Source organism: Glutamicibacter sp. MCAF14, from assembly GCF_052114325.1.
Taxonomy (GTDB): Bacteria; Actinomycetota; Actinomycetes; order Actinomycetales; family Micrococcaceae; genus Glutamicibacter; species Glutamicibacter arilaitensis.
Genome location: NZ_JBFREO010000002.1, coordinates 1 through 114,655 on the forward strand (window position 1 = coordinate 1; position 114,655 = coordinate 114,655).

The following is a 114,655-nucleotide window of genomic DNA, read 5'->3' on the forward strand; positions in this document are numbered from 1 at the left end:
TGGCTGTAGAGCGCACCGACCGTGCAGCTCGTACCGGCCGCAACCCACAGACCGGCGAAGCGATCCAGATTCCTGCAGGCCACTCGGTCAAGCTGACCGCTGGCTCGAAGCTGAAGGCTGCTGTAGCAAAGAAGTAAGCTTCTTTAAGCTTTGCATCAGGCTCGACCAGTTCTGGAATGTTCCGGAACAGGTCGGGCCTTTTGCTTTCGGAACCGTTTGAGCCCATCTTCTACTTAGCGTAGAATCGGGCATGGTCGACGAACCTCCTCAAAAGAAATGGCAGCCCACCGTGTCACACACCCCCGCAACCCGCGTAGCTCGCGGATGGTTGGCGGCAAGCGTGTGCACCTGGACTGCCTTCGCCGCCCACGCCCATAGCGCGCCGACCACGTTGTCGCTGATCGCCATGGTGCTCATTACGTGCATTTCGGCGGCCGTCGCAGGAATTCTGGTGGGCAAAAAATTCTCCCTCTGGGCGACCAGCCTCGTGGTGCTCGCCAGCCAAGGGCTCTACCATCTGAGCCTGTCGGTCATGAGCCACCCGCGTGGCGACCTGTCCGTAATGGAGCATGCGCAGCACACAGGCCGCAGCGTGCAATTGGGGCAGCACATCACCGCCCAGTACGCCGACGTGCACACGGAATCGATGCTTTACGCCCATGTGCTGGCAGCATTGGTCAGCATTGCGGTGCTCACCTGCGGCGAACGGCTGCTGAAATTGCTCGGCAGCTGCCTGACCTTGGCCAGGGTCCGACGGATCTTGCACCTGATCCGCATTCTGGCCCCCGAGCCGCGTCGCGTCCCGGCCTACTACCCATTGCGCTTCCAACTCAAGCTGGCGCAATTGGGCAGGTTGCCCGAACGCCGAGGTCCTCCGCACTTCGTTCTTGCCGCATAAGTCAAAGAAACGAAGCGCCCATTTTGGGCTTGGAAGGAACCTCATGAGTACCGTAAAAACCGCCACGCGACTGATCGCCGTGTTCGCACTGTCGTTGCTGGCCCTGTTCACCTCAATCAGCGCTGCTTCCGCGCACGACCAGCTGATCGGCTCGTCCCCGAAAGCCGGCGCAACCATCGAGGAAGCTCCGAAGGAGCTCACCCTTGAATTCTCCGGTGAGCTGCAGAGCTTGTCCGGGGTGGATGCCACCGTCATCGCCCTGACCCGGGACGGGCAGCAGATCCAGACCGAGGCCGAAACCAAAGGCACGAAGGTCATCGTGACTCCGAGTGAGGAATTGGCAGGCGGGAAGTACTCCCTGGCTTACCGTGTCGTCTCTTCCGATGGACATCCGATCGAGAACAAGATCAACTTCACCCTCGATGCTCCAACGATGGTTACCGCCTCGCCTGAAGCCAGCCAAAGCCCTGCCGCGCAGGACTCCAACGCCCCGCTGCAGGATCTGGGCAGCTCGGTGAGCCCGATCGTATGGGTCATCATCGGCCTGATCATCCTTGGTGGCGCCATCGGCGTGCTGGCCAAGTTCATGCGCAACTCCAAATAACCGAAGTCTTCCCGGTGCGCCCACGGCCACCGATGCCTTTGGCGTGCCCAAAGGCCAGAATCTGAAAGCTTGAGAACATGCATTTTCGCAAAATTGCCGTATTGGCCGTTGGCCTGCTGCTGACCGGCTGCGCCCAAGGCGCCGACACTACCAGCGCCGTTGAGAACCAGCAGATCAAGGAAACCCAGGCTGACGCGCTTGTGGCCAGCGAGACCTGGGCAAAGGCCGCCGAGTCCGGAATGAGCGCCGCATTCGGCGTCCTGCACAATGATTCGGACCAGCCACTGGCCCTGCACCAGGTCAGCAACGCACTCGGTGACGAAATCCAGATCCACGAGACGCGCGGCAGCGGCCATGACATGAGCATGGCACAGCTTGACGGGGACCTGGTGATCGAACCCGGGCAGGACCTCGTGCTGGCCCCGGGCGGAAACCACTTCATGTTCATGGACCTGAAGCGGCCGCTGCTTGCCGCCCAGAGCGTGAGGCTGCAGCTGGAATTCGCCGATGGCTCCAGTGCGGAAGTGGACTTCCCGATCCGCAATTTCGACGGCGCAAAGGAAAGCTACGACGAGCACGGCCATGGCGAGCACTGAGCTTCCGCGCCGACTCGTGCTGGGCAGTTCCGCGGCCGCAGCGCTAGGCGGGATGCTGACCGGGTTTGGCACCGGACGGATGAGCAGCCCACGCGAAGCCACCGCAGCCGATGCTGACGGATACCTGCCGTTCTACGGGAAGCACCAGCGCGGGATCCTCGACGCGCAGCAAGCGCATGCGGTATTCGCCGGATGGGACCTGCACTGGCGCGCCGGGTCCAAGAAGGACCAGCTGCGCGCCCTGCTGCAGATGCTCACCGACGACGCAGCCCGGCTGGCCAGTGGGCGTGGAGTGCTCGCCGATACCGAACCGGAAATGGCGCAGCCGCCGTGCCAGCTGAGCCTGACTGCCGGGGTAGGACAGGCCCTGCTGGATGTGGCCGGGCATGGCCACATCGGCACCATGCCCGAATTTCCCGGCGACCAGCTGCAAGAACGGTATGGGCAAAGCGATCTGCTCATCCAGTTCTGCGCGCAGGATCCCACCGTGCTGCACCATGCGGTGCGGGCGGTGTCCAAGAACCTGCGCGGGCTGGCCACCAGGCGCTTCGCCCAAACCGGGTTCATCCAGCCCGCTGAGCACGGCTTCCGCAACCTGTTCGGGCAGCTGGACGGGATCAACAACCCTGCCGGGCAGCTTCGCGAGGCAGCGGTATTCGGCAGCGGGCAGGACAGCTGGATCGAGCACGGGACCACCTTGGCGTTGCGTCGTTTCGAAATGGATTTGGATGGCTGGGACGCAGTGGACCGGGCCGGACGCGACTATGCCCTGGGGCGCCGGCAATCCGACGGCGCACCGCTGTCCGGGCAGCAGGTTGATGACCCGGTGGACGTGCACGCCGCCAACGAGCTCGGGTTGCCGAAAATCGCGGCTAACGCCCATGTGGCCCTGGCCCGTCCGGCCAGCGGGGAGGAGGTGATCCACCGGCGCGGCTATAACTTCGCCGGGGAGACCTCCGGGTTGCTGTTCGCCAGCTACCAGCGCGACCCGGCCACCAGCTTCATCCCGTTGCAGCACCGATTGGCGGCTGCGGACGCGCTGAATACCTGGCTGAAGCCCGTTGGTTCGGGGCTGTACGCGATCCTGCCCGGGGTGCGCGAAGGCTGCTACCTGGGGCAGACCTGGCTGGAGGCGGTGTGAGATACGCCTAAGGCGGGGTCTTCGAGGCTCCGTAGCGGCCACGGCCCGAGGAAAAATGAGATGATGAGAAGGTTATGGATACAGCACAACGCACGGTAACAGCCACCCGCTTCATCCTGCCCGGAATCTTCGCTGCGGCAATCGTCTTCCTGGCAGCAGTGTTGTTCACCGGCATTGCCCGGCCGGCGGAACTGGCCGATCCCGGGGCGTTCGTGCGCTGGTCCCTGCCCATTTCCCGCGCCATCCACCACGCGTCGATGTCGTTGAGCATCGCCGCACTGATTTTCGGTGCTGCGATCATCCCTCGGGCCGCCAAGGTCACCCGCACCACCGAAGGCCACGAGCATCCGGCCTTTGCCCGCACGATGAACATCGCCGCCGGTGCGGCAGTGGTATGGACGCTGTCCGCGGCCACCGTGATGCTGCTGACCTTCTGGGATCTGGCCGGCATCCCGATGAGCATGGATCCGCAGTATTCGGCCGCGATTCTGGACTACATCCTGGCGATCACCACCGGCCGGGCTTGGGCCTGGATGGTGGTGATCGCCGCAATCACCAGCTCGCTGGCGCTGGCCATGCGCTCCAAGACCACCGTGGGGCTAGCCGCGTTCTTCTCGCTGTTCGGCATCCTGCCGCTGGCCTTCATCGGCCACGCCGCCGGGGGAGATGACCACTTCGCCGCGGTGAACTCCATCGGCCTGCACCTGCTGGCTGTGGTCCTGTGGTTCGGCGGCATCATGGTGCTGGCCCTGCTGGCTCCGGCCCTCACCGGTGATGCGCCGGGCCGGGAACGCGGACAGGTGCTTGCCGGGGTGGTGCTCAAGCGCTATTCGGTGCTGGCCACCTTCGCGGTCTTCTTGATGATCGGCTCCGGGCTGGCTTCGGCAGTCATCCGCATCACTGATTGGAACCAGTGGCTGACCCCGTACGGCATCCTGGTCTTGGCGAAGCTCGGGATCACCTTGGTCTTGGGCGTCTTGGGCTTGGCGCACCGCCGCTTCGTGATCCCGAAGCTGCTGGCCGGCCAATACACTGCGCTGCGTGCAGCCTGGCAGGTAGTGCTCGGCGAAGTGATCCTGATGGCTTCGGTGATGTCGGTGGCTACCGTGCTGGCCCGCACCGCCCCGCCTACGCCTGACACCCCGCCGGTCGAAGCGACCCCTGCACGGTTGCTCACCGGCTACGACCTGCCACCGGCTCCGGACACCGCCAGCTGGTTCACCACCTGGCGGATGGACTGGATCTGGGTGGCTGTGTGCCTGTTCGGCCTGGCCGTCTACCTATGGGCGTTCATCACCCTCGCCCGCCGCGGGGACAAGCCCAGCGTGCTGCGCCTGGCCAGCTGGATCGTGGGCCTGTTCGCCCTGTTCTACGTGACCAGCGGCGCGGTGGCCGTCTACGGCAAGATCCAGTTCTCCACCCACATGGTCGACCACATGTCGCTGACCATGATCGTGCCGATCTTCCTGGTGCTGGGCACCCCGATCACGCTGCTGCTCAAGGTGCTGCCGTCGCGCGGCGACGGCACCCGCGGTCCGCGCGAGTGGATCCTCTACCTGGTGCATTCTCCGTATTCGAAGGTGATCACCCACCCGATTTTCGCGGCCGTGAATTTCGCCGGGTCGATCGTCGTCTTCTACTTCACTCCGCTGCTGGAGCCTGCGATGCGCTACCACGCGGGCCACGAGCTGATGAACCTGCACTTCTTGCTCACCGGCTACCTGTTCGCGCTGTCCTTGGTGGATGCCGACCCGGTCCCCAAGCGCTACCCGTACCCGATGCGCCTGGTGGTGCTGCTGGCTACCGTCGCCTTCCACGCCTTCTTCGGCGTGGCGCTGATGAGCACCGAAACCCTGCTGGCCCCGGACTACTTCGGGAACATGGGCCGCACCTGGGGCGGCACCGCACTGGAAGACCAAGTGGTCGGTGCCGGGGCGATGTGGGCCATTGGCGAAGTGCCCACCTTGGTCCTGGCCATCTTCGTGGTCATCTCCTGGCTGAAGCAGGACAAGAAGGACACCAAACGCTACGACCGGCAGGCAGAGCGCGACAACGACGCTGAGCTGGCCGCCTACAACGAAATGTTCGCCCGCTTCAAGCAGGCTGACCGGAGGGACCCGAATGCCTAGCACCAAGAAGACCGTTGCCGCCTCGCTAGCGATCGGCGCGCTGCTGGCTTTGAGCGCCTGTTCCGAAGCCGAGATGCCGCAGGATGAGACGCACAAGATCGCTGTGCAGGGCACCGCTTCGCCCAGCGCGAGCCAGGAAACTGAAAAGCCAGAAGAGCCTGAAGAACTGAGCACCGCGCAGGTGGCTACCACCGCCGGGGCAGTGATGGCCGCCGAGCTGGGCTTCGGCTCCAGCGCGAAGATCGAAGGCAAGGACCTCGAATCCCTGGCCACCGCCCCGACCGACACGCTCAAGGACATCGTGGTGCTGCCTTCGCAGTGCTCGGCGCCGATCGAGGACCTGAATTGGTCGCCGGTCCAGCTGGGCACCGAAGCGGCGCGTACAGACTTCACCAATGAGAACCAGTCGATCACCGGCTCCGTCGAGGTAGCGAAGCTCGATGGGAACGCGGCGAAGGTCAAGGCGCACAACGCGAATGTGGCTACCATTTTGGAAGACTGCCGGACCGTGAAGCTCAACGGCCTGGATTACCGGGAGACGCTGAAATTCTCCGACCCGTCCGTGGCTGGTGCGGACTCCTCGCTCTACTACAGCCGCGATGGGCAGTATGCGCAGGATTCGCTGGTGTTGATCAAGTCCACGCAGAAGTACGTGGTGATGGTTTCCTTCATGTCCGCTACCTCGCTGCAAGAGGACGCCTTCAACCAGGTGGCCACCAGCATCATGGATACCGCGATCGCCCAGCTGCCCTAGCGGAATAGAAACCGGGCACTGCTGGTTGCCAATCATGCAACCCGCAATTTCCTCAATGTTGCTTAACACCGTTAGTCCCCGTGGGGGCCGGTAGCAGATAATTGAGGTTCCAAACGCCGCAGCCGCGGCAACTGCGAAAGGAAGACCATGAGCGCTACCGAATCCGTCCGCGCCAATTACAAGGTGCGCGCCAGCGAGCTGCTGGGCCGGAACTGGCTGAACACCGGCGGCAAGCAACTGGACCTGGAAGCGTTGCGCGGCAAGATCGTGATCCTGGACTTCTGGACCTTCTGCTGCATCAACTGCCTGCACGTGCTCGACGAACTGCGTCCGCTGGAAGAACAGTACAAAGACGTGCTGGTCACCGTCGGCGTGCATTCGCCGAAGTTCGAGCACGAAGCGGATCCGGATGCGCTGGCCGCGGCGGTCGAACGCTACGAAATCCATCACCCGGTGCTCGATGACCCGGAACTGGTCACCTGGCAGGCCTACGGCGCCCGCGCCTGGCCTACCCTGGTGGTACTGGATCCCGAAGGGTACATCGTCGCGCACCTCTCCGGCGAGGGCCATGCCCAGGGCCTGGGCTCGCTGATCGAGGAACTGGTTGCAGAGCATGAAGCCAAGGGCACGCTGCACCGCGGCAACGGCCCGTATGTGGCCCCCGAAGCCCGCGAAGGCGACCTGCGCTTCCCGGGCAAGGCCATCGCACTGGCCAACGGCAACTTCTTGGTGGGCGATTCGGGCCACCACCGCCTGGTCGAGCTGGCCAGCGACCTGTCCACCGTGGTGCGCACCATCGGTGCGGGAGTCAAGGGCTACGCCGACGGGGATGCACAAACCGCGCAGTTCAACGAGCTGCAGGGCCTGACCGCGCTGCCAGCAGAATTAGCCGCTGAAGTAGGCTACGACGTGATCGTCGCCGACACCGTGAACCACCGCCTGCGCTCGGTGAACCTGGAAACCGGTGTTGTGGGCACCCTGGCCGGCAATGGCGTGCAGCGCCTGCTGGATTCGGAGAACGCGCGCCAGGAAGTCCAGCGCACCGAGCTGGGCACCGACGCCACCAACATTTCGCTTTCCTCCCCATGGGATGTGCTCTACCACCCATCGGGCCAAGTCATCATCGCGATGGCCGGCACCCACCAGATCTTCGCCTTCAACCCGCGTACCTCAGCGGTCTCGGTGTTCGCCGGCACCGGGCTGGAAGGCCTGGCCGACGGGGCACCGGACGAGGCCTGGTTCGCCCAGTCCTCGGGACTGGCCTTAGATGGGCAGAACGTCTGGATCGCGGATTCGGAAACCAGTGCGCTGCGCTGGATCGAGGTTGAAGAGGGCAAGGCCCAGAGCGTGAACACCGCGGTGGGCACCGGCCTGTTCGACTTCGGCTTCCGCGATGGCGATGCGCAGCAGGCCCGTCTGCAGCACCCGCTGGGCGTAGCAGTGCTTCCCGATCACTCGATCGCGATTGCCGACTCCTACAACGGTGCGGTGCGCCGCTTCGACCCGGCAACCAAGACCGTATCCACCTTGGCCAAGGGGCTGAAGGAGCCAGCCGATGTGCTGGTGGACACTTCCGTGGATGGGGATCCGGTGCTGCTGGTCGTGGAGACCAACACCCACCAGCTGGTGCGCATCCCGATTCCTGCCGAAGCATTGGTAGTCGATGAGGGCGCCAGCCAGACCCAGCGTCCCAAGACCCCGGTCCGCGCCGGCAAGCACGAGATCCTGGTGCGCTTCGCGGCTCCCAAGGGGCAGAAGCTCGATGACCGCTGGGGCGATCCGACCCAGCTGAAGATCTCGGCCAGCCCCGAGGAACTGATCCTGGAAGGCGCAGGAACCTCGGTGGGCCTGACCCGCACCCTGGAGCTGAATCCAGAAATTACCGACGGCGTGCTGCACATTACCGCACGTGCCGCGGCTTGCGATGGCGAGCCAGGCGGAGAGATTCCGGATCACGCGGCCTGCCACCTGTACCAGCAAGACTGGGGGATCCCGGTCGTGCTCGATGCTGAAGGCGACAATGAATTGCTGCTGGACCTGCGCGGGGTGAACTAGCTCGCACGAAACCAAAGGCGCACCAGAAATGGTGCGCCTTTGGCGTATCCGGCGGTGCGCAGGAATCTGAGGAAACCTCAGCAATTTTCCGTCCAGGTGGCTAGACTGGTGTGCGGGAGGCGCCGGAGGGATCCGGCAATTGTTCATGTCGTCAAAAATGTTCAGTGCACTGGAAGTACCGAATTACCGGTTGTGGGTGATCGGTGCCCTGGTCTCCAACATCGGCACCTGGATGCAACGCGTAGCCCAGGACTGGCTGGTGCTCACCGAACTGACCGACCACGACGCGGTAGCCACCGGCATCACCACCGGCCTGCAATTCGTGCCCGTACTGCTGCTGGGACCCTATGCCGGTCTGATCGCAGACCGCTTCAACAAGCGCAAGCTGCTGATCTTCACCCAAAGCTTCATGGGACTGTGCGCGGTGATCCTGGGCCTGCTGGTCGTCACCGGGACCGCACAGCTGTGGCATGTCTACGTGCTGGCCACGATGCTGGGCATCGGCGCGGCCTTCGACGCCCCAGCCCGCCAGGCCTTCGTTTCCGAAGTGGTTCCCGGCACGCACCTGGCCAACGCGGTCGCGTTGAACAGCGCCAACTTCAACTTAGCCCGTCTGGCAGGTCCTGGCGTGGCCGGTGCAGTGATCGCACTGGTGGGCACCGGACCGGCGTTCCTGATCAACGGCGGCTCATTCTTGGCGGTGATTTCCTCGCTGGTGTTCATGCGCAAGGAAGCACTGAACCCGTCCAAGCCGGTTGCCCGCGCCAAGGGACAGGTGCGCGAGGGCTTCGCCTACGTGAAGAACCGCAAGGACCTGATGCTCATCTTCTTCCTAGCCGGAGTGATCGGCACCTTCGGGCTGAACTTCCAGATGACCAATGCGCTGATGGCCACCGAGGTCTACGGTGTAGGTGCAGGGGAGTACGGGATCCTGGGCTCCATCATGGCCGTGGGCACCTTCGGCGGTGCGCTGCTGGCCGCACGGCGTTCGGCACCGCGCTGGCGCTACCTGATCGGCGGCGGAGTATTCTTCGGCGTTGCCGGCGTCAGCAGCGCGTGGATGCCCAACTATATTGCCTTTGCGCTGATACTGATCCCGGTGGGACTGGGGTCGCTGACTTTCTTGAACAGCTGCAACACCATGGTGCAGACCTCGGTGCCGCCGCAATACCGGGCGCGGGTGCTCTCGCTGTATCTGATGGTGGTGATGGGCGGTACGCCCATTGGCTCGCCGCTGATCGGCTGGTTCGCCGAGCTCTTTGGAATCCAGGTTGCCGTGAGCATCGGTGCTGGGCTGTCACTGGCTGCCAGCTTGGTCGCGCTGCTGGTCTGGCAGAAGTTCAAGACCAACGCGGTGCCGCTGCGCAGCCAGTTCCGCGAAATGCTCGGACGCTAGCCGGCAACCTGTTCGCCACCGGCTACCGGGCGCACCGAAACTTCGGTGGTGCTGGTAGTCAGCTTGGCAGTGAAGGAATATTCGTCCGTGACCGTCTTCTTTTCCTTGGCTCCGGTCCGCAGATCCTGCTCGGTCAAGGTCAAGGTGGCGGAGGTGGTGAGCGGGGAGAGCACCCAGGCGCCGTTGTAGTAGTTCACTTCAATGGTTGGGTACTTTGCGATGGACCAGTCAATGGTGGCCGGATTAACGCGCGCCGAAGTGGTGTACGCGAAGGGGCAGCCAGCTGGCATCAGGACCTGTTCGCTGACGCACTTATCGAGGTAGCTCTTGACCTTGGCGTTGATGGCCGCGATGAATTCCTTGGTCGGCTTGGTCTGCAACGCGATCTCTACCGGTTCCTTGGCCGGCTTGGTGACCACCATGCCGCGGGTATCGGCGGCAAAGTTCTTGGTGCTGAAGCTCGCATCGAGGATCGAAGGATAGAAAACCGGAAGGGTGCTCACTCCCGCAGCCAGCGGGATCTTCTGTTCGTTGACCGTGACCTCGTTGACCGTGTTGGCCTTGATACTCACCGTCGGCAGCGTGCTCGGCTCGAAAACCCACTTGTCGAAGAGCAACCACGACTTGCCGTCGTGGCGCAGCGTGTAGCTCGATTCCTTCTGGACGCCGTCGGCTTTGTAATGCGCGGTGACGGTGCGCAACTGGTCCTCGCCCTCTACCGGCTGGGCCTCATCGGTGGTGAAATCCGTAATTCCGGCCTGGGTCCGCTTCAGGACCTCCCCGTTCAGGGCAACCGCATCGCCGGCTGGGACCTTGGCCTGCATCAAGCCCAAGGCCTTGGCGCCTTCGCCCTGGGCCAGCAGCTGCTGCAAGGCTTGCACCTGGTGCTGAGGGGAGAAGAGGGTACGGTTGGCAAGAATCGTTCCGGCTAAGACCAGAACAATCACAACCATAGCGGCCAGAGCCCAGCGCAGGGCTAGTCGGGCAGCGGAGATCGGCATGGAATTACGAGTGTTCATCAGTAGCTAGGCTATCTGGTTTCCGCCCCGAGGCAGTAAACGGCGTGCTGAAACGTGAGCGTATTAACGGCGGCGGCATTTGCGATTGCCGACGAAGCCGCCACTCTTCTCCCATCCAATCACCTTGGCCGCATCCATCACCCGGTGCGGTACCAATTGCCTTTGCGCCGATCATCAACCATTTAGCCAACTCTTGAGCTGGCGTTGTTTCTACTGGCGGCCCATCCGGGCAGCGCGATGACAGTCCCGAGAATGCCGAGGCCGAAGATGAACCACAGCGGGGTAATCATGATGTTTTGCACGTTATTTTCGTCAATCATGACGCCCGCGTTGAATAGCGCCACCCCGCCGCAGACCAGGGCGGTCAGGCTGGCGGCCAGCGCGATGATCCAGTAGTTCTTCATTTTCGCCAGCATATTTCCTCTTCGGCCCCGGTATTTGGTGAATTCGTCATGCACTAGTGCTCATCTGCAGCCAGGCCACCCGGTTTCCGGCATAGGGCAGTCAACGGAGCGCTGCAACGTGAGCGTATTAACGGCGGCGCTTGCGGTTGCCGAAGAAGCCGCGAATCAGTTCCCGACCAATCACCTTGGCGGCATCCATCGCCATGTCCATCATCGGATTCTCTTCCTTGGAAGACCGTCGCTGAGGAGCGGATTGCCGGCGCGGCTGCGGCGCCGATTCAGGAACTGGCGCTGGAGCTGGTGCGGACTGCGCTGCCTTTGCTTCGAGCATTTCACGCGCAGAATCCCGATCTACCGCGGCCGCATACTGCCCAGCAAGGGTTGAAGTGCCTCGCACCTGGGTCATCACTTGCTCGCTGGCCGGACCGATGTTGGATCCCGGGGAAGTCATCTTGGTCCAAGCGACCGGGGTAGGTGCACCCTTTTCGTTCAGGACCGTCACCACAGCCTCGCCGACACCGGCCTGGGTCAGCGCCTCATTCAGATCCAGCTGGCCTTGGGGGAAGGTCTTGATGATCTGCTTCAGTGCGCTTTGGTCCTTGGCGGTGAACACGCGCATCGCATGCTGGACGCGGTTGCCCAGCTGGCCGAGCACCTCATCGGGCAGGTCGGTAGGGGACTGGGTGATGAAGAACAGCCCGACGCCCTTGGATCGGATCAGCCGCACAGTGTTGATGATGGCATCAGTAAATGCCTTGGTCGCATCCTTGAACAGCAGGTGGGCTTCGTCGAGGAAGAACACCAGCTTGGGCTTGTCCAGGTCGCCGGCCTCGGGCAGGTCTTCGAACAGGTCGGCCAAAAGCCACATGAGGAAGGTGGAGAAAAGCATCGGCTGGGCGCTGACCGAAGGCAGTTCCAGGATGTTGATGACCCCTGCACCGTCGCGGATCTGCAGGAAGTCCGCGGTGTCGAACTCGGGCTGGCCGAAGAACTGATCCAGACCCTGGGTCTGCATGATGGTGATGCCTCGCAGGATCACCGAAGCGGTGGAAGATGATACGCCGCCTAGTTCCTTGAGGGCTTCGGCGCCTTCTTCGCTGAGCAGGAAGCTGATCACTGCTTTCAGATCGCTGAGGTCATCTAGCGGCAGCTGATGGGAGTCGGCGTAGTGGAAGATCAGCTGCAGGCACTCTTCCTGGGTTTCATTCAGTTCCAGGACGCGTGCAAGCAAGATCGGGCCGAAGGCGTCGACGCTGGCGCGAACCGGCACTCCTTCTCCTTCGCCCAGGGCAAGGAATTCCACCGGGTTGGTGCGCGGGGTGAACTCATGGCCCAGCTCGGCCAGACGGGCCGTGAGCTTTTCCGAGGCGCTGGCTGATTGCGCCAGACCGGTCAGGTCGCCCTTGATATCGGCGAGGAAAACCGGAACACCGGCGACAGAGAGCTGCTCGGCCATGGTCTGCAGGGTCACGGTCTTGCCGGTACCGGTCGCACCGGCGATCAAGCCGTGGCGGTTGAGCATCTTCAGGGGCAAGCGCACCGGGGCGCTTGGCTCGGGCTTCCCGTCGATCAGTGCGGCCCCGAGCTCCAAGCACTCAGAATCGAAGTCGTAGCCCTCGATGAGGCCGGTCAGCAAAGAATTCGTTTCCTGGGTCATGATCTCACTCTATTGATTTTAGAACGGGTGCAAAAGACGTTGTACGAATGCTTGGGTTCGGGTATTAGCCGGGGTGCTGAGCACCTGGGAAGCCGGGCCAGTCTCCACGACCACTCCGCCATCCATGAACACCACGGTGTCTGCCACATCGCGGGCGAAGGCCAGCTCGTGAGTAACCAGCACCATGGACCAGCCTTCTTGGGCCAATTCCTTGATGACTGTGAGAACTTCACCGACCAGCTCGGGATCCAGTGCACTAGTGGGTTCGTCGAAGAGCAGCAGGTCCGGTTGCTGCATCAGTGCGCGCACGATGCCCACGCGTTGCTGCTGGCCGCCGGAGAGCGAGTTGGGGTAGGCATCGGCTTTGGCTTCAAGGCCTACCCGGGCCAGCAGCTTCTTAGCTTCGGCCAGCACCTGGTCCTTGGGACGCTTTTGCACCTCGATGGGGCCGATGCTCACGTTTTGCAGCACGGTCAGATGCGGGAAGAGGTGGTGTCCTTGGAACACCATGGCCGAACGGCTGCGCAGGATCTGGGCGGTCTTGGGCTTCAGTCCGGCACTGAAGGAAACTTCCGGGCCGCCGGTGAAGCCAACAGTTCCGGCATCGGCGATTTCCAAGCCGTTCAGGCAACGCAGTGCAGTGGTTTTGCCTGAGCCTGAAGGCCCAATCAGTGCCACTACTTCACCGGAATGCACGGTGAAGTCGATGCCCTTGAGCACTTGGTTCTCGCCGAAGGCCTTGTGCAGGCCGGTGACGCTGAGCAGCGGGTTACTTGGCGACATACTTTTCGAGCCTTCCTTCAACAGAGTTCTGCAGGGCCGAGAGCACCAGGCAGATCACCCAGTAGATGGCGGCCGCTTCGCAGTAGAGCAGCAGGAACTCATAGGTCGAAGCGGTGATTTCCTGCGCTTTGCGGAACATTTCGGTGACCAGGATCGTGGAGGCCAGCGAGGTGTCCTTGACCAGGGAGATGAAGGAGTTGGACAGCGGCGGCACCGCCACCCGGGTAGCCTGGGGCAAGATCAGCCGGTACAGGGTGCGGGTGCGCGACATGCCCAGGGTGTAGCCGGCTTCCCATTGGCCCTGCGGCACCGAGAGGATCGCGGCGCGGATGATTTCAGCCGCGTAGCCGCCGATGTTCAAGCTGAATGCGATGATGGCGCTGGGCCACGGGTCGATGGTCAGCCCTACCGAGGGCATGCCGTAGAAGATCACGAACAGCTGCACCAGCAGCGGGGTGCCGCGGATGATCGAAATGTAGACCCGGGCAATTGAGGAAATCACGCGGTTCTTGCTGATCCGCATCAACGCCATCAGCAAGGCGATAACCAAGCCCAGCGCCATGCTGACCAAGGCCAGCGGAATCGTTGCGGTAATCGCACCGAGCGCTAAGGGCCCGAGCGAGTCGAGTAATAACTGCCATTTCGAATCCATGGACTACCTTTGACGCAAATGAGGCTGGCTCCACGCGTGTACGTGTGGAGCCAGTCTACTTATAGAGTTTGCTACTTGCTGACGTCCTCGCCGAAGTATTTCTCGGAGATCTTTGCCAGTTCACCGTCTGCGCGCAGTTCCTCCAAGGCAGAATCGATGGCCTTGGCCAATTCGGGGGAGTCCTTGCGCAGCGCAACTGCGGACTTGCTCTGCTCTTCGGATTCGGCAGCGATCTTGATGCTGTCGTCCGGGTTGGTCTTCTGCGCGTCCAAGAAAGTCAGCTTGTCGTTGACAGTCGCATCGACACGTCCCTGCTTGAGCAGGGTGATCGACTGGGCCCAGCCTTCAACCGGCTCGACCTTTGCGCCGGCATCCTTGGCGGTCTCGTAGAAGTTGCTGGTCAGCGACTGGGCGGTGGTCTTGCCCTTCAGCGTCTGGAAAGAAGTGATGTCGCTGTTATCGCTCTTGGTCACCACCACGCCGGTGGAGACCGTATAAGGCTCGGAAAACAGGTACTTCTCTTCACGCTCCGGGTTGATGGAGACCTGGTTGGCGATGACATCGAAACGTCCGGCGTCCAGGCCGGCGAAGATCGCGTCCCACTGGGTTTCCTGGAACTTGACCTCGACGCCCATCTTCTCGCCGACGGCCTCGATAACCTCAACGTCGTAGCCGGTCAGTTCATCGCCTTCATGGAAGGAGAACGGACGGTAGGTTCCCTCGGTGCCAACGGTCAGCACCCCGGAATCCTGGACCTTCTTCAAGGTTGCTCCGGTTTCAGCTGAACCTTCGGTGCCTCCGGATTCGCTGGCCGAGGTCGATGAGCCTGAGGAGCCGCAGGCGCTCAGTGACAGGGCGAGAATGGCGGCCGTAGCCAGCAGTGGTGCAGTGCGCTTCATGGTGACCTCACTAGGGGAGCGGAAAAGGTGTCGTCCATAGAACACTCTAGTGATAGGCGCTTATTCCAGCGGTTGAAAGTTACGCTAAATTCCAAGCACGATGGCCAGCACCATCATCAGCGGGATGGCGCAAATGGTGGTGATCAGCACCGTATCCTTGGCGATGGTCACCCCATGTTCGTAGCGCATGGCAGTCACAAAAATATTCTGCGCGGTGGGCAGGCCGGCCATGATCACCGAAGCGACCAGCAACTCGCCGCGCAAATTGAAGACCCAGTAGGCCAGCACCCACGCCAATAGCGGATGCACCAGCAGCTTGGCCGCGCTAGCAATGAGCACATCGGCGCGGCGGCCCGACTTCTTTTCCAGCGGCTTGGATCCCACCAGCGAGATGCCGAAGGCCATGAGCATCGCAGGAATCGAAGCGCCGGCAATCAGCTCGATCGGCTCAAGGACCATCGAGGGCAGTTCGATGCCGGTCAGCGCCACGACCAGGCCCAGCAGCGAGCCGATGATCATCGGGTTCTTGGCGGTGGCCAGCAGCAGTGCGATCGGGGTGGTGCGGTGCCGGGAGGTAGTCGCATCGAGCATGGCCAGGTTGATCGGCTGGTAGAGGGCCAGCTGGAAGAGGATGATCGGGGCCGCATAGGCCATGTCGCCGAGCACGTACAGGGCAATGGGCAGACCCAGGTTGGCGGAATTCACCGTGGAGGCGGACATCGCCGCGATGATGCTTTCCGACGCCGGACGCCGCAGCAGCCCGGCGGTGACAAGGTAATAGGCCACAGCGGTGAGGGCCGCAGAAAGGGCGGCCACCCAGAGCATCGGCCCGAGCACGGAAGCCGGGTCGGAATCGGCCAGGGTCGTGAACAGCAGCGCGGGACTTGCCACGAAGAAGGTCACACGGCTGAGCACGTGGCGGCCTTGTTCGCCCAGCACCCCGGTGCGGCCTACCAGATAGCCCACCAGGATCACGACCCAGATGATGGAGAAGCCTTCCAGAACTCCGATCATCTTGGCTCCTTTTGGATTGCTGTGCACAGACTAAAAACGTCGGAGCACCATGGGTGCCCCGACGTTTTCCTTGAGCGGGCGACGGGAATCGAACCCGCGTATCGAGCTTGGGAAGCTAGCGCTCTACCATTGAGCTACGCCCGCAAGTGCACCGAGCGGCCTATCGACGGCCCGGGCATCAAAAGCATATCCCACGAATCCGGTGCACCGGAAAACGGCACGGGAAATCGTGGCAATAATTACGCTGCTACTGGCTTGGCTTCTGCTTGAGCAGCTGTTCTCGCAAAATCGCCACCCCATCGGCAGGGACTTCGAAGCTGAGGTCATCGCCCGGGTTCACCACGAAGCCGGTGTTCTCCAGTGCGCGCACCACGGTGGCGCCCTGGACCTTCACGCCGTACGGCGCCATGTCGATATAGGAAGAAGGGATGCGTTCCAACGAGGTGAAGACCGCGACCATGGCATCGCCCGATGGGTTGGTCAGCAGCATCGGCTGGGCGTTCTTGTTCTCGCCGGTGACCTCTTCACGGGAGAGGAAGTACACCTCAGCGCTCATGAACGCGCCAATGACCGAGCCGGAAAGGTCTGGTTTATTAAGCCCGGCCTGCAACATCATTTCGAAGTGCGTTTTAGGCTGCGCCCGCGCCTTGTCCATCGGGGTTTCGATGATCGCATCCGGGCCCTGGTTTGGTTCTTGGTCCTGGTGCGCCTCGGAAGGGTTCTCGTTGCTCATGTATTACAGCATGTCGCGATAAACCCTCAGGTGCAAACGCCGAATGCGGTTAATTCGGGGTAAAGGCCTAAAATGGCAGATGAGCACACACGATTGAATCAAGGACTGAGCATGCCTGAATTCCGTTATGAGGATCTTCTGCCTATTGGCGAAGATACCACCCCGTACCGCAAGATTTCCTCCGAAGGCGTCGAAGTTGTCGCCGGCCCGGATGGAAAGAACTTCCTGAAGGTCGCACCTCAGGCCCTGGAGCAGCTGGCCGAGACCGCACTGCACGACATCTCGCACTACCTGCGTCCGGCCCACCTGCAGCAGCTGCGCAACATCCTCGACGATGAGGAAGCCAGCCCGAATGACAAGTTCGTGGCCCTGGACCTGCTGAAGAACGCGAACATCGCCGCCGGCGGCATCCTGCCAATGTGCCAGGATACTGGCACCGCGATCGTGATGGGCAAGCGCGGTCAGCGCGTGCTCTCCGAAGAGCAGGACGAGATCTCGCTCTCGCGCGGTATCTACAACGCCTACACCCGACTGAACCTGCGCTACTCGCAGCTGGCCCCGATCACCACCTGGGAAGAGAAGGCCACCGGCAACAACCTCCCAGCGCAGATCGACCTGTACGCCAACACCAAGGATGGCGCTGACACCAGCTACAAGTTCCTGTTCATGGCCAAGGGCGGCGGATCGGCCAACAAGTCCTTCCTGTACCAGGAGACCAAGGCCATCCTCAACGAGAACTCCATGCTGAAGTTCCTCGACGAGAAGCTGCGCTCGCTGGGCACCGCCGCGTGCCCTCCGTACCACCTGTCCATCGTCATCGGCGGCACCAGTGCCGAGATGGCGTTGAAGACCGCGAAGTACGGTTCGGCCAAGTACCTGGATTCGCTGCCAACCGAAGGCGCGATGACCGGCCGCGGCTTCCGCGACACCGAACTTGAAGACAAGGTCCTGGAGCTGACCCGCCACTTCGGCATTGGCGCCCAGTTCGGCGGCAAGTACTTCTGCCATGACGTGCGCGTGGTGCGCCTGCCTCGCCACGGCGCCTCGCTGCCAGTGGCCATCGCAGTATCCTGCTCGGCTGACCGCCAGATGCTGGCCAAGATCACCGAAGAGGGCCTGTTCGTGGAGCAGCTGGAGACCGATCCAGCCCGATTCATGCCGGCGGAGGACCACCCGGCCCTGGCCGCACACGACGACGAGACCGATGGTGTCACCGGCACCGGTGGCTCCTCGGTAGTCAAGATCGACTTGAAGAAGCCGATGAGCGAGATCCTGGCCGAGCTGACCAAGTACCCGGTCAAGACCCGCTTGTCGCTGACCGGCCCGCTGGTTGTGGCCCGCGATATCGCGCACTCCAAGATCAAGGAGCGCCTGGACGCTGGCGAAGAAATGCCGCAGTACCTCAAGGACCACCCGGTCTACTATGCAGGTCCTGCCAAGACCCCAGAAGGCATGCCTTCGGGTTCCTTCGGTCCGACTACCGCAGGACGCATGGACTCCTACGTGGATCAGTTCCAGGCAGCTGGCGGTTCGATGGTCATGCTGGCCAAGGGCAACCGCTCCAAGCAGGTCACCGATGCGTGCAACAACCACGGTGGTTTCTACCTCGGTTCCATTGGCGGTCCGGCGGCACGCCTGGCCCAGGATTGCATCAAGAAGGTCGAGGTTCTCGAATACGAGGAACTGGGCATGGAAGCAATCTGGAAGATCGAGGTTGAGGACTTCCCGGCCTTCATCGTGGTTGATGACAAGGGCGAGGACTTCTTCGCAGAAACCTTGAAGCCGACCTTCACCGGCATTCCAGTGCGTTCGAAGTAGGACTTCTACCTCTTCAAGCAGGGAGCTGCCAGCATTAGCTGGTGGCTCCCTGCTTTTTCGGTGTACTGGGTCTACGTTTCTGGGAACTGTTTCCAGCGGGCTTGGGTAGACTACGTGGTGCTCGTTAAACGACCAGCTCGAATACTTCTAAGGGGAACGGCATGAAGCGGCTTGTCTTCGTGAATCTACTGCTTGGCATCCCCGGAATTATTTACTACTGGATGATGGCCTTGATGGTGATCCGTACTCCGCTGACCTCCTGGGGCCAGATGGCCAAGGATTGGTATGAAGCCAATTCGCTGTTGCCCATGCAGAGCGTGCTCGGTCCACCGTTGGTGATCTGCACCATGATTTGGGTGCTGTCCAACTTCAACGTGATCTCGCACCGGACTGATCCGGGAGAACACGGAACCTTGGGCAGCAACGCAGTGAGCTGGAGCCTGGCGGTGGCGGCGTCGCTGATTCCAGCGGCGATTGTGCTTCTAATAGCGACGTTCTTCTAAGCCAGATTATTCGGTGAAGCCGAAGCCCCAGTCCCGGTACGGTGGAAGGAAGCGCAGGACCAGCAGGTCTTCGTCCGCAACCACGCCATCGCCGGACTTCTCAAGCTCTTTTTCAGAATCCTTTTCAGATTTCTTTTCCTTAGGCTCAACGGCGATTTCCGCTTCGCTTGCTTCGGCGGCCTTCAGCGCATCACTGAGCAGCTGGTGGTATTCCTCGAAAGTATCAGCCCCGGAATCCTGCATCGCTTGGGCGTGCTCGGTACCGACATAGCGCACATGCCACGGTTCGTACTTGTATCCGGTGATCTCTTCCTTGCCCTGCGGGTAGCGGATGATCAATCCGTATTCGGTCGCATGCTCGGCGATCCAACGGCCGGCCGGGGTCTGGCCGAATTCTGCTTTCAGCTCGGCGCGGCTATTGGTGTAGCCCAGATCGGCAGCCAAACCCAGCTGGTGTTCGCTGGTACCGGGGCGCGCGGAAATCCGCTCGGCATAAGCGGTGCCGTACTGGGCCTGGTATTTATTGAACAGAACTGCCTGGCGCTGGTATGAACGGTAGGCGCTGAGCAGCTTGATCTGGTGTCCGGCCACGCGGGCATCGGCGATGAACGCTTCGACAGCTTCGGCGGCTTCGGGACGCAGGGTGAGACTGGTGCCTGCCACATTCACCAGCTTGGCCGGGACATAGTCCTCGGGAGAGAGCTTAGTGGTTGGGTTGATCAACGCAAGCGGACTGGAAGCCTTGGATAACTGGGCGCTCTGAACGGCAGGCAGTTCGTCGGCAGGAGCCGCGAATGCGGCGGTGCCGGAGAGAAGAAGTGCCGAGACGAGAACGGTGCCGGTAAGCGCAGAGGCTAGGCGCATGTTGAATAACCCTTGTGTTGCGTAGCAATGATGGGAAAAATCCCACCTTAACGATAGCTGGAAACGCTGGGTAATTGGTGGGAAATAAGTCACCTCGTGATGAACAGTCCATGGACTCGGGCCGACGCATCGCGCCTCATTAGCTCAATAGTTCGGCCAGCGGGGAAAATCAGGATAAATTAATAGTCGTGTTGTATTCAGATGGTGACATTCGTCGAGAAATAGCCTCCGGTGAGATCGGGCTTGAGCCCTTTGACCCGCAGATGGTCCAGCCCGCATCCGTGGATGTTCGACTTGACCGGTTCTTCCGGCTTTTCGACAACCACAAGTATGCGCACATCGATCCCTCGGTTGAGCAGGATGAACTGACCCGCCTGGTCGAGGTAGACCCAGATGAGCCATTCATCTTGCACCCTGGCGAGTTCGTGCTCGGTTCGACCTATGAAGTGGTTACCTTGGGCCATGGCGTGGCCGCCCGCTTGGAAGGCAAGAGCTCCTTGGGCCGTTTGGGCCTGCTCACCCACTCCACCGCAGGTTTCATTGATCCAGGCTTCTCCGGACACGTGACCTTGGAACTATCCAATATGGCCACCTTGCCAATTAAGCTGTGGCCGGGCTCCAAGATCGGCCAGCTGTGCTTCTTCAAGCTGACCTCGGACACCGAGCACCCTTATGGTTCCGGTCCGTACGGCAACCGCTACCAGGGCCAGCGTGGCCCGACGGCTTCGCGCAGCCACCTGAATTTCCACCGCACCATCATCGAAAACTAATCGCTGCCACCTGCAGCGAATGCGCAAACGGCGCTGGCCTCAATTGAGGCCAGCGCCGTTTGCGCATTTCTTGCTAGCTGGATTTGCGCGGGGAACGGATGGGCAGCAGCAAGAGCAGACCAAGGGCCAAGACCAGCAGAATGCCCAAGATGCCATAACGCTGGGCCTGGCCGGAGTCCACCAGCGGGGTGGCGATGGCGATCGCCCCAGCGAACAGTGCCGGAGCTAAGAAGGACACGGCGCGGCCGGTGGTCGCATACAGCCCGAAGAGTTCGCCCTCACGTCCTTCGGGGATCAACCGCGAGAGGTAGGAACGCGAAGCTGCCTGGGCTGGCCCGACGAAGAGGCACAGGAGCAGGCCGAAGATCCAGAATCCGCTGGCTTCGGGGGAGAAGAAGACTCCAGCCCCGGCAACCAGCAGGCCGATCAGCGAGCCGACAATGACAGCCTTAGGACCGAGCCAGTCATCGACACGGCCACCCAGCACTGCTCCCAGGGCGGCAACCACGTTGCCGACGATCGCGAAGATGATTACTTCAGTCATGGTGAAACCAAAAGTGCCAGCGGCGATGACCCCGCCAAAGGTGAAGATGGCAGCCAAGCCGTCACGGAACACCGCCGAGGAACATAAGAAGAACAGCAAGTTGCGGTCGCTGCGCCATAGCTCCATGATGTTTTTCAGCAGCACCTTATAGGACTGCGATAGCGGGATTTTCTTCGAGGTGCTGGCCGGAGCCTCGGGGATCACGAGGAACAACGGCAGGGCGAAGAGCAAGCACCACCCTGCGGAGAACAACGCCACCCAGCGCAGGTTCAAGGATTGGTCGGTGCTTGCTCCGGGCCAGTCCACGATTGGCTGGACGAAGCCGAAGAGCACCAGAGCCAGAGCGAGGATGCCGCCGACATAGCCCATGCCCCAGCCGAATCCGGAGACCTTGCCCACCGTCGCCTTGGTGGAGATCTGGTTGAGCACCGCGTTGTAGTTCACGCCGGCGAATTCGCTGAACACCGACATGGCCGCGATCAGGATTGCGCCGAACCACAGGTAGGACGGGTCGGGGTAGACGAAGAAGCAAGCTGCGCAGATCGCTACGAGAATCAGCGTATTGACGATGATCCACAGCTTGCGCCGTCCAGCCACATCGGCCCGGAGCCCGGTGATCGGCACCAGCAAGGCGATGGCCACTCCGCCGATGGCCAAGGCCTGGGAAAGCACTAAGGAGGCGTAATCGGTGTCGCCGAATAATTCGCTGGTCAGATAGACGGTGAAGACGAAAGTGATCATGACAGCGTTGACCGCTGCTTGGCCCCAGTCCCAGCTGGCCCAAGCCCAGGTGTACTTGTTAAGCCACTTTTCCCTAGCCACTAGTGGCTGGCCCTGTGTGATTCCCATGCTGGCATCGTACCGGCAACGGGTAATCAGTAGCTGAATAGGAACGTCTTTTTGGAAAATAAAGTGAGAATCCGAAAATCAGCTAGTTGCGGAAAACAAGGGAAATGTTCCATAAACGCCACATTTGCGCAATTGCCGTACGCTTCCGGCTGATAAAATCAGAGTCTCAAGCACTTTCTCAAGTGCTTTGGTTACTCTGCCCACCACCAGCCGACAGAGGAGACGCGTGCTAATAATTCTCGTTGCGCTGTTTGCGACCGCCGTTTTGTGCCCCTTGATTTTCCGGGTTCTCAAAAGAAACGCTTTTTACGTTGTAGCGGCCGTTCCCGCAGTGGGATCCGTTTGGTTGTTGACGCGCATGCCGGCGGTTCTTGCTGCCGATAATTCCTTGCCCAACGGTGCACCCAATGCCCCTCCGTCGGTGCAGATGGAGTGGATTCCGGGGCTGAATATCGCCCTGAATTTCCGTTTGGATTCTCTGGCCGCAACAATTCTGCTGCTGATTCTCGGTGTTGGCGCGCTGGTGCTTTTCTATTGCGCCCGCTATTTCAAGAATGATGACCCTCAGATCGGCGGCTTCGCAGCGAAGATGGTGGCCTTCGCCGGTGCGATGACCGGGCTGGTCACCGCCGATGACGTCATCATCATGTTCATCTTCTGGGAAATCACCAGTGTGCTTTCCTACCTGCTCATCGGTTTCAGCCAGGCGCTGATCACCGCACGCCGTTCGGCCATGAACGCGCTGATCATCACCACCCTTGGCGGTCTGGTGATGCTCGCTGGCATCTTGATGCTCGGAGCCGCGGCGAATAGCTACCAGCTTTCGGAAATCATGGCTTCGGCCGATGAACTGGTGGCCCTGGGCAGTTTCACCGACATTGCGGTGGCCCTGATCATCGTCGGTGCGATTTCCAAGTCGGCCCTGGTTCCTTTCCACTTCTGGCTGCCTGGCGCGATGGCTGCACCGACCCCGGTCTCCGCGTACCTGCATGCCGCAGCCATGGTCAAGGCCGGCGTCTACCTGATCGCACGCATGGCCCCGGGCTTTGCCGAGACGACGCTGTGGGTTCCGATGACCGTGGGCATTGGTATTCTCACCATGCTCATCGGCGGCTACCGGGCACTGAAGCAATATGACTTGAAGCTGATCCTGGCCTTCGGCACGGTTTCGCAGCTGGGCTTCATCATCGCGGTCTTCGGCTTCGGCACGGCTGAGGCGGCCTTTGCCGCGCTGGCGATGACCTTGGCCCACGGCCTGTTCAAGGCGACACTGTTCTTGAGCGTGGGCATCATTGACCACAACACCGGTACCCGCGATATCCGCAAGCTGACCGGTTTGCGCCGGGCCATGCCGATCCTGGCCACTACGGCCGGCATCGCCGCGGCCTCCATGGCAGGTGTCCCATTGCTCTTCGGCTTCGTCGCCAAGGAAGCGGTCTACGAAGCGGCCCTGCACCTGGATGCCGGGTGGGGGATCTACGCGCTGGTCGGCCTAGTCCTAGGCGCGGCACTGACCATGGCCTACTCGCTGCGTTTCCTCATCGGTGCCTTCGGGGTGAAGAAAAAGAAGCTGCCGCCACTGGAATGCAAAGCCCCAACCCTGATCTTCTTGGCACCATTGCTGGTGCTTTCGGCCATGACCTTGTTCCTAGGCGTCTACCCGCAACTGGTGGAGCCTTTGGTGATCCACTGGTCAGCGGCTCAGGGCGGTCCGGGAAATATGCACCTGCTGCCATTTGCCGGTTTCAATACAGCGCTGGGACTTAGCGCGATTTCGGTAACCGTGGGCCTGTGCTTCTTCTGGCTGCGCCATCGTACCGACACCGGCGCGCCGCTGCGCCGCATGCTCACCTCGGCCGAGGAACTGTACCGCATGTCGGTGAACGTGCTGGACAAGGTGGCCATTTGGATCACCGGTCGTACCCAGCGTGGTTCGCTGTCCTTCTACCTGGGCGTCATCTTGGCAGTGGTCCTGGTGATTCCGCTGGCCATCGCACTGACCGTCTACACCCCGTGGCCCACCAACTGGATCATCGCCGATCATCCTGCCCAGCTGCTGATTGGTGCGGTGATCATCGCCGGAGCGGTCGTGGCCATTACCGCGCCGAAGCGCTTCATGGCGGTGCTGATGGTGTCGGTGACCGGCTACGGCATGGTCGCGATCTTCGCTCTGCAAGGTGCCCCGGATCTGGCGTTGACCCAGCTTTTGGTGGAAACCATCGTGCTGGTTTCCTTCGTGCTGGCCTTGCGCGCCCTGCCCAAGCGCTTGTGGGTTGGACTGACCCGGATCAAATGGGGCCGCGCCATTTTGGCCATCGCCTTGGCGGTGATGGTGGTGTACATCGCCATCGCCATGATGGCCGCGCGTACCGAAGCACGCATCTCCTTGGCTTGGCCGGAGATGGCGTACACCGAAGGCTACGGCAAGAATATCGTCAACGTGGCGCTGGTGGACATGCGTGTGTGGGATACCTTCGGGGAAATCACCGTGCTGGCCGCCGCGGCCACCGGTGTGGCATCGCTGATCTTCGCCGGACGCAGCTTCGGCAGCCGGGTCCGCGCCCATGAAGTCGCCCCGGGCACCATCGATTCGGGTTCCGAAGCGATCGGCACCAAGGAATCGAAGGAAACCGAGCTGCGCATTGCACGTCGCTTTGCCAGCAGCTCCAACCAGGACTGGCTGATGGCCGGCAGCACCCTGGTCGCTGAACGCCGCTCGATCATTTTCGAAGTCGTCACCCGACTGATCTTCCACACCGTGTTGATCATGTCCGTCTATGCGCTGCTCACCGGGCACAACACCCCCGGTGGCGGATTCGCCGGAGGGTTGATCGCGGGTCTGGCACTGACCATCCGCTACCTGGCCGGCGGCCGCGTGGAGCTGTCCGAATCGATGCGCATCGCACCGGGCATGCTGATCGGCGGGGGCATCGCCCTGGCTGGACTGGCCGGGGTCGTGCCGCTGCTGCTGGGCGACGAGATCTTCACAACGTACGCGGTGGAATTCTGGTTCTTCGGAGATCACAAGTTCGTCACCTCGACCATTTTCGACATTGGAGTGTACCTGGTGGTTCTGGGCCTCGTGCAGGATGTACTGCGCTCGCTGGGCAGTGAAATTGATTCGCTGTCCGAAGGCCGCAGCCCAGTGGATCGCCATGATGCGATCCAGGCCTCGCGGACGGGAGTTGGACGATGAGCGTGAACATCACCTTCCTGGTAATCACCGGCGTACTGCTGGCCGCCGGCTTCTATCTGGTGCTTGAACGCACCCTGACCCGCGTGCTGTTGGGCATCATGCTGCTGGGCAACGGCATCAACCTGCTGATCCTCACCAGTGGCGGACGCCGCGGAGCCGCGCCGCTGTACAACCCGCAGCTCAGCGGCGATGAGTATTCCGATCCGCTGCCCCAAGCACTGATCCTGACCGCGATCGTGATCACCTTCGCGGTGACCGCATTCTTGCTCGCGATGATCTACCGGTCCTGGACCTTGACCAGCGCCGATGAGTTCACCGATGACACCGAAGATATCAAGGTCTCGCAGAAGACCGCCTACGACGAAGAGGAAGACTCGCCAGTGGCTGAGGACACGACCGAATTCGTCGATGAAGAAGGCCGCCCGGTTCGAGAGGGGGAAGAGTGAATTTTCTGGACCTAGCCCCCTTGGCCGTGGTGCTGCCGATCTTCGGCGCAGGCGCCGCGTTCCTGGCCCGTCGCCAGGTACGCGTCCAGCGGCTGATCACCATCGGCATCCTGGTGCTGACCCTGGTGCTCGAAGCGGGCATGATGGCCGCGGTGTGGGGCGGAGAAAGCTACGCCATCCACATCGGCGGCTGGGACTCGCCCTTCGGCATCGCGCTGATGGTCGACGGGTTCAGCTCCTTCATGCTGCTGGTCTCCACCGTGGTTTCGCTGGCCGTGCTGCTGTTCGCCACCAGCCAGGGCCTGGCCGACGGCGATGAGCCCGGACCGGTCTCGATTTTCCACCCGGCCTACCTGATCCTGCTGGCCGGCGTTTCCAACGCCTTCTTGGCCGCGGACCTGTTCAACCTGTACGTCGGATTCGAAATCCTGCTCACCGCCAGCTACGTGCTGCTGACCCTGGGCGGCACCGCCGAACGCATCCGCGCCGGTACCACCTACGTGGTGGTGTCCGTAGTTTCCTCGGTGATCTTCTTGATGGCCATCGCGATGATCTACGCGGCCACCGGTACCGTGAACATGGCCGACCTTGCGCTGAAGCTGCCCGAACTGGGCCAGGGTCCGCAGCTGATTTTGCATGTGCTGCTGCTGATCGCCTTCGGCATCAAGGCCGCGGTCTTCCCGCTGTCCTTGTGGCTGCCGGACTCCTACCCGACGGCACCGGCCCCGGTGACCGCGGTGTTCGCCGGGTTGCTGACCAAGGTGGGCGTGTACGCGATTATCCGCACCGAAACCCTGCTCTTCCCGGGTGGTGCGGTGAACGCCGGACTGCTGGTGGTGGCGGCGCTGACCATGGTCATTGGTATCCTCGGTGCGCTGGCGCAGACGGACTTCAAGCGCATGCTGTCCTTTACGCTCACCAGCCACATCGGCTACCTGATCTTCGGTGTGGCCGTGGGCGGGCCGCTGGCCATCGCCGCGACCGTCTACTACGTGGGCCACCACATCATCGTGCAGACCTCGCTGTTCATGGTCGCCGGGCTGATCGAACGCCGTGCCGGCAGTTCGAATGTCACCCGGCTCGGTTCGCTGGCCAAGCTTTCCCCGGCGCTTTCGCTGTTGTTCTTCATTCCGGCCATCAACCTGGGCGGCATCCCGCCGTTCTCCGGGTTCCTGGGCAAGTTCGGGCTGCTTCATGCGGCCGCGCAAGAGGCTGATGCGCTGACCTGGATCGTGATCGGTGCCGGGCTGCTCACCAGCTTGCTGACCTTGATGGCGATCATCCGCGTGTGGGCCCGGGTGTTCTGGCGCCGTGCCGCTGATGCCGAAGTTCCCAACCAGGGGCTGGTCGCCGAAGCGACCCGGGTGGCCGATGAGACCCTGGCCGGAGGAGGGCAGAACCCCCGACTGGGTTTGAAGCTGGCCAAGTCCCTGGAAGCCGAATCCCTGCCGTGGGGCATGCGTTATGCCACCGGTTCGCTGGTGCTTGCAGGTATTGCGCTGACCGTCTTTGCCGGACCGATCTTCGAATTCTGTGAGCGCGTGGCCGTGGAACTGATTGCCCGCGAACCTTATATCACTGCGATCTTGCCACTCTGATTGGAGGGATGATGCCGAATAGGAATTTTGAACCGCGCGACCAGCGTATCGATGATGCGCTGGATACCTCCGGTGTGCGCCACCGCGCGACATTCAAGCAGGAATGGCCGCTGCTGCTGTTGCTGCTCTTCGTCTGGGGCGCCCTGTGGCAGGACTTCTCGCTGGGCAACATGATCTTCGGCGCGGTCATCGCGCTGGTCATCGTCAACCTCTTCCCGCTGCCGCCGGTGGTCCTGTCCGGACGCATCAACCTGTGGTACTGCCTGAAGCTGTTCATCTGGTTCATGGGCCAAGTGGTCGTGGCCAGCTTCCACGTGGCCAAGCTGGCCATCGCCAACGGCAAGAAGACGCACAGCGCCATCATCGCGGTGCCGCTGCGCACCGGCTCGGATCTGATCGTGATGACCGTGGGCCACGTGCTCACGCTGATCCCGGGTTCGTTCGTGATCGACGTGGACCGCAGCTCATCGACCCTGTACCTGCACTACATCGACATTGAATCTCCGGCAGATGTGGAGAAAGCCCGGGCGGCCATCCGCGACATCGAGCGCCGGCTGATCATGGCCATCGGCAGTCCGGATGAGTACGAAGCGATCAAGAATGAATGCGGACCGGACTTTGCTGCGAGGAAGGAATAGACATGATGGACATCGTCATTTGGATCTGCGGCATCATGCTGTGCCTTGGGGCCGTAGCTTGCCTGGTCCGCGTGGCCAAAGGCCCGTCGATTCTTGACCGGGTGCTGGCCCTGGACGTGATGTTGCTGATCATCTCCGCCGCGCTGTGCCTGGAAATGGTTTTGCACAAGCACACCGACTACCTGTTGTTCGTGGTGGCCGCCTGCATGCTCGGCTTCATCGGCTCTGTGACCGTCTCGCGCTTCGTTTCGGATCAGAGGAACGCCTAATGGATCTCTTCCTCGATATTCTTGTCGCGATACTGCTGGTCGTGGGCTGCCTGATGTCTTTGATTGCCGGTATCGGCCTGCTGACCTTCCCGGATATGCTCACCCGCATGCATGCCGCGACCAAGCCGCAGGTGCTCGGTTTCCTGCTGATCTTCGCCGGACTGGCCATTCATCTGCGCAGCTGGGCGGTGATCCCGGTGCTGGTCCTGGCCTGGGGAATGCAGCTGCTGACCGCACCTGTTTCTGCCCACATGATCGGCCGATCCGGCTACCGCACCAAGCACGCGGCCAAGGAGACACTCTTCTCCGATGAGTTGAGCCTGGTCGTGAACAAGGTCAATTCCACTCCACCAACCGAAGCCACTCCGATCACCAAGGACCAACCCGGAGAAAACCAGAATTAAACGCAAAGCGGGAGCCACGCAAATATCGCGGCTCCCGCTTCATGGCTTAATGCCGATGCCTACTTAGTGAACTTGGCAACAACCTTGTTGGCGCTGCGGTCTGCAACGGTCTGCATGATCGCTGCCACCAGAGCGGAGACCACGGCAAAGCCCAGTGCCTTACGGAATGAAGCTTCAGCTGCTTCGTCAGTGCCCTTGCGTGGCGCTTTGCTGCCGGTGGCCTTCAACCAAAGGAAATCAACTAGCTTGCCGCCGAGAATGCCTGCACCAACGGTGATGCCGGTGGTGACAAGTTTCTGCACTTTATCCATTTTTTCCTCACGATCAAGGTCTTGACTTATCGTTCCTCTGCCCAGCATACCTGCGGTATGGTGGGGGAGCAGTATTTTTTCCGACAGGGGAGCGTCAGACTTTTTAAAAGTCGCAAGACGCTGAGAGTGCGATAGATCGCAGACCCTCGAACCTGCCCCGGCTAGTACCGGCGAAGGAAGTCGAGCATCTCGGATGCGGATAGGCATGGGAACATGCCCTCATTCCGTCCATCTCCCCTCCTTGCACAGGAGGAGTAACAATGAACGAAACAGTATCGAAGCAGCGTACCGGCTGGCGTGTAGTTGACATCGTGGTCGCCTCGGTGATCGCAGTAGCTTCAGGGGTCATCTTCTGGGCATGGAGCGCCGGATATGGCCTGTTCTCACTGGCTTTTGCCGCATTCCCACCAGCTACCGCACTGCTCACCGGCATGTGGCTATTCCCAGCGGTGCTCGGTGCGCTGATCATCCGCAAGCCAGGAGCCGCGATCTATTGCGAGTTGCTGGCCGCTGTCGTTGAAGCGTTGCTCGGCTCGCACTATGGCTTGACCGTGCTGATCTCCGGAGCGGTCCAGGGCTTGGGTGCAGAACTGGTCTTCGCCGCATTCCGCTACCGCAAATGGAACCTGGGCGTTGCACTGCTGGCAGGCCTGCTCTCCGGGCTGTTTGCTGGATTTTCCGAGGCCTACATCATGGCCTACTACGTTGAGTACACCGCGGGGATGAAGATCTTCCACGTGATCGCCACCGGTGTTTCCGGACTGATTGTTGCCGGTCTGCTGTCCTGGCTGGCCACTCGTGCCCTGGCCAAGACTGGAGCACTGAGCGCGCTGGCCAGCCGGCGTGCGCACTTGGAAAGCTCAAAATGAGTTTCGTTGCCAATTCCGGGGCCGCCAGTAAAACCCAGCGTGGGGCGGCAATTACCGCAACAGGCTTCGGGTGGCAGCACACCGAACGGCACCAGCCGGCTATCTCCGGGTTGGATCTGCAGATCCACGCCGGAGAAAAGGTGCTGCTGGTCGGTCCTTCAGGTGCCGGCAAATCGACACTGTTGCACGCCATGGCAGGATTGCTCGAAGCCGATGAGGCCGAGCAGGTATCCGGGCGTCTGCTCATAGACGGGTCCGATGCCTTCAGCCGCACCCATCCGGTGGGGCTGATGCAGCAGGATCCAGAAACTCAGGTGGTGCAAAGCCGGGTCGCTGATGATGTGGCTTTTGGTGCGGAGAACCTCGGGATTGATCCGCAGGTGATTCGCCAGCGCATCCCCGAAGCGTTGAACGCGGTGGGGCTGGGCGCGTTGGCTCATGATCACCGAACTCAGGAACTCTCTGGTGGGCAGAAGCAGCGGTTGGCCCTGGCCGGCATTCTGGCCATGGAGCCAAGCGTGATGCTGCTCGATGAGCCCACTGCCAATGTGGATCCGCAAAGCATCGAGCTATTGCGCGATGCGGTACTGAACGCGGCCCGGATATCGGGGGCCACCTTGATCATTGTCGAGCATCGTCTTGATGCCTGGGCGCAACATGTCGACCGGGTGATCGTGCTGCAGCCTGGTGGGGGAGTCGCGCATGATCTGGACCCCCAGCAGCTCTATACGGACGCCACGGTGCGCAACGAGCTGGCGGCTGCCGGGCTGTGGATCCCCGGATACCTTCCACAGGTAGCCGCTGCAGCCAACGAGCCAGGTCCAACGCTGCTTGAAGCGCGGCAGCTGGTCTCTGCACGCAGTGCCGCCGCCCCGCGCACCCAAGCAGTCGACGTGCGCGTGAAGGCTGGCACGGCCACCGTGATCCGCGGCGAAAATGGTGCCGGCAAATCAACCCTCGCCTTGACCTTGGGCGGATTGCTGGAGAAAGCCGGCGGTGAACTGGCTGCCAGCGAGAAGCTTGCCGACGGGCTGGGCCAAGCGCCATTTGCATGGAAGGCAGGGGCCCTGATCGGTCGGATCGGGTCGGTCTTCCAAGAACCTGAACACCAGTTCGTCACCCAGAGCGTTCGCGAAGAGCTGGCCTTTGCCCCCAGTCGTGCCCAGCGCAGCGATGCTGAGCTGCCCAAGTACGAACCCGAGCAGATCCAGCAGCGTGTACAGGTGCTGCTTGAACGCTTGGGACTGGATGAGCTGGCTGACGCGAATCCCTTCACCCTTTCCGGTGGCGAGAAGCGCCGTCTGTCCGTGGCGACCGTCTTGGCCGCATCCCCACAGGTGCTGATCCTCGATGAGCCGACCTTTGGGCAGGATGCGAACACCTGGCGCGAACTGGCCGGGCTGCTGGTTGAGGAATTGGAGCAGGGAACTGCGATTATTGCGGTCACCCACGATGATCATTTTGCCAAGGTGCTGCAGGCAGATGACCTGCTGTTGGCCGCACAGAATTCCACCACTCAGATTCCTGTTCAGGGGCCGGTGCTTGATGCACCTGTCGGGCGCAGCTGGTTGGCGAAGATCAACCCGCTGGCCAAGCTCGGGGCGGTGGCAGCGGCGACGCTGCCACTGATCACCACCTTGGATTGGGTCTCAGCGCTGGTGATTATCGTTGCGACCGTGGTGCTCTTCCCATTGGCAGGAATAGGCCCGGTCAAATTCCTCAAGCGGGCCTGGCCGCTGCTACTGGCCGGAGTCTTTGCCGCATGGGGCATTGCCCTGGTGGGGCAGGACAGCGGCATGGTCTACGCGCAATTCGGGGCCTTCAGCATTACCGAAGGTTCGGTTGCCGGTGGTATTGCTACCGGGCTGCGTGCGTTCGCGCTGGCTATTCCGTGTATTTTGCTGCTGGCCACCACGAATCCCAGCGATCTGGGCGGGGCGCTGTCCCAGCAGTTGAAGGTGCCGCATCGCTTCGTGCTCGGCGCGCTGGCGGGAATGCGGTTGCTGGGGCTGATGGTCGAAGAATTCACCACGCTGACTTTGGCACGGCGTGCTCGCGGTATGGGGAACTTTGGCACCTTGGGCCAGCGGCTGAAGGCAAGCTTGGGTCAGGTGCTGGCGTTGCTGGTGCAGGCGATTCGCCGTGCCGGACGGCTGGCAACCACCATGGAAGCCAAGGGATTTGGTACTGCCAAGCGCACTTGGATTCGCACTGCAACCTTCAGCTGGCGTGATGCGCTGGTGCTGGGCACCGGAGTCCTGCTTGGCACGGCCGCAATGACGGCGGCCGTGCTGGCAGGAACCTACAATTTGGTGTGGACCTAGCGGATTGCGTCGGACAGGGCGCTGAGCTGTTCATGCAGCTCGGCGTCCAGACGCAATGGCTTGGCATCAATGGTGCGCACCGGGGTGAGCAAGCGGATCGAGGAGACCAAGAAGACTCCGTCGGCCTGGTACAGGTCCTCGGGACGCAGTGGTCCGTAGCCCAGCTCCCATCCGTCCTGGGCTGCAGCATCAAAGATTGCGCTCTGCGTGGTTCCCGGCAGGATGCCGGTTTCCAGCATCGGGGTGAGCAGGCGCTTGGTTTCGCCATCGCGCTGGGCCACCAGCACGGTCGAGGTGGGAGCCTCGAGGATGATGCCGTCGGCGGAAGTGAAGATGACATCATGGGCGCCGTGCTTGCGCGCGTAGCGCAGGGCAGCCATGTTGATCGAGTAGGACAGGGTCTTGGCGCCCATCATGAGCCATGGGGCGCGTTCTGCCAGCTTTGAGTCGTAGCCGCGATCGAGCAGCAGGACATCGACGCCGGTTTCGCGCTGTTCCTTGCCCAAGGCCGGGGCCGGGGTGACGGTGACCCAGCAGATGGCTGGATCGCTGTCGTGCTCGCCGCGCGCAGCCACCAATTTGACCACTGCTTCTTCGGCTCCGCCGGTGGCATCGAAATCGGCCACTGCGGTGTCCACCGCGGCAAACCAGCTGCGGGCATCGGGAATGATCAGGTCTGCAACTTCGGCGGAGGTGGCCAAACGAGCCAGATGCGCTTCGAATTTGCGTACGGCCTGATTGGTGTAGAGCATCGATTCAAAGATGCCGTCCCCACGTGTGACTCCCTGTGCCGTGACGAGAAGTTGCGGTGCAGTGATGTCTGCAAGACGTCCAGCCGGATAGGCCGGATCCAAGAATACAAGAGAGCTCATAGACATAGATTATCGAACCCTAGCGTCTTCTGCGTTATATCCGTGCGTAGAGATTCAGACAAGTCTGACATTGTTCGATAAGCTAAGCGAAGGATTTTCGCCTGTAGTTCACTGATCAGACGCCGAAAATGCCATTTTCGAGGGGCGTAGCCAAGGGGGTGCCTGAGTGTGGCCAAGTAATGAAGTCTTATTGCAGATTGGCGGCGTTCTGTGGAGCGTGCTGGTCGCAGTAGAACTAGCGGTTCGCTACTTCATGATCGGCATTGTCCCGGGTAACCGACGCCCCACTACCGCCATGGCCTGGCTTTTGGCCATCTTCTTCCTGCCCGTTGTGGGTCTGGTTGCGTACTGGCTTTTCGCAAACCCTCGCCTTTCCCGCCGCCGGTTGGAAAAGCAGAAGCGTGCGCATGATGCGATTATGAAAGCCACGGGCCACATGCAGTTGCCAGAAGAATTTCATTCCCAAGAAGAATGGGTGGAATCTGCGGTGATGCTCAACCGCAATCTGGGGGCCATGCCCCTGGAAGGCGGCAACGAGGTTCAAGTTATCTCCGACTACCGGGCTTCGCTTGAGGCGATGCGCAAGGAAATCGATAAGGCGACCCGTTATGTGCACATCCAGTTCTACATCATGGGCGATGACCCGGATTATGTGGGACCGGTGCTGGATTCCTTGGAAGCGGCAGCCGATCGCGGCGTGCACGTGCGCATGCTCTTCGACCACCTCGGTACCCTGCGGGTCAAGGGATACCGGGATTTCAAGAACCGGCTGAAGAAATCCAATATCAACTGGCGCCCGATGCTGCCCATTGACCTGATTGGCCGGCGCTGGCGCCGCCCGGATCTGCGCAATCACCGCAAGATCATGGTTGTTGACGGCGAAGTGGCCTTCACCGGAAGCCAGAACTTGATCGAGCCGGGCTACAAGCGCGAGTCTTCGCACAAGGTGGGCCGCGAATGGGTTGAAATGATGCTGCGCGTCGAAGGCCCGCTGGTGCACAGCTTGGATGTCACCTTCGCTACCGACTGGTGGCAGGAAGATGATGACCAGGAAGTGCTGATGGACATGAATGAGGCCCGCCACCCGCTGGCCTATGAGGAACGTCCTGGCTCCACCTTGGCGCAGTTGCTGCCCAGCGGCCCGGGCTATGGCACGGAGAATAATCTTCGGCTGTTCAATACCCTGATCTATTCGGCCTCCGAGCGGCTGGAAATTACCAGCCCGTACTTCGTCCCCGATGATTCGCTGCTCTATGCCATTACCACCGCCGCCCAGCGCGGGGTGGACGTGGAACTCTATGTATGCGAAGAAGGCGACCAGTTCCTGGTGCATCACGCGCAGCAGTCCTACTACCAGCAGCTGCTGGAAGCCGGAGTGCGCATCCACCGCTATCCGGCGCCGATGGTGCTGCATACCAAGTGCTTCACCGTCGATGACGAGGTGGCTGTGGTGGGTTCATCGAATATGGACATGCGCTCGTTCAGCCTGAACATGGAAATTTCCGTGATGCTGCTGGGCAAGGACATGGTTGACGCGGTGAACGCGGTGCAGAACCAGTACCGTGAAATCTCCACAGAGATCACCCTGTCGCAGTGGCGCCGGCGCCCGCGCATGCAGCGCTGGATCGACAATGTCGCCCGCCTGACCGCCACCTTGCAGTAGTGCTCAGGTCCGTGAAGGGAATTGGGCGCCCAGTGCCTGGAGCACGCCGCGGGACTTGGTGATGACCTCGTCCCATTCCTCGGCGGGCACCGAGTCAGCGGTAATCGCACCGCCTAATCCCAAGGACAAGCGCCAGGATTGATCGGCTAGCTGGTCGCAGACCAGGGTGCGGATTACCACCGAGAAGTCAGCGGCGCCATCTGCGCCCAGGTATCCCACTGCTCCGGAATACAGTCCGCGGGCGCGTTGCTCTTCGAGTTCGTCGAGGATGTTCATCGTGGATAGCTTTGGCGCTCCGGTCATCGAGCCCGGCGGGAACGCTTCACGCAACGCGTGTGCGGCCAAGTGCGGGGAAGCCAGCGTGGCATCGATGGTGGAGACCATCTGGTGCACCGTCGCATAGGTTTCCACCGCGCACAGCCGGGTCACCTTCACCGAACCGGGAACCGCATGGTGGGAGAGATCGTTGCGCAGCAGGTCCACGATCATGATGTTCTCGGCCCGGTCCTTGGGGTGGGTGGCCAGATCGCGCTTCAACGCCAGATCCGATTCTTCGTCTATTCCGCGTGCACGGGTGCCCTTGATCGGTTCGGCGCGCAGCTGGCCATCCTTGGATAGGGCAAGGAAACGCTCAGGCGAGATGCTGGAGATCTGCAGATCGGTAAATCGCAGGTAATGGGCAAACGGCGCTGGGCTGGTGCGGCGCATGCGGCAGTAAGCCTCGAACGGATCAAACTCTGGGACTTGGGCGGTCAGCTCGGTGGTCAGGCAGACCTCATAGGTGTTGCCTTCGTAGATTTCGTGCTGGGCCTGGCGGATCTTGTGCTTGTATCCGGCTTCGGTATCCGCGCAGCTGAAGTTCGGGGTAGGCAGTGGTTTAGCTGGCCGGTGCTCAGGTGGGTTGCCCAGCAGGATGGACAGCGACGGTTCTGGCTGGCTGCTGCTGTGCAGGTACATTTGTTCTTCACGATGGTCAATGACCACCACGGTGTCGGGGGCGAAGAACTGTGCATCGGGGCGTACCCGTCCAGGCTCGATCACCGCTGATAAATCTGCGGCGCCGACTTCGCGCTTGAGTTCATACCCCAGATAGCCGACCCATGACGGCAGTGGATAGCAGGTTGCTGCCGTGTTCCCGATTGGCCACAGGGCGGCCAGTGCCGGGAAGAAGTTTTGGCCCAGCTGTACCTGTGCTCCGGGCAGATCCAGTGTGGTTCCCTGGGCGTTGGCGCTGAGTACCGGCGGTTGCGGTGCAGTGGATAGCGCAATGATCGAGTACCGGTTGCGGCCCAGCGGGTCGCTGAGCTGGTGGCTGGTGGATTCCAAGAAGGCAGCGTGCCGGTGCCCCTGTGCGAGCTGGTCGAACAACGCGGCGGCATCTGCTGGGCCTTGATAGCTTTGGTGGAATTCCAACTGGGCGGGGGCGAAGCCAGCTTGGCTGCACAGTTGGCGTACTGGGCCAGGAAGGTAGGCGCTGGCCTGCTTCCAGATCTGCATCGGATCCTGGTCCAAGTCGGTCCGGATCATCAACGTGGCTGCTTGGCTTGGCTGCTGGGCCTGCAGGTAGCGTTCTTCTTGTTTGGCCCACATCTGCCAGTAAGGGCTGTAGGTCTGCCCGTCGCGGGCCAGTGCGCGGTCGCGGCGGAAGTTCTCTGGGGCTTCGAGCCAAATTCCGAGGTCAAGGAATTCGCGGGCGCCGCCATGCAGCGCTCCTACGCCTTCAATGATCACCACATCGGCGGGCACCAGGTTTTTTGGTGCGCCAAGGGTGTCGGCTTCCCAATTCCAGATGGGATAGGTGATTCCTTGTCCGTCTGCCAGCTGCGGGAGCAGCTGGTTGTACAGGTCGAAGGAGCGATGCAACCCGTCCCAGCCGTGGTAGAGCTCTTCAAGGCGCAAAATAGCTACGGAGGCGGTTGCTTCCAAGTATTTGGCTAGATCTGTTGCAAAGGTGCTTTTGCCGGATCCGGAACGTCCGTCCACGGCAATGAGTGTTGGTCTAGCGGTTTCCACGAGAGGCGATATTACTCCGCACGTAATCTACAAGGGCAGGCAGGGAAGCAGATATGAGTTTCCAGGTTTCACGGAAATCTCCGGCATCACCATACCAGGGGTCGTAAATGCCCTGCTGGTCGTGCGGTGCGCTGGCGGTTCCCGGATCAAAGGAGCGGAACATCCGCAGCTGCGGGCGTTCGCTGGGATCGATCTCTGCCAGTTCGGGAACGAGTGCCTCGAAGTGGTCGGTGTCCATCGCCAGGACCAGGTCCATCTGGGCGAGTTCATCGGAGTCGATCTGGGCGGCCAGGTGCTTGGACGCGTCAAGCCCGTGGCTGCGCAAAATGCTGGAAGCACGCTCATCGATCGACTTGCCGACTTCACCGTCGGTGATGGCTCGGGACACGACCTCCACCTGCGAGATCTCTGCGTCCTTGAGCGCGTTCTTGAGCATGTACTCGGCCATCGGTGAACGGCAGATATTTCCCGTGCACACTGTCATTATCCGGAACATGGCTTCAGTCTAGGGGCACAAGGCGATTCGATCGATAGCTACGCGCCCGTTTCCCGGCAACAAAACGGCAACGATTCGGTGCGCAGGGCCATGAATGGGTTACGACTAGGGGTTCAATACGGCTTTGGGAGAGAAAAAATTAGTGGATCAGCAACAGCAGCGCGGCGACCAGGATGAATAGGATGCCGAAGAGGATGTTCAGTAGCTTGGCGCCCCGGTAGGTGGCGGTGAAGCGCTGGAAGGTACGGGCGGTGCCGGCAAAGAAGAAGAACATCACCAGGATGTCCACCACGATGACCGTGCCGATGAAGATGGCGTATTGGGAGAGCAGAGGCTGATCGGTCCGGATGAACTGCGGGGTGAATGCCAGGAAGAAAACGATGGCTTTCGGATTAAGCAGGTTGACCAGGATTCCGCGGTTGAGCATTGCCCAGCGTGTCAGGCGGTGCCCGGTGCTGGTGCCGTCAGAGGCGACTTCCGGTTTGGAGAGCATCATGCGGATGCCCAGATAGACCAGGTAGGCGGCGCCGGCGTAGCGGATGATGCCAAAGAGCAGCGGGGAGCTGGCTACCAGCAGTCCCACTCCTGCCGCGACAATGACCACATGGATCAGCAAAGCGATCTGTTGCCCGATGACACCCCAGATGGATGCACGCCAGCCTTGGCGCATCGAGTTGCTCATTGTGTTGATTGCTCCGGCGCCGGGAGTGAAGCTGATGATGATGCAGGCGCTGAGCAGGGAAATCCAAAGTGAAAGTGTCACCTGATGATGTTAGTACCCGGCTACGGGGCGGCTGGTTTCGTCGCACGCTGTGTTACGACTTCTTCGCGGGCGCTGTCCACACCGGCGACGGCTTCGGCCATGAATTTACTGATGATCTGCAGCTGTTCTTCGTCATATCCGCTGAGGATGTCGAGCATCTTGATCCCCAGCGGCATGAACATTTCCCTGCCCTTGGTGCGGGCCTTGGGGGTCATGGCGATGCGGATGACGCGGCGGTCGCGGTCAGAGCGCTGGCGCTCGATCATGCCCAGCTTTTCCAGACGGTCCAGCATCGCGGTGGTGGCCGGTGAACTCAGCTGCAGCTCGCGACTCAGATCGCGCGGGGAGGGCAGCAGGCCGCGTTGCTCGTAGTTAATAATGATGGACAGCGCATTCATATCGGTGCGGTGGGTCCCGTAGATTGCTCCAGTGGATTCAACGTAGCGGTCCGAGGCTTGGCCGAATTCCTGCAGGAGCCTAACCACGTGGTGGTGTTCTCGTGCGCTCATAATCGTAATCGTAGCTGGAAAATAATTTAATAGCTTGGCGAGTATTTCTATGATGGAAATAAATCTTGTACTATTGCCTTCTGGATCGCTGTGCGATCCGCTGCCAGCAATCACGAGTGAGGATAGATCAGTGGCGCACCTAGCGAAAACCGATCAGCCAGCAAGCAGGAAGCGGTTGGATAAGAAGGGTATTGGCCTCAGGGCAGGGATTTACGCCCTGCTGATCATCCTGTGGCTGGCAGTGGCCGGTATCGGCGGCCCGACCTTCGGCAAGCTCTCCGAAGTCCAGACCAATGACCAGACCTCGTTCCTTCCGGCGACCGCCGAAGCCACCGAGGCGCTGCAGTGGCAGGGTGAATTCCGCTCCACCGAAGCAATCCCGGCCGTAGTCCTGCTTACTGGCACCCAGGGGGTTAGCAAGGAAGAGGCCGGGCGGATCGGCGAGGCCTTGAAAGACTTCACCCATCTGGACGGCGAAATCACCGGCCCCTTCCTTTCCGAGGACGGCAAGGCTGCTGAATTCATCGTTCCGGTCTCCGGCGAGGTGAAAGCCGACGCCGGAGTCGAAGAGCTGCGCTCGCTGATCGCCGCCGAAAAGCCTGATGGCTCCACCGCCTATGTCACCGGACCAGCTGGCTTCAGCGCCGATCTGGTTGAGGCCTTCGGCGGCATCGACGGCGTGCTGCTGGGCGTGGCCCTGGTGGCAGTGCTGGTGATCCTGCTGCTGGTCTACCGCTCGATCCTGCTTCCCTTCACCGTGCTGCTCACCTCGGTCGTGGCGCTGTGCGCAGCGATCCTCGCCGTGTACTTCATGGCCTCCGAAGGCTGGATCAGGCTTGATGGCCAGGCCCAGGGCATCTTGTCCATCCTGGTGATCGGCGCAGCTACCGACTATTCGCTGCTGTTCGTCGCCCGCCACAAGGAAGCCCTGGTCGCCGGCCAAGACAAATGGCAGGCTGTGGCGACAGCCTGGAAGAGGTCCCTGGAGCCGATCGTCGCCTCGGGCGGCACCGTGACCGTGGGCCTGCTGTGCCTGCTCTTCTCCGACCTGAACTCCAATAAGGCATTGGGTCCAATTGGCGCCTCAGGCATTATCTTCTCGATCATCGCCGCGCTGACTTTCCTGCCGGCAGTGCTCGGGCTGCTGGGCCGGGCAGCCTACTGGCCATTCGCACCCAAACCTGCGGCCGTAGATGCCCAGGGCCAGGAGAAGGAAGGGATGTGGGGCCGCATTGCGCGTTTCGTTGCCAGCCATCCGCGTCCAATCTGGATCATTACCGCCGTGCTGCTCGCCGTGGGAGCGCTGGGCATGACCCAGCTCAAGGCCCATGGAGTGCCGCAAAGCGAGCTGGTGGTTGGCGGTTCCGAGGCGCGCGACGGGCAGATCGCCTTGGGCGAGCATTTCCCTGGTGGTTCGGGATCCCCGGCCACCGTGATCGTCGATGAAGCCCAAGCGAAGGTGGCCTTGGAGAAGGCGCTGGATGTTAGCGGCGTGGATTCGGCCTACCTGCAGGCCGAGGATGGTGGCCCGGCAATGCCCGCCCGTGGTGCTGATCCGATGAACGTCGAAGGCCGGAACCTGATCTCGGTGACCCTGGCTGATGCGGCGGACTCGGATGCCGCCAAGCAAACCGTGCTTGAGCTGCGTGAGCAGATGCATGCGGTGGATTCGGATGCATTGGTCGGCGGCACCACCGCAACGCAGATCGATACCAACGAGACCGCGATTGCGGACCTGTTCAAGATCATCCCGATCACGTTGCTGGCGATCTTGCTGATCCTCATGCTGCTGCTGCGCTCCATCCTGGCCCCGGTGCTGCTGATCCTGAGCACGGTGCTGTCCTATGGCACGGCGATGGGCGTCAGCGCACTGGTCTTCAACAACGTCTTCAACTATGTTGGCGCGGACCCTTCAGTGCCGCTGTTCGGCTTCGTGTTCCTGGTGGCCTTGGGCGTGGACTACAACATCTTCTTGATGACTCGAGTGCGCGAGGAATCCTTGAAGCGTGGAACCCGTGAGGGCATGCGCGTTGGCCTGAAGGTCACCGGCGGGGTGATTACCTCCGCCGGCGTGGTGCTCGCTGCAACCTTCGCCGCCTTGGGCGTAGTGCCAATCATGTTCCTGGGCCAGCTGGGCTTCATCGTGGCATTCGGAGTGCTCTTGGATACCTTTGTGGTCCGCAGCCTGCTGGTTCCCGCGCTGGTTGAGGAAATTGGACCAAAGGTCTGGTGGCCCTCGAAATTGGCGAAGAAGAAGTTCGAATTGAACTAGTAAGAAGTTCGCAGAATCCGGGAGTGCAAGTGGTGAACATCTCCCGGCATAGCAGTGCAAAGCGGGGCCGCTCACAGACGGGCCTCGCTTGAGCACTGTAGTATGGATCTTTGTGCGTCACCGGAAAATTCTGTGGCGTATGCGTCGACAGTTTAGATTTCCCCTCCAGTAGATCGCCCGGACAACCTCCGCCGGTTCACTTTTGGTAGCAGGCCTTGGCCTTGCACGTTGCGGACTTCCTCCTGGCTCGGCGAAACCCAACGCCTGCATCAGGCGTGCGAATCAGAGAGAAAGTTTGAATATGTCCGTAACTTTTAGCGCCCTCAGTGTGCCCGAATACCTTGCCAAGGTCCTTGCCGACAGCGGAATCGAATCCGCCTTCCCGATCCAGGAAGCGACCCTGCCTTCGACTCTCGCCGGCGGCGACGTCCTGGGCCGCGGCCAGACCGGTTCCGGCAAGACCCTGGCTTTCTCGCTTCCACTGGTAGCGCGTTTGGCAGATCGCCCGCAGCGCCGCAAGGCTCGTTTCCCCCGTGCGCTGATCATGGCTCCAACCCGCGAACTGGCAACCCAGATCGCCAAGACCGTTGAGCCCTTGGCGAAGGCTGCCGGCCTGCGCACCACCGTGATCTACGGTGGCGTGGCCCAGAGCCGCCAGGAAAAGGCCATGAACGAGGGCGTTGACATCGTCATCGCCTGCCCAGGCCGCCTCGATGACTTGATCAAGCAGAAGATCGTCGACCTGTCCCAGCTGGAAATCTCTGTGCTGGACGAGGCCGACCACATGGCAGACATGGGCTTCTTGCCTGTAGTACGCCGCATCATGGACCGCATGCCAACCGGCATCCAGCACATGCTGTTCTCCGCCACCTTGGATAACGGCGTGGACAAGGTAGTCAAGCGCTACCTGAGCCACCCGACCATTCACTCGGTGGATGCGCCCAAGGCCGCTGTGAACACCATGGAGCACCACGTCTTCGTCATCAGCAACGATGATAAGAAGGACCTGATCCGCGTCCTGGCTCAGGGCACTGCCCGCCGCATCATGTTCATGCGCACCAAGCACCACGCCAAGAAGATGGCGCTGACCCTGTCCAAGGCTGGCGTTCCAGCAGTGGACCTGCACGGCAACCTGTCGCAGAATGCCCGTGACCGCAACCTTGCTGCTTTCGCTTCAGGCGAGGCGAAGGTGCTTGTCGCTACCGACGTTGCCGCTCGTGGCGTGCACGTTGATGGCGTGGAACTGGTTGTCCACATTGATCCACCAGCAGAGCACAAGGCCTACACCCACCGCTCGGGCCGTACCGCACGTGCAGGTTCGGATGGAACCGTAGTGACCATCTGCACCCCTGATCAGCAGGGCGACGTTTCGACTTTGCTGAAGCAGGCCGGGCTGAAGGTACCTTTCGAAAAGGTCAACCTGAACTCGCCAGTTGTGGCTAAGGTCGTCGGCGAAGTTGCCGAACTCGTTCCTTATGTTGCTCCAGCACAGCAGACCCGCAACCCAGCGAAGAAGAAGCCTGCCGGCGAATCCTCGAACGCCCGTGGCGGACGCGGTGGCGCACGCAATGCACGCGGCGGCAAGCCTGCCGGTGAGGCACAGGGCCGCGGCGGAGACCGTCGCCGTTCAGATCGTTCCGGTGCATCGAACCAGTCGGAGCGTCCAGCACGCGAATCACGCGGCGCTAATGCTGAGCGTCCAAGCCGTTCGGCTCGTGGATCCAATGGCGAGCGTCCGTCGAACTCCTCACGCTCAGCACGATCCGGAGGCCGCAATGCTGCAGGTGCCGCAGGTGGTCGCTCACGTGGACCACGTCGTGCATCAAGCCCTGCTACCGGCGGACGGTAAGAACTAGTACGAAAAAGAACCTCCAGACAGCCAAAAGCTGTCTGGAGGTTCTTTTTGTAGTGGGGTTGCCGACCTGACCGGACAATGGGAATTGGAGACTTTTGTGCCGCATTGTGCAAACGTTTCCTATGTAAAAAGTTGGAAAAATACTGAAAAGTTTGATGTTTTCCCTGCATCCGAGTGTAAATGTTGGAAACGCTTGCACTTGATGGAATTCGCTCAGTAGTGTGGGCTGAATCACTGGCGAGTCAGCTCTTATGGCTTGCCGCTCGCACCTTCGAACTCAATGGAGCATTTCGTGAACAGCAAAAGCGCTGCTTCCTCCGTGCGCAGTCAGCCACTGCCACCATACCTTCATAAACGTAGTTGGCGTCGTTGGGTCACCGCCTTGGCCGCAACCCCGATGCTGGCGCTCGCACCCATGGCACCCCTGGCTAGTATTCCCGCCGTGGCAGATGAAACCTCTGTGACTCTGGCCGGTTCTTTTCAGTCGTTGTTGGGATGTTCCGCTGACTGGATGGCTGACTGTGAAGCTACCAGCCTGCAATCCACGGACCAGGAAGGGCAATACAGCCTGGAAGTGGAAGTTCCGGCGGGGAACTATGAATACAAAGTAGCGTTGAACAAAAGCTTTGACACGTCTTATGGACTCGATGGGGGAGAAGAGAACATTCCCCTAGCCCTGAGTGCGGATAGCCGATTGCGCTTCACCTTTGATACGGCCACTGGGCTGACACAAGTTGTGCCACTGGACCTTCGCGGAGAATATTCAGATACTGATGCCGAATTGGTCGCTGCGCCGGTCAGGCAAGCCGGTTCTGGTGAGCAATTCTATTTCGTCTTGACAGACCGCTTTGCCAATGGCTCAACGGCTAACGACACCGGCGGTTTGGAAGGTGATCGACTAACCACCGGGTTTGATCCGACGGACAAAGGATTCTACGAAGGCGGTGATATCGCAGGCTTACACTCCAAGCTCGACTACATTCAGGGCCTTGGCACCAGCGCCATCTGGCTCACGCCCAGTTTTAAGAACATGCCGGTTCAGGGTAGTGGTGATGATGCCAGCGCCGGATATCACGGCTATTGGGTCACCGATTTCACTCAGATCGACCCACATCTAGGCACCAATGAAGAACTCTCCGAACTGATTGATGACGCCCACAAGCGTGGCATCAAGGTGTATTTCGACATCATCGTGAACCATACCGCGGATCTCATCGACAATAAGGAAAAGAAGTATTCCTACGTTGAGCAGTCTTCCCTTCCCTATAAGGATGCTCAGGGTCAAGCCTTTGACCCGGCGGACTACGCAGGCAGTGATACCTTCCCAGAGCTAGACGCTTCCAGTTCCTTCCCTTATACCCCGGTTGTTTCTGACCAAGTCAAGAAGGTCCCCGACTGGCTCAATGATCCAACGCTCTATCACAACCGCGGGGACTCAACCTGGGAAGGTGAGTCGGTCACCTATGGCGATTTTCAGGGGCTTGATGACCTCATGACCGAAAATCCTAAGGTAGTCAACGGTTTCGCAGAGGTCTACAAGAACTGGGTGGACTTCGGAATTGATGGCTTCCGCATCGACACCGCAAAACATGTGAATTTTGAATTCTGGGAACAATGGACCAAAGAAGTTCAGGACTATGCACGAGCCCAGGGTAAAGACGACTTCTTCATGTTTGGCGAAGTTTATGATGCCGATGCAAAGAAGCTTTCGCCCTACGTGCGTAAGACGGAAATGAATTCCGTCCTTGATTTCACGTTCCAATCTGCTGCTGCCGGTTTCGCGGGAGGAAATTCAGCCAAAACGCTAAGCACGCTGTTCTCGGCGGATGACTACTACACCACGGCAAACACCTCAGCTGATGCTCTACCAACTTTCCTTGGCAATCACGATATGGGGCGCATTGGGTACTTCCTGAACAACAGCAATCAGAAACTCAAACGTGATGAACTGGCCCATGAACTGATGTTCCTGACCCGTGGCCAGCCGGTGGTTTACTACGGTGACGAACAAGGATTTGCAGGCACCGGTGGAGACAAGGATTCTCGCCAATCACTGTTCGCTTCTCAAGTCTCGGAGTATCAGAACCAAGAATTGATTACCGGAGAAAAGCTCGGAACCCAAGATCGTTATGACAGTGATTCTCCGATGTACCAGCACATCGCGGCCCTCTCTAAACTTCGCGAATCAAACAAAGCGCTGAAGGGCGGGGCGCAAGTAGAGCTATACGCCCAAGATTCCAAGGGAGTCTATGCATTCTCGCGTGTGGACCGTGACGAGAAAACCGAATACCTGGTGGCCCTGAACAACTCGGAAGAATCCGCTGATGTTGAGTTGTCGACTCTGACCTCCGACGCAACCTACTCAGCGCTCTATGGCGCCGAAGACAAACTCAGCAGTGCTGCGGACGGGAAACTCAACGTGACGGTGCCAGCGCTATCTGCAGTGGTTTATAAAGCTGACAAGAACGTAGATAGTGCTGCCTTCACACTTGAGATTTCCGCTCCAAAATCTGGGGCCGGACTCAGCGGCGTAACACCCGTATCCGTGGATTTAGGCGAACAGGCGTGGGCTGAAACAAGCATGTCGTGGCGTGAAGTGGGCACCGAGAAGTGGCACCTACTGGGCGTGGCAGAAGACCACACCCCACGAGTCTTCCACGACGTTTCATCGCTACCACAAGGCACCTTGGTGGAATATCGTGCCGTGAGTACCAATGCCGCAGGAGAACACAGCGCCGCTTCCACCTATGCTTCCGTGGGCAACGACGTTTCCGGGTTTGCGAAGGAAAAACCGGCTGAATCGGATATCTCCATGGTCACCGTGCCGGGAAGCCATAACACCGAAATGGGTTGTGTCACCGACTGGGATCCGGCCTGCGAGGCAGCCAAACTCACTGAACAGCCTGGCGGGGTCTATTCTGGTGAATTCGATGTCCCAGCAGGGGACTATGAATACAAGGTAGCCATCAACGGATCATGGGATCTGAACTATGGCGCTGGTGGTATTGCCGGTGGTGACAACCTTAAATATTCTCACGAAGGTGGGACCGTCAAGTTCTTCTTCGATCCCCGCAACAACATCGCACAAAGCGATCAACAGGGTCCGATGATCACCTTACCGGGAAGTTTTCAAGACGAATTGGGTTGTAAATCCGACTGGGATCCAACCTGTCTCGCTACTTTAATGGCGGACGCTGATGCTGACGGTACCTACGAATTCACTACGGAGAAGATCCCGGCTGGTACCTACGAATTTAAGGTGTCACACAACTTCGGGTGGGACGAAAATTATGGCGTTGACGGTGCCGCCGGAGGTGCTAACTACAGTCTTTCGGTAACCGAAGGAAAGCCAGTGAGCTTCAGCTACGACTCGAAGACTCACCTGTTGCAGATTGGTTCTGACACCCAAACAGTCGCCGGCGTTGGTCAAATGAAAGCGCAGTGGATTTCCGCTGACACCCTAGCGATTCCTCGTGATCTAGGCACTGGTGAAAACTATGCCCTCTACGCTTCAAAGGACGCCAGCTTGAAATTGGAGGGAGAAGAGATCTCCGGTGCGAAGCCAATCGAGCTCAAAGAAATTATTGGTGGGTTGAGTGCCGAACAACGCAAGAAGTTCCCACACCTTGCCGACTACCGTGCCTTGCGTGTTGAGCTAGATCGCGAAGACGTAGCCTCTGCATTGCGTTCACAACTGGCATTGGCACGATTTGATGGCGAAGGGGATACCCAGAAACTCACCGCCTTCACCGGAGTTCAGAGTGCTGGTGTCATTGATGATCTCTATGCCAAGGCGCTTGACGATGTAGAACTCGGCGTGAGCTTCACCGGAAAACGCCCTACCTTTAGGCTCTGGGCACCCACGGCCCAAAAAACAACACTGCTGATTACTGACAAGAAGGAGAAGACTGCACGATACGCTGCTAGCTATTCGAAGGACAGCGGTGTGTGGACGGTAAAGGGTAAACCTCAGATGGCTGAGGCGAAGTACCGGTGGGAAGTTCAGGTCTTTGTCCCTGAAACGGGCAAGATCGAAACGAATATTGTTACCGATCCATATTCGGTTGCGTTGACCACTAATTCCACCCACTCGGTCGCGGTGAGCTTGGAAGACCCTCACCACCAGCCAAAACAGTGGCGTAAGGCCAAAGCCAAAAACGTCGAAAAGGACGTGGACCGCAGCATCTATGAACTGCAGATCCGTGACTTCTCGATTTCAGATGCTTCGGTGCCCGAGAATCAGCGGGGCCGCTACGGAGCGTTTGGAGCAAATGGGGCCGGGAGTAAACAGCTCAAACAGCTTTCCGAGGCTGGCCTGACTACCGTTCACCTGCTGCCAAGTTTTGATATCGCCACCATTGAGGAGGAACAGTCACAACGTGTTGAGACGGACTGTGATCTGAAGTCGCTGCCGGCAGCTTCCAGCAAACAACAAGAGTGCGTTACTGCCCACGGTGATGAAGACGGATTCAACTGGGGGTACGACCCCTTCCATTTCATGGCTCCGGAAGGTTCGTACGCCACGAACCCTGAAGGAGCGAACCGTGTCGAAGAATTCCGCTCGATGGTTGGATCCTTGCACAGCATGGGGCTAGAAGTAGTGCTTGATCAGGTGTTCAACCACACCGCAGCCTCGGGTCAAGCCGATCGCAGTGTGCTGGATAAGATCGTGCCTGGCTACTACCACCGGCTTGATGCCACCGGGAAAGTGGAAACCTCGACCTGCTGTCAGAACCTGGCCACGGAACACGCTGCGGCGCAGAAACTGATGGTTGATGCCCTGGTGGTGTGGGCCAAGGACTATAAGGTTGATGGATTCCGTTTTGACCTCATGGGCCACCACTCACGAGAAACCATGGAAGCGGTACGCAGTGCATTAGATGAACTGAAGCCGGGACGTGACGGAGTGGACGGCAAGTCCATTTACCTCTATGGCGAAGGATGGAACTTTGGTGAGGTGGCGGACAATGCTCGCTTCTATCAAGCGACTCAGGGGCAAATGAACGGTACCGGCATCGGGACCTTTAACGACCGACTGCGCGATGCCGTTCATGGTGGCAGTCCTGTTGATTCATCCTCAACATTCCGTCAGGGCTTTGGTACTGGCTTGGGAACGGATCCCAACGGTAATAAGGTCAATGGGAGCACCGAGGAAGCGTTGAAAGATCTCGGCCACGAAACCGACCTAGTGAAGCTCGGCTTGGCTGGCAATCTCGCAGACTTCGAATTCCTCGCTTCGGATGGCAGTGTGCACCGCGGTGATGAATTGGATTACCGCGGAGCGAAAGCAGGCTATGCTTCGCAGCCGGGAGAAGTGATCAACTATGTTGACGCGCACGATAATGAAACGCTCTACGACCTCACTGTGCTCAAGTTGCCACGAGATACTTCCATGGAGGATCGGGTGCGGATGAATACTCTCTCGCAAGCAACCGTGATGTATTCACAAGCTGTTCCGTTCTGGCATGCCGGAACCGAGTTATTGCGTTCAAAGTCTTTGGACCGAAATTCCTATAACTCGGGGGACTGGTTCAACCGCATCGACTTCTCCGGAGTGGAAAATACTTTTGGCTCGGGTCTTCCGCCCGAGGCAGATAACGGGGAGAAGTGGGATCTGATGGCTCCACTATTAGAAGACCCTGCGCTCAAGCCGGATGCCAAGGCCATGGCTGATGCTGAAGGGGCAGCCTTGGACTTGTTGCAGACCCGCAAGGAAGTTGGACTCTTGCGATTGGGCTCAGCTGATCTCATTGGGCAAAAGGTGAGCTTCCCGCTGGGTGGGTCTGAGGCTGAACCGGGAATTATCGTGATGCGCATTGACGACACGGTGGGTAAGGATGTCGATCGCAAGCATGACGGTGCCTTAGTCCTCTTCAATGCCTCGCCGAAGGAGAGCACGCAAAAGCTTGAGGAGCTGGTAGGTCACGACTACTCGCTTGCCAAGTCTCTTGCGAAAGGCAGTGATGACCGGGTGAAGTCAACTTCGTTCGACAGTGCCACCGGTGAACTGACTATTCCGGCGCGCACCGCGGCAGTCCTAGTGGAACCTCAGGGCTCGGCTAAGTAGTAGAACGGAGCATTCCTACTGGACCATCTGTAGGGATTATTCGCAGGACCATTGTTGGTAGATGAACTGATCTAGCCAGTGTGGCAATCGAGTTTTTCATTGCCGAAGCGTCCACGCTGACAGCGAACAACCCGCTCTCGTCATCACGAGAGCGGGTTGTTCCATTGTGTCTGTAAATCAGTTTTGAGGGTCTTTGCGACGCCCAAAGACAAAGTAGGAAATGCTTCCTAGTACGTTGAGGCAACTGACCACGGCCCACAGTGGTTTTGGCCCTCTCGCCAGCTGAACGGGGCGTCGACGAAGATCGCGCAAGGCTGCAAACATCAAAGTCAGCTCGATAATTCCAGCGAGGATGACAGCAACCTGGGTGCGGCGATCCAACTCCCGGAAGGACCGTTTTTTCGGTAGGTTGAGGCGCCGGGAGCGCAGGGTGGATTGTCCTTGAATGCCTTGGGTGTCCTGTGTCTGAAAATTATTTTTCGGCATGGGAATCATTCTTGCCCTTTGTTCGTTGAAGAAGACAGAACGCAAAGTTGAGTGAGGTTGGCTCAAGTTAATTTGACAGTCGAAAGCGGCTGAGTAAACTTGAGTCCAGAACGCTCAATCAGGATAAAAATCCTCAGCGTTAGTACTTTCAACCAAGGCAAAGGAGAGCCATTATGTCGCGTGCCGTAGGTATCGACCTAGGAACCACCAACTCCGTAGTTTCCGTGCTCGAAGGTGGTGAGCCAACCGTTATCGCAAACGCGGAAGGCAACCGCACTACCCCGTCCATCGTTGCTTTCTCGAAGAGCGGCGAAGTCCTGGTTGGCGATATCGCCAAGCGCCAGGCAGTAAACAACATTGACCGCACCATCGCTTCGGTCAAGCGCCACATGGGTACCGACTGGTCCATCGACATCGATGACAAGAAGTACACCGCACAGGAAATCTCGGCTCGTACCCTGATGAAGCTGAAGAACGACGCTGAGTCGTACTTGGGCGAAAAGGTCACCGACGCTGTGATCACCGTTCCTGCTTACTTCAACGACGCTGAGCGCCAGGCTACCAAGGAAGCCGGCGAGATCGCTGGCCTGAACGTGCTGCGCATCGTCAACGAGCCAACCGCAGCTGCACTGGCTTACGGCCTGGAAAAGGGCAACGAAGACGAACTCATCTTGGTCTTCGACCTCGGCGGCGGTACCTTCGACGTTTCCCTGCTGGAAGTTGGCAAGGACGATGACGGCTTCTCCACCATCCAGGTCCGTTCCACCGCAGGCGACAACCGCCTGGGCGGCGACGACTGGGATCAGCGCATCGTAGATTGGCTGCTGGCTCAGGCCAAGGCCAAGGGCGCAGACCTGTCCAAGGACAAGATTGCCCTGCAGCGCCTGAAGGAATCCGCTGAGCAGGCCAAGAAGGAACTGTCCTCGGCTACCAGCACCAACATCTCCCTGCAGTACCTTTCGGTGACCCCGGAAGGCCCAGTGCACCTGGACGAGCACCTCTCGCGTGCCAAGTTCCAGGACCTGACCAAGGACCTGCTGGAGCGCACCCGCAAGCCATTCAACGACGTTATTGCAGAAGCAGGCGTCAAGGTTTCGGACATCGCCCACGTGATCCTCGTTGGTGGTTCCACCCGTATGCCAGCCGTTGCCGAACTGGTCAAGGACCTGGCCGGCAAGGAAGCCAACAAGGGTGTGAACCCTGATGAGGTTGTAGCTGTTGGCGCAGCACTGCAGGCAGGTGTACTGAAGGGCGAGCGCAAGGACGTTCTGCTCATCGACGTCACCCCACTGTCCCTGGGTATTGAAACCAAGGGCGGCGTGATGACCAAGCTGATCGAGCGCAACACCGCGATCCCGACCAAGCGTTCGGAAACCTTCACCACCGCTGAAGACAACCAGCCTTCAGTTTCCATCCAGGTCTTCCAGGGCGAGCGCGAGTTCACCCGTGACAACAAGGCTCTGGGTACCTTCGAGCTGACCGGTATCGCACCGGCTCCTCGCGGCATCCCACAGGTCGAGGTCACCTTCGACATCGACGCCAACGGTATCGTGCACGTATCCGCTAAGGACAAGGGCACCGGCACCGAGCAGTCGATGACCATCACTGGTGGCTCCTCGCTGTCCAAGGAAGACATCGAGCGCATGGTTCAGGAAGCTGAAGCACACGCCGAAGAGGACAAGGCACGCCGCGAAGCTGCTGAGACCCGCAACGCTGCCGAGCAGGCAGCCTACTCGGTGGACAAGCTGATCAAGGACAACGAAGACAAGCTGCCAGAAGAGGTCAAGACCGAGGTTCAGGCCGACGTCGACGCACTGAAGGCTGCCCTTGAGAAGCAGGACAACGACGACGAGGTCAAGGCCGCGTTCGAGAAGCTGCAGGCTTCGCAGACCAAGCTGGGCGAGGCAATCTACGCCAACACCCAGGCTGAGGGCGCTGCTGCACCTGAGGGCGAGCAGGCTCCAAATGCTGATGAAGATATCGTCGACGCCGAGGTAATCGACGAAGACGAAGCTGACAAGAAGTAGGGAGTTAGGGAATATGTCCGAGGCACAGGACCAGCACGAGAACTTCGACGAGCAGTCGGAGAACCAGCCAGAGGCAGCTAACGAGCAGCCAACCGCTGACGCCCTGGGTCAGGCCGAGGCGATCCTGAACGAAGCTGCTGCTGGCGCTGACGCCGAAGCAGAGCAGCCAGTAGAGGCCGGTGCGGTGGAAACCGAACTGCGCAACGACTTGCTGCGTCTGCAGGCCGAATACGTCAACTACCGCAAGCGTGTGGAGCGCGACCGAGCTGTAGCGCGTGAAAACGCCGTGCAGTCCGTGCTCAACACCCTGCTTCCGGTACTTGATGACATCGATGCAGCCCGAGCCCACGGTGACCTCACCGATGGCCCGTTCGCATCGATCGCCAACAAGCTTGACTCCGTGCTGGCTCAGCATGGCTTGGAGCGCATCAACGAGGCCGGCGTCGAATTCGACCCGAACGTCCACGAAGCGCTGCTTCGCCAGGCTGTTCCGGAGATTCCAGCTGACCACGTGGGACAGGTGCTTCGCACCGGTTACCGCAAGGGAACCACCATCCTGCGTGCGGCCCAGGTGCTGGTAGCAACCGGCGAATAGCCACGAATAATCAATTGAAACTGCCCACTGCCGATACTTCGTCAGTGGGCAGTTTCGAATTGGCATTGAAAGGATGGGGCCCTGATGGCAAGTCAGGACTGGATCGAAAAAGACTTTTACGCCATTCTGGGCGTCTCCAAGGACGCCAGTGAGGCGGACATCAAGAAGGCGTACCGCAAGCTTGCGCGCAAGTACCACCCCGACACCAATCAGGGTGATGCGGCCGCTGAAAAGAAATTCAAGGACATCTCGGAAGCCAACTCGGTGCTTTCGGATAAGGAAGAACGCGAGCAGTACGACGCAATCCGCGCCATGGGCGGCGGAGCTCGCTTCTCGGCCGGGGGACCAGGCGGTGCCCCGGGAGGACAGGCCGGTTTCGAGGACATCTTCTCCAACCTCTTCGGAGGCGGGGGAGGCGGCCCGCGGGGCCGCAGCGGACAGCCGGACTTCTCCGACCTGTTCGGCGGGGGCGGCGGCTTTGGCGGTGGCGGCTTCGGACAGAGCGCCCCACCGCGCAAGGGTGCTGACCGCACGGCCAGCACCACGATTTCCTTTGCCGGATCCATCAAGGGCACCACTATCGGCCTGCGCGAGCAGCACGGCGAAGTCATTGACGTGCGCATTCCTGCGGGCATCAAGGACGGCCAGTCGGTGCGCGTGCGCGGCAAGGGCCAGCCCGGGGCTGCCGGCAACGGTGACCTGCTGGTCAAGGTCAAAGTCACTGAGCACCCGTTCTTCAAGCGCGAAGAGAACAACATCCGCATCCACGTGCCGGTGACCTTCGACGAGGCGGTACTCGGAGCGAAGATCCATGTGCCGACCTTGGATGGGGAATCCGTCGCGGTGAAGGTGCCAGCCGGATCCAACTCCGGACGAACCTTGCGCTTGAAAGGCCGCGGAGTGAAAACTTCCAAGGCCGCCGGCGATCTGCTGATCGTCTTGGACGTCGCGATCCCGCAGAACCTGTCGGATGCTGCAAAGAAGGCCGTAGAGGAATTCGCCGCAGCCACCGAGGGCGAGGATCCACGAGTGGACTTGGCCGCCAAGGCCAAGCTCTAGGCTCAATAGGCTGTTTTCCCTGCCTGGCCATCGAATTGGCTGGGCGGGGAAGATGGACTCACAAACAAAAGGGCCCGAACCCGGGCTCCTTGCAGAAAGGTGGTAGAAGCAACGTGAACGGGGAGTACCTGCGACCTGTCTTCGTCATTTCCGTCGCCGCTCAACTTGCAGACATGCATCCGCAGACGCTGCGCCAGTATGACCGCATCGGCTTGGTCTCGCCGAGCCGCCAAAGCGGCAAGCAACGCCGCTACTCGCAGCGCGACGTATCGCTGTTGCGCCAAGTGCAGTCGCTGAGCAAGGAAGGCGTCTCGCTGGAAGGCATCAAGCGGATCCTGGATCTGCAGGACCAAGTTGCGTTCCTGCAATCCGAAGTCAATGGACTGCGCCAGGAACTCAGCGCAGTACGCCAGGGCCAATCGCGCATTTTCGCCGCCGGAACCTCTGGCGGAGACGTGGTTTCGCTGGCTCGGGGCATGAGGCCCGAACGCCGCCAGCAGTCTTACACATTCTTCGCCGCCCGCCGGGCCATCGGACGCTAGATGCGGCCGTGGCGCGCTAGGCGCGCGTTCAACTGGGTGCGCACGGCAGGCCATTCGTGGGGGAGTATCGAGAAGAGCACGGTATCGCGCAAGGTGCCGGTGACCGGATCATATTTGTGATTGCGCAAGACGCCATCCTGCTTGGCACCCAACCGGGTAATTGCCGCCCGTGATGCGGCATTATGCCAATGCGTGCAGAACGCCACCGAATAGCACTCCAGCTGCTCGAAGGCCCGCTGCAGCAGCAGATATTTAGCTGCGGGATTGATCCCGGTGCCCTGGGCGGATATGGCCAGGAACGTTGATCCGATTTCCACGCGGTGATTGGCCGCGTCGATATTCAAATACGTCGTGGCACCTACGGCTCTGCCGGTAGCCAGATCAATAATGGCAAAGGGCGCCATTTTACCGGCCTGCTGCAAAGCCAAACGGTGCTCAATATTTTCTGCCATTGCCTGGGCCGTAGGTGTGCTGGCAAACCACGCGTCATCCAACTGCCCCTGCTCGGCAAGGGCCACCAGATCCGGCGCATGCTCCAAAGAGAGCTGTTCCAAGCGGACCCCGGCATATTCCATCGTCGAGGCTTGGGCATGGGGAAGATTTTGCGCAGCAGAAAGGGCCATGGAATCCATTCTAGAATTCCATGGCCCTGACTAAGGTTTCATTACGGCGGTTAGCCGAGGCGCGTGTAGGCCAGGTCGAAGACCAAGCGGCCGGCCTTCAAGGCCTTGCCCTCGAAGCTGGTGAGAATGCGGCGTTCGAAACGCGGCGCCCAGCCACCTTGCCCATCGACGAATTCCGGCTCCGGGTCGAAGCCTTCCAAGCCATCGCGGCGGACCTTGGTCAGGTTGCTTCCTTCGCCGGCCAGATTCCCTGGATGCTGGTTTTCGAAGTCTGGGTGGGCATTGAGCACTTCACGCATCTGCTCTGCGTAGTTGGACCAGTCCGTGGCCAAACGCAGGGTTCCACCTGGCTTGAGCACGCGCGAGACCTTGTCCAAGAACGAAGCCTTGATCAGACGGCGCTTGTGGTGGCGCGGCTTGTGCCACGGGTCGGAGAAGAAGATCCAGATCTCGTCGGCGCTGTTTTCATCAAGCATGACGTCCAGAACTTCTGGAGCGTTGGCCTGAACGGCGCGGACGTTGCTGATGCCGAAGGACTCGACCTTCAGCATCAGCTGGGCCAGCCCCGGACGGTAGACCTCAACTGCCAGGTAGTTGCGCTCAGGATCATCCTTCGCGGCGTTGGCGATGCACTCGCCCAAACCGGTGCCGATCTCCACGATCAGCGGCGCGGTGCGGCCAAAAGCCTGGGCCGGATCGAGCTGGAAGTCATCAGCTACCGAGGTGTCGGCAATCTTGCGAGGAGGCTCGATGACGTACTGCTCGGCATTGCGCTCCCACGCGCTGGCGCGGCGGCCTTGCAGGCGATTGCCGCGGCGCACGAAAGATACCGGCTCGGCACGGAAAAGGTCTGGATTCCTAGGGGCAGTGCCGTGCTCTGGGCGCTGCTGCTCGCTCGATTCGCTCATGATGATTAATCCTAGCCGAGCAACCAGCCCCGATGCTTGCCGGGCAGTAGGGGATTGGACACCCTAGGGGTGCGAATCGGGGTGATCCCGGATGGAGCAAAGCAGGAAAATCACGGAGAATGGAAACATGACTGATTTAGTGCGCGGTATTCTCAACATTATTTGGCTGGTCTTTGGTGGCCTGTGGCTGGCACTTGGCTACGTATTGGCTGGCATCATCTGCTGCGTGCTGATCGTGACCATTCCCTTCGGCATCGCCTCGTTCCGCATTGCTGGCTATGCACTGTGGCCTTTTGGCCGGACCGTAGTCGACAACGGCCCGGTGGGTGCGTTCTCCACGCTGGGCAATATCATCTGGATCATTTTTGCTGGCATCTGGATTGCCATCGGCCACGTGGTGACCGCGATCCCGATGTTCGTGTCGATCATCGGCATTCCGCTGGGCATCGCAAACCTGAAGATGATCCCGGTATCGCTGATGCCTCTGGGCAAGGTCATCGTGCCTTCGGACTACTTCATCGGAGACGTCCGCCGGTAGCTATTGCGCTGAACGGCTCGTGGACAGCGGCATCAGCGACCAGCCGCGAAAGCCATCTTGTCGGTGTGCATTGAGAACGTATGTGCATGAGCCTGAATACCGTATCTGCCGGTGACTTGCTGAGCCGGACATTGCCTGAATCCACAATTCCGCGTGTGCCCAATGCCGAGATGATCGCGAAGCCCATGCACGCTTCGATTATCACGTGGACGATGCCAGAAATTATTGGCGATGGCTTAATGGTCTACTGGCTAATTGTAGACAGCCGTGATGATGGCACTCTCACCTCGCATGCGAGCGCCTCGGAGGAGCCGAGGCCGCTGCCAATTATGCTTCGCGAATTAGAACAGCTCCTCGGGCAGTACCGTGAAAAGACCTGGATATGCGTTCCTAAACGCAACTGCAACATCGCTCGCCGTTTTGCTGATTCTGGCTATGCCGTGACTCGTGGGCTAAACCAGATCAACAGGGCCGCTCGCGAAATCGAACGGCTAGTCTGCGACGCGAAACTATCGTTGACACAGCGGGCTCGGCAACGCCAACGGCTGCAAGAGGCCCCTGCTCGCAGGGGAGGTGCCCGAAGCCTAGAAGCGGTGAGGCCACGGGTGCTCGCATGTCATCCCGAATATTGGTCCACGAGCTACGGACACCCAAAACGCGTAGTGATCGGTGTCGATGCTTCCTCGGATCCTGCCGGGGTTGGCTCAATAGCGATGGTGGCAGCCGGCGGCGATGTCGTGGTTTTTGCCGGAGAGTTTACTGGTCATATGGGTGCTCTTGAGCTGCGTGCTGTCGTCCTTGCATTGGAATACTTGCAGGGCTCGCAAGCTGCCAGTGCCGTGATCCATACGGATTCGGAAGACGCCTATTGCGTGATCGAGGAGCTGATTACCAGCGGACGAGTCATTGATGGGTATCGCGGCATCGAAGAAGCTTTAAGCTTGGAATTCTTAGCTGCATGGAATGCTTGTTCGGCAAAAGTCTCCATCACCAGGCATCGGGGACACACCGGCCTGATCTATAACGAGGTGGCCGATGAATTGGCTTGGATGGCAAGGGTAGCGGCTAAGCATCCAGGGTAGTCCGCCGAGCCCGAGTTGGTGGAACGAATAAAGCTGCTTCAGATTCAATTGCAGGAATGAAACCAGTTCGCGCAGCAGCCCTGGTCAGGGCAATGACGCCAAAAGCGCTAATGGCTGCCAGCTCTCGAGGGAGTTGGCAGCCATTGGCTGCTAATTCGAAATCGAATCAGCTCTTGAGATACTCGTCGTGCTGGCGGTGGGCTTCCTTGACCTCTTCGCGGATCTTATCCACGTCCTTGGCCTTGTCGCGGTACTTCTTCTCCATGGTTTTCACATACGCCTCTTCCTCCACCAAAGCGCGGTAGATACGTTCGCGTTCGTGCTCATCGGCCGTGTAGGTCAGGTCGGTGTAGCTGCTGGCATGGCGGCGCAAGTTGCCGATGGCCGTTTGCGCCTTGCCGGCCTTGCTGAACAGCGAAGCCAGCACGGTAAACACCAGCACGCCGATAATCACCGTGAGCGAGAGCCCGGTACTGATCTCGATAACCGTTACGTGTTCGCCGTTGTTGACGAATGGCAGGTTGTTCTCGTGCAGCGCGTGCAGGATCAGCTTCACGCCGATGAAGGCCAAAATGGCGGCCAGGCCGTAGGACAGGTAGATCAGTCGATCAAGCAGTCCGTCCAGCAGGAAGTACAGCTGGCGCAGGCCCATCAGTGAGAAGGCCGTTGCAGTGAAGACGATGTAGACGTTCTGTGTCAGGCCGAAGATCGCTGGAATCGAATCCAAGGCGAAGAGGATGTCGGTGCCGCCGATGGCCACCATGACCAGCAGCATCGGGGTCAGTACCTTCTTGCCATCGATCTTGGTGAACAGCTTGTCGCCGTCGTAGTTGTCGGTGGTGTGGAAGAGCTTCTTGGCGATGCGGATGATGAAGTTGTTGGCTTCATCGGATTCGTCATCCTTCTTCAGCAGGTTGCCTGCGGTCAGCAACAAGATCAGGCCGAAGAGGTAGAAGACCCAGGCGAACTGGTTGATCAGTGCCGCGCCGACGAAGATGAAGGCGGTACGGGCGATCAGCGAGAAGACGATGCCGAAGAGCAAGACCTTCTGCTGGTCTTCACGCGGTACCCGGAAGCTGGCAATGATGATCAGGAAGACGAAGAGGTTATCGACCGACAATGCCTTTTCGGTGATGTATCCGGCGAAGTACTCAGCACCCATGTCGAGGCCGCCGAAGAACAGCACCAGGACTCCGAAGACGAGGGCAATGCCGACATAGATGCTGGACCAGATGGCCGCTTCACGCAGCGAGGGAACATGGGCCTTGCGGATATGGAAGAAATAATCGAAGGCTAATAGGGCAAGAATCACAATAATCGTGATGCCCCAAATCAAAGGGGAAACTCCCATAGGGAATCCTGCTTTCGTAAGTTGCGCGCACGCGACCGAGTAAGTCTCTTCACCGGCACTGGGCTGGCCGCAAAACCCGGCAAGACTTTCGAAGTCCTACGTATTGACGGGTTGAGCGCTTATGAATACTCCCTTACGTACCTCCAGTCTAACTTGATCTGCGGTTCCATGGAAAGAACTTGTCTTCAGATGTCATTGTGATCTGTAATGTACTTGGTTGCAGTGCCCGTGGATAGGTATTGACGGCAATTCGACGTATCGAAGTGGCACTAGAGCGTTTTTCGCATTTTGACGCTGGTAGTTTCGTAGCCCAATGATTCGTAGAGTCCGCGCGCGGCCCGGTTGAACCCGAACACGTTCAGCCCTAAGGTTTGCGCACCGTGGGAGCGAGCGTACTTTTCAGCCAAGACCATGGCTTGGCGGCCGAAGCCGTGGCCGCGGTGCCCTGCTTCTATGACGATGTCCCACACCCACCACGAGGTCGGATCCCCTGATGAGTCGCAACCGCTCCATAGATAGCCAACATTGCCCAATGCAGGGCTTTCCAGGGTGAAAACCGCATTCGTTGCACTGGGCAGGCCATAGGGGAAAGCGCGTGTCATCGTGGTGTGCGCATCTTCTCGCGCTTTGCCATCGGGGACCCCGGTAGCGAGAAGGTCTGCAATGTATTCTGCGGTGCTCCTTTTCATCCATGACGAGAATTGTTCTGCGGGCAGTGGAAGAAAGGTGATCGGCATATTCGGAGTCTAGCGAGGCCTAGGCGGGCTGACGTTTTCGTGCAGTCAAGATTTGCTCGCGCAAGATATCTGCATGTCCGCAGTGCTGGGCTAGTTCACGCAGCATGTGCAATTGGATCCACCGCACCGGAAGCGGACCGCGCCGGTTACCACGGAATATGTCGTCGCCGCTCTTGCCCTCAAGGGCTTGGTGGGAAAGCTCTACAGCGTTCCTGTAATCGCGTCGCACCGATGCGATGGTGTCCGAGGCCTTCAGGACGAATGACCTGTCCGGGGTGGCAGCGATTCCCAATTCTGATCGGCTCTTACCTGTGGCTGCTTCGCCGAACCACACGCGTTCAACGAAGGTTGCGTGCTTGACCAGCCCAAGCAGCGTGGTTTTGGATTCGACCAACTTCGCACGAGCTTCCTCCTCGGTGAGCCCGTCAAGGCACGCCATGAGCATTTGGCGGTGCTGATCTATGAATACCTGCGCCATGTTGTGGTAGTCGAGTTGATAGTTGTGATGTGAATCCGGGTTGCTCATAACTCATAGTAGATTGGCGAATTTCAGTGCGACAACGGATTTTGCGTGTGCGACAAGAACTGTGAAGAAATTTTGAAAAATCTTTTGCTGGCTGGAATAAGGATGTACAGAGTAGAGTTGAGTTAAGTACACTCAAGTTTATGAGTTCACCCAATGAGAGAAAGGATGCGCGTGGACACCAAACTCACCACCAAGAGCCAAGAGGCCCTCTCGGCTTCCGGTATGAACGCTTCAACCGCAGGCAATCCGCAGATTGAACCTGCGCACCTGCTTAAGGCATTGCTCGACCAGCGGGAATCAGTAGCCGTGGCCCTCCTGAAGACTGCCGGAATGGATGTCGACGCGCTTTCAGTCAAGGCTAGTGCCGTGATTAACGCGCTGCCTTCGACTTCCGGATCCTCGGTTGCCCAGGCCCAGTTCTCCCGCCAGCTGCTGCAGGTCGTGAACAACGCCCAGGAGACCGCCACCGAAATGGGGGACACCTATGTCTCCACCGAACACCTGCTGATCGCTTTGGCATCGGATCAGACCAAGGCCGGAGAAGCACTGCGCGAATTCGGCGCCACTCGTGAACTGCTGGTTGGCACCTTGCCGACCATCCGCGGGGACCGCAAGGTCAACAGTCCTGATCCGGAAGCGACCTTCCAGTCCCTGGAGAAGTTCGGCACCGACATGACCGCCTTGGCTCGCTCGGGCAAGCTGGATCCGGTCATCGGCCGTGACCGCGAAATCCGCCGTGTGGTCCAGGTGCTTTCCCGCCGTACCAAGAACAACCCGGTACTGATCGGCGAGCCCGGCGTGGGCAAGACCGCTGTGGTTGAGGGCCTGGCCCAGCGCATGATCGCTGGCGACGTGCCAGAATCCCTGCGCGGCAAAACCCTGATTTCCCTTGATCTGGGTGCCATGGTCGCCGGCGCGAAATACCGCGGTGAATTCGAAGAGCGTCTGAAGTCGGTATTGGAAGAGATCAAGGCCTCCGATGGCCAGATCGTCACCTTCATCGATGAGATCCACACCGTCGTCGGTGCCGGTGCCTCCGAAGGTGCCATGGACGCCGGCAACATGCTCAAGCCGATGCTGGCCCGCGGCGAGCTGCGCCTGATCGGTGCCACCACCTTGGATGAGTACCGCGAGAACATCGAGAAGGACCCGGCCCTGGAACGCCGCTTCGCCCAGGTGTATGTCGGCGAGCCGAGCGTGGATGACACCATTGCCATCCTGCGCGGACTGAAGGAACGCTACGAAGCGCACCACAAGGTCTCGATCGCCGACTCGGCCCTGGTGGCTGCCTCCACGCTGTCCAACCGGTACATCTCCGGACGCCAGCTGCCGGACAAGGCCATCGACCTGGTCGATGAGGCCGCCAGCCGGCTGCGCATGGAGATCGACTCTGCTCCCGAGGAAATCGATGAGCTGCGCCGCGAGGTGGACCGGCTGACCATGGAAGAACTGGCGCTGTCCGACGAGACGGATCCAGCTTCGGTGGAACGCTTGGAAGCTTTGCGCAAGGACATGGCCGACAAGAAGGAAAAGCTTGATGCGCTCAATTCCCAGTGGGAAGCGGAGAAGGCTGGACTGAACCGCGTCGGGGACTTGAAGGTCAAGCTCGATGAGCTGCGCAGCCAGGCTGAAAAGGCCCAGCGCGAAGGGGATCTGGAGAAGGCCTCACGCCTGCTCTACGGCGAGATCCCAACGCTGCAGCAGGAACTGGACGCGGCCGCCGCTGCCGAAGCCGACAAGGCTGATGTGCACACCATGGTGGCTGAGGAAGTCACCGCGGACGACATTGCTGAAGTCATCTCGGCCTGGACGGGCATCCCGGCCGGGCGCATGCTGCAGGGCGAAAGCCAGAAGCTGCTGGAGATGGAAGAGGTCATTGGGCAGCGCCTGATGGGCCAGAAGCAGGCAGTCGCCGCGGTTTCCGACGCGGTGCGACGGACTCGGGCAGGCATTGCCGACCCGAACCGCCCAACCGGCTCCTTCCTGTTCCTTGGTCCAACGGGTGTCGGCAAGACCGAGCTCGCCAAGTCCCTGGCGGACTTCCTGTTCGATGACCCGCGTGCCATGGTGCGTATCGACATGTCCGAGTACTCCGAGAAGCACGCGGTCTCGCGTCTGGTCGGTGCTCCTCCGGGCTATGTCGGCTACGAGGAAGGTGGACAGCTCACCGAAGTGGTACGCCGTCGCCCGTACTCGGTGATCCTGCTCGACGAGGTGGAGAAAGCCCATCCAGAGGTCTTCGACATCCTGCTGCAGGTACTCGATGATGGGCGGTTGACCGATGGGCAAGGGCGCACGGTGGACTTCAGGAATACCATCCTGATTCTCACCTCCAACCTCGGTTCCCAGTTCCTGGTGGATCAGTCCTTGGAAGAGGAAGCCAAGAAGTCTGCGGTGATGAACGTGGTCAACGCGTCATTCAAGCCAGAGTTCTTGAACCGCCTCGATGAGGTGATCCTCTTTGATCCATTGAGCATCGAAGAGCTCGGGAACATCGTCAAGCTGCAGATCGACCTGCTGGCCCAGCGCCTGGCTGATCGCCGACTGAGCTTGATAGTGGATCCGGCCGCGAGCGAGTGGCTGGCACTGACCGGATACGACCCGGCCTACGGTGCCCGCCCATTGCGCCGTTTGGTGCAGCGCGAGATCGGTGACCGCTTGGCTAAGGAGATCCTTGCCGGAACGGTCCAAGATGGGGATGCTGTAGTGGTCAGCCTGGATGAGGCTGGTGACAAGCTGCAGGTTGCCAAGCAGGGTTAGGTACCTGGAACGCAACGAGGGCGTGAACAGATGGGAAATCTGCTCACGCCCTAGTTGGCTGTAATCAGTGCAGCCCTAGCTTTCAGTGCTTTCTTCGTCCTTCGGCTTTTCATCCTCGGACTTGGAATCGTTTTTATCGCCCTCGTCGTCGCTATCGCCCTCGGGCAGCAAAGAGCTGCGGACGTTGCCCTCCGACAAGCTCAGGAAGCAGGAAACCGTACGGTCGCCCTGATCCCAGGTGCTCTCCGAAGGACGCGAGAAGTGATAGGTCCAGGTGGAGTCCAACCCGGCGCGTGGATCCAGCGAGACCGACTTGCATAGGTCCTCTGACTGAGTCAGCAGTACGTTGGCTCCGGGATAATCTTCACCGGTGAGCTGGAAAGTGCCGATCAACTGGGCATTATGGGAGGAATCACAGGTGACAACAGTCTGCGGGTCCAACGGGGTGAGGAAGCCGCGCAGGCAATCGCCTTGCTCCAGCTGAGTCGGTGGCATCTGCGTAGCGATGATGCCGTCGAGGCCGGGATTTTCATTGCGTGGCACGTTGTTCGCGATGGGCGAAGCTGGGGGATCCACGAGTCTCAACACGACGAAAACCACTGCAGCGGCCAGTGCAAGCACAGCAACAACCATCAGAGCCCACCTAGCGCCTTGACGTTTGGGCTTCTCCGGTTCTGGCTGCAATGGCGGTAACGCCGCCTGCGGCTCAGGCAGATTGTTTTCCACCACCTGTTGAGCTCCTTCGTGGTTGGGTCGGGCGATCGCTCGCCGGCTCAATACGTAGTCGTTGGACTAATCGATAGTCTAGCGGTTTCGGCGGGTGTTGCATTCAACGCTCGCCGGTGAATCGTGTTAACCTTTAATTACGAAAGAACTGATCACATATTCGGAGGCCTTCATCTTTTTCAAGGTGGACCACCTTCCGACTCTACTGAAAAGAGGGGGTCACGCCATGGGGCGCGGCCGTCAAAAGGCTAAAGCACAGCGTCAGGCGCGAGATATCAAGTACTACTCGCCGTCCACTGACCTTTCGGCACTTGAACGCGAACTGGGCGTTCGGTCCGATCATCACGCTCAGAATACTGAGCGTAATGATTCATCGTATGACGAAGAATATTCGGATTACGACGAGCTGACTAAGAAGTACTCGGGAGATGACGAAGACGAGTAGCCTCGTCTTCTGACGCCGGGAGTCCTTGGCTCAGAGTGCCACACCTTAAGCGTTGAGTGGTACAGCTCTTCAGTACATTTTGCGACATGCCGCAGCGACTAAGCTAGATTAGCTTTAGTCGTTGCGGCCTTTGTCGCGCCCCGCAACTTTAAGGTGGAACGTGAGCACTCCAGAAGAGCTGTCAATCCAGATGGCGCACCACTCGGCCATCCGCTCAATGCAGCGCATCGTCGAGCAGCAGGCGCCGGCATCCCCGGAAACCGAAGCGCGTGCCGGGGTGCAGCAAATGCTTGCAGCCGGACGAGTCCTGGTGGTCACCGGAGCCGGAGTCTCCACGGACTCGGGCATCCCCGACTACCGCGGTCCGCAAGGCTCGCTGCAGCGCCACCGTCCGATGACATTCCAAGAATTCCGCTACCGGCCCGAAGCCCGCCAGCGCTATTGGGCGCGCGGCTACGTCGGCTGGCGGCATATGGATAAAGCAGAGCCCAACCAGATCCACCGGCGCCTGGTGCAATGGGAAGAAACGGGAAAGATCAGCGGGATCGTTACTCAGAACGTTGACGGGCTGCACCAGCAGGCAGGTTCGCGCCGGGTGATTCCGGTGCACGGCGACCTGTCGATTGTGCGCTGCTTGGATTGCGGCAACAGCGAGAACCGCAATGATTTCGACCTGCGCCTGCAAGCGGCCAATGAAGGCTATCTGGAAGCCGTGGAGATCGACCCCGCGGCAGTGAACCCGGACGGCGACGTGGAGCTGCCCCAGTACCTGGTGGAACAGTTCAACATGGTCAGCTGCCTGCGTTGCGGTTCCCTAGCGCTGAAGCCCGACGTGGTCTACTTCGGCGAAAGCGTGCCTGTCGAACGCAAGGAACGCATCGCCGCGCTTGAAGCTGAATCAGATGCGCTGCTGGTGATGGGATCTTCACTGGCTGTGATGAGCGGATACAAGATCCTGCTGAATTTCGTGAAGCGGGAATTGCCAGTGGCCTTGATTACCAACGGCCACGTCCGGGGAGAACAGAAAGCGACGTGGCGCTGGCGCGTTCCGCTGGAACAGGCACTGCGCCAGCTGGACTAGCGATGCACCGGCCGGTGGCTATCGCTTAGAAGAACGACAACGGGTTTAAAAGCAGATGCGCCGTGCTGCATGCAGCACGGCGCATCTGGCGAAGCAATAACGCTTCGAATTCCTACTTGGCGTAGTTGCCGGTCATCAGCACTGCGCCGCCATCAACGCCCTTGGCACCCTGGACATAGTCCAGGCCAGCCTGAGCAGCCGATGGATCGATGTTCTCGACGCCACCCATGATCCAAGCGCCCATGCCGGCCTTGTTCAGCAGGTTCACGGCACGGTCAGCCACGGCTGGATCGACAACGGCAACCATGCCCACGCCCAGGTTCAGGGTGCGCTCAAGGTCAGGCTGCGGCACATTGCCCAGCTGGGCAATGGTGGAGAAGACTGCCGGCAGAGCCCAGCTGGAGCGGTCCACGCGGGCCATCAGGCCTTGTGGCAGTACTCGGGCCAGGTTGGCTGCCAGGCCGCCGCCGGTGACGTGGCTGAAGCCGTGCACGCCGAAGTTCTCGCCGTCGTTCAGCTCGCCCACCAGGTCCAGGCATGCGGTGGTGTAAATGCGGGTTGGAACCAGCAGTTCCTCACCCAGAGTCTTGCCGAATTCGGCGACTTCGCGCTCCAGCTCCCACTTGGCGTGGGCGATGACGCGGCGCACCAGCGAGTAGCCGTTGGAGTGGATGCCCGAGGAAGCCATGCCGATAACTACGTCGCCTGCGCGCACGCGCTCTGGGCCCAGCAGCTGATCAGCTTCGATGACACCGGTCGCGGCACCGGCCACGTCGTATTCGTCCTCGGCCAGCAGGCCTGGGTGCTCGGCGGTTTCGCCACCCACCAGCGCGGTGCCGGCCAGCTTGCAGCCCTCGGCGATGCCGCGCACGATGTCCGCGATGCGCTCGGGGACGACCTTGCCGGTGGCGATGTAGTCGGTCATGAACAGCGGCTTGGCGCCCACCACGACGATGTCATCGACGACCATGCCGACCAGGTCCTGGCCGATGGTGTCGTGGATGTCCAGCTTCTGCGCGATGGCGACCTTGGTGCCCACGCCGTCGGTGGAGGTGGCCAGGTACGGCTTCTTGTAACCGGTCAGGAACGATACATCGAAGAGCCCGGCGAAGCCGCCTACCCCTCCAACAACGCCGGAGGTGTGGGTGGCCTTGATGGCGCCCTTCATCAACTCAACGGCGCGGTCACCGGCCTCAACGTCAACGCCGGCACCGGCATAGGTGATGGAAGTTGGCTGCTGATCATTGCCGCTCATGGCAGTCGGTTCCTTTTCTGTTCTGGATCCCGGATTTCCGGGGTCCTTTGCAACGAGATGGTTGGGGATCATGAAGGGATTAGTTGGTTGCTTCGAATTCAGCATCAGGGCCTGGCTCGCAACCGCCCTGGTTGGCACGCTCAAGCAGGTTCTTGCCGCGGCGTTCCTCATTAGGCAGCGCGATCGGGTATTCGCCGGTGAAGCACGCGGTGCATAGGCGCTCGCGCGGCTGGCGGGTGGCTTCGATCATGCCGTCTTCGGAAATATAAGCCAGCGAGTCCGCGCCGATGGAGGTCGCGATCTCATCCACGGCCGCGCCGTTGGCGATCAGCTCGGCACGCGACGCGAAGTCGATGCCGTAGAAGCAAGGCCACTTCACCGGAGGGGATGAGATCTTCACGTGCACCTCGGCCGCACCGGCTTCGCGCAGCATGCGCACCACGGCGCGCTGGGTGTTGCCGCGGACAATGGAGTCATCCACCACGACTACGCGCTTGCCGCGCAGCACGGTTTCCAGGGCGTTGAGCTTGAGCTTGATGCCCAGCTGGCGCAGGGTCTGCGATGGCTGGATGAAGGTACGGCCCACATAGGCGTTCTTCACGAAGCCGTGGGTGAACGGAATGCCCGATTCCTCGGCGTAGCCGATGGCTGCCGGGGTACCTGATTCCGGAACCGGGATCACGATATCTGCATGCGCGCTGTTCTCGCGGGCCAGCTGGCGGCCCATCTCCACGCGGGATTCGTAGACCGAGCGGCCGGCAATAGCGGCATCGGGGCGCGCCAGGTAGACGTATTCGAATACGCAGCCCTTGGGGGTGGCTTCGGCGAAGCGGGTGGAGCGCACGCCGTTCTCATCGATGGCGATCATTTCGCCTGGTTCGATTTCGCGGATGAACGAGGCACCGACGGTAGCCAGCGCGGGCTGCTCGGAGGCTACAACCCAGCCGCGGTTCAAGCGTCCCAAGACCAGCGGGCGCACGCCGTGCGGGTCGCGCGCTGCATAGAGGGTGTCTTCATTCATGAAGACGAAGCAGAACGCGCCCTCGATCTTCGGCAGCAGTTCCAGTGCGGTTTCTTCCAGCGTCTGGCCTTCGGAACCAGCCAGCAAGGCGGTGACCAAAGCGGTGTCGGTGGTGTTGCCCTGGGCGATTTCTCCGCGGACCTTGCCGCCTTCGGCCTGCTGCTTGGCAGCGACCATGTCGGCCAGATCAGCGGAGTTGGTCAGGTTGCCGTTATGGGCCAGAGCCACGGTGCCGGTCTGGGTAGGACCCAGGGTTGGCTGCGCATTGGCCCAGTGGCTGGCACCGGTAGTGGAGTAGCGGCAATGGCCGATGGCCAGCTGGCCGGTCATGGAATTCAGCGTATTCTCGTCGAATACCTGGGAGACCAGGCCCATGTCCTTGTAGACGTTGATACGCGCACCATCGCTCGTAGCAATGCCCGCGGACTCCTGTCCGCGGTGCTGCAAGGAATACAGGCCGTAATAGGTTAGTTTTGCGACCTCTTCGCCAGGAGCCCAAACGCCAAAAACGCCGCATTCATCCTGCGGGCCTTTTTCGTTCGGAAGCAGATCGTGATTTAGGAATCCATCGCCACGCGCCATGTTGGTTATTCTCTCATGTTCCAGTTGGTCGACACCGACCAAGAATGTGGTGGGTGGCGGCCAGGTGCGCGGCCGCCTGCTCTTCTAATTCAGGAGAAAAGCTGCCTAGCCTTGTAGTCCGCTGGAGTCAGTGTCCTCGGCCAGAGGAACTGCCAGATGCTTGGTGGTTTTGCGTGAAGTCACGCGATCAACAATCACGTATGCCAATGCGCCGATGCCAACGCCCAAACCTGCACCGAATATTGCAAAGAATCCGGACGCTGCGGTGCGGGTGTAATCCTGCGAAGGTTCGCCAAGCAGGCCGATGACCAGACCTACCAGTGCGCCAACGACCGCGAAGGTCAAGATGAACGGCCAGAACTTCGGCGACGAGTGAATTTGCACTTCGACACTCTGATCGGCAGAAGACGGTGTAGCGGGGTGTTGCTCCATACCCTTAAGGGTACTCAATAAGTGGTAGATGCGCTGACAAGTCTGCCCTAAGTCCAGAAGCGTGCAATTGCCCAGTTTGCAAGGCCTCACCCCAACTAATCCGGCCAGTAGCCAAGGAAAGCCAGAGCCCAGCAGGCATTTCGACTACATTCGGCGGTGTTCCGCGGGTATGGCGGGGCCCCGCTATGCACTGAGTCACACCAAAGGGCGGTATGCGGACTTCCACCGAGTTGCCTTCGGCGCGAGAGGCGAGTTCCTCCAGCGAAAAGCGCACTGCAGCGGCCAGCACCGGACGTGCTGTTTTTCCTTGTCCCTGCGCGGTTTGCGCCCATTCGCGCAGGGCTGCCCGGCCAGCGGTTTCATCGATACGCCGCTTGATTGCCATGGTTCAATTCCACTTTCTCTCGATGACGGAGAAACGTCATATTTGTATCTGCTGGGCATCCTCTGTGGATCTGGCAGAACAACAAATTCGCCCATGCCAACTCTAGAACAGGACGACGCCGGCACGCGCTTGCATCCGCGGTGGCCAAGAGCTGACTTGCCTGCGTTCGCCCAGTGCGCCCAGGCATCGCATCCAGGATCGGGCAGGTGCCGGGCACCGGGCCTGGCGGCATGGGAATCTGGGCGGTGCCAGTGCGTCATAGACGCAGTTGGCCCGCTGGATCTCCGGTAAACTCGGGCGGGTGAAGGTACTGGTTATTGGCCCAGGCGGCCGTGAGCATGCAATTGTCCGTGCACTGAGTGCAGACCCCTACGTCAACGAAGTTCATTGCGCCCCCGGCAACGCCGGTATCGCACAGGACGTCACCACCCACGCGATCGACGCGCAGGACCCTGCAGCCGTCGTCGCACTGGCCCAAGAACTGGGCAGCGATCTGGTAGTTGTCGGCCCAGAAGCCCCGCTGGCTTCCGGCGTTGCCGACGCGCTGATCGCCGCGCAGATCCCGGTCTTCGGCCCAACCGAAGCTGCCGCGCAGCTCGAAGCCTCCAAGGCTTTCGCCAAGAACGTGATGGCTGCCGCTGAAGTTCCAACCGCCATGGCCCACGTGGCCACCAACCGCGAAGAAGCAGCCAGCGCGCTGGATGACTTCGGCGCGCCATACGTCGTCAAGGACGACGGCCTGGCCGCAGGCAAGGGCGTCGTGGTCACCACCGACCGCGACGAAGCGCTGGAGCACGCCCAAGCCTGCTTCGATGCCGGTGGCACCGTAGTCATCGAAGAATTCCTTGACGGCCCGGAAGTTTCCCTGTTCGTCATCTGCGATGGCAAGCATGCTGTTCCGCTGGCCCCAGCCCAGGACTTCAAGCGCATCTTCGATAATGATGAAGGCCCGAACACCGGTGGCATGGGTGCCTACTCGCCGCTGGAATGGTTGCCTGAAACCTTTGTGGACGAAGTCATGGACCGCGTCGCCTACCCGACACTGCGCGAAATGGAAAAGCGCGGCACCCCATTCACCGGTGTGCTGTACTGCGGCTTGGCCATCACCAAGCGCGGTATCCGCGTCATTGAATTTAACGCCCGCTTCGGCGATCCGGAAACCCAGGCTGTCCTTGCCCGGCTGAAGACCCCATTGGGCGGCATCCTGCTGGCAGCAGCCAAGGGCCAGCTCGACGATGCCGAACAGCTGACCTGGTCCGAGCAGACCGCGGTCGATGTAGTCATCGCCGCGGCGAACTACCCCGATACCCCGGTCAAGGGTGCGGTGATCTCCGGCCTGGAGGCAGCTAACGCCCTGGATGGCGTGCATGTGATGCATGCCGGCACTTCCAGCGATGCTGACGGGAACATCATTGTTTCCGGCGGCCGCGTACTGGCCGTGGTAGGCCTGGGCGATGACCTCGCCGCAGCCCGCGCCGCAGCTTACGCAGGCGTTGGACAGATCAGCTGGGATGGCGCCCAGTCACGCACCGACATTGCGCTCAAGGCCCAACGCGGCGAAATCATCATCGCCAACGAAAGCAAGTAGAGGACTACAGAACTCATGGCAGGATTCCAGACCGAAGTGCTCGACCTAGAAGGTTGGGACCATTTCTACTCGGGCAAGGTGCGCGACCTGTACGTACCTGCAGGAGTGGCTTTCGACGACACCGACCGTGTCCTGGTCGTGGCCTCCGACCGCATCAGCGCTTATGACTTCGTGCTCTCCAGCGAGATCCCGGACAAGGGCAAGGTCTTGACCCAGCTGAGCCTGTGGTGGTTCGAGCAGCTGGGCGATTTCGCCAACCACGTGATCTCCACCGAGGTTCCTGCCGCGGTGGCTGGACGCGCGATGGTGTGCAAGAAGCTGGACATGTACCCGATCGAGTGCATCGCCCGCGGCTACCTGACCGGTTCGGGACTGGCCGAGTACAACGTTTCGCAGACCGTGTGCGAGCTGCCTTTGCCTGAAGGCCTGGTGGACGGCTCGCGCCTGAGCCCAGCATTGTTCACCCCATCGGCCAAGGCCGAGGTGGGGGAGCACGATGAGAACATCTCCTTCGCCCAGACCGTGGAACGCGTTGGAACCGAAGTGTCCGAGGCACTGCGCGAGAAGACCGTGGCCCTGTACGAGCAGGCCGAGAAGATTGCCCGGACGCGCGGGATCATCCTGGCCGATACCAAGGTGGAGTTCGGTGCCGACCCGGCAACCGGCGAAATCACCCTGGGCGATGAGGTCCTGACCCCGGATTCCTCGCGTTTCTGGGATGCGCAGTCCTACAAGCCAGGCCAGGCGCAGGCCAGCTTCGACAAGCAGTTCGTACGCGATTGGCTGACGTCGGCTGAATCGGGCTGGGATAAGAACTCCGGTGAAGAACCACCGCAGCTGCCAGCTGAGATTATCGAGAAGACCCGAGCCCGCTACATTGAAGCTTTCGAGCGTCTGACCGGATCGGCATTCACGGCCTAATCGGCTGCCGAAGCACCAAGTACGACAATGCCCTGCGCAGATCGAGATGATCTGCGCAGGGCATTGTGCTGTCTTAGGCGGGTTTAGACCAGCGAGTCCTTCCACGCCTTGTGCAGGGCCGCGAAGCGGCCTTCATCGGCAATCAGCTGCGCCGGGGTGCCATCTTCGGTGATCTTGCCGTCATGGACCACCAGGACGCGGTCCGCGATCTGCACGGTGGACAGGCGGTGGGCGATGATCAGTGCGGTGCGGTTTCCTAGCAAAGTTTGCAGTCCGCGCTGCACCGCGCGCTCGGATGGGATATCCAGCGAGCTGGTGGCCTCATCCAGGATCAGTACCGCCGGGTCTGCCAAGAAAGCGCGGGCAAAGGAAATCAACTGCCGCTGCCCGGCCGAGACGCGTCCGCCGCGCTTGTTCACATCTGTGTCGTAGCCCTCGGGAAGATCCATGATGAACTCGTGGGCGCCCACCGCGCGGGCAGCGCTCTGGATATCTTCCAGCGAGGCACCCGGACGGCCCAGGGCGATGTTCTCCGCTACCGAGCCGGAGAAGAGAAACGCCTCCTGGGTTACCATCACCACGTGCCTGCGCAGTTCCTTATTGGACAGCTCGTTGATCGGCACCGAATCCAGTTCCAAGGTCCCAGAACGCAGGTCGTAGAAGCGGGCAATGAGCTTGGCCAGCGTGGATTTGCCGGCGCCGGTCTGCCCGACGACGGCCACCGTCTGCCCGGCCGGGATCTGCAGGTCGAATTGCTCCATGATCACCGGGCCATCACCGTAGCCGAAGACCGCGTCCTTGAACACCAATTCACCAGCTACCTTGCCGATGGTGCGTGGCGCGGCAGGTTCGCGCACCGTTGGTTCTTCTTCCAACAGCCCGGAGACCTTCTCCAAGGCGGCGGTGGCAGACTGCAGCGAAGAGTAGAACATGGCGATCTGCTCGACTGGCTGGAACAGGCGCTTGGAGGCCAAAAGGATGGCCACCATGGCACCGACCTGCATGGTTCCGTCGATGATGCGGAATCCGCCGTAGGCCAGCAGCGCGGCCACGCTCAGGTTGCCGATCAACACCAGCCCTGGCTGCAGGACACCGAAGAGGTTGAAGGAGCGTACCGAGTTCACCCGGTATTTTTCTGCGATCTCCGAGTAGTTCTCATCATTGGCAGTTTCGCGGCGGAAGGCCTTGACCGCACGGATGCCGGTCATGGTTTCCACGAAAGTGGAGATGACCTTGGCCGAGACGACGCGCGATTCACGGTAGAGCACCTCGGAACGGCGCTGGTACCAGACGAAGAGGATGATCACCGGGATGGCGGCCAGGCACAGCAAGAGGCCGCTGCGCCAATCCAGGAAGAAAATCGTGATCAGGGTGAAGATCACGAACACGCAGGAAGAAGCCAGCTCCGAGACGCCTTGATCCAGCAGCTCGCGCAGGGTTTCAAGATCCGAAGTCTGCCTTGAGATGATCCGCCCGGAGGTGTAGCTCTCATGGAATTCCAAGCTCAGCCGCTGGGTGTGGCGGAAGACCTGCTCGCGCAGATCCAAGAGCATGGCTTGGGAAATCTTTGCCGCACTGGTGATGTACCAGGAGAGCAGCAAGCCGCTGAGGATGGCGCACACGATGTATCCGGCGCCGGTCCAGCCCAGCGCGCTCCAATTTCCCTCGCGCACCTGCGGCAACGTCCAGTCGATGGCAAAGGCGATCAGCACCGGAAGCAGCACGCGAGCCGCGTTGGAGAACAGCACCAGCACGACGGTCAGGATGAACAGCTTCTTCTGCGGAACTGCCAGGGCGGCCAACAGCTTGAAGGAACGGCGCCGCACGACCTTTCGTTCAGCAGCAGAGAGCTTGATGGCGTCTTCATTGGCGACGCCTAGGGGCTTGCTCATCGGGAGACCTCCGCGGTGGCTGGCTGTTCTTCGTCATCCAGGCTGGCAATGACGAATCGGTAGTGCTCATTGGTGCTCAGCAGGTGCGTGTGGCTGCCCACCGCATCGATGCGCCCATCGCGCAGCAGCGCCACGCGGTCAGCGAGCATCACGGTCGAGGGACGATGCGCCACGATCAAGGTGGTGGTCCCGGCCAGGACTTCACGCAGCCTTTCGGTGACCAGTTCCTCGGTGCGCACATCCAGGGCCGAGAGCGGGTCGTCGAGCACCAGCACGTTGGGACGTGCCGCGATGGCGCGGGCCAATGCGATGCGCTGGCGCTGCCCGCCGGAGAGCGACAGGCCTTCCTCGCCGATCAGCGTATCCACCCCTTCAGGCAGGGAGTAGGCGAATTGGGCTTGGGCTACGTCCAGGGCTTCGGCCAGCAGCGCTTCGCGCTGGCGTTCATCGAGGTTCCCCGGGGCGCCGAGCAAGACGTTGCCGCGGATGGTGGTGGAGAACAGCGTGGTGTCTTCGAAGGCCACGGCGACCTCGGAACGCAGTTCCTGCAGATCCCAGTGCTTGACGTCCTGTCCGTGGACGAGCACCTGGCCGGCTGTTGCTTCATGCAGGCGCGGAATCAGGTTCAGCAAGGTGGACTTGCCTGAACCGGTGATGCCCACCAGAGCCATGGTTTCCCCGGGGCGGATCTGGAGATTGATATCCGCAAGGATCGGGCGGTGGGTTCCGGCGGTGTCGGGGAAAGCGAATCGCACATGGTCCAAGGTGACGCTGCCATCACGTTGTGCAGGGGTGCGCGGCTGGGCGGGGGAATCGATGTCGTTGATGGAGTCCATGACTTCGAAGTGGCGGTCCAGCGCGGTCTTGGTACTCAATGTCATGCCCAGCAACATGCCCATGCCCTCGACAGGGCCGGCGATCACCGCCGCGATGGCGAAGTAGGCCACCAGCGAGCCGACGCTCAGCGAGCCGTATGCTACCTGGGTGATGCCGATGAATAATCCGATGCCCAAGATGGTTTCGGGGATGGCCACGACGGTCAGCAGGAAGCTGGCCAGGGTCTTGGCCTTGGTGATTTCTGTTTCCTGCAGGGTCTTGGCTTGGGCACTGAAGCCTTCGTAGACGTGCGGTCCACGGCCGAAGGCCTTGATGACGCGGATACCGTGCACTGATTCCTCGACTGCGGTGGCCAGGTCACCGGCTTGGTCTTGGCTGCGGCGGCTGGCGGCCCGGTAGTCATTGCGGAAGCGGTAGGCCTTGATGGAAATCGGGATGGACCCCAGCAGGTAGAGCAGGCCCAGGATCCACGAATGGGTGAACATCAATACCAGGCCGGTGATGACAGTGACGGTTTCCACCACCAGCATCATGGCCCCGAATGCGAGCCAGCGGCGTAAGAGGCTCAAATCCGACATGGAACGCGAGAGCAGCTGTCCGGAACCCCAGCGTTCATGGAATGCCACGGGCAGACGCTGCAGGTGCTTATAGAAGCGGATGCGCATCTGCGCTTCAAGGCCTGCTGCCGGGTTCAGCACGAACTGGCGGCGCAAGAAGATCAGCAAGGCTTCGACCAAGCCCAAGGCCGCAACGATGCCAACTGAAAGCCATACTTCGGAGGCAGCGCCATCTCGGTGCAGGACGACATTCACCAGCCAGGCGAGGACCTGGGGGATGGCTAGCGCGACAATGCCGGCGCCTAGTGCGCAGAGGAAACCGCAAAAGAGCCGGGGGAGGATCGGCTTGACGAATGGGGCCAGTCGTTTCAGCGTTGCGGAGAGCGGAATCGGATCATTTGAGCCGTCCTGTTGAGCTTGAGCCACGGTACCCCGTATTCATCCAGAAGGTTGACAGAGTTACAGACTACCGGCAGTAGTTGGGATAATTCAATCAATGCGCCACTTTGCGAAAGAAGTACTTCGGGATGGATGCAAAAATCCCCGATTGAGCAACAGCATGGTGCTCAATCGGGGATTAAGGATAGAAAGCGGCGTTCTAGTCGCGGGCCGTCAAAGTAACCAGCACTGCTTCTGGAGGGCAAGCAAAGCGAATCGGTGCGAAGCGCGAAGTGCCCAGGCCGGCCGAGACATTCAGCGGGACAGTGTTGCCGTTGTAGTCCCAATCGGTCAGTCCGCGCGCACGCCATGTTGGCAGATCGCAGTTGGAGACCAAGGCGCCGTAGCCTGGGATGCAGACCTGGCCGCCATGGGTATGACCGGCGAAAATGACATCCGCATTCGCCTCGGTGAACTGGTCCAGGACCCGCTGGTAGGGTGCGTGGGTCAGCGCAATGCGCACATGGGGTGCCTCGTTGCTGGAAGAAGAGCCGCGCGGCCAGCCTGCGAAGTGGTCGCGTTCCAGGTGCGGATCATCGACGCCGGTTAGATCCAGGCGCAAGCCGTTGAGCACCGTGGAATGCGCACGGTTGGACATGTTGATCCAGCCAGCGCTGCCAAAGGCGCGGTGCATTTCTTCGAAGGGCAGCCGGTCCCTTGTTGCAGGCTTGGGGGTGCCGTTGGAAGGAGCCAGGTACCTGAACGGGTTCTTCAGCTTCGGTGCGTAATAGCAGTTCGAGCCGGGTACGAATGCGCCAGGGAAAGCCATCAGTGGTTCGAGTGCCTTGATCAACGCTGGCACGCCTTTGCGGTGGCTGAGGTTGTCACCGGTGTTGATGACGAAGTCAGGTTCCAGATCTGCCAAACCGCGCAGCCATTTGGTTTTGGCTTCTTGCCCCGGCACCATGTGGATGTCTGAAAGATGCAGGACCTTGATGTCGCGGTATCCGCGCGGCAGGACCTTCAGGCTCTCGTGGCGCAGCCCGAACTTCTGGGTTTCGAGCATGCCGTAGCCCACCAGCGCGCCGCCCAGTGCCAAAGCACCGGTGGTCGCAAGGGCAGCGGTACCAGCGGCATGACGTAGCGCCGAAGCGAAATTATTCTGTTCAACCATGACTTATGTGCCATTGACCTTTCGAAACCTGGAAGCAGCTTCTGGTGAAGTTCTCCTATGCCAATCTAAACCGAAAGGCCGCGTCCAACCAAAGTTGGACGCGGCCTTTCAAGTGTTCAGCTAGTCATCGGACTTCTTGCCATTTCCGTTGCCGCGATTGCCGCTATCGGAGTCGGGCGTGGAGGAGGATTCTTCCTTGGGCTTGGAATCTTCCTTCTTCTCTTCCTTGTCCTCGCTGTTGGAATCCGACTTGGAATCGTCTTCCTCTGGCTTCGGCTTCGGCGGAGGTGGCTGGCGACGAGCGGAACCGAAGTTGTTGCGTTCGTATTCGTGCACGGCCTCTTCCATGAAGTCCACCCAGAGCGGAGCAGCGTAGGTCGAGGAGTCGACCATCCAAGGGGCCTTCTTGTCGTTGACCATTGCGGCGTGCAGCTCGTTCTCTTTCTTAGCTGCCTTGCCATCGAGTCGGCCTACCCAAGCAGCGGTAGAGATTCCGGTGGTGTAACCGACGAACCAGGTTGAAGTCGCATAGTTGTTGGTACCGGTCTTGCCTGCGATTGGGCCCGAAACCCGGCCCTTGGAGACGCGGTTGGTAGCGATCTTCTTCAACGTGCCGTTCAGGTCAGCGACGTAGGTTGGGTCGACCTGCTGGGAGCAGGATTCTCCCGGAACCTTGTACTTGTTATCGTCCTTGTCCGTCACGCTGGTGATGGCACGGGGTTCGCAGTACTCGCCCTTATTGGCGAAGGCTGCAAACGCGGCTGCCTGTGACAGTGGAGTAATTTCCGCTGAACCGAGGATGAACGAAGGGTTGGCAGGGCTGATCGGTGCTGGACCGCCCTTGGCGCCGTGATCGAGCAGGCCAAGCTTCTTGGTGTAGTCGGCGATGGTGCACAGGTCGGTCCTGAAGGCTTCCTGGACGGTCGCGGTGTTAATGGACCAGTACAAGCCAGTATCAACGGTCATCTTGCGGAAGAAGCCAGGCGAAGCGTTGGTAGGAGTCCAGTCCGCGGTCACGGTCGTACCGCCGGGCATGCAAGAAGCCTTCCACTTGTCGCCAGCATCGAAATGCTGCTTCTTGGCGTTGATCTTGTCGTACATGCGGTTGCCTTCGCTCAGCCAGCCCAGGGTGGTGTAAGGCTTCATCGTCGAACCGCCCTGGAAACCACCAGCGCCACCGAGTGAACGCTCAACTGCGAAGTTGTAGTAGGTGTTCTCGCCGGAGTTCTTGATTTCCGGGCCGTAGGTGGTGTTCTGCGCCATGGTCAGGATCTTGCCGGTGCCAGGCTCAACCGAAACGATCGAGGAGAAGATATCGGAGTTCGACTTTGCCTTTGGATCGATAGCCTTCGCTGCGTCCTTGGCGGCCTTCTTGTTCAGCTTGCTGTTCAGCGTGGTCTTGATCTCCAAGCCACCGCGGTACAGCAGGTTCTCGCGGTCTTCCTTGGTCTTGCCATAGGCGTCATCGGTGAGGATGAGGTTGGTGACGTAATCGCAGAAGTAGGCGTTTTCGTCAGCCGCCGTGCAGCCCGATGGGGAAGAGCTCGGCTTCAATTCCAGATCGGACTTGACGGCCTTGTCGTATTCCTTCTTGGTGATCGCACCGGCGCGGTACATGTTGCCCAGCACCTTATTGCGGCGATCCATGGAACGTTCAGGGTTGTTCAGCGGATTGTAGACATTTGGCAGCTGGACCATGCCCGCGAGCATGGCCGACTGCTGAACGTTCAGGTCCTTGGCGTCGATGGAGTAGAAGCGCTGGGCGGCAGCCTGCACGCCGTACTCGCGACCCGAGAAGAGCACGAGGTTCAGGTAGCCTTCCAGGATCTCGTCCTTGGACATTTCCTTCTCGATCGCTACCGCGTACTTCAATTCGCGGATCTTGTCGGCGTAGTCCTTGTTGCCCGACACGGTGGTCTCATCGGCACCGGTAAGGATCTGGTTGTTCACCAGCAAGTTATTGACGTACTGCTGGGTCAAGGTGGACGCGCCGGAGCGGCTTGAGGAGGTGAGGTTGCTGACGACAGCACGGGCGATGCCCTTAGGATCGATGCCGCTGTGCTCGTAGAAACGCTCGTCTTCCACCGAGATGATCGCCTTGCGCATGTTTGGCGAGATGTCATCTAGCTTCACAGGCTGGCGGTTTTGCTGGTAGAAAGTCGCGATGGTTTTACCATCGGCATCCAGGATCTTGGAAGGCTCCGGGATCGGGAGCTTTTCAAACGAGCTCGGAAGCGCGGTGACAATGTTATTACCGGTGGTCAAACCGGTTTTAGCGATTGCCGCAATGGGCACGAGCATGCCTGCTGCGAGCACACCACACAGGGCGCTGATTCCGAAGAATGCAACGACTTTTCCCAGAGTGGTAGCGGTATCAAAAAAGGGGGACTTCTTGGCTGCCATACCCACTAGTTTACAAGGACGCGCTAACGTATCGAGTATGACTAAATGGGAATACGCAACTTTGCCACTTTTGATTCACGCTACGAAGCAGATTCTGGACCAGTGGGGAGACGACGGTTGGGAGCTGGTAACCGTGGTTCCAGGCCCTAACGGCTCGTCTCCAGTGGCCTACATGAAGCGTCCAAAAGCATAACTAGAAACAACATTCACTAAAGGAGAAATCCCATGCAAGAAGCTACTTCTTCGCGTGTCGAAGCTCGTCTTGCCGAGCTCGGTCATGCCTTGCCAGCCGTAGCCAAGCCGGTAGCTGCCTACCTGCCTGCCATCACCACCGGCAACTACGTCTACACCTCCGGCCAGCTACCGTTGATTAATGGTGAACTCACAGCGGTTGGAAAGGTTGGCGCAGAGGTTTCGGCTGGAGAAGCCAAGGCCCAGGCACAGACCGCAGCGCTGAACGCGCTGGCCGCCATCAAGGCTGAAATTGGTGACCTAGATCGCATTAAGCGCATCGTGAAGGTTGTCGGTTTCGTGTCATCTGCACCGGAGTTCACCGGACAGCCAGGAGTGATCAACGGGGCATCGGAATTCTTCGGTGAAGTCCTCGGCGACGCAGGCCTGCACGCGCGATCAGCAGTCGGCGTTGCCGTTCTGCCACTGAATGCTCCGGTCGAGGTCGAGGTCATCGCCGAATTTGAGTAATTCAAGCCAGTTTCCTGCTGCGCGGCCCCGACGGGCCTTCCGGTCGGGGCCGCGCAGCGGTATGGTGCGCCGGCTCTTTGATTTGCCGCCACATCAAATTGCTACCGCCGAGAACTGGTTCTCTTTTGGCTCACGCACTCCGCGTACCCCGCGGCGCGCGTCGGCTGTTTGCCTTGTGCGGGACTCTTCTCACGGCGTGGAGACTTACTTGACCTATCGCCCTGGCGGATCGCCTATGGGCAACGTAGCCTTTCCTGGCGGTAGCCGTGAGGCTAGCGACTGGGCGAACTACCAATGGTTCGGCCCGAGCCTGTCCCAATGGTCCAAGCGCATGGACATGCTGGACCAGCAGCTGGTCCAGTCCTATATCGTGTGCGCCATCCGCGAGCTCTTCGAAGAGACCGGAATCCTGCTTGCGGGAACCGACGAGCAGTCCGTGGTCGAAATGACCGACGCCGATGACTGGATGACCGCCCGCGAGTCGATCGCTGGACAGGATCTTGGATTCGACGAATTCCTGCGTCGGCGCGGGCTTGGCTTGCGCACCGACCTCTTGCGCCCGGTATCGCACTGGCTGAACCCGAACTTCGCCCTGCGCCGCTTCGACACCTGGTACTTCACCGCTACTGTGCCCAACCGCCAAGAGGCAACCTTGCTGCGCGGCAAGGGTAAATGGGGGCGTTGGCTTTCTGCTGGTGAAGTGCTGGCCAAGCGCAATACCAGCGAGCTGGGCGATATCGTGGGACAGCCCAATACCGTGAACCTGATTCTCTCGGAGATCACCTACCCGGCGGTGGAAATGATCTTGGAAGCCATGGCGGAAGCCAACGGAGTGGTCGCCTATCTTTCACGAGCCCGCTCCTTGAACCTGAAGCATCCGGACCTGCTGGTGCGTGATGGCATCTACTATTTGGAAGTCCTAGGCTCCATCAGCGCTGAATCCACTCGTCCATGGCAGGCCTCTGCCGGGCACTGAAGCTCGAACTGCGAGCACGCTTAAACGACTCAGGCCGAAAATCCGCGAGGATTTTCGGCCTGAGTTGAATAACTTCGATTTAGCGCGAGCGCTGGCGCAAACGCTGGATGTCCAGAATCACGACGGCGCGTGCTTCCAGACGCAGCCAACCGCGCTGCACGAACTCGGCCAGGGCCTTGTTCACGGTTTCGCGGGAAGCACCAACCAGCTGAGCCAATTCTTCCTGGGTCAGCTCGTGAGCAACCAGGATGCCATCGGTAGCCGGGCGGCCGAAGCGGTCAGCCAGATCCAACAGTGCCTTGGCAACACGGCCAGGAACGTCGGAGAAAACCAAGTCGGCCAAGGACTCGTTGGTTCGACGCAGACGTGCAGCCAGAGCCTGCAACAGCTGGATCGAGACCTCAGGGGAGTTCAAGATAGCCTTGCGCATGTTGTCGTGGCTCAGACCCGCCAAACGGGTTTCAGACACGGCAGTAGCAGTTGCGTTACGTGGGTGTGGATCGAACAGTGCCATCTCGCCAAACAGTTCGCCTGGGCCAAGAACAGCAATCAGGTTTTCTCGGCCATCCGAAGAGGTGCGACCCAGCTTGATCTTGCCAGAAACGATGAAGTACAAACGGTCACCCTGATCGCCTTCACGGAACACCGACGCACCGCGGGACAGATCAACCTCGGTCAATTCTTCGGTTAGCGCGGCGAAAACTTCATCACCAAGCGACGCAAACAGTGGCGCGCGACGCAGTACCTCGATATCCATTAAAACTCCTGTCAACAGTAGTAGGCGCTTACTTCATTGTGCCGTATTCGGTAACAATGTGACAGTTTCCACACGTGGTTTAACCAAGAAAATGTTGAAAATCACGCACATTCGGCCAAAACTCGCGAATCTGCTCGCAGAAATCCATCAGCTTCTAAGGGTACCTTGGGTTTATACGAACTTTATGAATGAACTGGGGTCTTGGTGCTCGGAATTTTCAGCTGGCTCGACGTAGTCATCTGCGCTGTTTTGCTGATGTTTTTCATCATTGGAGTGCGTCGAGGCTTCCTGCTGACCATCGGCGACATGCTCGGCTTGATCGTTGGCGGTGTCGCCGCGTTCTTTGCCATCCCGCTGGTCTCCACCTTCGCCACGAACCCCTGGTGGCGTGTGGGCCTGATGGTCGCCACAGCCTCGGTGCTGATCATTCTCGGCCAAGCGTTGGGACGGGTGATCGCCACCCGGATCAGGCACTGGATGAACGTCGATTTCCTGCGCGCCGCGGACCGGTTGGCCGGCGGCGTGCTTTCGGTGTTCATTACCGCCACAATCATCGGTGGCTTGGCCTTTTCCACTTCCAGCATGGGTATTCCAAGGCTCTCGCTGGAGATCAGCAAGTCAAAGATGATCGACTCAATTCGTGGTCTGACACCGGAGTTTGTCGATGCCGCAATTTCCACGGCTCGCTCCAAGGTCATCGCCGAAACGCTTCCCGCATTCCTGGAGCCTTTCGCGCCTCCTGTCCAAGCCCCGGAGAATACGGAATGGGCCGCCACCGACCTGCAGCTGGCAGCAGCACAATCGGCTGCCAAGGTCTCGGGCACCGCGGTGCAATGCGGTGTGAACCTCACCGGTTCTGGCTTCGTTGTGGACCACGAGCTGGTCATGACCAATGCACATGTGGTTGCCGGATTGAGCGCCGCTACCGTGGAGGTTGGCGGTGACGAAGTTCACCGCGGAAAAGTTGTTTACTTCGATCCGCAGGCCGACATCGCGCTGCTTTATGTCGAAGGACTGCAAAGCGAACCGATCCCGCTGGCTGACGAAGAGCTCATGCGTGGAGACGCAGCAACATTTGTCGGGCACCCTGCTGGCGGCCCGCAACAGATCCGTGGGGCCATGGTTGCTTCCCGCGCCTTTGTCTCCATTGCCGATATCTATGGTGACGATCCTTCACGGATCTCCGTGTACCAGCTCACCGCAGAAGTTGCCCAGGGCAATTCCGGCGGGCCGCTGCTTGATGATTCAGGCGACGCCGTGGGAATGATCTTCGCCAAGTCGCGCAGCGACGACGAGGTGGGCTTCGCGCTGAGCCTGGAAGAAATCGAAAAGGCCCTGGAAATCGGCGCAGATCGACGCTCCAGCATCAAGACCGGGGACTGCATCTCCGGCTAAGGGCGTGGGACTACCGGCCCAGCAAATGGGCCAGCTGCTGGACTGCCAGCTTGTAGCCGTTTACGCCCGCACCGACAATAATCGAGCTGGCAACCGGTGAGATGAAGGAATGGTGGCGGAAGGCCTCGCGCTGGTGCACATTGGAAATGTGCACCTCGATGGTGGGCAGCTGAACCCCGCTGATCGCATCGGCCAGAGCCACCGAGGTGTGGGTGAAGGCCCCCGGGTTCATGACGATTCCAGCCGCGGTAGTGCGGGCCTCATGAATCGCATCAATCAGCACGCCCTCGTGGTTGGACTGCACGGCACGCAATTCAAAGCCCAGCGAAGCTGCGGTTTCGCGGCAGAGCTGTTCTACATCGGCCAGCGTGTCGTGGCCGTAGATCTCCGGCTCGCGGGTGCCCAGCAGATTCAGGTTGGGGCCATTGAGCAACAAGATGGTGTGCGATGCATTCTCAGTCATGGACTCAAATCTATTACACAACCAGCCCAATCCCGGTCAATTTCCCCGCGCCTGTAATACAACCAAGCCGCCGTCCTATCACTTGCAAAGTAGTGAAAGGACGGCGGCTTGCGGTGTCAGTGCGTATTGTGGCTACTTGCCCATGGACTGCGCGATCTGGCTCATCACCGTCGAGTCCGAGAGCGTGGTGGCATCGCCGACCTCGCGGCCTTCAGCCACATCCTTGAGTAGGCGGCGCATGATCTTGCCCGAACGGGTCTTAGGCAGCTCTGGGACCACCAGCACGTGCTTCGGCTTGGCGATAGGGCCAATATCCTTGCCTACGTGGTTGCGCAGGGTAGCCACAACGTCTTCGCCCTCGGCTGGCTCGGTCTGCAGGATCACGAACGCTACGACGGCTTCGCCGGTCGTGTCGTCCTTGGCACCAACCACTGCGGCTTCCGCCACGTACGGGTGGGCTACCAGCGAGGATTCGATTTCGGTGGTGGACAGGCGGTGCCCGGATACGTTCATCACGTCATCCACGCGGCCCAGCAGCCAGATGTCGCCGTCAGCATCCTTCTTGGCGCCGTCGCCAGCGAAGTACATGTTTTCGTAGCGGGACCAGTAAGTCTCCTTGTAGCGGTCCATGTCGCCCCAGATGCCACGCAGCATTGCTGGCCATGGCTCGCGGATGACCAGGAAGCCGCCTTGGCCGTTGGCCACGGACTCGCCGGCTTCATCCACCACGTCGATGGCGATGCCCGGAACTGCTACCTGGGCCGAACCCGGCTTGGTGGCGGTGACTCCTGGAAGCGGTGCGATCATGTGCGCGCCGGTTTCGGTCTGCCACCAGGTGTCCACGATCGGGGTCGGGTGTTCCTTGCGTTCGCCGTTCTTGCCGTTGTTGGTGCCGATGACATCGCGGTACCACATCCACGCTTCAGGGTTGATCGGTTCGCCTACCGAGCCGAGCACGCGCAGCGAGGAGAGGTCATAGCCATCCGGGATCTCCCGTCCCCACTTCATGAAGGTGCGGATCGCGGTGGGTGCGGTGTACAAGATGGTCACGCCGTACTTCTCCACCAGTTCCCACCAGCGGCCCTGGTGCGGGGTGTCCGGGGTGCCTTCATAGATCACCTGGGTAGCGCCGTTGATCAGCGGGGCGTAGGTGACATAGGAGTGGCCGGTGACCCAGCCGATGTCCGCGGTGCACCAGAAGACATCGGTTTCCGGGTGCAGGTCGAAGGTGTCGCGGTGGGTGACTGCGCCCTGGGTCAGGAAGCCGCCGGTGGTGTGCACGATGCCCTTTGGCTTGCCGGTGGTGCCCGAGGTGTAGAGCACGAACAACGGGTGCTCGGAGTCGTGGGCGACTGCGGTGTGCTCGGTGGAGGCCGCGCCCACCACGTCATCCCACCACTTATCGAGCGATCCGAATTCGGTTGGTTCGCCATTGCGCTTGACCACCAGCACGTTCTGCACGGTGTGTCCCGGTGCGGACAGGGCCTCGTCGACCGCTGGCTTCAGCGGCGATGGTTTGCCACGGCGCCAGGTGCCATCGGCGGTGACCACGAGCTTGGCATCCGCGTCATCGATGCGGCTGCGCAGTGCGTCGGCGGAGAAGCCGCCGAAGACTACCGAGTGGATGGCGCCGATGCGGGCGCAGGCCAGCATGGTAATGACCGCCTCGGGGATCATCGGCAGGTAGACAGCCACGCGGTCGCCCTTGGCTACGCCCAGGGACTCGAAAGCGTTGGCGGCCTTCTTGACCTCTTCGGTCAGCTGCGCATAGGTGTAGGTGCGGGTATCGCCCGGCTCGCCCTCGAAGTAGATGGCAACCCGGTCGCCCAGGCCATTTTCCACGTGGCGGTCCAGCGCGTTGTAAGCCGCGTTGAGCTTTCCGCCGACAAACCACTTGGCTACCGGTGCTTGCGACCAGTCCAAGGTTTCGGTGAAGTCGGTGTCCCAAGTCAGTACCTGGCGTGCTTGGTCCGCCCAGTAGCCCAAGCGATCGGCATTGGCCGCGTCGTAGCGAGCCTGGGTGGCGATGGCTTGGTCGCTGAAGTTCTTGCTTGGAGCAAATGAACGGGTTTCGGTCGACAGGTTGTCCAGGGTTTTCGAATCACTCACTGTGTTCGCGTCCTTCCGCATGACGGCAAATAGTTTCTCTGTGATCAAAGTTACATCCTGTGCCGGGTGCCAACGTGGTTTGTGTCACGATGAAAGGGGAAATGGGGCAAATTGTGCGCCAAGCGGTCAACGGGGTGCGATGAACTGCACGCGCGAATGGTGTCCATGGGTGAAAAGTTCGCGACCTCATGACACGATCTATTGCGTGGCGAAGAAATTGAAAAACGAAACTGAACTGGGACTGAAGCGCCGAGCACGCAAAATCAACCGGGAATTGGCCCAGACCTATCCCTACGCGGTGCCCGAACTGGACTTTGGGAATCCATTTGAACTGCTGGTGGCTACCGTGCTCTCTGCGCAGACTACCGATGTGCGGGTCAACGCCATCACCCCAGCGCTTTTCGCCCGCTTCCCTGATGCCCTGGCCATGAGCCAGGCTGAGCGCAGCGAACTAGAAGAGCTGATCCGCCCAACCGGTTTCTTCCGCGCCAAAACCGAGTCCCTGCTCGGGCTTTCCGCCGCCCTGGTTGACCGCTTCGACGGGCAGGTGCCCAACAAGCTCGAAGAGCTGGTGAAACTTCCCGGGGTAGGGCGCAAGACCGCCAATGTGGTTCTGGGCAATGCCTTTGGGGTTCCGGGGATCACCGTTGATACGCACTTCGGGCGTCTGGCCAATCGCTTCGGATGGACCGATGAAACCGATCCGGTCAAGGTCGAGCTCGCGGTGGGCGAACTTTTTGAAAAGCGCGACTGGACGATGCTCAGCCACCGGGTGGTATTCCATGGACGGCGCGTATGCCACTCGCGCAAACCAGCCTGCGGGGCCTGCGTGATTGCCAAGCTCTGCCCGTCTTACGGCATCGGCGAGGAAATACCAGCCAAGGCCAAAGCGTTGCTCAAGTATGAGCTCGCACCAGGGCGGGAGGAACTGCTGGCGAAAATGATCGCCGGTGCCACCCGCCGCGAGCTGCGAGCCGAAGGATATGGACTAGACGCATGAGCGCACGCTTGGAATTGGAAAAAGTCATTGCCCGCCATGAATCGCAGGTGGGGGCCAGCCAGAAGCTGCCCAATGAATGGGTTATGAGCCAGATGGAGCTCAGCGCCGCACGGCGTGCCGCGGTGCTGATCCTCTTCGGCGGTGCCGGGCAGAGAATGTTGCAACCGGACTCAGGGGTTGAAGACCTGGACCTGTTGTTCGTGGAACGCGCCGCCACGCTGCGCAAGCACGCCGGACAGGTTGCCTTCCCCGGCGGGGGAATCGACCAAGAAGATTCCAGCGTCGCGGATGCGGCCTTGCGCGAAGCGTGGGAGGAAACCGGGGTCCAGACCTCGGGTATCGAGGTCTTGGGCAACCTAGGCGAAACCGAATTGCCGGTCTCGAACTTCCTGGTCACCCCGGTGCTGGGCTGGTGGCACACCGAATCCGAAGTGTATCCGGCAGACCCTGCCGAAAGCGCCGGGGTGTTCCGCGCCCCGGTAGCCCACCTGCTGGACCCGAAAAATCGGCTGACCGCTGTGGTGCACCGGTCGAACCAGAAGTTCAAATCCCCTGCCTTTGAATTCGAAGACCGGATCATCTGGGGTTTCACCGCCATCGTGCTGGAGCGTTTGTTCAACGAGCTGGGTTGGACCCGGCCGTGGAGCAGCCGGCGCGAACTGCGCATGGCCTGATATCGCTTATTTGGCCTCTGCATAGTTGTCGCTAATGGCCACGCTGACCGGGAAGCGCGGAGAATCCTGTCCAAAGAGGGTGCGCCCGGCGAGCATGGCCGCGTGCCGGATCACTTCCTGCAACTGCGGGGCAAGTTCGGTAGGGCATTCGAAAACAATCTCGTCATGGACAAAGAACACCTGCTTGCAGATGCGGCTCCACCCGGCTTGGTGGATCAGATGCCGCGCGTGGCCCATCCATACCAGCGCCCACTCTGCTGCAGTCGCTTGAACTACGAAGTTCCTGGTGAACCGGCCACGGGCCCTGGCCGCACTGTCAGCAGCACGCTGCGAGGCTTCATCGCTGGTAGCTTTCTGCCCCGCCAGCCACTGCTCATCGGCTGGCGGGCAGCCGCGGCCCAGGAAGCTGCGCACGCCCCCGCCCTGTTGTCCGGTAGCAGCGGCCTGCTCCACGAAACGCATTGCGGTGGGAAAACTGCGGGTGAGCGCCGCGCCTACGGCGCCACTGGCACCGCCCCCGCCGCCATAAATCACCGATAGCATCCCCAGCTTTGCATCATTACGGGTCGCTACGAGCTTGGCATCCAGCAGCCACTGGTACAGGTCATCTTGCTGGCCCGCCTTTTGCAGCTGCTGGTCATTGGAGATGGCGGCCAGGATACGCGGTTCAAGCTGCCGTCCATCGGCCACCACGAAAGTGGAACCTTCGCGGGTACGCACAACTTGGCGGATGGAATGGGGCAGTTGCAACGCCCCGCCACCGGAAGCGGCCCAACGTCCCGAAGTAACAGTTCCCAGAACATAATGCGGATGGAACCGCCCATTTTTCACCCACTGGTCCAGCCACGCATCACCGTGGGTGCTGGCCAGACGCGAAAGCTTCTTATATTCGAGAACCTCAGCAATCAATGGGTGGTTGAGCTGTTCCAATTCCCACGCACGCACCGAGCTGACGGCGAAACCAGCTTTATGCAGGGCGCGCAGCAGCTCTTGCGGAGAATCCGGGTTGAGTCCCGGAGTGCCTAATGCCGTTGCCAGTTGCTGGGCTTTGGCCGCCAGCGTGGGTGGCCGCCCGTAATCGGAGACGCGGGGGCCCAATTGTTCGCGCAGCAAGGCCCGATGCCCGGCCTCATCCCAAGACAGGCCGGCCGCTTCCATCTCGCAAGCGATCAAGGCACCCACCGACTCAGCATGGATCAGCAGCTCAAGACGCTGGCCGGGGCCGGGATCCTGCGGCAAGGCCTCACGCTGGGACAAGTACACGGCGATGATCTCGGAAAGCGATTCGCCGGAACTCGGGGCTGCGAAGAGCGCATCTTGATTAGCCGGTTCAAAGGATTGAACTGGGCGTTCAAGGTCGAAATCCTCAAGCTCCTTGGAAGCCAATGGGCTGCGATGCAAGATGCGTTGGGCTAGGCAGAGAATATGGGCCTTGGCCAGATGCACTCCAGCGGCTATGAGCGGGCGCATCCACGGGTCGGTACGGAGCATCACCCAGCGCGGGCTGTGCTGTGTTTCCAAGCCGGCAACAACGCTGGGGAAAGCCTCGGCATCCACCGGGGTGACCGGCTGCAATAAGCTGCCTGACTGCTGGTCCCGAAGATCAATCAGGGCGTAGCCATCGGGATCGGCAGCGAGGAAAGCGATGGCACTCATGGGTCTATTGTGCCGTGCCAAGTGCTGATATCCCCAGTTGGTCCGCCAGCTGCCCGCAATTACCCGGACACGGGCCACGCTCGTTACATGAAATGGCTATCAGAATCTCCCGTTGCCCAACGGCCCTGCAGCACACAACGTTTTGTGCTCACCGAGCTGGAATACGGGCAAGCAGCGCAAAATAGGTCCGGCCGGCTGGCTGCCGGAGACCGGCCGGAGCAAAATGAGCCACGCTGCACCATCGTGAGCAACGATCCGCAGATTATTGAGCGGTGCGCAGCGATCGCGGTGGGCGCGGCCGTACGGATCAAGCACTGCGCCGATGTGCAGCAGGTACTGGCAGATGGTTCGGGACCGGTGCTGTGGGGCAGCGATATGGCTGCACTTGCCGAACATGCCAGCGTTGCTGCCGATGTGCTGGTCGGCCTGGAACAGGATGCAGCCAGCTTGTGGTCCTTAGCCAGCAGGATCCCCAAGGCTCGGGTTGCGCTATTGCCCGCTGCGAGCCAGTGGCTCGGAGAATATCTGGGTTTGTGGGCCATGAGGGCCGGGCACGGGCATACATTGGCTCTGAATGCCTCCGCTGGCGGGCTTGGCAACACCACGCTGGCGGCACTGCTGGCCCATGCCGGAACGCTCAGTGGATTGCGCAGCATCATGATTGATTTGGATCAGCATTCCCAAGGTGCGTGGCCGCTGATTTGCGCTACACCGCCCACCGGCGTCGGTTGGGAAGAACTGCAGCAATCCGGCGGCACACTTGCTGCCCACCAGCTTGCCGAGACGTTGCCGCAGCTACGCGAGACTTCGATCTTGACCTGGTCGCAAGCAACAGGAGCACATAAGCTGGAGGACCAGCTGGTGATCCGTTTGCTGGCAGCGGTCCGCCAAGGCTTTGACCTGGTCGTGCTGGATACCGGACGGGCTCCGCATCCGCAACGCCAGGCACTGAGCCAGTTCATCGACCGAAATGTCGCCACAGCCAGTTCGCTGACCATCCCGTCCAGCGGAGAAGTAGTGCTGTGCGGAGAGCAGAAACTGCGAAACGCTCCGGCAGGCTTCCCAGAAATTCTCGGAGTCTTCCCGGAGCATGCCCGGATCATTAAGTGCGCAGAACGCGGCGTGCTCTTCGACAGCTTCAAATCACGGGCCTTGCGCCAGCATCTTTCCAACCTCTGCCTGATACCGCAAGTGCAGGAGCAGCGCTGATGAATCCGGGCCGGCATAGCCACAACACCAATCCAAGCCCCGATGGGCCGATGCTGGATGCAAAGATTCTTGAATCCGTGCGCGAACGCGCCTTGCTCACCGGAGGCCAGCTCGATGCGATCGCATTGGCAGGCGCGGTGCACGACTCCGGTGCGGCATTGGGATCCCAGGGTGCGGCCCAATCCTTGGAGTCGTTGCAACATGAAGTGGCAGGACTATCCATCCTAGAACCCTTTGCGCAGCGCCCGGAGGTGACAGATGTCCTGGTGGACGGGCAAGGATTGGTCTGGACAGATTCTCCGGCAGGGCTGGAACCGACCGATTTCCGGTTTTCTTCGGCCGAACAGGTCCGGGCGCTCGCCGTGCACTTGGCGACCCTGGCCGGCAGGCGGTTGGATTCAGCGAGTCCATTCATGGATATGAGTTTGAAGAATTATCGGGTCCACGCCGTACTGCCGCCCATTGCCACTGCAGGGCCGTTGATCTCCATCCGCGTCAAGCGAAGCTCACAGCTTGAATTGGGCACCGTGTTGGAGAACTCCCGGCCGTTCTGGCTGCCCTTGCTTCGGGCCATCGTGCAACGGCGGATGAACTTCCTCGTTACTGGTGGAACCGGCAGCGGAAAGACCACCGTCTTGCAAGCCATGCTGGCCGAAGCAGACCCGCAACACCGTTTGGTTATCGTCGAGGATTCGCAAGAATTGCAAGTACCGCACCCGCATGTCGTGTCTATGCAAACCCGTACAGCCAACGTCGAATCAGCTGGCCGGATAGATCTCAAGGACTTGGTGGTCCAGGCCCTGCGCATGCGTCCGGACCGCTTGGTTGTTGGCGAGTGCCGCGGCGAAGAAATACGTGACTTCCTGGCAGCTATGAACACAGGCCACCAAGGCGCCGCAGGCACTATGCACGCCAACAGCCCCGAATCCGTTCCTGCCCGTTTGGCAGCGCTGGGCGCATTAGCAGGGTGGAGCGTGCAGGCAACCTCATTGCAGGCAGCCAGCGCACTGGATCTGGTCATTCACATGAGCAGGTCAGAGCACGGGCAGTGCGGACCGGTGTCGCTTGGCTACCTGAGCACCAGCGGCGATGGACAGATGAGCATGCGAAGCCTGATTGATCTGCAAGCCCCAGAACCATTAACCAAGACCGGCCAACGCATTTTGGAACGCCGATTCGGCTCGGAGCTGACCGGCGCTATTGCGCGGGACGTGGCTGCCGGAAACTCACCGGAGCAATGAATCATGCTGATCCTCATTTGCGCTGCCTTCGCGTTATGGCTCTGGATCCCGCCACATGCTGCCGCCGCGAACCCTGGAGCGCTGCGCAGAATCTGGACCCATGGGGCAACAAAACGAAAAGACGGGCACTCGGTGTTGAATGCCGATGCCCGCGTGATCCGAGAGCTCTCAGCATTGCTGCGAAGCGGCCTGAGTTTCTACCCTGCTATCGACGCGTTGCTTGATGCCGAGGAAGAGCACGGAAAAATCGTCGGGGCACTCAAAGAGCTCCAGGCAACCCATCGGCTGAATAACAGCGCGCCTCGTGGCGATGCGCTGGATGGGAACCAAAGCCCTGCGGTGCAACGGCTGCACTGGTGCTTGGAACTATCCGCGCGCTCCGGAGCCAGTCTTGCCGACGTGTTGGAACGGCTGGCTGAGGACCTGGAAAATGCCCTCGTGGCGCAGCAAGCATTCGACGCGGCGATGGCCGGGCCCAAAGCTACGACCAAGTTGCTGACGTGGCTGCCGTTGGTTGGTTTTGGATTCGGGATGTTGCTGGGCATTGACGTCTTGGGAACCATCGCCAGCTCCTGGGCAGCTCAACTGAGCGTGCTCATCGGGGCAGTGCTGTGGATCGCCAATCGAATCTGGTGCCAGCGGCTGATGCTCACAACCTCAAGTCAGGCATTCTCATGATCATTCTGATTCTCCTATGCGGTGCACTGGCCATAGCGCTGGCAATGGACCCAGCCAACTGGAAAAACCAGGCAGCCAGAGCACGGCACCGGGTCATCGGCACAGGACAAGCGCAGGAAAAACCCATCGAACTGATCCTTGATCTCAGCGCGAGTTTGCTGGATTCAGGAATGCCCATTACCCAGATCCTCGATTTGCTGGGCAACAGCATTGAACAGTGCGCGGTACTGCGCAGCGTCGCCCGATGCTTGGAGATGAACATGGCATGGGACAAAGCTTGGGAAGCTGTTCCTAGGTGGCTGATGCCGTTGCGCAAAGCACTGCACTTTGCTCACGCGACCGGCGCGCCCGCAGCAAGCCTGCTGCGCAATACCGCGATAGTGCAACGGCGGGAACATACGCAGAAAGTCGCGCGCCTCGGAGCCCAATTCGGCACTCGGCTGGTCTTGCCTCTGGGTGCCTGTGCGTTGCCGGCCTTCATCGCTTTGGGCGTGGTGCCGCTGATCATCGCACTTTTCCCCAGCTTTCAGTAGGTAACGGCAATGGTTATACCCAGCTCGCAAGTATCCGGCGCTTACTCGTGCTGCATCCACCGAAGGTAGAAGGACAACATCCCTGGCATCGAGGTTGGGGATGGCATTTTGGAAAGGAACACACAATGAATCGAAGGCTCCAGGAAATCATGGATCAGCTTCAAGACGAGCAAGGGTCCACCACTGCCGAATTCGCTATGGTCACCCTGGCTGCCGTGGCTTTCGCTGGCTTGCTGATCAGCATCTTGTCCAGTGGCGATGTCCGTGGCATGCTGATGGGTTTGATCACCAAAGCCCTGTCGCTGTAGGCCATGAGCTTCAACGACGAAAGGGGCAGCAGCACCGCAGAATTTGCGGTGCTGCTGCCCGCGGTTGCCGTCATGTTGTCTTTGGTTCTGGGCTTCGGTGTCCTTGGAATCCAGCAGATCCAAGTTCAGCAAGCCGCCGGGGCCATGGCCAGGGAATTGGCCCGCGGTGAAGATAGTGCGACGGCTCGGGCCAGTGGAGTGAAGCTGGCCGGAAACGAAGCCCGCTTCTGGCAATCAACTGCATCGGGCTACGCGCAGGTGCACGTGAGCAAGTCGGTACGCCTGCCGATAGTTGGAAGTATCCAAGTCCACGGACAAGCCAGCGTGGCAGTTGAATGAAAAAGCTACGAAGCCTGAAATCCGAACAAGGCAGCGGAACGGTCATGGCAACGGCACTGGTGATCGCAGCCTTGCTCATTATCAGTGCGGTCTTGGCCTGGGTCGGCGCAACCCGGGCCGCGATGCAGGCAGCCAGTGCTGCTGACTTGTCGGCCTTGGCTGCCGCAGATACGGCCCGCGGCCTGCGTCCAGGTGATCCGTGCAGCGTGGCAGCGTTGATAGCAGAATCAAACGGTGCGCAACTCTCGGCGTGCACGGTGGAAGCCGATGGGCAATCGGTGCGCATAGCCACGAGTGTCCCAGTGGGAGTTCGGGCGATGGGAATCGAACTCTATCTGGCACAAGCCCAAGCCAGGGCAGGCGCACCACCTTTGGGCGCACCGGCTCCCTGAACCTGCCCGCTGCCTTTAGCGGTGGTGGGCCGGTTCCACGTCGACGAGTACCGCGGTCAACAACAAGATTGCGCCGGCCTTATCCAGCGGATTGTTCCGGTTGCCGCATTTGGGGGACTGCACACAGCTAGGGCAACCATGCTGGCACTCGCACGCCTGGATAGCATCGCGGGTAGCGCGAACCCAATCGACGAAGCGCTCGAACCCGCGTTCTGCAAATCCGGCACCGCCAGGTTGCGCGTCATAGACAAAAATCGTCGGATGCCCGGTATCCATATGCAGGGCCGTGGACACCCCTCCGATATCCCAACGGTCGCTGGTGGCAACCAAGGGAAGCAGGCCAATCATGGCGTGCTCGGCCGCATGCAGCGCTCCGGGGAACTGGTCGATCTGCAAACCAGCACGCAGCAGGCGCTCTTCGGTCATCGTGAACCAGACCGACTTGGTGTTCAGATCCCTCGCTTCCAAATCCAGCGGATCTTCGGAAAGCACTTCGTTGGATGCAACAGATTTCCGTTGGAACGAGACGACCTGGGTCGTCACTGTGACTTCACCAAAATGGATCGTCAGCTCCCGGTGCTTACTGCTGCGTTCCTCGGAATCAATGGCTACCGTGGTTAGGTCGCGAGCGGTGGTGTAGTAGTCGGGATTCACCCGGGTCACAACCACCACATGGTTCTGCTCGTCGAGTTCCTCCACATGGTAGCTGGCCCCTTGATGCACGTAGATCGCTCCGGGGTGCGCCTGATAATGGGTCTGGGGCGAGTCCATGGTGCCTAGCAAAGCACCGGTTTCCGCATCGATGATGTCCACCGGCCCACCGCCATCGGCACGGATAGAGAACATCGAAGCGGCGTGTTGCGGGTGCGTCCAGAACCATCCGGTCGGGCGCCGGCGCAAGTAGCCGCGCTGAACCAGCGAATCCAGCAGCTCCTCAGTCTGCGGTCCGAAAAGTCCTAGTTCGTCGGGGCGTAAGGGGGACTCTTGCGCAGCGGCGCAGAGGTGACCGCTGAGCACGTATTTGTTCTGCGGATCAAAGACCGTCGCTTCAACTCCCAGCTCAAAGATCGCCTCGGGATGATGGGCTAGATAGGTGTCCAAGGGATCTTCTGCCGCTACAAAAATTGCCAATGCATCCTGTCCCGAACGACCGGCGCGGCCGATCTGCTGGAAGAATGATGCGCGGGTGCCGGGCCAGCCGGCAACCACAACTGCATCGAGTCCAGCGATATCTATGCCCAGCTCCAATGCGGAGGTCGACGTGACACCCAGCAGCTCGCCGCTGCGTAACTGCCTTTCCACTTCGCGGCGCTCCGTGGGCAGGTATCCAGAGCGATAGGCGGCAAGCCGAACGGATAATTCAGGAGCAAATTTCTCCAGATGCTTGCGGGTCAAGGTCGCAATGGTTTCGGCCCCACGACGGGATTTGATGAAAACAATGCTCCGAACATGATCAGCCATCAGATCGGTGAGGATCGAGGCGCTCTCAGCGATGGCCGTCCGACGGATCGGTGCACCATTTTCACCGCGGTGATCACTCAACGGCGGTTCCCACAAAGCCATGACCAGCTCACCGCTGGCGGAGAAGTCATGGGTCACCGCCTGAGCAGGTGCTCCGATCAGACGGCCGAAGGATTCTTCAGGATCCGAGCTGGTCGCCGAAGCACCGATGAAGATGGGGTTGCTTGAGTAGTGCGCGCAGATGCGCCGCAGCCGGCGGATCAGGTTGGCTACGTGGGCGCCGAAAACTCCGCGGTAGGAATGGGCTTCATCAATCACCACGTAACGCAGGCGTTTGAAGAACTTGGACCAGGCAGGGTGGTTCGGCAGGATGCCGCGGTGCAGCATATCAGGGTTTGTGAAGATGAAGTTTCCGTGCTGGCGCACCCACGCTCGGGTGGCTTGGTCGGTGTCGCCATCGTAGGCGGCAGCTCTGACTCCGGGAACTTCAAGGGCTTGGACCGCTGAAAGCTGGTCTGCTGCCAGTGCTTTGGTAGGGCAGATGTAAAGGATAGAGGCGCCGGCATCGGCATCGTTGAAGCCGCTATCCTTGGCTCGATACAACAGGTCCAGGCTGGGCATGAGGTAAGCCATGGATTTTCCCGAGGCGGTACCGGTGGAAACAATCGTGTGGTGGCCCTCATGGATGAGGTCTGCTGCTTGGGTCTGATGCAGCCAGGGCTGTTGAATTCCAAGGCCTTGGAAAATCCCAATAAGTTCGGTGTTCAACCATGCTGGCCACGGGCTGGTGATCTCGTCCTTGGCAGCGCGTGTGCGACGGTGCACCACCGCATCGGGGTCATTGCTCCGGTCATAGGGATCTAAGAGAGAACGCACTGACTTCACGAGGACGCCTTTCCGGACCATGAATTGCTGAAGTTAAAGACTATCGCCGTGCCTGACGCAGAAGCGTCAAGCACGGCGATAAGAGTAATCTTTGGAAGGGTTTAGGCCTTGAACATGACAACCTTGCCCAGCGAGGTCCAACCCAGGGATTCGTAAAGCTGCTGGCCATCTACCGAAGCGATCAGCAGGCCCTCATCAACGTCGTGCTCCTGTGCCAGCGAAGCCAATGCCCGCATGATCAAGGTGCCTAGGCCCTTGCGGCGGAAGTCGGCTCCGGTGATGATGCGGTCGAAGATTGCGTATCCATCTACTGCCGAAACGTGGCCAGACGCGGCAACAACTTCCTGGTTGTCTTCAGGGTGCAGCGAAACGTAGGCGTGAGTGCCATCGCGTTCAATCTGGAAGACGAAACCGTCAGCGGGCAGCGGGACTTCGACATCGTGAACAGCCAATTCGGTGACCATCAAAGCTTCATCGTCGGCAGTGACCTGCAGGCCAACTTCCACAGCGTTGGCAACCAGGCTCTCAGCGGAATCGTCGAAGGCCGTCAGACGACGGTTTGGGTGCTTGACCAAGGTCTCAGCTACTGCTGCGAGCTCTTCCTTGGACGGACCGTAAATGACGTATTCCCAGTCTTCAGTGGTGTCGTGGCGCAGCGCAGCGTGGACTCGTCCTTCGTTGCGGGTTTCGTAACCACGAGCTCCGGCCCAGCCTGCTACCCAGGTGCCGATCAGTTCATCGCTTGCGTTTGATGCCATAATTTGACCCTACCTTGTCTTTCCTAGGAATTAGCTGACATTGAACTAATCGTTGTCTAGTTGAAACTTTTGCACCGGCCGAGAGACCGATAATTTCGGGAAAGATCAATGTGACATTGCTCTTTTCCTCGGCGTTTCGCAGCTAAAAGCTACTAACATTGTAGGGTGGCCATTCATCGCATTGTTCTGTATTACGCTTTTACTCCGCTCCCAGACCCGGAGGCAATCCGCCTTTGGCAGCGCTCGCTGCTTGAACGCTGGGGCTTGCGCGGACGCATCATAATTTCTAAAGACGGCATCAACGGCACCGTTGGTGGCGAGCTGTCAGCAGTCAAGGCTTATGTAAAAGCCACTCGCGAACTGCCTGCCTTCAAGAAGATGGATATTAAGTGGTCTGAAGGCTCTGCCGAAGACTTCCCGCGCATTTCTGTGAAGGTCCGCGACGAAATCGTCACCTTCGGTGCGCCGGGTGAACTTGAAGTGGACGAGAACGGTGTCGTCGGCGGCGGCACCCACTTGCGCCCCGAAGAGCTGCACGAGCTGGTTGATACCAAGGAGAAGTCCGGCGAGAAGGTCCACTTCTTCGACGGCCGCAACGCCTTCGAAGCACAGATCGGCAAGTTCAAAGACGCGATTGTCCCGGATGTGGATACCACCCGCGACTTCGTAGCCGAGCTGGACTCGGGCAAGTACGACCACCTGAAGGACCAGCCGGTAGTTACCTACTGCACCGGCGGCATCCGCTGTGAAGTTCTCTCCGCCCTGATGGTCAAGCGAGGCTTCCAAGAGGTCTACCAGATGCAGGGCGGCATCGTGCGCTACGGCGAGAAGTACGGTGACGAAGGGTTGTGGGAAGGCTCGCTTTACGTCTTCGACAAGCGCATGCATACCGAGTTCTCCGAAGACGCAGTCACGATTGGCGAATGCGTGGGCTGCCAGGGCCCGACCAACAAATTCGAGAATTGCTCAAATCCAGAATGCCGAAACCTGCGCCTGTTCTGTGAAGACTGCGCCACGGATGAAACCTTGCGACGCTGCCCTGAGTGCAGCACCGTGGATGCCTAATTCAGATTTGAAATAGCTATAGCCCAGACTTTGAACGAGTCTGGGCTATACCTTTATCCGGCCGCGGCCGGCCACAATCCGATCGAGGCGTCTTTGACCTCGGTCTGCTCGAGCTCGGAACGGTAAATTTTCAAACCTCGCGCCTCATAGTTCGGCAACGCCGCCGGTCCATCCAGTGAGCAGGTATGCAGCCACACCCGGTTGACCTTGGGCAACTGCTGCCAGCGGGAATCGATGCTCCAAGCTTGCTGCAGTGCTTCGGTGAGCAGCACGCCGCCCAGCCCTCGTCCGGTAGCCTCTGGGAAGAGGCCGAAATAGAAGATTTCTACTTCGCTTCCGTTCTCGGTCACTTCGGTCACCAACTCCACATATCCTTGGGGAGCGCCGTGCTGGTAGAGCACCCACGTTTCGGAACCGGCACGTCGCAGGACGTCGTTCCATTGCTCCCGGGTCAAACCCAAACGGTCAGCCCAGTTCAACTCGCTGCCCACGCTCTGATAAAGGAAGCGTGAATACTCCGGAGTGATCTGTTGAACCAGTTCAATCCGGGCGTCCTCGGGAAGGGACTTGGCCGAAGCAATGACTTCAGAAGAATTGAGCTGTTGGAGATAGGTCACAGTTACTTGGGGCATGCCCACATCATAAGTCCAGTACGTTACCCGTCCTAGCTGTGCCCGGTTGCGTTACTCGGTAGACTTGAAATTGTGAACTCTGCTGAATTTTCTTCCATTGATGACGCTCCACAGAGCTGCAATCAACTGCTTATCGACTCGCTGGCCAAAGACCTGACCGATGTCGGGTACAACTATGAAAATGTTGCGGTGCTGCTGGGTGAGGAAGCTGCAGCAGCGTTTGCCCGCGACCAGCTGCATCCTGCGCTGCGCAATCTCGATCGAAACAAGCCCGATACGGCTCTTGCCTGCGTGGTGCGCCTCTTCCAACTGGGACAGACCCAAGAGGACACGGCGATCAATACCGCTTTCCCATCGCTGAAAACCGAGGGCTTGCTCAAGCTGGGCCTGATTGAATCCTGGGCTTCGGGCTACCGGGCCAAGATTGCCTTGGCGCTGCACTCTTCTGATACTGACGGTGAATTGTGGGTGGCTCACGACCTGGGCGCCCACCAGCGTCCGGGCGTGCTGCGCACCGACCACGTTCTGGGCATCGGGCAGGCTTCGCTGACCTTGGCGCAAATAACGATCCGCGAGAAAGTCGAGCGCGCACTGGATTTGGGCACCGGCTGCGGCATCCAGCTCTTCCACCTGCTGGCACACGCGCAGCACGTGACTGCCACTGACGTGTCAGCACGCGCCTTGGGCTTCACCCGTTTCAACCTGCTGCTCAATGCCCGGACCTTGAATTTGGATCCGAAGAATCTCGAATCGCGGGTCACCTTGCTGCAGGGCAGCTTGTTTGAACCGGTGGCCGGCTCCACCTTCAACCTGATCGCTAGCAATCCACCATTTGTGATCACCCCGCGCAGCAGCCACGAACGTGCCAAGGATCGGTTCACCTACCGTGATGGAGGAATGGCTGGAGACACCTTGGTCAGCACCCTGATCGAGCAGGCGCCTGTTTTCTTGGCTCCGGGCGGTTCGATGCAAATGCTTTCGAATTGGGAGATTCCTCGCCTAGATGACGAATCTAATCAGCCGTGGGATGAGCGAGTTCGCCAATGGTTCGGCGACAAGCTGGATGTGTGGGTCATCGAGCGCGAGCAAACCAGCCCGAGCGGCTATGCCGAAACTTGGTTGCGTGACTCGTCCCAGACCGAAGACAGTACCTCGTACATCTCGGCATACAACGCCTACCTCGATGACTTTGAATCGCGGGGGATCGGGGCTATTGGATTTGGCCTGGTGTACTTCCGACGCCCGGAAGCAGGCCAGCCAGTACTCCAGCGCTATGAGCAGATCACGCACCAGGTGGAGCAACCACTGGCCCCAACCCTGCAACGCGATATTGCAATGGCCGACCAGCTGGCCTCAGCCGGTGAAGAGTTCAAGGAGTGGCACCTGCTCGTAGCCGAGGACGTCACCGAAGAACGACACCAGCGTCCCGGGGCTGAACACCCTGGGGTCATCCTGCTGCGCCAAGGAGCAGGCCTGCGCCGAACCGAACTGCTTGATACTGCACAGGCTGGATTTGTGTCGGCTTGCGATGGGGATTTGTCCGTATCGCAGCTGGTTAACGCGCTTGAATCGCTGATCGGCGAAGGCCAGGAAGACTTCGCGGACCAGTTATATGAAGCTATTAAACGCCTCATGCGTCACGGCCTGCTTCAAAAAATGTGAAACAAGCGCTAAAGTTTTTCCCTATGACACGGAACACTATTGAGGAACAAGGTGGGGAGCCTTCGCCCGGCGAAGCAGATATCCCACAAGTTGTCTCGATCACTGACCCTCAGGCGATTCGAGCGTTGGCGCATGACGCTCGATTGATCGTCCTGGATGAGCTCTTTGCTTCACAGACCACCCGCACCGCTACAGAACTTGCCTCGTTGTGCGCGCTAACACCGAGCGCCATGAGCTATCACCTGCGGGCTCTGGAGAAGTACGGGTATGTGATCCGTGCAGCTAGTGAGGGCGACGCGCGCGAACGCCGCTGGCGTGCGGCCGGTGAACGCCTTGAGCTGAACACGCAGATCGATTCGGCGAATGCCAAGACTGCGTACCTGAACGTGCAATTGAACGCATTCCGCACCCGCCTGAACGCTGAAGTGCAGCGTCGCGAGTCGGAGGCGAAGGCTGGAATCGCTCCAGACCCGGATCGTCCGCCGATGCTGACTAGTGGTTTGGTCTTCCTTTCCGAGGCCAAGCAACTGGAATTCAACCGGAGAATGCACGAGCTTGTCTGGGAATATGAAGCACAGGCAACGGCCGAGGAACGCAGTATTGACTCGCGTCGTATGTTCTACTTAATCTCGTTGCTTCCCGAATACCAGAAAACGGGGGAGGCAACATCATAAAGATGCTTTGCTCAAAGCGCACAAATCCTTCGGTGTAAGATCATCGAGAAATGTGGCTATAGAGTAGGCACAAAGAACGAAGCTGCGATGACGGAACAAGTATGGGCCTGAAAATGGTTTGGAAAGTCCGTGTTGTCTAAAGGAGTGCTGTGCCCCCCAAGGCCAAGGAAAAGACTGGTAAGAAACTCGTAATCGTGGAGTCTCCTGCCAAGGTGAAGTCGATCGCCAAATATTTGGGCGAAGGCTTTGACGTGGATGCCTCGGTGGGCCATATCCGCGACCTTCCGCAGCCCTCAGAATTGCCAACCGAGTTGAAAAAGACCTCGGTAGGCAAGTTCGCTGTCGATCTGGACAATGACTTTGAGCCTTACTACATGGTCTACCCGGACAAGAAGAAGCGCGTTTCCGAACTGAAGGCGAAGCTCAAAGAAGCTGACGAACTTTATCTCGCAACAGATGCGGACCGCGAAGGCGAAGCCATCGCGTGGCACCTCTTGCAGGTCCTGAAGCCAAAGGTTCCGGTACGCCGTCTGGCCTTTACCGAAATCACCAAGGAAGGCATCGCCCGCGCACTGGAGAACATGCGCGAGCTGGATACCGACCTTGTCGATGCCCAGGAAACCCGCCGTGTCCTGGACCGCCTCTACGGCTATGAGATTTCCCCTGTGCTCTGGCGCAAGGTGGCCCGCGGCCTGTCCGCTGGCCGCGTGCAGTCCGTGGCCACCCGTCTGGTCGTTGAACGTGAGCGCGAACGCATGGCCTTCATCCCAGCCGGATACTGGGATGTGAAGGGCAACTTCGCCACCGGCGAAGGCGAAGGATTCGCAGCAAAGCTTTCGGCAGTGGACGGCGCCCGTGTCGCCTCCGGCCGTGACTTCGATGACCGCGGTCAGCTGAAGACTACCCGCAGCAAGCTGGCTCACCTGGACCAGGATTCGGCCCAGTCGCTGGTTGCCAACCTGTCGGACACCGATTTCGCGGTGACCTCTGTCGAGGACAAGCCCTACACCCGTCGCCCAGCAGCCCCGTTCACCACCTCCACGCTGCAGCAGGAAGCCTCGCGCAAGCTGCGCTGGAGCTCCAAGATCACCATGCAGATCGCCCAGCGCCTGTATGAAAACGGCTACATCACCTACATGCGTACCGACTCGGTATTCCTCTCGGGTGAAGCAGTGAACGCTGCCCGCAAGCAGGCCACCGAGCTCTACGGCGCTGATTCGGTTCCAGCCAAGCCACGCGTTTACAAGGCGAAGAACGACGCGGCACAGGAAGCCCACGAAGCGATCCGCCCAGCCGGTGACATGTTCCGCCGTCCCAAGGATGTGCGCTCCTCGCTGTCCAAGGACGAATACGCACTGTACGAGCTGATCTGGAAGCGCACCGTCGCCTCGCAGATGGCCGATGCCAAGGGCTTCACCGCTACGATCAAGCTGCAGGGCACTGCCAGCGATAATCGTGTTGCAGAGTTCTCCGCATCCGGTACCGTGATCACCTTCCGCGGCTTCCTCTCCGCCTACGAAGAGGGCAAGGACGAGCAGGCTCTGGAAGCTGCTGCAGAGAACGCTGAAGCGCGCCTGCCACAGCTGCGTGTCGGCCAGCACCTGGCCGGCGACGAGCTGATCGCGCTGGGCCACGAAACCACCCCTCCAGCCCGCTACACCGAAGCCTCGATTGTCGCCGAGCTGGAAAAGCGCGAGATCGGCCGTCCGTCGACCTACGCGCCAACCATCTCAACGATCATGGACCGCGGCTACGTCACCAAGCGCGGCGGCGCACTGGTGCCAAGCTGGATTGCTTTCTCGGTAATCCGTCTGCTCGAAGAGCACTTTGCCAAGTACGTCGACTACGACTTCACCGCCCGCCTGGAAGACGACCTGGATGAAATTGCCAAGGGCCAGCGCGCCCGCACCGACTGGCTGAACCTTTTCTACTTCGGCAAGGGCGCAGAGGCCCAGGGCGAAGGCCTGAAGCATGTGGTCGATAACCTGGGCGACATCGACGCCCGGGCGATCAACTCCATCAAGATCACCGATGACATCACCTTGCGTGTAGGCAAGTTCGGTCCGTACCTGGAACGCGCCATCCCGGAAGGCGCCGAGGAAGGCACCGACCCGCAGCGCGCCAACGTGCCTGAGGATTTGGCGCCGGATGAACTGACCGCTGAAAAGGCCGAGGATCTCTTTGCTAACTCGCAGGTCTCCGAAATGGACTTGGGCACCGACCCGGAAACTGGTCGGAAGATCGTGGCCAAGGATGGCCGTTACGGCGCCTATGTCACCGAGATCATCCCTGAGCCAACCGCTGAAGAACTCGCCGCACAGCCGGTCGAGTACTACAAGAACGGCAAGCCGAAGCCACCAAAGAAGCCAACCAAGGTCAAGCCGCGCACTGCATCGCTGTTCAAGTCGATGACCGTGGAATCGGTGACCTTGGAAGAGGCGCTGAAGCTGATGAGCTTGCCGCGTGTGCTGGGCGCTGACGCCGAGGGCGAAGAGATCACTGTGCAGAACGGCCGTTTCGGTCCGTACCTGAAGAAGGGCAGCGATTCGCGCTCCATCGAGAGCGAAGAGCAGATCTTCACTATCACCTTGGATGAAGCGCTGGCCATTTACGCCCAGCCTAAGCAGCGTGGCCGTCGTGCCGCGGTGCCGCCATTGGCTGAGTTCGGGGTTGACCCGACCAGTGAGAAGAACATTGTGGTCAAGGACGGTCGTTTCGGTCCGTACATCACCGACGGCATCACCAACATCACTGTTCCACGCACCACGTCCTTGGAAGAACTGACTCGTGAGCAGGCTATCGAGCTGCTGGCTGACAAGCGCGCCCGCGGACCGGTGAAGCGCACGGCCAAGAAGGCTCCGGCTAAGAAGCCAGCTGCAATGAAAGCCCCAGCGAAGAAGACTACGGCCAAGAAGACCACCGCAAAAAAGACTGACTAGTCTTTCTTGCCAGGCCTAACGAGGAGCGCACCATGAGACTCGGTGTATTGGATATCGGTTCGAATACCGTCCACTTGTTGCTCGTCGATGCATATCCAGGCGCACGCCCGGTTCCCTATGCGTCGCACAAGCGACCCCTGTCCTTGGTGCGCTACCTCAACGAGTACGGCGCCATCACCGAAGAAGGCCAAATTGAGCTGATCTCCTTCATCAAGGAAGCGGCCAAGTTCGCCCAAGGCCACCAGGTCGAGGACTTCATGGCCTTCTGCACCTCGGCGATCCGCGAGTCTTCCAACGGTGCTGCCGTACTTGAACGCGTCGAAGTTGAAACCGGCGTGAGCTTGATGGAACTGACCGGTGAAGAAGAAGCGGGCATGACCTTCTACTCGGTACGCCGCTGGTTCGGTTGGTCCTCGGAATCCATCTTGAATTTGGATATGGGGGGCGGTTCGCTGGAGTTGGCCTTAGGCGTTGACGAATTCCCGCAGACCGCTTTCTCCGTGCCGCTGGGCGCGGGACGGCTGACTCGGGAATGGCTGCCCAATGACCTGCCTTCCATGAAGGAAGTCAAGGAGCTTCGCACCTACGTCCGGGACGTGCTTTCCGACCCAACCACCGAACTGCGGCAGTACGGCAAGCCCACGCTGGCCACCGCGACCTCCAAGACTTTCCGTTCACTGGCTCGCATTACCGGAGCCGCGCCCAGCGCTGAAGGCCCGTATGTAAAACGCACGCTGCATCGAGACTCGTTGAAATTGTGGACCAACCGCTTGACAGCGATGAGCTGGGCAGAGCGTGCCGAACTGCCAGGTGTTTCAGAGATCCGGGCACCGCAATTGCTTGCTGGTGCCATCGTTGCTCACGAAGCGATGAGTGCTTTGAAGGTGAAATCGGTGAGGATTTGCCCTTGGGCTATCCGTGAGGGCCTGATGTTGCGTCGTTTTGATCACGTGATGTTTGACTCGGCGACACCGCTCAGTAGTAGCGTTGGAGTTGGGGAAGTAGCTCTGGATAGCGAGAAGTATAAATTTCTCGCCAAACCCAGCAGCTAACCTTCTTGGCTAGACGGTGTCCGCACCAAGGGCACGGTAACAGGAGGCAAGAGCATGGAAGACCAGAAGAGCACCATGAGGGTACCAATTACCCTCTCTAGCGCGTCAGTTTATCCACTGACCGTCCATGATGCCTTTGCGATGGCCAAGGACGTGGGGTACGACGGCTTGGAAGTGCTCATCACCGGCAACGCGGCCAGCCAGTCCGCTACCGCGCTCAAAGCCTTGATGGACAAGTACCAGTTGCCTATTATGGCCATCCACGCGCCGACCCTGCTGCTGACCCAGCAGGTTTGGGGTTCTGCATGGGCCAAAATCGAGCGTTCGGTGATCCTTGCCCAGGCAGTCGGGGCAAGCGTCGTGGTCGCGCATCCGCCTTTCAGATGGCAGGGATCCTATGCCGAAGAATTCGGTGAAGGGGTCCAAAGGCTCCTTGACTCCACTGGAATGAAAATTGCCGTGGAGAACATGTACCCTTGGCGAGCCCGCGGCCGCGAAGCGAAGATGTACCTTCCGCACTGGAATCCAGTGCCGCAAAATTACCAGTATGTGACTTGGGATTTCTCCCACGCAGCCATTGCCAATATGGATTCGCGCCAAGCTGTCGAAGACCTCGGCCAGCGCCTTGCCCACGTACACCTGTGCGATGGGCTGGATAACGGCAAGGATGAACACTTGGTGCCAGGGTTAGGCACGCAACCGGTGGCGGAAACACTGGAATATTTGCGTGACACCAACTGGACGGGAACGGTCGCGGTCGAGGTCTCCACCCGCAAGGCCCGCAACGCAGGACAAAAAGAAGAATGGTTGGGAAAAACCCTAGAATTCGCCCGCAAGCACTTAACAGTCGGTAGTGACCCTGCGTCAATGACACAATAGCCATATGAGTGAAGCAACAAAGAATCTGTCCCTGTCCTTCCTCGGCGCCGGATCCATGAATGGCGCCATCCTGCGTGGCATCATCGCATCGGGCCACGATCCACAGCTCATTACCGCTACCGTGCGCAGCGATAACCGCGCCTCTGAGTTGCGCGAATTGGGCATCAACGTCTTGGTCAACGAGCAAGACTCTGAAGCTAACAAGAAGGCTGCCGCCAGCGCGGACATCATCTTCCTGGGCGTGAAGCCAGTGGGAATCACCCAGATGTGTGAAGAGATTTCTCCGTCGCTGGATGCCAGCAAGGTTGTTGTTTCCGTGGCAGCAGCAATCACTCTGAGCAGCATGCAGGCTCACCTGCCAGCAGACCAGCCAGTGATCCGTTCCATGCCGAACACGCCCTTGATGGTTGGGGCCGGAGTCGTTGGCATCAGCCCGGCGGCCAGTGTGAGCGAAGTTCAGACCAAGCTGGTCATCGAATTGCTCTCCGGATCCGGCGACGTGCACGTCATCGATGAAGAACAGCAAAATGCGCTGTCGGCCATTTCCGGTTCTGGCCCGGCCTACGCCTTCTACCTGGCTGAAGCCATGGCTAACGCCGGTGTGGCCATGGGCTTGGATGAAAAGCTTTCTATTGCCTTGGCACGGGCCACCGTGGCCGGGGCCGGCAAGATGCTTGCTGATCCAGAAGCGAACCCGGCAGCGCTGCGCAAAGCCGTGACCAGCCCGAAGGGCACCACCGAGCAGGCCATTGCCACCTTCGATGAGCAGGGCATTCCCAAGATCATCGCTGCTGGCACCCAAGCAGCAGCAGCTCGGGCTGCACAACTCAGCGCGGAACTCGGCTAGGCACCAAGAGAACAAACGGCGGTGGSCGGCAACCAAATGAGGTTGCCGGCCACCGCCGTTCTTGGTGCTTCTGGACCTAGGGGCGTGCTGCGAATCGTTCGAGCAAGTCCACATGCCCGGAGACGATCAATACGTCTCGACGCGTCACCATGGTGTCAGGCATCGCGTAGGTGAAATCTTCGCCGGGGGACTTCACTCCGACGATGGTCACGCCGTATTTCGAGCGAACCTGGGATTGGGCCAAAGTGAAGCCCTGGGTTTCCTTCGGCGGATACATTTTCACGATGGCGAAGCCATCATCGAATTCGATGAAGTCCAGCATGCGGCCCCCGACCAAGTGCGCGGCACGAACGCCAGCATCAGCCTCGGGGTAGATGACGTGGTTAGCGCCGATACGGGTCAGGATCTTTCCGTGTGAAGGCGTAATGGCCTTGACCCACAAGTGCTCGATTCCCAGATCCACCAGATTCACGGTGATCAGCACCGAGGACTCGATCGAGGTACCTACGCCCACCACAGCAGAAGAGAACTCCTGGGCACCAAGCTGGCGCAACGCATCGATGTTAGTAGCATCGGCGGCAACCACGTGGGTCAGGGTGCTGGCCCACTGCTGCACAAGCTCCGGGCTGCGCTCAATGGCCAACACTTCGCGCCCCTGCTTGACCAGCGTCTCGGCGACCGAAGCACCGAAGCGGCCCAACCCAATGACCAATACCGGGGCATTGTGTTCTATGTTCTTGTCAGCCAATGAGCGGCCTTTCTTCTGGAAGTCTGAACAGTGTATTGCGGTGGCGCATGGTCAATGCACTGGCAAGGGTAATACTGCCGATACGTCCGGCAAACATCAACGCGCTCAAGACATACTTGCCGGCAGGAGGCAGTTCCTGCGAAACCCCACTGCTCAGGCCAACGGTAGCAAACGCCGAGATGGACTCGAACAGGGCACGCGAGAAGCCTATCTCCTCATCGATGGTGACCAGTGCGCCGGTAGCGAGCATCACCAGCGAAGCGCCCATGGCGACCACGGAGATTGCCACGCGCATGGTTCCCTGCGGGATCCGGCGTCCGAAGGCGCGTGCGTCGACGTCACCACGCACTTCAGCCAAAATCGCTAGGAACATCACGGCTATGGTGGTGACCTTGATACCGCCAGCGGTGGAGGCCGAACCGCCACCGGCGAACATCAGAGCATCGGTGAGCAAGACGGTGACCTGGTGGATGTCATTTTGATCTACCAAGTTGAAGCCACCAGAACGGGTCATGGTGGACGCGAAGAGTCCATGGATGACCTTGTCTCCGAAGGACAACCCGCCGATGGTCTTGGGATTGGCCCATTCGAAAATCATCCACAGCAAGGATCCGGCAAAGAGCAAGATCGTGGTGGTAAGCACTGTCAGCTTGGTGTGCAGGTTCCATTTCTTCACATTGAACTTATGCGCCAGCAGCACCATGATCACTGGGAAGCCCAATGAACCGGTAAAGACCGCGGCCATCAGCGGTCCCAAGATCCACAGGTCGGTCTCATAAGGCACCAGACCATCGGAGTGCGGGGTAAATCCTGCGTTGTTGAAAGACGACACGGCATAGAAGAGTCCATGCCAAATGGAAGACAGGACGCTTTCACCCAGGATGTAAAAGCGGGGAATCAGAAATAGTGCGATCACTGCCTGCAGGCTGACTGCAGTGAGGATCACGATGCGCAGCAATGAACTGATTTCGCCAAGCGCCGAGGCCCCGGAACTGTTCATCGAGTTCTGAGCCATCAGCTTGGCGCGCACACCCAGCTTGCGGGATACCGCCAGGGACATGATCGAGGCCAAGGTCAAAATGCCCAGACCACCCATGAACGTTGCGACCAACATGATCAGCTGACCCACAAATGACCAGTGCACAGCGGTGGAAACGGTAGTCAAACCGGTTACGCAGACCGCGGATACCGCAGTGAACAATGCGTCATGCAGTGCAGTGGCCTCGCCGGTGGCCGAAGAGAACGGAGCCGCGAGCAAGGAGGTGAAGATGGTGATGGCCAAGAGGAATGCGCCCAAGGTCAAACGTGCGGGGGAGCGCACGGTGAAGTCGGCAACTGCGATGCGAACTGCCAGCCACTTCTTGCGACGCTGTTCACGCATTTCAGCTGCCCGAGCGCTGGGGCTCGATGCGCTGGCTGTGCTCATGTAGTACTCGCCGTTTCCTTGGGAACAGTTCTTTACGAAGACGGACAGGTAGTCCTTCTAGTAATTTACGCGTTTCCACCGCTAAACGCTTGCGTTGCCCGCCTGAAGAGCCGACAAGCCGTGCAAACTGCCATAAATTCATGAGTTGGATCACCATCGGGTAGCCTGAAATCGTGTTAGATCCAGAGCATGCCCCACGGCCAACCATGGTGATGTGGGATGAACAGTTCCTGAAGTACAAATTCAGTGACTGGCATCCGATGCACCCTTCACGGCTTGAACTGACTTATCGACTCAGCGACGAGCTGAAAGTTCTTGATGAGCAAAATGTCAAGATCCAGGCTCCTGAAATCGCTGAGGACGCGGTCATCGGCACGGTCCACGATCAAAGCTACATCAATCAGGTGCGCCGCGTTAGCGAAGACCCGACGCTGGTAGCTGAGGAATTCGGCCTGGGCACCGAAGATGACCCGGTATTCGCCGGAATGCATGAAGCCGCCGGACGGATAGTCGGTGGCTCGGTCATAGCTGCCGAAGCCATCATGGATCTGGACGTGGTCCGCGCGGTCAACTTCGCCGGAGGCATGCACCATGCGGCCAAGAGCAAAGCCAGCGGTTTCTGCATCTATAACGATGCAGCAGCGGCAATCCACCGGATGCTGGAAAAGGGCGCCAAGCGCGTGGTCTACATCGATGTGGATGCGCACCATGGCGATGGCACGGAGTCGATCTTCTGGGATGACGAACGGGTACTTACCATCTCACTGCATGAGTCCGGGCTGTCGCTATTTCCCGGTACGGGATTCGCCAATGAAATTGGTGGCAAGAACGCCGAAGGCAGCGCCGTGAATGTTGCGCTGCCGGCCATGACCGGGGACTCGGGGTGGATGCGTGCGTTCCATGCAATCGTTCCGCAGCTGGTGCGGGCCTTCAAACCCGAAATCATCGTCTCCCAGCACGGCTGCGATGCGCACCGTGATGATGACATGAGCAACTTGAAACTCTCAGTTGATGCCCAGCGCCAAGCAGCCCTGGACATCTCCCAGCTAGCAGATGAGCACTGCGAGGGCCGGTGGCTGGCTACCGGAGGCGGCGGATATAACGCCACCGCAGTCGTACCGCGCACGTGGACGCACCTGACCGCAATTGTTGCGGGTAAGCCGATGCCGCTGCGTACCTATGTTCCAGAAACTTTCCGTCGATATGTATTGGAACGGTATGGACGGGCCATGCCATACCTCATGGGCGATGACGCGCAATTATGGTGGCGCAATTGGGAAGTTGGATATGATCCTGCCGATCCGGTGGACCGGACCATTATTGCTACGCGCAAAGAAGTCTTTCCGTTCTTCGGCCTGGATCCCTGGTTCGACTAGGACCGTATCCGTGCGACCACAGGGCGCAACAACATGGCTTCCCAGCCATTTGGGCGCGCAAATTGATTGCCATTTGGTCATATGCCGTTAGGGTTATGTGTGTGGCAATTGACGAAGTATTTTCGGCGTTGGCTGAGCCAACCCGACGAAAGATTATCGAGGCGCTTAAAAACGAGCCGAAGGCCGTGGGCACTCTGGTTACCGAACTGGAGATCTCACAACCGACCGTTTCTAAGCACCTGAAGGTTTTGCGCGAGGCTGAGCTGGTGAGCATGACCGCTGCTGGGCAGCGCCGTATCTACAGCATTGATACCTCTGCATTGGAAGACCTGGTGCACTGGTGCGCGGATCTGGTACCGGTTCAAGCCCCGAGCCAGGAGCTTGCAACCACAGAGGCTGAAGCCGACGGGCAGCTGGCTGCAGCGGCTAATCCGACCGCTGGTCAGATCGGTCGCCGCGTTGGCCAAGGTTTGGAACAAGTCACTGGACGTGCGCAGGAATTCTTTGAGAAACTTCCACGATTTGGCCGTCGACGCTAGCTGTTGACCAGTGTTCGGCGCTGCAACCATGCAAAATGGTCAATCATTTAAGTTACGCGCGCAATCCTGTTTTATAACATGAAAATTTTGTTCAGAATGCTCAGCATGGCATTCTCGTGTGCGGGGCAGTGACGCCGGCTATGAGGCCCCTTGTGCGCCCGTGCCTGCCCCAAGTGATGAGGAGAAAAACTTGGATAAGCACTTAGCGACGATTCGCGACGAAGTCTTCCGCCGCAATCCCGGCGAAGCAGAATTCCATCAGGCCGTCACAGAAGTATTCGATAGCCTTGAAGCAGTATCGATCAAGCATCCTGAATACGCTGAGGCCGCGATCCTGCAGCGTTTGTGCGAACCTGAACGCCAGATCATCTTCCGCGTGCCATGGGTTGACGATGAAAATCGTGTACAGATCAACCGTGGCTTCCGCGTCGAATTCAACTCGGCTCTGGGTCCATACAAGGGCGGTCTGCGTTTCCACCCATCGGTATACCTGGGCATCGTCAAGTTCCTGGGCTTCGAGCAGATCTTCAAGAACTCGCTGACCGGCATGCCTATCGGCGGCGGCAAGGGCGGCTCGGACTTCGACCCACGCGGCAAGTCTGATGGCGAAGTCATGCGCTTCTGCCAGTCCTTCATGACCGAGCTTTACCGCCATATCGGCGAGTACACCGACGTGCCAGCAGGCGACATCGGCGTGGGCGGCCGCGAAATCGGCTACCTCTTCGGCCAATACAAGCGCATCACCAACCGCTACGAGTCCGGAGTGTTGACCGGCAAGGGCCTGAGCTGGGGCGGTTCTCTGGTTCGCCCAGAAGCCACCGGCTACGGCGCAGTGATCTTCACCGAAGAAATGCTCAAGACCCGCGGTCAGAGCTTTGATGGCCAGCGCGTGATCATCTCCGGTTCGGGCAATGTGGCAATCCACGCCATCGAGAAGGCCCAGTCACTGGGTGCGAAGGTTGTCACCGCTTCCGACTCGGCTGGTTACATCGTTGATGAAGGCGGCATCGACCTTGAGTTGCTGCGCCAGATCAAGGAAGTCGAGCGCGGACGCATCTCTGAGTACGCCGAGCGTCGTGGCAGCAAGAAGGTCAAGTACGTTTCCGGAGGAAGCGTCTGGGACGTTGCCGGTACCGTGGCTTTGCCATGTGCAACCCAGAACGAGCTGGGCGCCGCGGCTGCCAAGAAGATGGTCGCTGCCGGCACCATCGCCGTGGCCGAAGGCGCCAACATGCCTACTACCGCTGAAGCGACTTCCATCTTCCAAGACGCAGGGGTGCTCTTTGGCCCGGGCAAGGCAGCTAACGCCGGTGGCGTTGCTACCTCGGCTCTGGAGATGCAGCAGAACGCCAGCCGCGACTCGTGGACCTTCGAGCACACTGAGCGTCGTCTGAGCGAGATCATGGTCGGCATCCACGCAAGCTGTGCAGCCACCGCAGAAGAATACGGCATGCCAGGCAACTATGTTGCCGGTGCAAACATTGCTGGCTTCGTGAAGGTGGCTGATGCAATGCTGGCTCAGGGCGTCATCTAGTAAGTGAATTTGATCCAATCCGTGGGTTTTCACTGGGGATTCTCAGGGAAAACCCACGGATTGTTTCGTTTAAGCATCAAAAAATGTGATTCAAAAGGCTACAGGTGTGTTTCGTGATGCAAAAGTTACAAAAGTGCGATTAGACTAGTGCAAAGCGAATGTGAACCTGAACCGTCGATGTTGATCCAAAGCCGTGTAAGTTCATCTTCGCTATTATTTACGCGACGAATTAGAGATCAGCGTCAGGAGATTATCCCGCATGACGGATAAACAGAATTTTGCCGGAGCCCGTTTCATGACTGTGGCCGAAGTGGCCGACATGATGCGTGTTTCCAAAATGACCGTTTATCGGCTGATCCACGCAGGCGACTTGCCTGCTGTTCAGTTCGGTCGCTCCTATCGCGTTCCGGAAAACGCCGTGGAATCTTACTTGAATGCTGCGGCCATTGATCCGCAGCACGGTACCGGTTCTTACGGTCGATAGTCCGCGCGATGGTCAGAGCATGGCCGAAAAGCGGGTAATCTGTTAAGGAACGTTTAACGTCGGGTCAACCTTGTCCTTGTGCACGCGCGCAAGCAGGCGTTTGGGGTTGACGCATTTATTTAGTTTGTGAGGAACCATTATGGGCTCTGTTATCAAGAAGCGCCGCAAGCGTATGTCGAAGAAGAAGCACCGCAAATTGCTTCGCAAGACCCGCCACCAGCGTCGCAATAAGAAGTAAATCTACTTCTGAGCGTTTGCCGCTAGGCAATCATCGCCACCGCTTCACAGTGAAACTGTTGAACGGTGGCGATTGCTTTATCTAAAGCCGCTCAGTGCCCTTCTAAGAGCCGGAACGGCGCAGGATTGAACGTCGAGCCGCCCAGAGCGCCCCAAGCACCCCAGCGGTCTTCAGGCCGAGTTTGGCGGCACGCTGACCGGTCCGGAAGTCATAGACCTGCCATCCGCGGCGCTTGGCATAGGCACGGAGCCGCGCATCGGGGTTGATGCACACCGGATGGCCCACAGCTTCAAGCAGCGGAACATCATTGTAGGAATCTGAGTAGGCCCAGGACTTGGATAGCGAGATGCCGCGAGCCTTGGCCAGGGTGCGTACCGCCTGAGCCTTTTCCGCCGCATGCAGGATCGGGCTGGACAGCGATCCGGTGTAAAAACCGTCCTCGCTGGCCACTACCGTGCCCAAAGCACCGGTAAGTTCCAAACGATCTGAGATGACATTCGCCACTTCCAGGGGAGTGGCCGTGACCAGCCAGACCTCGCGTCCCACCGTGCGATGCTGGCGCGCAATAGCCACCGAACCGGCCCACAGCTTCGGCTCGATGTATTCGTCGTAGATCTCGTTTCCAATCTTCTCGATCTCGGACACCGGGATGCCCCGCACCATCATCAGCGCACGGTCGCGAATCTGATGGATATCGCCTAGATGTTCGCCGCGTGCAGCAAAACGCAATTGCTTCAGGGCGAACCAGAGGATTTCACGGAACTGGAAGAAACGGCGCTCATGGAGCTTGCGGGCCAGCAGATACAGCGACGCACCACGCACCAGGGTGTTATCGACGTCGAAGAAAGCGGCAACCGTATCCGGAGCTACGGAAGAATTCGGGTTCAGGTGAGGATCGATGGAAGGCATTTGATCCAGTTTATTTCATCGCCAAGTTTAAGCGTGGTTACGGCTCGTGAGATTATGGACAGGTGAGTACTTTGCATCAGATTCAGCTGTTGGTCCGAGAAGGCTGCCACCTGTGCCAGGCCGCACGCGAAACCGTGGCTGAGGTGACGGGCCGCTTGCATATGGAATTCTCTGAACTCGATATTGACCAGGATCCGCAGTTGCTTGCCAAGCACCATGAGGAAGTTCCAGTCTTGCTGATCGACGGCGAAGTTCGGGACTTCTGGCACATCGATGCCCAACGCCTGGAACGGCTGCTGAGCAGCTAGCTGCTACCGAATAAATGATTTTGCGTTGTGCTCGAAGAGAGCACCGAAAAGTGCGGGAGAACGAAAATGTCGGAGCTTGAAGCCCGGGTGTTGCCTGAGGCCACGCTGGCTCGACTGACCCAGTACCTGCGCGCGCTAAATGCCTTGGACGCCCAAGGACTAGAACGCACCAGTTCCGGGGTGCTGGCCAAAGAAGCTGGCGTGAACCCCTCGATCCTGCGCAAGGACCTTTCCTGGCTGGGTTCTTATGGAACCCGCGGGGTCGGCTACGTGGTCCGTGAACTTGCCGAACATATCAGCCGCACGCTGGGCTTGAACCAGGACTGGCGCGTAGCCATCCTTGGTGCAGGTAACCTCGGCCGCGCGCTGAGCGGCTATGCAGGTTTCAAATCCCGCGGCTTCAACGTCAAGGCCATCTTGGATATCGACCCTGCGCTGGAGGGCAAAGCAGTTGGCGAGCTGCACGTGGAAGCCATCGCAGACCTGGCAAACGTTGTCCAGCGCGAAGAAATCAACATTGCCGTGCTGGCAATCCCTGGCGATGCCGCCCAGGACCTGGTTTACGAACTAGCTGAGCTCTCTGTCCGCTCGGTCCTGTCCTTCGCACCTAAGCCGCTGCGCGTTCCAGAGGGAATGAATCTGCGCCGCGTGGATCTGTCCACCGAACTGCAGATCCTGGCTTACCTCGCGGTCCAAGGCTGAGCGCAAGACTAGACCTGCGCTAACGACGAAAGGCGTAGCTGCCTCATCCTTATTGCGGATGAGGCAGCTACGCCTTTTCGTGCTTCTGGGCTTAGAAGGCAAACCCCAGCGCGCGTTTAGCGGTAGCCAGCCCGGCGGGCCATGCGGCGCTGGGCAATGTACTCCGAGGATGGACGCAGCCAGGCAAAGACTACGCCGGCAACGCCCAGCAAGATTCCCACTACGTACACCGCGTTGATCAGGCCTGCTTGGGTATCAGCGAACATGCTGACCATTGGAACCGTGGTGACCAGATTCAGCAGTGAAAGCGCTGCAAGGATCGTGGCGAGAATGCGCATGCCACCTACGCCGCGGCCAACGAAGAAGCCCACCAGGAAGTACAGGCCCAAGGTAATGATCATGCCGACAATCACGAAGCTGGAGATCATCGAATTGACCTGGGCCATGAAAGCTTCAGGACTTTGCATCATCTGTTCAACGAGCGGATCCTTGTTCATCCCCGGGGTGCTTTGCATCTGGTTCTGGAATTCTTCCTGAACCAGCGACCACTGCTGGCCGATCATGTTGGCCATCATGTTGGAGGTGGCCATCAGCCAGCTGCTGAGGGCACTGAAAATACCTGCAAGCATGATCAGCCCGAAAGCAATAGCCAAGGTCCGAGGACGCTCGACCGGTGGTTGCACCGCGGCATAGCCGCCCTGGGCAGCGTACTGGTCGTAGCCCGGTGCCTGCGGCTGCCCATAAGGATTGGGATTCTGTCCGTACGGGTTCTGCCCGGCAGCCGAGGGCTGCTGGCCGTAAGGGTTTTCGCCGTACGGGTTCTGCTGCGAACCCTGGCCCGCGGAATCCGGGTTGTATGGCTGTCCCGGCTGGTTAGGATCGTTATTGCTCATGGTGCATCCTTCTGGGTCGAACTGTCTTATTACCAAGCGTAGTGGCAGAGGATTGTGAGCAAGCCCTCCGAAAGGATGGTTTTTCCATATGGGATTCCAATGCGTGTCCTGTGAATAGTTGACGGTGGCCACATATTGCCTCTTTTGCATCGAATATTTGAGACACTGGGAGCATGCCTTTATCGACTGTCCATTTGTTGCGCCATGGGGAAGTTTTCAACCCTGACCGTATGCTCTACGGCCGGATCCCCGGCTTCGGGCTCTCGGAACTCGGGTTCCAGATGGCTGACGGGGCAGGCGAATATTTTGCCAAGCGCCAAGCCGAAGGCGGCAACGTCGTTCGGTTGGTCGCCTCGCCGCTGGTCCGTGCCCAGCAGACCGCTGCTCCGGCATCCAAGGCCTTGGGCTTGGAGATTCACACCGATGAGCGCGTGGTTGAAGCTGGCAACAAGCTCCAGGGGCTGTCCAAAGTCGCCGAGCATCTGCGCAAGCCAAAATACTGGCCGCTGCTGGTCAATCCGTTAAAGCCCTCGTGGGGCGAACCATATGCCGAGCAGGTAGCGCGCATGCGCACCGCCATGGCGGAGCACCGCAAAGCCGCGGTGGCTGAACATGGCGAAGGGGCGGAAGTCATCATCGTCAGCCACCAGCTGC

The 114,655-nt window shown here is 59.8% G+C and carries 105 protein-coding genes, 1 tRNA gene and 1 riboswitch (1 of these 107 cut by a window edge); of the genes, 63 read left to right on the forward strand and 43 right to left on the reverse strand.

The features are described from left to right. The 9 genes from AB4Y71_RS02535 to AB4Y71_RS02575 all read left to right on the forward strand — a co-directional run. Positions 1–137, forward strand: a 137-nt coding sequence (locus AB4Y71_RS02535; RefSeq protein WP_441718479.1) for an HU family DNA-binding protein, incomplete at its 5' end; no start/stop codon positions are given. A 152-nt stretch (positions 138–289) separates the two neighbouring features. Continuing rightward, positions 290–898 (forward strand): hypothetical protein, encoded by a 609-nt coding sequence (locus AB4Y71_RS02540; protein ID WP_134779602.1) that lies wholly within the window; start codon positions 290–292, stop codon positions 896–898. Positions 899–941: 43 nt separating this feature from the next. Next, complete coding sequence (locus tag AB4Y71_RS02545) at positions 942–1,502, forward strand: copper resistance CopC family protein (RefSeq protein ID WP_441717749.1); 561 nt, start codon at positions 942–944, stop codon at positions 1,500–1,502. A 77-nt stretch (positions 1,503–1,579) separates the two neighbouring features. Next, a complete protein-coding gene (locus tag AB4Y71_RS02550; protein ID WP_441717751.1) occupies positions 1,580–2,098 on the forward strand; it encodes a copper chaperone PCu(A)C in 519 nt (172 codons plus the stop codon). Further along, positions 2,085–3,239 carry a Dyp-type peroxidase gene (locus AB4Y71_RS02555; protein WP_441717753.1) on the forward strand — a complete coding sequence of 385 codons (1,155 nt, stop codon included), beginning with the start codon at positions 2,085–2,087 and terminating at the stop codon, positions 3,237–3,239. Before AB4Y71_RS02550 ends, AB4Y71_RS02555 begins: the two co-directional genes overlap by 14 nt. Before the next feature lie 74 nt (positions 3,240–3,313). After that, the gene (locus AB4Y71_RS02560) at positions 3,314–5,368 is read left to right on the forward strand and encodes a cytochrome c oxidase assembly protein (protein WP_441717755.1); all 2,055 of its coding nucleotides are present in this window, start codon (positions 3,314–3,316) and stop codon (positions 5,366–5,368) included. Next, entirely contained in the window at positions 5,361–6,122 is a 762-nt protein-coding gene (locus tag AB4Y71_RS02565; RefSeq protein ID WP_193058003.1) for a hypothetical protein, read from the forward strand. Before AB4Y71_RS02560 ends, AB4Y71_RS02565 begins: the two co-directional genes overlap by 8 nt. 147 nt (positions 6,123–6,269) lie before the next feature. Continuing rightward, a complete protein-coding gene (locus AB4Y71_RS02570; RefSeq protein ID WP_134779608.1) occupies positions 6,270–8,177 on the forward strand; it encodes an NHL domain-containing thioredoxin family protein in 1,908 nt (635 codons plus the stop codon). Between the two features lie 145 nt (positions 8,178–8,322). After that, positions 8,323–9,573 (forward strand): MFS transporter, encoded by a 1,251-nt coding sequence (locus AB4Y71_RS02575; protein ID WP_441717757.1) that lies wholly within the window; start codon positions 8,323–8,325, stop codon positions 9,571–9,573. Here the strand turns inward: AB4Y71_RS02575 and AB4Y71_RS02580 are convergent. The 9 genes from AB4Y71_RS02580 to AB4Y71_RS02620 form a co-directional block, all read right to left on the reverse strand. After that, positions 9,570–10,592 (reverse strand): hypothetical protein, encoded by a 1,023-nt coding sequence (locus tag AB4Y71_RS02580; RefSeq protein WP_441717759.1) that lies wholly within the window; start codon positions 10,590–10,592, stop codon positions 9,570–9,572. The two genes, AB4Y71_RS02575 and AB4Y71_RS02580, sit on opposite strands and share 4 nt — an antisense overlap. A 182-nt stretch (positions 10,593–10,774) precedes the next feature. Continuing rightward, entirely contained in the window at positions 10,775–11,008 is a 234-nt protein-coding gene (locus AB4Y71_RS02585; RefSeq protein ID WP_013349896.1) for a hypothetical protein, read from the reverse strand. A 115-nt stretch (positions 11,009–11,123) separates the two neighbouring features. Further along, on the reverse strand, positions 11,124–12,653 hold the full coding sequence (locus AB4Y71_RS02590; protein WP_441717761.1) for a helicase HerA-like domain-containing protein: 1,530 nt from the start codon (positions 12,651–12,653) through the stop codon (positions 11,124–11,126). A gap of 18 nt (positions 12,654–12,671) precedes the next feature. Next, positions 12,672–13,436: an amino acid ABC transporter ATP-binding protein gene (locus AB4Y71_RS02595; RefSeq protein WP_102597281.1), complete on the reverse strand. Its 765-nt coding sequence runs from the start codon at positions 13,434–13,436 to the stop codon at positions 12,672–12,674. Next, positions 13,423–14,088, reverse strand: a complete 666-nt coding sequence (locus AB4Y71_RS02600) for an amino acid ABC transporter permease (protein ID WP_441717763.1) — start codon at positions 14,086–14,088, stop codon at positions 13,423–13,425. Before AB4Y71_RS02600 ends, AB4Y71_RS02595 begins: the two co-directional genes overlap by 14 nt. Positions 14,089–14,159: 71 nt before the next feature. Then, a complete protein-coding gene (locus AB4Y71_RS02605) occupies positions 14,160–14,987 on the reverse strand; it encodes an amino acid ABC transporter substrate-binding protein (protein ID WP_013349892.1) in 828 nt (275 codons plus the stop codon). Between the two features lie 84 nt (positions 14,988–15,071). Then, positions 15,072–16,001 (reverse strand): AEC family transporter, encoded by a 930-nt coding sequence (locus AB4Y71_RS02610; RefSeq protein WP_102597282.1) that lies wholly within the window; start codon positions 15,999–16,001, stop codon positions 15,072–15,074. A 73-nt stretch (positions 16,002–16,074) separates the two neighbouring features. Next, positions 16,075–16,145, reverse strand: a tRNA-Gly gene (locus AB4Y71_RS02615). A 103-nt stretch (positions 16,146–16,248) separates the two neighbouring features. After that, positions 16,249–16,734, reverse strand: a complete 486-nt coding sequence (locus AB4Y71_RS02620; RefSeq protein WP_417364989.1) for an SseB family protein — start codon at positions 16,732–16,734, stop codon at positions 16,249–16,251. 111 nt (positions 16,735–16,845) lie between these two features. Between AB4Y71_RS02620 and AB4Y71_RS02625 the strand changes: the two genes are divergently transcribed. Both AB4Y71_RS02625 and AB4Y71_RS02630 read left to right on the forward strand, forming a co-directional pair. Next, a complete protein-coding gene (locus AB4Y71_RS02625) occupies positions 16,846–18,552 on the forward strand; it encodes a fumarate hydratase (protein WP_013349889.1) in 1,707 nt (568 codons plus the stop codon). 161 nt (positions 18,553–18,713) lie between these two features. Next, complete coding sequence (locus AB4Y71_RS02630) at positions 18,714–19,055, forward strand: hypothetical protein (protein WP_441717764.1); 342 nt, start codon at positions 18,714–18,716, stop codon at positions 19,053–19,055. A gap of 6 nt (positions 19,056–19,061) precedes the next feature. On the opposite strand, the gene AB4Y71_RS02635 is transcribed toward AB4Y71_RS02630, so the two are convergent. Continuing rightward, positions 19,062–19,919 carry a M15 family metallopeptidase gene (locus AB4Y71_RS02635; RefSeq protein ID WP_441717766.1) on the reverse strand — a complete coding sequence of 286 codons (858 nt, stop codon included), beginning with the start codon at positions 19,917–19,919 and terminating at the stop codon, positions 19,062–19,064. Positions 19,920–20,107: 188 nt separating this feature from the next. Between AB4Y71_RS02635 and dcd the strand changes: the two genes are divergently transcribed. After that, positions 20,108–20,689: a dCTP deaminase gene (gene dcd / locus AB4Y71_RS02640; RefSeq protein ID WP_013349886.1), complete on the forward strand. Its 582-nt coding sequence runs from the start codon at positions 20,108–20,110 to the stop codon at positions 20,687–20,689. 73 nt (positions 20,690–20,762) lie between these two features. Here dcd and AB4Y71_RS02645 read toward each other — a convergent pair whose 3' ends face one another. Then, a complete protein-coding gene (locus AB4Y71_RS02645) occupies positions 20,763–22,082 on the reverse strand; it encodes an MFS transporter (RefSeq protein ID WP_441717768.1) in 1,320 nt (439 codons plus the stop codon). Positions 22,083–22,308: 226 nt separating this feature from the next. Here AB4Y71_RS02645 and AB4Y71_RS02650 point away from each other — a divergent pair, with 226 nt between their 5' ends. The 6 genes from AB4Y71_RS02650 to mnhG are packed head-to-tail and all read left to right on the forward strand — an operon-like array spanning position 22,309 to position 28,633. Further along, a complete protein-coding gene (locus AB4Y71_RS02650) occupies positions 22,309–25,278 on the forward strand; it encodes a Na+/H+ antiporter subunit A (RefSeq protein WP_441717770.1) in 2,970 nt (989 codons plus the stop codon). Then, entirely contained in the window at positions 25,275–25,724 is a 450-nt protein-coding gene (locus tag AB4Y71_RS02655; protein WP_013349883.1) for a Na(+)/H(+) antiporter subunit C, read from the forward strand. Before AB4Y71_RS02650 ends, AB4Y71_RS02655 begins: the two co-directional genes overlap by 4 nt. Beyond that, the gene (locus AB4Y71_RS02660; protein WP_441717772.1) at positions 25,721–27,322 is read left to right on the forward strand and encodes a Na+/H+ antiporter subunit D; all 1,602 of its coding nucleotides are present in this window, start codon (positions 25,721–25,723) and stop codon (positions 27,320–27,322) included. The genes AB4Y71_RS02655 and AB4Y71_RS02660 overlap by 4 nt, the downstream gene beginning before the upstream one ends. Positions 27,323–27,333: 11 nt before the next feature. Continuing rightward, a complete protein-coding gene (locus tag AB4Y71_RS02665) occupies positions 27,334–27,960 on the forward strand; it encodes a Na+/H+ antiporter subunit E (protein ID WP_102598352.1) in 627 nt (208 codons plus the stop codon). 2 nt (positions 27,961–27,962) lie between these two features. Further along, positions 27,963–28,229 (forward strand): monovalent cation/H+ antiporter complex subunit F, encoded by a 267-nt coding sequence (locus tag AB4Y71_RS02670; protein ID WP_013349880.1) that lies wholly within the window; start codon positions 27,963–27,965, stop codon positions 28,227–28,229. After that, entirely contained in the window at positions 28,229–28,633 is a 405-nt protein-coding gene (gene mnhG, locus AB4Y71_RS02675; RefSeq protein ID WP_441717774.1) for a monovalent cation/H(+) antiporter subunit G, read from the forward strand. Before AB4Y71_RS02670 ends, mnhG begins: the two co-directional genes overlap by 1 nt. A 59-nt stretch (positions 28,634–28,692) precedes the next feature. Here the strand turns inward: mnhG and AB4Y71_RS02680 are convergent, their stop codons facing one another. After that, positions 28,693–28,944 carry a DUF4235 domain-containing protein gene (locus tag AB4Y71_RS02680; RefSeq protein ID WP_041648968.1) on the reverse strand — a complete coding sequence of 84 codons (252 nt, stop codon included), beginning with the start codon at positions 28,942–28,944 and terminating at the stop codon, positions 28,693–28,695. 75 nt (positions 28,945–29,019) lie between these two features. Further along, a riboswitch (TPP riboswitch) is annotated at positions 29,020–29,140 on the forward strand. A gap of 64 nt (positions 29,141–29,204) precedes the next feature. Between AB4Y71_RS02680 and AB4Y71_RS02685 the strand changes: the two genes are divergently transcribed. Continuing rightward, entirely contained in the window at positions 29,205–29,813 is a 609-nt protein-coding gene (locus AB4Y71_RS02685) for an ECF transporter S component (protein WP_013349877.1), read from the forward strand. Continuing rightward, positions 29,810–32,137: an ATP-binding cassette domain-containing protein gene (locus AB4Y71_RS02690; RefSeq protein WP_441717776.1), complete on the forward strand. Its 2,328-nt coding sequence runs from the start codon at positions 29,810–29,812 to the stop codon at positions 32,135–32,137. Before AB4Y71_RS02685 ends, AB4Y71_RS02690 begins: the two co-directional genes overlap by 4 nt. On the opposite strand, the gene AB4Y71_RS02695 is transcribed toward AB4Y71_RS02690, so the two are convergent. Further along, entirely contained in the window at positions 32,134–33,009 is an 876-nt protein-coding gene (locus AB4Y71_RS02695) for an aminodeoxychorismate lyase (RefSeq protein WP_013349875.1), read from the reverse strand. The two genes, AB4Y71_RS02690 and AB4Y71_RS02695, sit on opposite strands and share 4 nt — an antisense overlap. 166 nt (positions 33,010–33,175) lie before the next feature. Here AB4Y71_RS02695 and cls point away from each other — a divergent pair, with 166 nt between their 5' ends. Next, the gene (cls, locus tag AB4Y71_RS02700) at positions 33,176–34,672 is read left to right on the forward strand and encodes a cardiolipin synthase (protein ID WP_441717778.1); all 1,497 of its coding nucleotides are present in this window, start codon (positions 33,176–33,178) and stop codon (positions 34,670–34,672) included. Positions 34,673–34,675: 3 nt separating this feature from the next. Here the strand turns inward: cls and pabB are convergent, their stop codons facing one another. The 4 genes from pabB to AB4Y71_RS02720 all read right to left on the reverse strand — a co-directional run bounded on the left by pabB (position 34,676) and on the right by AB4Y71_RS02720 (position 38,453). After that, complete coding sequence (gene pabB / locus AB4Y71_RS02705; RefSeq protein WP_441717780.1) at positions 34,676–36,685, reverse strand: aminodeoxychorismate synthase component I; 2,010 nt, start codon at positions 36,683–36,685, stop codon at positions 34,676–34,678. Next, the gene (locus tag AB4Y71_RS02710) at positions 36,672–37,181 is read right to left on the reverse strand and encodes a low molecular weight protein-tyrosine-phosphatase (protein WP_013349872.1); all 510 of its coding nucleotides are present in this window, start codon (positions 37,179–37,181) and stop codon (positions 36,672–36,674) included. The genes pabB and AB4Y71_RS02710 overlap by 14 nt, the downstream gene beginning before the upstream one ends. A 139-nt stretch (positions 37,182–37,320) precedes the next feature. Next, the gene (locus tag AB4Y71_RS02715; RefSeq protein ID WP_013349871.1) at positions 37,321–37,944 is read right to left on the reverse strand and encodes a LysE family transporter; all 624 of its coding nucleotides are present in this window, start codon (positions 37,942–37,944) and stop codon (positions 37,321–37,323) included. 20 nt (positions 37,945–37,964) lie between these two features. Further along, the gene (locus AB4Y71_RS02720; RefSeq protein ID WP_441717782.1) at positions 37,965–38,453 is read right to left on the reverse strand and encodes a MarR family winged helix-turn-helix transcriptional regulator; all 489 of its coding nucleotides are present in this window, start codon (positions 38,451–38,453) and stop codon (positions 37,965–37,967) included. 130 nt (positions 38,454–38,583) lie between these two features. On the opposite strand from AB4Y71_RS02720, the gene AB4Y71_RS02725 reads away from it, so the two are divergent. From AB4Y71_RS02725 to pulA, 3 genes are all read left to right on the forward strand, one after another. Beyond that, a complete protein-coding gene (locus AB4Y71_RS02725; protein ID WP_441717784.1) occupies positions 38,584–40,725 on the forward strand; it encodes an MMPL family transporter in 2,142 nt (713 codons plus the stop codon). Between the two features lie 301 nt (positions 40,726–41,026). After that, positions 41,027–42,574 (forward strand): DEAD/DEAH box helicase, encoded by a 1,548-nt coding sequence (locus tag AB4Y71_RS02730; protein WP_441717786.1) that lies wholly within the window; start codon positions 41,027–41,029, stop codon positions 42,572–42,574. Positions 42,575–42,977: 403 nt separating this feature from the next. Further along, a complete protein-coding gene (gene pulA / locus AB4Y71_RS02735; protein WP_441718482.1) occupies positions 42,978–48,647 on the forward strand; it encodes a pullulanase-type alpha-1,6-glucosidase in 5,670 nt (1,889 codons plus the stop codon). Positions 48,648–48,824: 177 nt separating this feature from the next. On the opposite strand, the gene AB4Y71_RS02740 is transcribed toward pulA, so the two are convergent. Then, positions 48,825–49,133, reverse strand: coding sequence for a PLD nuclease N-terminal domain-containing protein (locus tag AB4Y71_RS02740; RefSeq protein ID WP_013349867.1), 309 nt, complete (start codon positions 49,131–49,133; stop codon positions 48,825–48,827). Positions 49,134–49,306: 173 nt separating this feature from the next. On the opposite strand from AB4Y71_RS02740, the gene dnaK reads away from it, so the two are divergent. From dnaK to AB4Y71_RS02760, 4 genes are all read left to right on the forward strand, one after another. After that, the gene (gene dnaK, locus AB4Y71_RS02745) at positions 49,307–51,160 is read left to right on the forward strand and encodes a molecular chaperone DnaK (protein ID WP_441717788.1); all 1,854 of its coding nucleotides are present in this window, start codon (positions 49,307–49,309) and stop codon (positions 51,158–51,160) included. A 13-nt stretch (positions 51,161–51,173) separates the two neighbouring features. Then, positions 51,174–51,755 carry a nucleotide exchange factor GrpE gene (locus AB4Y71_RS02750; protein ID WP_441717789.1) on the forward strand — a complete coding sequence of 194 codons (582 nt, stop codon included), beginning with the start codon at positions 51,174–51,176 and terminating at the stop codon, positions 51,753–51,755. 84 nt (positions 51,756–51,839) lie between these two features. Continuing rightward, complete coding sequence (locus AB4Y71_RS02755) at positions 51,840–52,814, forward strand: DnaJ C-terminal domain-containing protein (RefSeq protein WP_441717791.1); 975 nt, start codon at positions 51,840–51,842, stop codon at positions 52,812–52,814. Between the two features lie 113 nt (positions 52,815–52,927). Beyond that, complete coding sequence (locus tag AB4Y71_RS02760; protein WP_134779631.1) at positions 52,928–53,356, forward strand: heat shock protein transcriptional repressor HspR; 429 nt, start codon at positions 52,928–52,930, stop codon at positions 53,354–53,356. Here AB4Y71_RS02760 and AB4Y71_RS02765 read toward each other — a convergent pair. Both AB4Y71_RS02765 and trmB read right to left on the reverse strand, forming a co-directional pair. Next, positions 53,353–53,979: a GNAT family N-acetyltransferase gene (locus AB4Y71_RS02765; protein ID WP_441717794.1), complete on the reverse strand. Its 627-nt coding sequence runs from the start codon at positions 53,977–53,979 to the stop codon at positions 53,353–53,355. The genes AB4Y71_RS02760 and AB4Y71_RS02765 overlap by 4 nt on opposite strands. A 50-nt stretch (positions 53,980–54,029) precedes the next feature. Next, the gene (gene trmB / locus AB4Y71_RS02770; RefSeq protein WP_441717796.1) at positions 54,030–54,887 is read right to left on the reverse strand and encodes a tRNA (guanosine(46)-N7)-methyltransferase TrmB; all 858 of its coding nucleotides are present in this window, start codon (positions 54,885–54,887) and stop codon (positions 54,030–54,032) included. A gap of 127 nt (positions 54,888–55,014) precedes the next feature. Between trmB and AB4Y71_RS02775 the strand changes: the two genes are divergently transcribed. Both AB4Y71_RS02775 and AB4Y71_RS02780 read left to right on the forward strand, forming a co-directional pair. After that, positions 55,015–55,425 carry a YccF domain-containing protein gene (locus AB4Y71_RS02775; protein ID WP_013349860.1) on the forward strand — a complete coding sequence of 137 codons (411 nt, stop codon included), beginning with the start codon at positions 55,015–55,017 and terminating at the stop codon, positions 55,423–55,425. An 86-nt stretch (positions 55,426–55,511) separates the two neighbouring features. Next, positions 55,512–56,507 carry a ribonuclease HI gene (locus tag AB4Y71_RS02780; RefSeq protein WP_441717798.1) on the forward strand — a complete coding sequence of 332 codons (996 nt, stop codon included), beginning with the start codon at positions 55,512–55,514 and terminating at the stop codon, positions 56,505–56,507. 166 nt (positions 56,508–56,673) lie between these two features. Here the strand turns inward: AB4Y71_RS02780 and AB4Y71_RS02785 are convergent, their stop codons facing one another. From AB4Y71_RS02785 to AB4Y71_RS02795, 3 genes are all read right to left on the reverse strand, one after another. Further along, complete coding sequence (locus AB4Y71_RS02785; protein ID WP_102597296.1) at positions 56,674–57,858, reverse strand: TerC family protein; 1,185 nt, start codon at positions 57,856–57,858, stop codon at positions 56,674–56,676. A gap of 269 nt (positions 57,859–58,127) precedes the next feature. After that, a complete protein-coding gene (locus tag AB4Y71_RS02790; RefSeq protein ID WP_441717801.1) occupies positions 58,128–58,595 on the reverse strand; it encodes a GNAT family N-acetyltransferase in 468 nt (155 codons plus the stop codon). 19 nt (positions 58,596–58,614) lie between these two features. Then, on the reverse strand, positions 58,615–59,121 hold the full coding sequence (locus AB4Y71_RS02795; protein ID WP_134779633.1) for a DinB family protein: 507 nt from the start codon (positions 59,119–59,121) through the stop codon (positions 58,615–58,617). Between the two features lie 171 nt (positions 59,122–59,292). Here AB4Y71_RS02795 and clpB point away from each other — a divergent pair, with 171 nt between their 5' ends. Beyond that, the gene (gene clpB / locus AB4Y71_RS02800; protein WP_441717804.1) at positions 59,293–61,881 is read left to right on the forward strand and encodes an ATP-dependent chaperone ClpB; all 2,589 of its coding nucleotides are present in this window, start codon (positions 59,293–59,295) and stop codon (positions 61,879–61,881) included. A gap of 75 nt (positions 61,882–61,956) precedes the next feature. Here clpB and AB4Y71_RS02805 read toward each other — a convergent pair whose 3' ends face one another. Further along, positions 61,957–62,610, reverse strand: a complete 654-nt coding sequence (locus tag AB4Y71_RS02805; protein ID WP_441717807.1) for a septum formation family protein — start codon at positions 62,608–62,610, stop codon at positions 61,957–61,959. Positions 62,611–62,833: 223 nt separating this feature from the next. Here AB4Y71_RS02805 and AB4Y71_RS02810 point away from each other — a divergent pair, with 223 nt between their 5' ends. After that, positions 62,834–63,052 (forward strand): DUF3073 domain-containing protein, encoded by a 219-nt coding sequence (locus AB4Y71_RS02810; RefSeq protein ID WP_013349853.1) that lies wholly within the window; start codon positions 62,834–62,836, stop codon positions 63,050–63,052. Between the two features lie 190 nt (positions 63,053–63,242). Next, on the forward strand, positions 63,243–64,133 hold the full coding sequence (locus AB4Y71_RS02815; RefSeq protein WP_441718485.1) for a Sir2 family NAD-dependent protein deacetylase: 891 nt from the start codon (positions 63,243–63,245) through the stop codon (positions 64,131–64,133). A gap of 112 nt (positions 64,134–64,245) precedes the next feature. Here the strand turns inward: AB4Y71_RS02815 and purM are convergent, their stop codons facing one another. The 4 genes from purM to AB4Y71_RS02835 form a co-directional block, all read right to left on the reverse strand. Next, the gene (gene purM / locus AB4Y71_RS02820) at positions 64,246–65,388 is read right to left on the reverse strand and encodes a phosphoribosylformylglycinamidine cyclo-ligase (protein WP_441687275.1); all 1,143 of its coding nucleotides are present in this window, start codon (positions 65,386–65,388) and stop codon (positions 64,246–64,248) included. A gap of 79 nt (positions 65,389–65,467) precedes the next feature. After that, the gene (gene purF, locus AB4Y71_RS02825; protein WP_441717810.1) at positions 65,468–66,991 is read right to left on the reverse strand and encodes an amidophosphoribosyltransferase; all 1,524 of its coding nucleotides are present in this window, start codon (positions 66,989–66,991) and stop codon (positions 65,468–65,470) included. 105 nt (positions 66,992–67,096) lie between these two features. Beyond that, entirely contained in the window at positions 67,097–67,375 is a 279-nt protein-coding gene (locus AB4Y71_RS02830) for a hypothetical protein (protein WP_441717813.1), read from the reverse strand. A gap of 52 nt (positions 67,376–67,427) precedes the next feature. Beyond that, on the reverse strand, positions 67,428–67,808 hold the full coding sequence (locus AB4Y71_RS02835; protein ID WP_441717816.1) for a sterol carrier family protein: 381 nt from the start codon (positions 67,806–67,808) through the stop codon (positions 67,428–67,430). Positions 67,809–68,109: 301 nt separating this feature from the next. On the opposite strand from AB4Y71_RS02835, the gene purD reads away from it, so the two are divergent. Beyond that, the gene (purD, locus tag AB4Y71_RS02840) at positions 68,110–69,396 is read left to right on the forward strand and encodes a phosphoribosylamine--glycine ligase (RefSeq protein WP_441687273.1); all 1,287 of its coding nucleotides are present in this window, start codon (positions 68,110–68,112) and stop codon (positions 69,394–69,396) included. A gap of 15 nt (positions 69,397–69,411) precedes the next feature. Further along, positions 69,412–70,317: a phosphoribosylaminoimidazolesuccinocarboxamide synthase gene (locus AB4Y71_RS02845; RefSeq protein ID WP_134779638.1), complete on the forward strand. Its 906-nt coding sequence runs from the start codon at positions 69,412–69,414 to the stop codon at positions 70,315–70,317. A gap of 83 nt (positions 70,318–70,400) precedes the next feature. Here AB4Y71_RS02845 and AB4Y71_RS02850 read toward each other — a convergent pair whose 3' ends face one another. From AB4Y71_RS02850 to AB4Y71_RS02865, 4 genes are all read right to left on the reverse strand, one after another. Beyond that, positions 70,401–72,209, reverse strand: a complete 1,809-nt coding sequence (locus AB4Y71_RS02850) for an ABC transporter ATP-binding protein (protein WP_441717819.1) — start codon at positions 72,207–72,209, stop codon at positions 70,401–70,403. Further along, positions 72,206–74,029 carry an ABC transporter ATP-binding protein gene (locus AB4Y71_RS02855; RefSeq protein WP_013349844.1) on the reverse strand — a complete coding sequence of 608 codons (1,824 nt, stop codon included), beginning with the start codon at positions 74,027–74,029 and terminating at the stop codon, positions 72,206–72,208. Before AB4Y71_RS02855 ends, AB4Y71_RS02850 begins: the two co-directional genes overlap by 4 nt. A 172-nt stretch (positions 74,030–74,201) precedes the next feature. Then, complete coding sequence (locus AB4Y71_RS02860; RefSeq protein WP_441717822.1) at positions 74,202–75,155, reverse strand: metallophosphoesterase; 954 nt, start codon at positions 75,153–75,155, stop codon at positions 74,202–74,204. 120 nt (positions 75,156–75,275) lie between these two features. Continuing rightward, positions 75,276–77,558, reverse strand: coding sequence for a transglycosylase domain-containing protein (locus tag AB4Y71_RS02865; protein ID WP_441717825.1), 2,283 nt, complete (start codon positions 77,556–77,558; stop codon positions 75,276–75,278). 37 nt (positions 77,559–77,595) lie between these two features. Here AB4Y71_RS02865 and AB4Y71_RS02870 point away from each other — a divergent pair, with 37 nt between their 5' ends. The 3 genes from AB4Y71_RS02870 (at position 77,596) to AB4Y71_RS02880 (ending at position 79,236) form a co-directional block, all read left to right on the forward strand. Further along, on the forward strand, positions 77,596–77,751 hold the full coding sequence (locus AB4Y71_RS02870; protein ID WP_013349841.1) for a hypothetical protein: 156 nt from the start codon (positions 77,596–77,598) through the stop codon (positions 77,749–77,751). Positions 77,752–77,783: 32 nt separating this feature from the next. Next, positions 77,784–78,260 carry a RidA family protein gene (locus AB4Y71_RS02875; protein WP_441717828.1) on the forward strand — a complete coding sequence of 159 codons (477 nt, stop codon included), beginning with the start codon at positions 77,784–77,786 and terminating at the stop codon, positions 78,258–78,260. 61 nt (positions 78,261–78,321) lie between these two features. Continuing rightward, positions 78,322–79,236: an NUDIX hydrolase gene (locus tag AB4Y71_RS02880; RefSeq protein WP_441718487.1), complete on the forward strand. Its 915-nt coding sequence runs from the start codon at positions 78,322–78,324 to the stop codon at positions 79,234–79,236. Positions 79,237–79,315: 79 nt separating this feature from the next. Here the strand turns inward: AB4Y71_RS02880 and AB4Y71_RS02885 are convergent, their stop codons facing one another. Then, positions 79,316–79,993: a Crp/Fnr family transcriptional regulator gene (locus AB4Y71_RS02885; RefSeq protein WP_013349838.1), complete on the reverse strand. Its 678-nt coding sequence runs from the start codon at positions 79,991–79,993 to the stop codon at positions 79,316–79,318. 204 nt (positions 79,994–80,197) lie between these two features. Here AB4Y71_RS02885 and AB4Y71_RS02890 point away from each other — a divergent pair, with 204 nt between their 5' ends. After that, a complete protein-coding gene (locus AB4Y71_RS02890; RefSeq protein WP_441718490.1) occupies positions 80,198–81,388 on the forward strand; it encodes a MarP family serine protease in 1,191 nt (396 codons plus the stop codon). Positions 81,389–81,398: 10 nt separating this feature from the next. Here the strand turns inward: AB4Y71_RS02890 and aroQ are convergent, their stop codons facing one another. Next, positions 81,399–81,851 (reverse strand): type II 3-dehydroquinate dehydratase, encoded by a 453-nt coding sequence (gene aroQ, locus AB4Y71_RS02895; protein ID WP_441687269.1) that lies wholly within the window; start codon positions 81,849–81,851, stop codon positions 81,399–81,401. Between the two features lie 132 nt (positions 81,852–81,983). After that, positions 81,984–83,981: an acetate--CoA ligase gene (gene acs, locus AB4Y71_RS02900; RefSeq protein ID WP_441687287.1), complete on the reverse strand. Its 1,998-nt coding sequence runs from the start codon at positions 83,979–83,981 to the stop codon at positions 81,984–81,986. A gap of 184 nt (positions 83,982–84,165) precedes the next feature. Between acs and nth the strand changes: the two genes are divergently transcribed. Further along, on the forward strand, positions 84,166–84,960 hold the full coding sequence (gene nth, locus AB4Y71_RS02905) for an endonuclease III (RefSeq protein WP_441717831.1): 795 nt from the start codon (positions 84,166–84,168) through the stop codon (positions 84,958–84,960). Next, complete coding sequence (locus tag AB4Y71_RS02910; RefSeq protein WP_441717834.1) at positions 84,957–85,634, forward strand: NUDIX hydrolase; 678 nt, start codon at positions 84,957–84,959, stop codon at positions 85,632–85,634. Before nth ends, AB4Y71_RS02910 begins: the two co-directional genes overlap by 4 nt. A gap of 6 nt (positions 85,635–85,640) precedes the next feature. Here AB4Y71_RS02910 and AB4Y71_RS02915 read toward each other — a convergent pair whose 3' ends face one another. Further along, complete coding sequence (locus tag AB4Y71_RS02915; RefSeq protein ID WP_441717837.1) at positions 85,641–87,290, reverse strand: bifunctional 3'-5' exonuclease/DNA polymerase; 1,650 nt, start codon at positions 87,288–87,290, stop codon at positions 85,641–85,643. 87 nt (positions 87,291–87,377) lie between these two features. Between AB4Y71_RS02915 and AB4Y71_RS02920 the strand changes: the two genes are divergently transcribed. From AB4Y71_RS02920 to AB4Y71_RS02950, 7 genes are all read left to right on the forward strand, one after another. Next, a complete protein-coding gene (locus tag AB4Y71_RS02920; protein WP_441717840.1) occupies positions 87,378–88,499 on the forward strand; it encodes a hypothetical protein in 1,122 nt (373 codons plus the stop codon). Beyond that, positions 88,499–89,740 (forward strand): TadA family conjugal transfer-associated ATPase, encoded by a 1,242-nt coding sequence (locus tag AB4Y71_RS02925; protein ID WP_441717842.1) that lies wholly within the window; start codon positions 88,499–88,501, stop codon positions 89,738–89,740. Before AB4Y71_RS02920 ends, AB4Y71_RS02925 begins: the two co-directional genes overlap by 1 nt. Positions 89,741–89,743: 3 nt before the next feature. Beyond that, positions 89,744–90,418, forward strand: a complete 675-nt coding sequence (locus AB4Y71_RS02930) for a type II secretion system F family protein (protein ID WP_441717845.1) — start codon at positions 89,744–89,746, stop codon at positions 90,416–90,418. After that, on the forward strand, positions 90,415–90,951 hold the full coding sequence (locus AB4Y71_RS02935) for a type II secretion system F family protein (RefSeq protein WP_441717848.1): 537 nt from the start codon (positions 90,415–90,417) through the stop codon (positions 90,949–90,951). Before AB4Y71_RS02930 ends, AB4Y71_RS02935 begins: the two co-directional genes overlap by 4 nt. 125 nt (positions 90,952–91,076) lie before the next feature. Continuing rightward, positions 91,077–91,259, forward strand: coding sequence for a DUF4244 domain-containing protein (locus tag AB4Y71_RS02940; RefSeq protein WP_013349822.1), 183 nt, complete (start codon positions 91,077–91,079; stop codon positions 91,257–91,259). A gap of 3 nt (positions 91,260–91,262) precedes the next feature. Then, complete coding sequence (locus tag AB4Y71_RS02945; protein ID WP_013349821.1) at positions 91,263–91,598, forward strand: TadE family type IV pilus minor pilin; 336 nt, start codon at positions 91,263–91,265, stop codon at positions 91,596–91,598. Then, complete coding sequence (locus AB4Y71_RS02950; protein WP_441717850.1) at positions 91,595–91,990, forward strand: Rv3654c family TadE-like protein; 396 nt, start codon at positions 91,595–91,597, stop codon at positions 91,988–91,990. Before AB4Y71_RS02945 ends, AB4Y71_RS02950 begins: the two co-directional genes overlap by 4 nt. 15 nt (positions 91,991–92,005) lie before the next feature. Here AB4Y71_RS02950 and AB4Y71_RS02955 read toward each other — a convergent pair whose 3' ends face one another. After that, a complete protein-coding gene (locus tag AB4Y71_RS02955) occupies positions 92,006–94,336 on the reverse strand; it encodes a DEAD/DEAH box helicase (RefSeq protein ID WP_441717853.1) in 2,331 nt (776 codons plus the stop codon). Positions 94,337–94,437: 101 nt separating this feature from the next. Then, positions 94,438–95,094, reverse strand: coding sequence for a GNAT family N-acetyltransferase (locus AB4Y71_RS02960; protein ID WP_134779653.1), 657 nt, complete (start codon positions 95,092–95,094; stop codon positions 94,438–94,440). A gap of 165 nt (positions 95,095–95,259) precedes the next feature. Here AB4Y71_RS02960 and trhO point away from each other — a divergent pair, with 165 nt between their 5' ends. Next, on the forward strand, positions 95,260–96,159 hold the full coding sequence (gene trhO / locus AB4Y71_RS02965) for an oxygen-dependent tRNA uridine(34) hydroxylase TrhO (RefSeq protein ID WP_013349817.1): 900 nt from the start codon (positions 95,260–95,262) through the stop codon (positions 96,157–96,159). 53 nt (positions 96,160–96,212) lie between these two features. Here trhO and AB4Y71_RS02970 read toward each other — a convergent pair whose 3' ends face one another. After that, entirely contained in the window at positions 96,213–96,791 is a 579-nt protein-coding gene (locus AB4Y71_RS02970; RefSeq protein ID WP_441684619.1) for a GNAT family N-acetyltransferase, read from the reverse strand. Between the two features lie 72 nt (positions 96,792–96,863). On the opposite strand from AB4Y71_RS02970, the gene AB4Y71_RS02975 reads away from it, so the two are divergent. The 6 genes from AB4Y71_RS02975 to proC all read left to right on the forward strand — a co-directional run bounded on the left by AB4Y71_RS02975 (position 96,864) and on the right by proC (position 104,844). Beyond that, a complete protein-coding gene (locus AB4Y71_RS02975; protein WP_441717856.1) occupies positions 96,864–98,453 on the forward strand; it encodes a DUF7059 domain-containing protein in 1,590 nt (529 codons plus the stop codon). A gap of 23 nt (positions 98,454–98,476) precedes the next feature. Then, on the forward strand, positions 98,477–99,127 hold the full coding sequence (locus tag AB4Y71_RS02980) for an ArsR/SmtB family transcription factor (RefSeq protein WP_441717858.1): 651 nt from the start codon (positions 98,477–98,479) through the stop codon (positions 99,125–99,127). Positions 99,128–99,276: 149 nt separating this feature from the next. Next, the gene (gene topA, locus AB4Y71_RS02985; protein ID WP_441717861.1) at positions 99,277–102,066 is read left to right on the forward strand and encodes a type I DNA topoisomerase; all 2,790 of its coding nucleotides are present in this window, start codon (positions 99,277–99,279) and stop codon (positions 102,064–102,066) included. A gap of 32 nt (positions 102,067–102,098) precedes the next feature. After that, complete coding sequence (locus AB4Y71_RS02990; protein WP_013349812.1) at positions 102,099–103,118, forward strand: Ppx/GppA phosphatase family protein; 1,020 nt, start codon at positions 102,099–102,101, stop codon at positions 103,116–103,118. A 54-nt stretch (positions 103,119–103,172) separates the two neighbouring features. Continuing rightward, on the forward strand, positions 103,173–103,997 hold the full coding sequence (locus AB4Y71_RS02995; protein WP_441717863.1) for a sugar phosphate isomerase/epimerase family protein: 825 nt from the start codon (positions 103,173–103,175) through the stop codon (positions 103,995–103,997). Positions 103,998–104,001: 4 nt separating this feature from the next. Further along, a complete protein-coding gene (gene proC / locus AB4Y71_RS03000) occupies positions 104,002–104,844 on the forward strand; it encodes a pyrroline-5-carboxylate reductase (RefSeq protein WP_441717866.1) in 843 nt (280 codons plus the stop codon). A 76-nt stretch (positions 104,845–104,920) separates the two neighbouring features. Here proC and AB4Y71_RS03005 read toward each other — a convergent pair whose 3' ends face one another. Together AB4Y71_RS03005 and AB4Y71_RS03010 are read right to left on the reverse strand one after the other, a co-directional pair. Continuing rightward, positions 104,921–105,592, reverse strand: coding sequence for a potassium channel family protein (locus tag AB4Y71_RS03005; RefSeq protein WP_013349809.1), 672 nt, complete (start codon positions 105,590–105,592; stop codon positions 104,921–104,923). After that, positions 105,585–107,018 (reverse strand): TrkH family potassium uptake protein, encoded by a 1,434-nt coding sequence (locus AB4Y71_RS03010; RefSeq protein ID WP_441717869.1) that lies wholly within the window; start codon positions 107,016–107,018, stop codon positions 105,585–105,587. Before AB4Y71_RS03010 ends, AB4Y71_RS03005 begins: the two co-directional genes overlap by 8 nt. Positions 107,019–107,224: 206 nt before the next feature. On the opposite strand from AB4Y71_RS03010, the gene AB4Y71_RS03015 reads away from it, so the two are divergent. From AB4Y71_RS03015 to AB4Y71_RS03035, 5 genes are all read left to right on the forward strand, one after another. Continuing rightward, positions 107,225–108,394 carry an acetoin utilization protein AcuC gene (locus AB4Y71_RS03015; protein WP_102597307.1) on the forward strand — a complete coding sequence of 390 codons (1,170 nt, stop codon included), beginning with the start codon at positions 107,225–107,227 and terminating at the stop codon, positions 108,392–108,394. 101 nt (positions 108,395–108,495) lie between these two features. Further along, positions 108,496–108,933, forward strand: a complete 438-nt coding sequence (locus AB4Y71_RS03020; RefSeq protein ID WP_102597308.1) for an ArsR/SmtB family transcription factor — start codon at positions 108,496–108,498, stop codon at positions 108,931–108,933. Between the two features lie 190 nt (positions 108,934–109,123). After that, a complete protein-coding gene (gene gdhA, locus AB4Y71_RS03025; RefSeq protein WP_013349805.1) occupies positions 109,124–110,467 on the forward strand; it encodes an NADP-specific glutamate dehydrogenase in 1,344 nt (447 codons plus the stop codon). A 259-nt stretch (positions 110,468–110,726) separates the two neighbouring features. After that, complete coding sequence (locus AB4Y71_RS03030) at positions 110,727–110,951, forward strand: helix-turn-helix domain-containing protein (RefSeq protein ID WP_013349804.1); 225 nt, start codon at positions 110,727–110,729, stop codon at positions 110,949–110,951. A gap of 139 nt (positions 110,952–111,090) precedes the next feature. Beyond that, on the forward strand, positions 111,091–111,189 hold the full coding sequence (locus tag AB4Y71_RS03035; RefSeq protein ID WP_005504750.1) for a 30S ribosomal protein bS22: 99 nt from the start codon (positions 111,091–111,093) through the stop codon (positions 111,187–111,189). 102 nt (positions 111,190–111,291) lie between these two features. Here AB4Y71_RS03035 and AB4Y71_RS03040 read toward each other — a convergent pair whose 3' ends face one another. Beyond that, positions 111,292–112,098 (reverse strand): HAD family hydrolase, encoded by an 807-nt coding sequence (locus AB4Y71_RS03040; protein ID WP_013349803.1) that lies wholly within the window; start codon positions 112,096–112,098, stop codon positions 111,292–111,294. Positions 112,099–112,160: 62 nt separating this feature from the next. On the opposite strand from AB4Y71_RS03040, the gene AB4Y71_RS03045 reads away from it, so the two are divergent. Together AB4Y71_RS03045 and AB4Y71_RS03050 are read left to right on the forward strand one after the other, a co-directional pair. Then, positions 112,161–112,406: a glutaredoxin family protein gene (locus AB4Y71_RS03045; protein WP_102597309.1), complete on the forward strand. Its 246-nt coding sequence runs from the start codon at positions 112,161–112,163 to the stop codon at positions 112,404–112,406. Between the two features lie 27 nt (positions 112,407–112,433). Beyond that, a complete protein-coding gene (locus AB4Y71_RS03050; RefSeq protein WP_441717872.1) occupies positions 112,434–113,108 on the forward strand; it encodes a redox-sensing transcriptional repressor Rex in 675 nt (224 codons plus the stop codon). Positions 113,109–113,224: 116 nt separating this feature from the next. Here AB4Y71_RS03050 and AB4Y71_RS03055 read toward each other — a convergent pair whose 3' ends face one another. Further along, entirely contained in the window at positions 113,225–114,001 is a 777-nt protein-coding gene (locus tag AB4Y71_RS03055; protein ID WP_441717875.1) for a hypothetical protein, read from the reverse strand. Positions 114,002–114,174: 173 nt separating this feature from the next. Here AB4Y71_RS03055 and AB4Y71_RS03060 point away from each other — a divergent pair, with 173 nt between their 5' ends. Then, positions 114,175–114,655, forward strand: partial view of a histidine phosphatase family protein gene (locus tag AB4Y71_RS03060; RefSeq protein WP_441717878.1) — the 5' portion only. It continues 182 nt past the right edge of the window; the window shows 481 of its 663 coding nt (coding positions 1–481); its start codon is at positions 114,175–114,177; its stop codon lies beyond the right edge, outside the window.

Excerpts from the sequence above, each read along its gene's own strand:
- acs (WP_441687287.1), bottom strand. The coding sequence starts at position 83,981 with ATGCGGAAGGACGCGAACACAGTGAGTGATTCGAAAACCCTGGACAAC.
- AB4Y71_RS03035 (WP_005504750.1), top strand. The coding sequence starts at position 111,091 with ATGGGCTCTGTTATCAAGAAGCGCCGCAAGCGTATGTCGAAGAAGAAG.
- AB4Y71_RS02625 (WP_013349889.1), top strand. The coding sequence starts at position 16,846 with ATGCCTGAATTCCGTTATGAGGATCTTCTGCCTATTGGCGAAGATACC.
- AB4Y71_RS03010 (WP_441717869.1), bottom strand. The coding sequence starts at position 107,018 with ATGAGCACAGCCAGCGCATCGAGCCCCAGCGCTCGGGCAGCTGAAATG.
- AB4Y71_RS02685 (WP_013349877.1), top strand. The coding sequence starts at position 29,205 with ATGAACGAAACAGTATCGAAGCAGCGTACCGGCTGGCGTGTAGTTGAC.
- AB4Y71_RS02550 (WP_441717751.1), top strand. The coding sequence starts at position 1,580 with ATGCATTTTCGCAAAATTGCCGTATTGGCCGTTGGCCTGCTGCTGACC.
- mnhG (WP_441717774.1), top strand. The coding sequence starts at position 28,229 with ATGGATCTCTTCCTCGATATTCTTGTCGCGATACTGCTGGTCGTGGGC.
- AB4Y71_RS02620 (WP_417364989.1), bottom strand. The coding sequence starts at position 16,734 with ATGAGCAACGAGAACCCTTCCGAGGCGCACCAGGACCAAGAACCAAAC.
- AB4Y71_RS02835 (WP_441717816.1), bottom strand. The coding sequence starts at position 67,808 with ATGGCAATCAAGCGGCGTATCGATGAAACCGCTGGCCGGGCAGCCCTG.
- AB4Y71_RS02720 (WP_441717782.1), bottom strand. The coding sequence starts at position 38,453 with ATGAGCGCACGAGAACACCACCACGTGGTTAGGCTCCTGCAGGAATTC.
- AB4Y71_RS02875 (WP_441717828.1), top strand. The coding sequence starts at position 77,784 with ATGCAAGAAGCTACTTCTTCGCGTGTCGAAGCTCGTCTTGCCGAGCTC.
- AB4Y71_RS02910 (WP_441717834.1), top strand. The coding sequence starts at position 84,957 with ATGAGCGCACGCTTGGAATTGGAAAAAGTCATTGCCCGCCATGAATCG.
- AB4Y71_RS02780 (WP_441717798.1), top strand. The coding sequence starts at position 55,512 with ATGAGCCTGAATACCGTATCTGCCGGTGACTTGCTGAGCCGGACATTG.
- AB4Y71_RS03015 (WP_102597307.1), top strand. The coding sequence starts at position 107,225 with ATGGTGATGTGGGATGAACAGTTCCTGAAGTACAAATTCAGTGACTGG.
- AB4Y71_RS02740 (WP_013349867.1), bottom strand. The coding sequence starts at position 49,133 with ATGCCGAAAAATAATTTTCAGACACAGGACACCCAAGGCATTCAAGGA.
- AB4Y71_RS02635 (WP_441717766.1), bottom strand. The coding sequence starts at position 19,919 with ATGCGCCTAGCCTCTGCGCTTACCGGCACCGTTCTCGTCTCGGCACTT.
- AB4Y71_RS02570 (WP_134779608.1), top strand. The coding sequence starts at position 6,270 with ATGAGCGCTACCGAATCCGTCCGCGCCAATTACAAGGTGCGCGCCAGC.
- AB4Y71_RS02585 (WP_013349896.1), bottom strand. The coding sequence starts at position 11,008 with ATGCTGGCGAAAATGAAGAACTACTGGATCATCGCGCTGGCCGCCAGC.
- AB4Y71_RS02630 (WP_441717764.1), top strand. The coding sequence starts at position 18,714 with ATGAAGCGGCTTGTCTTCGTGAATCTACTGCTTGGCATCCCCGGAATT.
- AB4Y71_RS02575 (WP_441717757.1), top strand. The coding sequence starts at position 8,323 with ATGTCGTCAAAAATGTTCAGTGCACTGGAAGTACCGAATTACCGGTTG.
- AB4Y71_RS02595 (WP_102597281.1), bottom strand. The coding sequence starts at position 13,436 with ATGTCGCCAAGTAACCCGCTGCTCAGCGTCACCGGCCTGCACAAGGCC.
- AB4Y71_RS02645 (WP_441717768.1), bottom strand. The coding sequence starts at position 22,082 with ATGGGAATCACACAGGGCCAGCCACTAGTGGCTAGGGAAAAGTGGCTT.
- AB4Y71_RS02765 (WP_441717794.1), bottom strand. The coding sequence starts at position 53,979 with ATGGCCCTTTCTGCTGCGCAAAATCTTCCCCATGCCCAAGCCTCGACG.
- AB4Y71_RS02940 (WP_013349822.1), top strand. The coding sequence starts at position 91,077 with ATGAATCGAAGGCTCCAGGAAATCATGGATCAGCTTCAAGACGAGCAA.
- AB4Y71_RS02610 (WP_102597282.1), bottom strand. The coding sequence starts at position 16,001 with ATGATCGGAGTTCTGGAAGGCTTCTCCATCATCTGGGTCGTGATCCTG.
- AB4Y71_RS02565 (WP_193058003.1), top strand. The coding sequence starts at position 5,361 with ATGCCTAGCACCAAGAAGACCGTTGCCGCCTCGCTAGCGATCGGCGCG.
- AB4Y71_RS02970 (WP_441684619.1), bottom strand. The coding sequence starts at position 96,791 with ATGCCCCAAGTAACTGTGACCTATCTCCAACAGCTCAATTCTTCTGAA.
- AB4Y71_RS02695 (WP_013349875.1), bottom strand. The coding sequence starts at position 33,009 with ATGAGCTCTCTTGTATTCTTGGATCCGGCCTATCCGGCTGGACGTCTT.
- AB4Y71_RS02690 (WP_441717776.1), top strand. The coding sequence starts at position 29,810 with ATGAGTTTCGTTGCCAATTCCGGGGCCGCCAGTAAAACCCAGCGTGGG.
- AB4Y71_RS02880 (WP_441718487.1), top strand. The coding sequence starts at position 78,322 with ATGGTGCGCCGGCTCTTTGATTTGCCGCCACATCAAATTGCTACCGCC.
- AB4Y71_RS02815 (WP_441718485.1), top strand. The coding sequence starts at position 63,243 with ATGGCGCACCACTCGGCCATCCGCTCAATGCAGCGCATCGTCGAGCAG.
- trmB (WP_441717796.1), bottom strand. The coding sequence starts at position 54,887 with ATGAGCGAATCGAGCGAGCAGCAGCGCCCAGAGCACGGCACTGCCCCT.
- dnaK (WP_441717788.1), top strand. The coding sequence starts at position 49,307 with ATGTCGCGTGCCGTAGGTATCGACCTAGGAACCACCAACTCCGTAGTT.
- AB4Y71_RS02930 (WP_441717845.1), top strand. The coding sequence starts at position 89,744 with ATGCTGATCCTCATTTGCGCTGCCTTCGCGTTATGGCTCTGGATCCCG.
- AB4Y71_RS02995 (WP_441717863.1), top strand. The coding sequence starts at position 103,173 with ATGGAAGACCAGAAGAGCACCATGAGGGTACCAATTACCCTCTCTAGC.
- AB4Y71_RS02915 (WP_441717837.1), bottom strand. The coding sequence starts at position 87,290 with ATGAGTGCCATCGCTTTCCTCGCTGCCGATCCCGATGGCTACGCCCTG.
- purF (WP_441717810.1), bottom strand. The coding sequence starts at position 66,991 with ATGGCGCGTGGCGATGGATTCCTAAATCACGATCTGCTTCCGAACGAA.
- AB4Y71_RS02920 (WP_441717840.1), top strand. The coding sequence starts at position 87,378 with ATGAAATGGCTATCAGAATCTCCCGTTGCCCAACGGCCCTGCAGCACA.
- AB4Y71_RS02755 (WP_441717791.1), top strand. The coding sequence starts at position 51,840 with ATGGCAAGTCAGGACTGGATCGAAAAAGACTTTTACGCCATTCTGGGC.
- AB4Y71_RS03040 (WP_013349803.1), bottom strand. The coding sequence starts at position 112,098 with ATGCCTTCCATCGATCCTCACCTGAACCCGAATTCTTCCGTAGCTCCG.
- AB4Y71_RS02655 (WP_013349883.1), top strand. The coding sequence starts at position 25,275 with ATGAGCGTGAACATCACCTTCCTGGTAATCACCGGCGTACTGCTGGCC.
- AB4Y71_RS02850 (WP_441717819.1), bottom strand. The coding sequence starts at position 72,209 with ATGAGCAAGCCCCTAGGCGTCGCCAATGAAGACGCCATCAAGCTCTCT.
- AB4Y71_RS02785 (WP_102597296.1), bottom strand. The coding sequence starts at position 57,858 with ATGGGAGTTTCCCCTTTGATTTGGGGCATCACGATTATTGTGATTCTT.
- proC (WP_441717866.1), top strand. The coding sequence starts at position 104,002 with ATGAGTGAAGCAACAAAGAATCTGTCCCTGTCCTTCCTCGGCGCCGGA.
- AB4Y71_RS02590 (WP_441717761.1), bottom strand. The coding sequence starts at position 12,653 with ATGACCCAGGAAACGAATTCTTTGCTGACCGGCCTCATCGAGGGCTAC.
- AB4Y71_RS02990 (WP_013349812.1), top strand. The coding sequence starts at position 102,099 with ATGAGACTCGGTGTATTGGATATCGGTTCGAATACCGTCCACTTGTTG.
- AB4Y71_RS03055 (WP_441717875.1), bottom strand. The coding sequence starts at position 114,001 with ATGAGCAATAACGATCCTAACCAGCCGGGACAGCCATACAACCCGGAT.
- AB4Y71_RS02790 (WP_441717801.1), bottom strand. The coding sequence starts at position 58,595 with ATGCCGATCACCTTTCTTCCACTGCCCGCAGAACAATTCTCGTCATGG.
- AB4Y71_RS02555 (WP_441717753.1), top strand. The coding sequence starts at position 2,085 with ATGGCGAGCACTGAGCTTCCGCGCCGACTCGTGCTGGGCAGTTCCGCG.
- AB4Y71_RS02870 (WP_013349841.1), top strand. The coding sequence starts at position 77,596 with ATGACTAAATGGGAATACGCAACTTTGCCACTTTTGATTCACGCTACG.
- AB4Y71_RS02600 (WP_441717763.1), bottom strand. The coding sequence starts at position 14,088 with ATGGATTCGAAATGGCAGTTATTACTCGACTCGCTCGGGCCCTTAGCG.
- pulA (WP_441718482.1), top strand. The coding sequence starts at position 42,978 with ATGCTGGCGCTCGCACCCATGGCACCCCTGGCTAGTATTCCCGCCGTG.
- AB4Y71_RS02580 (WP_441717759.1), bottom strand. The coding sequence starts at position 10,592 with ATGAACACTCGTAATTCCATGCCGATCTCCGCTGCCCGACTAGCCCTG.
- AB4Y71_RS02670 (WP_013349880.1), top strand. The coding sequence starts at position 27,963 with ATGATGGACATCGTCATTTGGATCTGCGGCATCATGCTGTGCCTTGGG.
- AB4Y71_RS02775 (WP_013349860.1), top strand. The coding sequence starts at position 55,015 with ATGACTGATTTAGTGCGCGGTATTCTCAACATTATTTGGCTGGTCTTT.
- AB4Y71_RS02665 (WP_102598352.1), top strand. The coding sequence starts at position 27,334 with ATGCCGAATAGGAATTTTGAACCGCGCGACCAGCGTATCGATGATGCG.
- AB4Y71_RS02865 (WP_441717825.1), bottom strand. The coding sequence starts at position 77,558 with ATGGCAGCCAAGAAGTCCCCCTTTTTTGATACCGCTACCACTCTGGGA.
- AB4Y71_RS02710 (WP_013349872.1), bottom strand. The coding sequence starts at position 37,181 with ATGTTCCGGATAATGACAGTGTGCACGGGAAATATCTGCCGTTCACCG.
- AB4Y71_RS02960 (WP_134779653.1), bottom strand. The coding sequence starts at position 95,094 with ATGGCATCAAACGCAAGCGATGAACTGATCGGCACCTGGGTAGCAGGC.
- AB4Y71_RS02885 (WP_013349838.1), bottom strand. The coding sequence starts at position 79,993 with ATGGATATCGAGGTACTGCGTCGCGCGCCACTGTTTGCGTCGCTTGGT.
- AB4Y71_RS02545 (WP_441717749.1), top strand. The coding sequence starts at position 942 with ATGAGTACCGTAAAAACCGCCACGCGACTGATCGCCGTGTTCGCACTG.
- AB4Y71_RS02730 (WP_441717786.1), top strand. The coding sequence starts at position 41,027 with ATGTCCGTAACTTTTAGCGCCCTCAGTGTGCCCGAATACCTTGCCAAG.
- AB4Y71_RS02845 (WP_134779638.1), top strand. The coding sequence starts at position 69,412 with ATGGCAGGATTCCAGACCGAAGTGCTCGACCTAGAAGGTTGGGACCAT.
- aroQ (WP_441687269.1), bottom strand. The coding sequence starts at position 81,851 with ATGACTGAGAATGCATCGCACACCATCTTGTTGCTCAATGGCCCCAAC.
- AB4Y71_RS02860 (WP_441717822.1), bottom strand. The coding sequence starts at position 75,155 with ATGGTTGAACAGAATAATTTCGCTTCGGCGCTACGTCATGCCGCTGGT.
- AB4Y71_RS02925 (WP_441717842.1), top strand. The coding sequence starts at position 88,499 with ATGAATCCGGGCCGGCATAGCCACAACACCAATCCAAGCCCCGATGGG.
- AB4Y71_RS02750 (WP_441717789.1), top strand. The coding sequence starts at position 51,174 with ATGTCCGAGGCACAGGACCAGCACGAGAACTTCGACGAGCAGTCGGAG.
- purM (WP_441687275.1), bottom strand. The coding sequence starts at position 65,388 with ATGAGCGGCAATGATCAGCAGCCAACTTCCATCACCTATGCCGGTGCC.
- AB4Y71_RS02950 (WP_441717850.1), top strand. The coding sequence starts at position 91,595 with ATGAAAAAGCTACGAAGCCTGAAATCCGAACAAGGCAGCGGAACGGTC.
- AB4Y71_RS02560 (WP_441717755.1), top strand. The coding sequence starts at position 3,314 with ATGGATACAGCACAACGCACGGTAACAGCCACCCGCTTCATCCTGCCC.
- AB4Y71_RS02795 (WP_134779633.1), bottom strand. The coding sequence starts at position 59,121 with ATGAGCAACCCGGATTCACATCACAACTATCAACTCGACTACCACAAC.
- AB4Y71_RS02810 (WP_013349853.1), top strand. The coding sequence starts at position 62,834 with ATGGGGCGCGGCCGTCAAAAGGCTAAAGCACAGCGTCAGGCGCGAGAT.
- AB4Y71_RS02680 (WP_041648968.1), bottom strand. The coding sequence starts at position 28,944 with ATGGATAAAGTGCAGAAACTTGTCACCACCGGCATCACCGTTGGTGCA.
- AB4Y71_RS02980 (WP_441717858.1), top strand. The coding sequence starts at position 98,477 with ATGACACGGAACACTATTGAGGAACAAGGTGGGGAGCCTTCGCCCGGC.
- AB4Y71_RS02935 (WP_441717848.1), top strand. The coding sequence starts at position 90,415 with ATGATCATTCTGATTCTCCTATGCGGTGCACTGGCCATAGCGCTGGCA.
- AB4Y71_RS02945 (WP_013349821.1), top strand. The coding sequence starts at position 91,263 with ATGAGCTTCAACGACGAAAGGGGCAGCAGCACCGCAGAATTTGCGGTG.
- AB4Y71_RS03030 (WP_013349804.1), top strand. The coding sequence starts at position 110,727 with ATGACGGATAAACAGAATTTTGCCGGAGCCCGTTTCATGACTGTGGCC.
- AB4Y71_RS02605 (WP_013349892.1), bottom strand. The coding sequence starts at position 14,987 with ATGAAGCGCACTGCACCACTGCTGGCTACGGCCGCCATTCTCGCCCTG.